Raw genomic sequence first — 89,143 nt, forward strand, 5'->3', positions numbered from 1 at the left:
ATTCCAGAGCAAGAACGCCCCAAGAAAAGGGGTGAAGGAAAAATGACCATGCCACCTACGGCCGAGCTATGGAGCATTCCCCTGTCAGGCCAGCCTGCACTCTTGGCATCAAAATGGTTGGATGTTACTAAGCAAATCGAAGTGGTATTGGGATTCAAAAGCAGTCAATTTAGGCAAGTGGTATTATTACCACAAGGTGAATTTCGAAAATTACTGACTGCCAACTCAAGTGAACGGCAAGAAATTATGCAAGCCTTGTTTAAGACTGATTTATATCGGACGATAGAGGATAAGTTAAAGGAAAATGCCCAGCAATTGAAGATAGCTAATGAAGAATTAACAAAACAGCACCAGTGGATCTTGCAGGAAGCAGGTGCTGCAGATGTAACTGAACTTTTGGATAGTCTTAAAGAAAATCAAAAAGAAGCAGTGCTTTTGCTTCTGGAGATAAAAAAGGCAAATGAACAACTACAACAGGCCCAGCAGGCAGTTAGCCAAGGCCGGGTTATACAAGATAAAATCAAAGAAAAAGAAAAAGCACTACAAACGCTAGCCGAACTTACAGATCAAAAAAAGTTCATAGAAGAGGAAAGAGTGAATTTTGTTCGTGCAACTGCAGCTGCAACTCTGGGAGATTTAGAAAAAAACTTATTACAGTGTGCTCAAGATGTAATGGAATTAGAAGAGAAAAGCAAAACATATTTGCTGCAGTTAGAAGCAGATATAAAAAAAGAAAATGAGGCTCAACAAATATTTGAGACTGAAGCTAAGAAAGAAGTAGAACGAAACAACATTGCCCGCGAAATTCTAAGTTTGCAACAATTAGAAGGAAAAGTAGTGCTTCTGGAAGAGGCTTTGAAAGAATTGGCGAAAAATCACAAGGAGCTTACTAAAGTAGAGGGGAAGAAACAAGAAGTAATGCTAAGGTGTACTCAGGTGCAGCAGAAGAGGGATCAATTGTGCGTTGAACAAGAGCAATATCAGGTATTGGCCCTGCAGGTTGGTAATAGAGAGGCTCAGTGGCAGGAAGCAGAGCGCTTGCTAATAAAACGTAAATCATTAGATGAAGCCTGCCAAACTTTTGCCAACTTGGATCTGCAGGTAACTGCCTCCATAAATCAATTGGCTGGATTAGATGAAGAATATGAAAATGCTAAAACATCATTGTTCCAGCTGCAGGATAATTGGGTTAAGGGACAAGCGGCCTTAATGGCGAGTCATTTAGTAACAGGTGCTAGCTGTCCTGTATGTGGTGCAACCAATCATCCGAGGCTTGCGCATTCCGTAGAAGACATGCCTGATGAAAAGCAGATCAAAAATGCGCAAGCACAGTTAGAACTTCTAGAAAAGAGACGGGAGAAATTCCGTAGTGAGCGTAGTTCTCTGCAAACGGAAAAGAATACTTGGGAACTTCGAATAAAAGATTTGAAGTCTGATCTAAAAGAGCACGCTGAACTTTCCGTGGCAAAGCTTGACGAAGCTACAAAAGGGTTAAGGGAACAATATGAACAAGCGGTGACCGGTGAGAAGAAATCCAAGGAACTAGCCAAAGAATTAGAAGCAATGGTAAATGAGCACAGTAAAATAAATGAGACATTAGAGCAGGTAGAGGAAGAATGGCGACAGGCTGACACTCTTTTAAAAGCAGCGGAGACGGTTGTGGCAGAGAGGCGTTTGGCGGTACCACAAGAACTTCAGGACAAAGAAAAACTGGCAAGTATGTTAAAAGATACAGAACGGAAGTGCCAAGAATATAAGATGGCCTGGGAACAAGCACAACGGAATTTACAACAAGCCCAAGCACTTGTTATTAAAGATCAGACTATATTAGAAAATATGAAGAGCCGCTTGTTAGAATATAAAGAACGATATGAGAAAGAAAAATCACAATTTATGGTACGGCTAGGTGAAGCTGGTTTCCTAGATCAAGAAGATTATGAACAAGCTAAGAAGCCACAAGAAGGAATGCAGAGATTAAAAGAAAAGATTGCTGCTTTTGATCTAGAATTCAGTACAGCATCTATGAGAGTTGAGCAGACTACCCAAGCTGCAAAAGATTTAGTAGTGCCGGATTTGATGCAGCTAGAAGGGGTGGTCGCTCAGGGGCAGGAAATGTATAATGAAGTATTTGCCGCCCATACTAATCTTGAGGCGCAAATTAAGCGGCAACAAGCTTGGATAAAAAGGATAGACCAGCTCGATGAAAAGGCGGACACGGTAAAAGCTGAGTATGCAGTGGTAGGGCGCCTTGCTGAGGTAGCCAATGGTGGTAATGAGCATAAATTAACGCTCCAGCGTTTTGTACTCGGAACCTTGTTAGATAATGTGATTGTAGCAGCGAATGAACGACTCAAAATGATGAGCCGAAATCGATATTATTTGCAGCGGACCATGGATCGCGCAAGAAAAAATGCAGCAGGTGGCCTAGATTTAGAAGTCTTTGATAACTATACAGGTATTGCTAGAGGTGTAGGGACCTTATCTGGTGGTGAGACATTTTTGGCCTCCTTGTCATTAGCCTTGGGACTCGCTGATGTTGTTCAATCCTATTCAGGTGGGATACATTTAGATACGATTTTGGTAGACGAAGGCTTTGGCACCTTGGACCCTGAATCTTTAGATTTTGCCATTAAAGCATTAGTCGATTTGCAGCAGGGGGGACGTCTGGTGGGGATTATTTCTCATGTACCTGAACTGAAGGAGCGAATTGATGCCCGCTTAGAAGTTATGGCATCAGAACGGGGTAGTAAAGCTTGCTTTAGAATTGGTTAATTTTTAGCTAAAATGGTTATTTTATCTATTATATACGTAGTAGCATGTTTGGCATAAGCAGGAAAAGGGCGATAAATGCCGAACTGTGAATAAGATAAAAGGATAAAAGAATTAAAAATCGAGAAGGGGTTTCAAGGATGACTACGACAAATGCTGTAATATCTTCAAATTTTATTGAAAATATTATTAACGAAGATTTAAAAACAAATAAAAATAATAGCAAAGTGCATACCCGTTTTCCACCAGAGCCTAATGGCTATTTGCACATCGGACATGCAAAATCCATTTGCCTTAATTTTGGTATTGCGAAAGAATATCAGGGTTTGTGTAATTTGCGCTTTGACGATACGAATCCTAGTAAAGAAGAAGTTGAATATGTAGATTCGATTCAAGAAGATGTAAAATGGCTAGGTTTTGATTGGGATGACCGTATGTTTTATGCTTCTGATTATTTTGAGGAGATCTATAACTGTGCTGTGAAACTCATCAAAGCAGGAAAAGCATATGTGTGTGATTTGAGTCCTCAAGAAATGCGAGAATATCGTGGCACTTTGACAGAACCGGGTAAAAATAGTCCTCATCGTGAACGTTCTGTGGACGAAAATCTTACTTTATTTGCCGGTATGAGAGCTGGTGAATTTGCCGATGGCTCTAGAGTATTACGGGCTAAAATTGATATGGCATCGCCAAACTTAAACCTACGGGATCCGATTTTGTATCGTATTATGCGGGCACAGCATCATCGTACAGGCAATGCTTGGTGCATTTATCCTATGTATGATTTTGCACATCCTATTTCTGATGCTTTAGAAGGCATTACTCACTCTATTTGTACCTTGGAATTCGAAGATCATCGTCCTCTTTACGATTGGTTGATTTCCTCACTTGCAATGGAAGCCCGTCCCCAGCAAATTGAATTTGCCCGTTTAAATGTCACAAATATGGTAATGAGTAAGCGCAAACTTAGAATGTTAGTAGAAGAAGGTTTAGTAGATGGTTGGGATGATCCAAGGATGCCTACGATCTCAGGGCTGCGCCGTCGTGGGTATACTCCAGAAGCCATTCGTGATTTCTGTGAACGTATCGGGATTGCGAAAAGCAATAGTACTGTGGATATTGCTATGCTGGAACATTGTATTCGAGAAGACTTAAATAGCAAGGCAATACGGGCTATGGCTGTACTACGTCCTTTGAAGGTAGTCATTACGAATTACCCTGAAGGTCAAGTGGAAGAATTGGAAACAGAAAATAATCCTGAGCAACCTGAAATGGGCAGTCGCACGATTCCCTTTTCAAGAGAAATCTATATTGAACAGGATGATTTCATGGAAGTTCCAATCAAAAAATTCTTCCGTTTGGCTCCTGGGCAAGAAGTTCGTTTGAAAAATGCCTACTTTATCAAATGTGAAGAAGTAATAAAAGATGAAACAACTGGTGAAATCATCGAGCTGCGTTGCACATATGATCCAGAAACCAAGAGTGGCAGTGGAACAACTCGTAAGGTGAAAGGAACACTGCACTGGGTTTCTGCTTCTCAGGCTGCTCAAGCAGAAGTGAGATTATACGACTATTTGCTTTCAGAAGAAGACGATGCTGAGCAAGGGGAAAAGGATTTTAAGGAAGCGATGAATCCTAATTCTCTGGTTCGACTGACAAATTGTATGGTAGAACCTAGTCTGATAAAGGCTACTGCAGACCAGCGATATCAATTCTTACGCCAAGGCTACTTCTGCTTGGATGCTAAGGATTCAACAGCAGAGTTACCTGTATTCAATCGTGTTGTAGGGCTCAGGGATTCCTGGGCAAAAGCACAGAAGGCATAAAAATAAGGGGCTCGTCATAAATGTGACGAGCCCCTTATTTTGGTTTAAGTCAGCGTGCTTATTTCAAATAATCCCCGCACTGTGAATCATTTGCAATAATACGAAGCAAACTGCAATGAAGAGAAAAGCAGCTGCTCCTAATTGTAGAACCATAATAAAAACTCCTTTTCTTGATATTTAATATAGAGTTTTTTCACGCTTCTAATTTATTGTATCCCTAGAAATTATAAAAATGTAAGATTTACAGAATCAGAATAGATAGAGATAATAATTCAATAAAAAACATAAGAGTTGTCTGTCTGGTGAGGATCCAGCACTAGCGAGGCCTATTTTTACGGAATCAGAAAGTATAACACTTTCTTGATTCCAAGTAAGAACGACTAAGGCTTCTGCCTGCGTCCGAGGACTTGGCACAAGCCAAGTCTTTTCTTATCGAGAAAAAGCTAGAAGCCCTATTCCTTTTGCGGAATAGGGCTTCTAGCTTCAAATATAATATTACATTTTAAACTTATGTACAGCCTTCTGCAATTCTTCAGCCATGTTGGCTAATAGTTGGCTAGCATGAGAGATTTCCCCCATGGAAGCGGATTGTTCTTCCGTAGCTGCCGAGACGGTTTGTGTTTGGAGGGCAGTATCTTTGCTGATATCATCAATTGTATGCATAGTAGCTACTACTTTTTGGCTACCACTTGCTATTTGCTGAATTGATGCGGATATTTCCTGTACCTGTCCAGACATTTGTGTAACAGAAGACGTGATTTGCTGGAAGGCTTGTCCTGCATTATTCACTACTTCGGTACCGATTTTAACTTCTTGGGTTCCATTATTCATAGATTCTACAGCTTTGTCTGCTTCCGTTTGAATACCACTGATTAAAGTAGTAATTTGTTTTGCCGCATCATGCGATTGTTCCGCTAGTTTTCTTACCTCATCAGCAACGACTGCAAAGCCCCGACCTTGTTCTCCGGCACGCGCTGCTTCAATAGCGGCATTTAACGCTAACAAATTTGTTTGTCCGGCAATTCCAGCAATGGTATCGATAATTTGTCCAATTTCTTTGGAACGATCACCTAAGGTAGCAACTACTTGAGCGGAATTTATGACAGTACTTTCAATGCGATTCATTTGTTCCATAGCAGTACTAATTGCTTTACCACCGTCTTTCGCAGTAGTTGCTGTTTGTTCCGAAGTGCTGGAAACCATATTGGCTTGTTCAGCAATATGATGGATACTAGTAGATATTTCAGTTACAATATCGGTTGCTTGATTAACAGCTGTAAGTTGTTTATCCGTAGCACCTGCTACTTGGGTAATGGAATGGGCAACTTGGTCAACGGCTTGCGCTGACTGTTCGGCACCAGCCATTAATTGCTCAGAGGAGGAAGCAACTTGCTCAGATGTGGCTACAATATTTTGGATGATTTGTTTAAAATTAACTTGCATTTTGTTAAGGGCATGAGAAAGTTGATTAATTTCCAGTGCACCTTGGGCCTTGATTTCTCCAGTTAAATCTCCATTTGCCAACAAGTCAGCATTAACAGCTAATTGTTGCAATGGTCTAGAAATGCTTCGGCCAATAAAGTAAGCTGTGAATGCAGCGCATGCGACGGCCAATAAACTTAATAGTACAGTAAACAGTAACGACGATAAGATGGTGCTGTTTATTTCCTTTGAGGGCATATAGGCAGCAATAGCCCAGTTGTATTTTGTAATAGGGGTAAATACAGTTAAGGCTTCTGCTCCGTTAGTTGCAATAGCAGTAGTACTGCCAGACTGTCCTTGAAGGGCCTTAGAGATATAGCTAAGATCGGCAACGCTTTCTTTTTGCAAAACCCGGTCTTTATTAGGATGAGCAATAAGTACTCCTTGCTTGTCAACAATGTCGATATAGCCAGTATTGCCGATTTTGCCACTGTTAGCGATATCTTGAATGGAACTAAGGCTAATATCAGCAGACATAAGTCCAATAACTGCTCCAGTATTGTCCTTGATAGGGGTGTAGATTGTTACACAGGGGGCCTGAGTGGAGGCTGATATGTATACATCGGAAAAGAAGGTTTTTCCCTGCAAAGCACTAATAATATTTGCCTTGCCGGACTGGTCTCGCAACTCTCCAGAAGTTCGAGCAATTTGCATTGCATTGCTATTGTTAGCGATTACTAACTCGAAAATTGGATTTTGTTTTTTCATCTCAAGTAGTGCAGTCTTTATAGCGACTGGATCTAATGTTTTGTTTGTCGATGACGCACCAATTGCTGTGGCCGTTGTCACTAGCAATCCTTGAGAATCGTCTAAAAGACGCTCAATCTGATTAGAGAGCTGGGTAGTTAACACTATGTTATTTTGGACAATTGCAGATTTCTTTTCGGTAATGTTTTGGTAGGCGTTCATTATGCCCACTATACAGGTAGGCAGTAAAGCAAATAGTACAAATAACACGATTAACCGGACTCTTAGACTGTTTGCTGTTTGTAATTTACTAAACGTGTAAGTTTGCATAGTATTCCTCCTATAATGTATATTGTATTATGTTTAAAACTAGTTCGAATTATATTATAACATGAAAAGGTTTGTTTTGCTAAAAGAGGAGTAATTTAGGGAATCTTATGGTATATTTTATCAAAATAATAGAAAAATAATCAATTACTGAAAAAGATAAGGAGAAGAATAAATATTTTTCTAAAAAAAGAAAAGTATTTTATAAATCTTTTCTTGCACACTAGACAAGAAAGGTTTAAAATAAAATTCGCAGTGAATTAAAATTGGAAAAGATTGGGGCGGTGATAGTGAATTCCATGAAAAGAAGAATTTCAATTGTTGGTGTACCTATGTGGCTAGGACAGACACGTTATGGTACCAACTTAGGACCTCATAGTATCCGTAGCGCAGGTTTAGTAGAGCGTCTAAAGGGCGTAGGGCAACATGTAGTTGACGAAGGTAATCTTACGATTGGCATTACGGGACGATTTAGGCAGACAGGTGAAAATATTAAAAATGTTAAGACCCTTGTTGAGTCAAGTGAGAAATTAGCAACAAAGGTTTCAGATATTATACAAGAAGGACGTTTCCCTCTTGTTTTAGGGGGAGACCATAGTATTGCTATGGGGACACTGGCTGGCATTGCCAAACATTATAAAAATATAGGTGTAATTTGGTATGACGCTCATGCGGATCTAAACACACCTGAGACTTCACCTAGTGGCAATATTCACGGCATGCCTTTGGCGGCTAGCATGGGGCTAGGGCACTCTGCTCTTACCTATATTGGTGGTTATCATGGGAAAGTGAAACCAGAGCACATTGTGTTGATTGGCGCCCGAGATATTGATGAGGGCGAAAAGCAATTAATTGCAGAAAGAAATATAAAAATGTATACAGCTGAGGATGTAAAAAGACTAGGAATCGAAGTTGTCATAGCCGAAACCTTGCGGTATTTGTCTGAGCGCTGTGATGGAATTCATCTTAGTTTTGATGTAGATGGTATAGATCCTCAAGAATTCCCGGGAGTAGGTACCCCCGTTGCCGATGGTATCAGTTATAAAGAAAGCTTACAAGCTGTTAGACTGTTATCAGCATCCAATCAATTGATTTCCGCTGAATTTGTGGAGGTCAATCCCTTGTTAGACAAAGATGATACTACAGCTCGTTTAACCGTTAACTTAATCGGAGCATTATTTGGTGAAAGAGGAAAGAGCAGACAGGCGCAAAGAGCCTATGGCCGACGGAAAAGTGCTGAGGCAATGTAATTATAAATGAAATAACAAAAATAGAGGGTTTCGCTTTATTAAGCGAAACCCTCTATTTTTGTTAAAGTACTCAAATTATTTTCGATTGCTAGCGTTAGTTTTACGGAATCAGAAAGTATAGCACTTTCTTGATTCCAAATAAGAACGACTAAGGCTTCTGCCTACGTCCGAGGACTTGGCACAAGCCAAGTCTTTTCTTAAAATTTAAATGTCGCACCCAACGCTGTACGATTACTGTTGCTGCCTTCATCTGGCATAAAGGAGCGGTAGTTTACATTAAGGTCAAGATTGTTAGTCAGGTTGTAATTAGCCCCAACTTGCAGTTCTTTAAAACCAGAAGCGCCGACTAGAGAGGCATAGCCATCTAAGGAAGGAGCTAATGGGCTTGTCACTGCTGCTCCTACGTAGAGTTTTGAATTGGAATTATAATCTCTGCTACCAATAATAGCTCTAATATTATTATTGACATTAACTTGTCCGTAAATGTCGTTCTTTTGGAATCCAAGTGTAAGGTTATCCGACATCTTGTGTTCGAGATAGAAAGAGTCATCCACTACACCGACAGCTGTCTGACCTTGTGACAGATTATTAATAGGGGCGGCAAAACCAGTACTGATACCGAAGGCGAGTAGGGAAGCCACAGTAAGTGCGATTTTTTTCATAATAAGTCCTCCTGGAATGTTTTAATTCTTAATTGGCACTTCATTTACTAAGTATCATTATGTAAGGTTAAATGAATGAATAGCCTATATTGAACTATATCATTTAAATAAGACAAAAGTGTGACAAGGGTAAGAGGCAGGAAATGTTTATCTTCGTGTAAATTGGTATTGTTGTCATACTTTCATCACAACTTTATAGTATCATATTGCCTATCTGTAAAAAATTACATACCAATAAGGAGTGCTTATTTTGAAAAACAACAGGATTTTGCTAATTATTTGTTCTTTTCTTCTAGTAAACATGCTTTATATCAATACTGCAACAGCAACCTCTAAATTCACTATTTCTGGAAAAATAACGGATTCGGACTTGAAACCAATTAATGGAGCAAAAATAGTGTTCGAAATGGAAGGTGGCTTGAATGGCATACAAGTTGCAAAGACTAACTATCGAGGTAATTATACAATTTACTTACCATTAACAAGCAAAACGTATTGGGTAACGATAGGTAAAGATAAATACAGAACATACCGGGGAAAAATTCATCTAACGGATGATAGCGATAACTTTAATTTCACTGTTCATAAATAAAAGTATCTCATCACAACAAGACGTGATTGTTCAAGGGGAGATAAAGGGGATCCGTCTTGTGACAAAAGTATATCCGCTTATTTCATTTTATATAACATGCAAAAAGAGATCATTAATGAAATCGGATTTCGAATAAAGGTTTTAAGGCTCAACAAGTAGTATCAGCTGCATGTTGAGCCTTTTGCGAGCAGCCACTTGATTGAACTCACCTTGATATCCTATTATTGCGGCTAAACCGTATTTTTTACACTTATTGTAACATTTAACATTTTCTTAATCATTCATTAACGTAAGATTTATATGATTCCATTATAATTGAATTAGCTTCGTATAATAAAAAATAAAGTACCTACGGTATTATCAAAATCTGATAATGAGAGGTGTCTTATGGCAATTAGGCCTATAAAGGTTATGTTCGCAATATCAGACACAGGCGGTGGACACCGCAGTGCTGCGGCATCGATAATAGCTGCACTTGATAAAGAACAGAGCATACAATCTACCATTGTCGATTTTTTACGTACAACGAATTTCCCAGGGCTGAAAAAAGCACCGGAAATTTATGATTACTGCTCCAAGAAACATGTCTGGCTAAACAATTTATTCTTTAAAGAAACTAACAGTATTGGTCGTATCAATGCACTAACGAAAATAGTATATTCTCAATCTCACTATAGTATTAAACGAACAATAGCGAATACCCAGCCTGATGCCGTTGTGGCCGTTCATCCATTAGTTATTGGTTTATTACAGCAAACTCGTAAAGAGTCATGCGCCAATTGGCCAATCATAGCTGTCATTACAGATCTTGTTACCATACATGCATCATGGGCAACACCAGGAGCGGATCTATACCTTGTTCCTACAAAAGAAGCATTTCAATCTTTAATAAAGTATGGGATTCCTTACAGTCAGATTATCTATACTGGTTTTCCAGTACACCCTAAATTTTTAAATAGTAAATTATCAAAAAAGCAAGCATGTGATGAACTTGGCATAAAAAGCGAACCCTTTACAGTCCTCCTTACAGGTGGTGGAGTTGGGGCAGGCAATATAGGGGATTGGGTCCATACCTTAAAAAAACAGTGCCCTGATAAACAAATCCTTGTCATAACAGGTAATAACAAGGATTTATATAATGAACTTAACAACCGAAAAGTCCATTCAGACCGATTGCACGTCTACGGCTTTGTGAATAATATGGAAACACTGATGGCAGCAAGTGATGTAATTGTCTCTAAGGCTGGTCCTGGTACTCTAATGGAAGGCGTAACGATGAAAAAAACGCTAATTGTTACGGAAGCGGTTGGTATCCAAGAGACAGGTAATATTGACTTTATTAATAAAAATCAATTAGGTTATCATTGCCCGACCCCCATCGAAGCATGCACAATAATTAATGAAACTGCTATTTTTGCTTCTTGTGGTAATCTGACATACAATGATACGATTCCTATAAACGGTTCCCAAAATATCGCTAACATTATTCTTGAAACAATCAACACAACAATAGCAATCAATAACCCTATGAAATCCCAAGAAGAACATATCTTTATTGGTGCATAACACGAGAAGTCATTTTCCTTTTAGCGAAAATGGGTTCTGTAGTTTTATAATATGACTTGCAGTCTTGAGTATTCGAGGGGGAGAGACGTGAATATTCCAAAGAAGAGCCTTACCTTAATTACCTTGATTTGGATGCTTGTGTCCATTATGATACCTGTTTTTGCTTTTGCTGAACAGGCTCAGCCGCAAGTTTTCAAGCTAACCGTTATTCATACTAATGATTTCCATGATTATGAACCATATGCTTTAGCCAGAAAAGCAACTATTATAAAAAAGATACGATCAGAAGTGCAAAATGTCCTTTTGGTTGATGCGGGTGATCTTTTTACTCGCGGACCATATCACAATATTTTTTACGGGGAAATGGAAATGGCTGCTTATAATGGAATGAACTATGACGCGTGGGAATTAGGCAACAACGAATTTAAAGGTCACCCTGAGCAAGCTGTAAGTGATCAAAAGTTGTACAATTTAATTGAACAGGCAAAATTTCCTACCTTATGTTCCAACATTAAGACAACCAATGGCGAATATCTGCCAGGGGTGAAACCTTATATTGTTAAATCAATACAAGATGTTAGAGTAGGTATCATTGGTGTATCTTCTACCAAGGTAAGGAGATATTCCCAAGCTTCAAACAAGATTGTAGAAGATCCCCTCACAGCAGTGGCAGAGCTAATTCCTCAGGTGCGCAAGGAATCGGACATTCAATTGCTCTTGTCTCACGCTGGGCTTGCAGTAGATGTTCAAATGGATATGAAATTAGCAGGCAGTGGATTGTCTCTTATTATCGGGGCCGATGATCATTATGTCATTCAGCAGCCTATTTATCGAACAGGTGGTATTCCAATTGTTCAGGCTGGGGGAGAAGATAACATATATCTCGGCAGAGTTGATCTGACATATGAAAATAGGGACGGACAATGGGCTTTAGTTTCTCAACATGGCATGTTGTACCCAATTAATGATAAAATTCCGATGGATCTAGACATTAAAAAAATTATTGATGGATATTTGTCTACAGTCAAAAGGCCGGCTGCATAATAAGATTCGGATGTGCAGAGGAGGCCCCAAAGAACTTTTATTCTTTTGTCCATAAAAACAGGGCTGCCTCGCTACGATTTTTTTAATCGTTTTGAGACAGCCCCGTTCTTATCGTTATTAGTTTGTACGGATATAACCATCATCTTTAAGATCCTTGTTTAACTGTTTCCAGATTAAATCTTTGAATTGTATGGCATCTTGCAATTCTTGTTTTGACTTTGTGTAGTAAATTGTATTTCGAAGACCTACTGATATTTTCATATCCTTTAGAGATTGATCTAACATATCGCAAATTCGAATCAGCTGAATTTTATCTTCTTCGTATTTACCAGTAAATTTCAAAGAAAACGTCTTACTACGTGTATTCATTATTGATTCATTTAATTTCAATAAATTATTATTCGTTACACTCGGAGTCATATGACCATTCGTATAATCGTCAATGCTATCACCTCGCTCTCGTCCAACAGAGGATAATCGGAGTCGTTAGATGTAATCCATAAAAAGCATTACAATATTTACTAAAAATGAGATTTTTTGCAGGAATTTGCATTTTTAGGACAAATATATGCATTATTAGAAGTTAGAGGTTTCTTGTTATAAAGAAATCATATGACTAAACAGCTAAATAGATTTTGTGACATCATTCACATTCACAAGTCAAAGAACGTTGCTAAAAGACTTTAAAAAATATGGGTTATTTATTTCAAAAATGTTTCGGAGATGTGAAATCAGCAGGAGGAATGGGAATGGATGATCAAGTCACAAGAACTGAACGTACAACAGTCAAAGTCAAAAACGGATTGGACTTAAGCAATATTCAATTATCAGATGTTATAGATATTAATTTCCTGCAACGATTTCAAGATAGTTTTGCTAAAGGGGTAGGGGTGGCCAGTGTGACTGTAAATCTTGAGGGAGATGCTATCACTAACCCGAGTAATTATACTAGATATTGTATGGATTATATTCATGCAACATCTAAGGGCGATAAGCGATGTGCAGAATCGCATCGGAAAGCTGGAGAAGAGGCTGCACGTCTTGGAAAACCGGTTGTATATGAATGTCATGCGGGGCTTATTGATTTTGCTGCTCCAATTATATTAGAAGGGCGGCAAATTGGGACTATATTAGGTGGACAAGTGCTAATGGATATTCCAAATGAAGAAAAGTATCGTAAAATTGCTAAAGAGATTGGGATTAGCGAAGATGGATACTTTGAATCGGTCAAGGAAATTCGTCAGTTATCAAAAGAAAGTGTTGAAGCTGCAGCAGATGTGCTTTACATCGTTGCTAACAATATGTCGAAAGCAGAATATCAGCAGCAAATATTAACAGCGAAATCAAAGTTGCTTAGTGACAGTTTAGACAAAATATCGCTGTCAATGAAAAAATTAGCAGCCTCGGTCAGTATGGTAAATGTAAGTCAAGTACATTTGGATAAAGAAATGAATAATGTCAATACCATAAATAATAAAATTAATGAAATGATGGATTTAACTAAAAATATTGCTGATATGATATCTGCCCAAAAAATAGAAATGGCTCGTTTAGATCGACTGAATTTAGTTGGAGAAATGGCAGCTAGTATTGGACATGAAGTTAGAAATCCGCTTACCACCGTCAGAGGGTATCTACAATTTCTTAATAAAAAAACTGAATTCAGTAAATATGCATCTAGCCTTGAGATGATGATTGAAGAACTAGACCGTGCAAATGAAATTATTACCGAATTCTTATCATTGGCAAAAGATCGTAGAGTGGATTTAAAAGAATCGGATTTGAATAAAATAATAGCAAGAATAGTGCCCTTAATGCAAGCTGACGGGGTGCTTAAAGGTATACAAATTAATCTTGAACTTGGAGATATCCCTTCATTGATATTAGACGAAAAAGAAATTAGGCAACTAATTTTAAATTTAGTTAAAAATGCAATTGAGGCGACAGATGATGATGGGAGCGTGGCAATAGCAACATATATAACTGAAGATAGACCGGTTCTATCAATAGCCGATGAAGGATGTGGAATCCCCAAGGAATTCTTAGATAAAATAGGTACTCCATTCCTATCGACTAAACCACAGGGAACTGGTTTAGGTTTAGCTGTATGCTACAGAATTGCAGAACGTCATTCTGCATCGATAAATATTCATAGCAAAGAAGGCATAGGAACTACCGTGAAAGTCATATTTTGATTGTTCAGCTCATGCTAAATTAATAACGGGCTTATTAATTAGCACTATTTAGATTGGTGATGCAGCTTCTGATATTACTAACTGGAAAATTGGTCTATCTCAGGAAATTGCTCCTAATTTAGACTTTAATCTTGATTATCGTAACATGAAGATTTTGGATATGAGTTATTTGGGAGTTGCCGGAAATTTTGATGTGACATCAAAAGGTATTGGCTATGGTATCTATAAATTCTAGTATGTAAGAAGTGCTAGTGGGTTCAATACAACCATATCTTAGTCTAAATGAGAAGAAACGGAGAAAATCGTTTTTCGATTATTTCCGCTTCTTCTCATTCAGTTTAATAGTACAATAATAAGCCTACCCGAAGTCTTAAGTTACGATAACTATCACTCATGAGGAGGCGGACACCTAAGCCGGGAATTGCAGTATGGTACTCATGCCAATATATTCAAAGACCGTTTTTTCTCTCTTTGCTTTACGGCTTTTGCTCCATTATTTTTGCTGTTATCATTTGTCGTATCAGCATCCATTTCATCTTTCTTTCTTTTACGCTCTACTTCAGCAGCTTCAATTCCCAATTTTTCCGCCGCGTTAACGTTTTCATCTACAGAAATATCTGCTTTGGCTAAAATTAAATGTCCCATACTAGCGTTAAAAAGATACGTTTCATGCTCCCTTCTAATTTTCGCACGTTTACTAGGACTTTTAGCTGGGGATGATTCGTTTTTATACCAATCTTCTTGAAGTTTTCGTGCAGTTTTTGCATACTGAACCTGCTGTATTTGCTTTGTAACTCCTTGTAAGGCTACCATCGTTTCTTTTCTGCCTATATGAATAGAACTAGCATCGCCATTTCCATTATTGCCAGTTTTAGATTGTAACTTCTTTAGCATGTTATCTCTATATTTTTCTAGCGAATTTAACGTACTATTCGAATTAGTATTTAATAAATTAGTAATTAGACCTCCGTTGTTAGACATTAAGAATCCCCTCCTTATCCATTGGAAAATATAACCATTATATTACATATCGAACAAATTACCTGCAATGTTAAGTAGTAAGACTCAGAAAATGAAAAAGACAGTCAGTTTTTCACCTCGAAAGTATCCGAACAGCTAGGGAAAGGGTAGGACTTTTCCCTTCTTATACCGAATATCACTGCAATAGCAAGATATAAGTTAGAGGTGAAACACAAGTGAAGCTTCGTTTAATTATAGGAAGAGCTGGGTGTGGCAAGACCCAGTATTGTTTAGAAGAAATGGGTCAAATGTTAGCGGCATCACCAGAGGGACGGTCCATGATCATGATCTTGCCGGAGCACGCTACCTTTCAGGTAGAGCATGAGTTAGCATCTACTCCTGGCATTGATGGTTTTACTAGGGCCTATGTCTTCGGTTTTCGTCGTTTGGCACATCGAATCTTAATGGAAACAGGTGGTGCGGTTCGCCCTCATATTACAGAACTTGGGAAACGGATCGTATTGAATAAATTATTACATGAGCATCGAGAAGATTTTAAGATATTTCATCGGGCGGCTGCCCAACGTAGTTTCGCCGATATTTTAGTCAGTATGATTCAGGAGTTTAAAGCCTATGGTGTATCTCCAGAATCTTTGGCAGAGATAGAAGGGCAATGTGGTGATTTGCCAATTGGTGATAAAATTCATGATTTAGCCTTAGTGTATCAAGGTTTTGAAAACTTTTTGCAAGGGCGTTATACCGATCCGGAAGATTATCTTACCTTATTGGCAAAGAAGATTCCCCAGTCTGCTATTTTGCATCAAGCAGAGGTGTGGATTGATGGCTTTACTTGGTTCAATCCGCAAGAAGCAGATGTAGTAGCTGGGCTATTAGCAAACTCTGCTAGTGTGACCATTACCTTGTGTTTGGCAGATGCCAAGTCTAGTGAGCAGGCAAGTGAGACAGCCTTATTTCATCGTCAATGGGACACCCGAAGAAAGCTATTGGATATGGCAAGAAAAATGGGGGCTGAAATTGAAGAAGTGGAGTTAACCCAGAACCAACGATTTACGGCTCCCTTGCTAGGGCATATGGAAGCGCAGCTATTTACTTTTCCTTCCGCAGTTTGGGCAGGTGAAACCAAAGGAGCTGTGGTAACGGAGGCTGCCAATCGCCGGATAGAAGTCGAAGGTATGGCAAGGGATATGTTACGGTTATGTCGGGAAGAAGGATATCGTTGGCGAGATATTGGAATTCTGCTGCGTGATCCAGAAAGTTATGCTGAACTTGTGGAGACTGTGTTAGCTGACTATGAGATACCTTTCTTTAGTGATCGAAAACGCCAACCAGTGCATCATCCTTTAGCGGAATTGTTGCGTTCTAGTATAGAAGTGATCACGGAAAGATGGAGTTATGAACCTTTGTTTCGCTGTTTTAAGACAGATTTATTTGATTTGTCCCGGGATGATATTGATAAATTGGAAAACTACGTATTGGAGTTTGGTATTCGCGGTACAAAATGGACAAATGGTCAGCTGTGGACATTTATTCGCCGTTTTTCCTTAGGGGAAGATGCGGAACTAAATGAGGTACAACAAGAGCATCTTCAAACTATCAATGAGGTTAGAAGCAAAGCTTCTGCGCCTTTGCTGCTCTTGGAGCAACAGATGAAAGCCGCAACGACGGTACTAGAGATGACGACAGCCTTATATGAATTTTTAGCAGGATTGATGGTGCCCGAAAAATTGGAGCAGTGGGCGGTGCATGCCGAAGAAATAGGGGATTTGGAGCAGGCGAGGGAACATCGTCAGTTATGGGATCAAGTTATTCAGTTATTAGAACAAATTGTGGAGATCTGCGGCACAGAGGAGATGACAGTAGCCGATTATGGGATTATGTTGAGTGAAGGCTTGGAAGGTCTTACTCTCAGTCTCATTCCTCCAGGGCTTGACTATGTTACAGTATCTCCTATGGAGCAGACTAGCTTGGTAAATATTAAAAGTATTTATGTTCCAGGGGTAAATGATGGAGTATTGCCCATGCGCGGGCGGGGTGAAGGTTTATTAACTGATGCCGAACGAGGGCAAATGATTCAGTTTGGTTTAGAACTAGCCCCAGGTTCACAGTCGGATTCTTTTGCGGAGCGGTTTTTGGTATATACAGCCTTAACAAGAGCTAAAGAGTATTTATGGCTTAGTTATCCTCTAGCAGATGAAGAAGGCAAGGGGCTTAGTCCATCCTTGCTAATTAAACGGATTCGAGAATTGGCAAGAGTACCGTTTCATTCTTTGCCTGTAGAGCCTATAACTGGGAGTGAACAGCAGTATATCGCTCATGGGAAACGCAGTATTTCCGCTTTGGCGGCCGTACTTCGAAGCTACAAGAGCGGTGAGAAGATTGCTGGCGTGTGGTGGGATGTTTATAACTGGGCAAGACAAGAACAAGGGCTGGAATGGTATGTGCAAAGAGCCGTAGCTGGGTTGTTTCATCACAATCAGGTAGAGTCATTGCCGGGGAATTTGGCGAATCGTTTATATCCGAAGCAAAATAAACTGCGGGGCAGTGTTACTCGTTTTGAATCCTATCAGGCCTGTCCCTTCAAACATTTTGCGCAGTATGGCTTAAGCCTTAAGGAACGAGCCGTTTTTCGTTTACAGGCACCTGACTGGGGGCAGTTTTTGCATGCTGCTCTCAAAGGATTTGGTGATAGCTTGCAAGATGCCGGGCGTGACTGGGGTAGTATGAGCGAAGGGGAATATAAGGAGATTGTCAACCAAGTGGTGGAAGAATTGGCGCCAAAACTGCAAAATGAGATTTTGTTAAGCTCGGAACAGCATAAGCACTTGGTGGGCAGACTGAAACGGACTGTGACTCGTGCCGTACGTCGTCTAGTAGAATTTGATCGGGTAAGTACGTTTAAACCCATAGCCATGGAAAAATCATTCGGGCGGGGGGAGGATGCTTTGCCACCTCTCGTCTATATGTTGCCAGATGATATTTCCTTGGAAATAGTCGGTCAGATTGATCGCTTGGACATTGCGGAATTGGAAGGCAAAAAGTATATGCTAATTATTGATTATAAGTCAGGGGGAGCTTGGCTTAAATTGGTGGATGTATATTATGGTTTGCGGCTCCAGTTATTAACGTATCTGTTGGTAGCGAGTAAAGCGTATAAGGACTGTTTACCTGCTGGAGTTTTGTATTATTTCTTAAAGAATCCGAATCTCTCAGATAAAATTAAGTTAGACGCCGATGAAATTTGTAAAAAAATTAATGGACTCTTAAAGATGCCAGGTTGGGTATTAGCCGACTCTCAAGTAATACGGTTATTGGATCACACCATTGATGGTTATTCTGAATTCTTAAAGGTTGCCTTGAAAAAGGATGATACCTTTTATAGCAATTGTTTGTCTTATGTCAAAGAACCTGAAGAGTTTCAATTATTACTTAGCTATGTGGAGCAAAAATTAGTCGATACGGCACGGGAAATTATGGCGGGGAAAATCGAGATTAGTCCGTATGCTTTAGATAAACGGACACCTTGTGGCTTTTGTCAGTACAGTGCCGTATGTCAGTTTGATAGTTTGTTGCCAGAGAATCAATATCGTAGATTGGCAAAGCAAGATGAAAGTACTATTATGGGGGAAATTACCCAAGGCCAGGAGGTAAAACCAAATGAGTTGGTCTGAGCAGCAGTTATTGGCAATTGAAACACGGAATAAAAATCTATTAGTAGCTGCGGCTGCTGGTTCGGGTAAAACCTCTGTACTAGTTGAGCGGATTATTTCCCGTATATTAGATAAAGAGCAGCCAGTTGATGTAGATAAGGTGCTAGTTGTTACCTTTACCAATGCGGCAGCGGCTGAAATGCGCGGGCGAATTGGCTCGGCTTTGAATGATGCATTAAAAAAACAGCCTCGTTCTGAGCATATTCAGCGGCAGTTAGCACTACTCAATTCTTCTGCCATTTCTACCATTCATGCCTTTTGTCAAAACATTGTACGGCAGAATTTTCATCTCTTAGATTTAGATCCTCAATTTCGCATTGCTGGCCAGGCAGAAGTGACAATTATGAAAACAGAAGTGCTGGAAAATTTATTTGAGGCGAAATACGCCCAAGGGGACGAGGCATTTTTAGACTTAGTAGAACACTATGGGGATGAGCAGAGTGACAATTCCTTGTATCAATTGGTACTAGGATTATATAATTTCTCCCAGAGTCATCCTTGGCCAGAAAAATGGATAGCTGGTCTTTCACAAGAGTTTGCTTTGCCTGAAGCCGCTACTGTTGATCAAACTCCTTGGTCGAAGCTAATTCGGGAGAAAATAGTCTTGGATTTAGAACAGGCGGGGCAACAATTAGATACTCTTTGCCTAGAGGCTGGAAGACCTGGCAGCATAGATGCCTATGTAGATACCTTTATGGCAGATCGGGCTGTCCTTGATGAACTGCTGTCTGCAGCTAATCATTCCTGGGAAAGTCTGGCTAGTGCTATTGAAAGTTGTAAGTTTGAGAAAATTGCTGCCGTGCCAAAAGGTACAGATGAGTCCATGAAGAAATATTTTCAACGGGGCAGGCAGAAGGTCAAAGATAAAATCAATGACTGTAAGGTACATTTCTTTGATCGCCCAGCAGAAGAATTATTGGCAGATATGCGTCTAATTGCTCCTGTGGTAGATACGTTAGGTAAGTTGGTGATTGAATTTGGTCAGGAATTTGCCAAGGCAAAGCGTAGCAAAGATGTATTGGATTTCAATGACTTGGAGCATTTTTGTTTACAAATTTTGCTTGCATCGGAAAGTCAGCTAGGAGAGATCATACCTTCTTCTGTTGCGATCCAATTGCAGGAGCGTTTTGCGGAAGTAATGGTGGATGAATACCAAGATACCAATGGGGTACAGGAAACTATTTTGCGTTTGGTAGCAAGTACGAAACAACCTAATTTATTTTTAGTGGGTGATGTTAAACAGAGTATTTATCGTTTTCGCTTAGCAGAACCGGAATTATTCATGGAAAAATATCGCCAGTATCCGACAGCTGGCAGTCAGTATGCTCGAATCGATTTATCCCAGAATTTTCGTAGTCGGGCGGGGGTGCTTCATGCTGTCAATTTTCTCTTTGTGCAGTTGATGTCGCCCCGGATTGGAGAACTAGAGTATGGGGAGGCGGAGAAACTTAATCCTGGTCCTGATTACCCAGGAGAGCAGGGCAAACTGCTAGAAGGGCCTGTGGAACTCTGCATTGTAGATCGGGATGAAGCGGAAGTACAAATGGGTTCTTCCGAAGGGGAGATAGATAGTGGGGAAGGCGTAGAAGCCGCTGATGGCCCTGCAGCCGAGTTAATGGAAGAGGCAGAACTAAGTGGTTTTGAATTAGAGGCTCGTTTAATTGCCAAAAAGATGAGCGAGTTTATGACAGGCAATTATCGAGTGTATGATAAAGGGTTAAAAGAGTATCGCAGCCTAGCTTGGCGAGATATCGTTATTTTACTCCGGTCAGTAAAAGGCAAGGCAAATGTAATGCTGGATGTACTAAGAAAAGCAGGTATACCTGCTTATGCTGAACTAGATGCTGGTTACTTTAGGGAAATCGAAGTACAGATCATGGTATCTTTATTAAGTGTGATCGATAATCCACGTCAAGATATCGCCTTGGCGGCGGTATTGCGTTCGCCTTTGGTAGGATTTACGACGGAAGAGTTAGCAGAAGTCCGTTTGTGCTGTCAGGGGGAGGAATTGTGGATCGCCTTGAGCCATGAGGTGGATAACGCAAGCCTAATCGAAAAAACACGGGAAAAAGTGAAAAGTTTTGTGAAACAGCTTGAACAATGGCGTAATTTATCTCGCCGTAAAGGTGTTCCAGAACTCATTTGGCAGATTTATCGTGATACGGGGTACTATGATTATGTCGGAGGTATGCCTGGTGGCATGCTAAGGCAAGCCAATTTAAGAGCGCTGCATGATCGGGCTCGTCAATATGAAGGAACAAATTTTCGCGGCTTATTTCGCTTTTTGCGTTTTGTAGAGCGTATGCAGGATAAAGGATCTGACCTTGCTGTTGCCAGAGCCTTGGGGGAAAGTGAAAATGTAGTACGGATTATGAGTATTCATAAAAGTAAGGGACTTGAGTTTCCACTTGTATTTGTAGCGGACTTAGGCAAGAATATCAATCTGCAAGATAGTAAAGCGTTGGTGTTGTGTCACAAGGTCTTAGGGGTGGGGCCCTATGTTACCAATCCAGAACTGCGTTTTCGTTACCCTACATTAGCACGGCATGGCATTAGTCATAAGCTTATTATGGAGACCAAAGCAGAGGAATTACGTATTCTTTATGTAGCTTTAACAAGAGCAAGAGAAAAGCTGATTCTTGTAGGCTCTGTAAGTAAATTGGCTAAAAAGGCGGCTGGGTGGTGCCAATATACAGATCGCTCGCAACCTACATTGCCCGACGCACTCATTGCAGGGGCTAGTAACTATTTGGATTGGTTGTGTCCTGCTGTGGCTCGGCATGAGGGTGGCACTGCTCTTCGGGTATATGGAGAGTGCGAGCAAGAACTGAGGCCAATTTTTTCTAAAGATCCGTCAAAATGGCAAGTAGATGTTTATTCTCGTAGTCAATTACTGGAGGTAGATGAGGAGCAATCTGAAGCTGCCACGCTGCTAGAGAATATTCGCAACTTGCAACCCGTAGATGGTGGAGAAGATTATGCCTGGGTAGAGAAAACGCTAGGCTGGCAATATGGCTATCAGCATATTGTAGGAAAACCTGCTAAGTTGTCGGTGACGGAAATCAAACGGCGTTTTGATACGCAAGTAGTTGAAAGTAGTCAGCAAAACTTTGCTAAAAAATCGATTGCTTTACGCCCACGGTTTATTCAACAGTCCGTGGGGTTAACTGGTGCAGAACGAGGCACATTAATGCATAGTATCATGCAACAGATGGATTTACAGGGGGATTTGTCTGAGGTTGGTATTAAAGAACAAATCGCCAATATGGTTGCTAAGGAAATGATCTTACCTGAACACGCTGACATTGTAGATAGTGCAGGTGTGGTAGCCTTTTTTCAAAGCAGCTTAGGTCAGCGGTTATGTTCTTCACCTAAGGTAAGGCGAGAATTACCTTTCAGCCTAGTTCTTCCCGCGGAAAAGTTCTATGATGATATGGCAGGTGCGGGTGAAGGAATCTTCATTCAAGGGGTTATCGATGCCTTGTTTGATGAGGATGGTGGCTTAGTATTATTGGATTATAAGACCGACTGGGTCACAGATAGCAAAGATCTCATTGAGCGCTATACTATACAGCTTAATCTATATGCTGATGCAGTAGAACGGATTTTCAAACAGCCAGTAAAAGAAAAATATTTATATGTATTTAGTACAAAAGAAGCTGTCAAGTTATAACTGGCAGCTTCTTTTTCTTAATTTATCAAGATTTATAATTAAAAATATACCTGCTATCTATAGTTAGGATAGTTTTCATGTTATTAACGCTACTTTTGAAATGTAACCCTACCTATATTTTCTCTGTGTCCTCTGTATCTCTGCGGTTAAAAAAGATGCATCAAAGCCTTTCTTCATAATATTGCTAAATCTATCACCTAGGCCAGTACATAATAATTATTACGCCTACAAGGGAAATAAGCCCTCCGATCATATCAAACTTATCTGGGGCGATTTTATCAATGCCCCAACCCCACAAGATAGAAAGGACGATAAAAATTCCTCCATATGCGGCATAAACTCGTCCAAAATTAGCAGGTTGTAATGTAGGGATGAATCCATATGCTACTAAGATCATAGCGCCAAAGATTGCATAGCTAATACCTTTATCATCTCGAACCCAAAGCCAAATTAAGTAACCGCCACCAATTTCAAATAAGCCAGCTAAAACAAAAAAAATGATTGATTTTAAAACGTCCATTCGTATCCATCCTTTAAATCTTTATTGATAATTATTTTCATTATAACACGTAAAAAAAAGTATACTGTATAAATGCTGTATTGATGAAGCAATGACAGCTGTAACGTGATATAATACAAAAACAATATCATATAATATAAAAAAGCGGATATGCTAGTAATTAATTACAAACATATCCATATAAAAAGAACGATTGCTTAGTGCAGAAATACTTAACGTGGAGGGAAGGCAGATGTCATATCAAGCGCAGGACTATAGTGATCTTTTGGGGATTCAGGGTTTTAGTGACACGCTCTTAATAAATCATTTTAACTTATACAATGGATATGTTAAAAACGCGAATGAAATTGTAGCGCATATTGAAAACACCTTAGCAGAAGGACAGGCAGACCCCATAGAATATGCAGGGCTTAAGCAACGAATCGATCAGGAAGTTGCTGGTATGCGTTTGCATGAATTGTATTTTGAAAATTTGGGTGGACGAAATGAGATTCACCTTAGCTCCTCATTATTAAAACTATTGAAGGAAAACTTCGGCAGTTATGAAGCATGGGAAGAAGACTTTAAGACTACAGCTAGTATGCAAGGCGTTGGTTGGGCTATGCTATGCCAAGATAACAACAATGGAAAATTAAATAATCTTTGGCTAGATGAACATCATAGCGGGCATCCTGTAGACCGTACCCCCTTATTGGTGTTAGATGCTTGGGAACATTCTTATATGTTAGACTATGGTTTAAAAAGACCTCAATATATAGCAAATTTTTTCAAAAGTATTAATTGGAATGTAGTAGATAGTAGAATCAAAATATAAGAACAAGTAGAAAAAGCTCAAGGATTATATTCCTTGAGCTTTTTTATGTTTAAAATCCTTTTCCCCTTTTCAGTTAAAAAATAAAGATTTACCTGACTAAATTTATTTCTTTCCTAAATGTACAGTTGCGATACCTCCAGTTAGTTGGTGGTAGGTAACCTGTTGTAGACCTACTTGGCTGAACATATCTGCAATAACGGATTGGTGGGGAAGGGTTTTCAAAGAAGCAGGAAGATTGTAGTAAGGGCGATTTTTTGTAAAACCTAAATTCCCTAAAAAGGGGAGTAAGTTCTCAAAATAAAGGTAATAGAGTTGTTTAAAGATAGGTGCACTAGGCTTAGATAAATCTAAGGATAATACAGTGCCACCAGGTTTTGTCACGCGATACATTTCTTCTAAGGTGCTCTTTATATCGGATACATTTCGAAGGCCGAAACCAATGGTAGTACAGTCGAAACAATTTTCAGCAAAGGGTAATTTAAGGGCATTGCCCTGTATGAGGGTGATATTTTGTTGATAAGGGGATTTTTGAATATTTTGCTTGGCCTCAAGTAACATACTTTCTGAAAAATCTAGGCCGATGATTTTCCCACTGGATCCTAGGTATCTTGCTAAGGAAAGGGATAACTTTCCTGTGCCGCAACATACATCAAGGACGGAATTGTCTTCTTTTAGACCAGCTTTCGCTGCGGCGAAATTTCGCCAATAAGTATCTTGGTTTAGAGTAAAGAGTGCATTTAATATATCATACCGCTTAGCAATGCTGGAAAATAATTGTTGTACAAAAGCTTCCTGTCGGTGCTGGTCAAGTTGTTTCATTACGAATCCTGCCTTTCTGCTTAAGGATGGAGAATATAGTCATCATTATAATGGCTATACAAATATTTAGCGAGACGTAGGTTAGTAAGTTAAATTTGTGATCTATGTCATAGGCAAAGGAAGTGCAGTAGCGTATACTAAAAGCAAAAGCGAGAGGAGGGGTTCTACTTTGAAGTTGTGGCAGTGGTTCTGTAAACTAGGAGATAAACGGACTGGTTATAAAATAAAGAGAGGGCGAGCCCTTCAACCAGTGAAAGAAGTTTCAGAGCGGGTCAGCAAGTCGGGAGTGGACACGGTATGTTCTAGGGTATGTGGTCATGAAAATTGCCAGTGTGGTGGTACTCTGAAAGGTCTACATTGTGTATGGTCTTACTATCGATTGGACCAATAAGAAAATTCTACAAAAAAGAATAAAAAATATGGGAAAAAAATATAGATAATGATACAATAACCTTAAGAGGAATGTATACAGTATATTAAAATTAGGTTCCTTGGTGGAAAGGGGTCATAGTGATGATTTCACGTCGTAGCTTCTTAAAAGTGTGCTTTAGTACACTGGTCGGTGTAAGTACCTCGGAATTACTATTTCAGGTCGCTGTTAGTGGTGGATCTGGTTATCGTAAAATTCCTGTTTTGGCATATCATCGAGTAGGATATACGACAGATAATCTGACTGTTACTCCAGAACGATTTTCTAATGATTTAGACAGTTTGCAGCAAAGAGGTTATTGCAGTATTACCTTAGGAGAATTCCAAAACTTTATGAGTGACCGCAATGTGGAGTTGCCAGAAAAACCTGTCTTGATTACTTTCGATGATGGTTATTTGGACAATTTTCAAAATGCCTATCCGATATTAAAAAGGCATGGAATGGTGGGAACTTTTTTTATTATTACGGATATGTTATGGACGCAAGATCGGCTTACTCCTGAGAATATTGTGGAAATGGAACAAGGCGGCATGTCCTTTGGCTCCCATTCAGTAACACACAGAGCCTTAGGAGAGCTTGATCAAACTGCTGTTTATGATGAATTAGTTAATTCAAAAGCCATATTAGAGAGTGTTTTAGGAAAAAAAGTGGATGCGATTGCTTATCCGCGGGGAAGCTATAATGAGGCAGTTGTACAAATAGCCAAAAATGTGGGTTATAATACAGGGTTTACTGTACGGGAAGGCATTTGTCTCAAAGAGTCTCCTGAATTTGAATTGCGGCGTATCCCCATTTTCAAGTATGATAGTGGTGTTATTAATGTGATTGCCAATCGTGGTCACTTACTATAAAAATATTTATAAATTTTATGTCTACTGCTGTTGACATGGAAACGATATGCTGTTATAATCATAAATGTGTTACCGAGCCCGGAGGGGTGTCCGAGCGGTTCAAGGAACTGGTCTTGAAAACCAGCGATCTCGTAAGGGGTCCGTGGGTTCGAATCCCACCCCCTCCGCCATTCAAATAACATGGAGCGATACTCAAGCGGCTCAAGAGGACGGTTTGCTAAATCGTTAGAGGTCGTAAGGCCTGCCAGGGTTCGAATCCCTGTCGCTCCGCCATTTTAAAATAGTTAACGCCTTTATCTTGGGAACAAGATGAAGGCGTTTGTTGTATAGTCAGAAAGAGTATTATCACAAGTGAATTAAAAGTTGGTGAAATAATGGAGCGCTGGATTATACACATTGACATGGATGCTTTTTTTGCAGCAGTGGAACAACGAGATAATGAGGAATTAAAAGGGAAACCTGTGATTGTTGGAGGTATGGGAAATCGAGGGGTAGTGGCTACTGCTTCTTATGAAGCCCGCCGTTTTGGTGTACACTCCGCTATGTCCATGGTGGAAGCGAGACGTCGCTGCCGGGAAGGAGTCTTTTTACCTTGTGACCACGAAAAGTATAGCCGAGTCTCTGTTCACCTAAACCGAATTTTTTCTGAATTTTCCCCCCTCGTTGAGCCCTTGTCATTAGATGAAGCATTCTTAGATGTTTCAGGAATGGATCAACTTTATGATAGTCCAAAAGCAATCGCCCAATGTATTAAAGAACGTATTAAGAGTGAACTAGGGCTTACAGCTTCCGCTGGGGTAGCCCCTAATAAGTTTTTAGCTAAATTGGCTTCCGATTTGCAAAAGCCAGATGGGCTTGTAGTGGTTGCTCCAGGAGAAGAAAAAGCTATGCTTCATGATTTACCCATTACTCGGATGTGGGGGGTAGGAGAGGCTACAGCGCAGATTTTGAAAAATTTGGGGATTTACACCATTGGTCAATTGGGGAAAACGGACGTAGTTCAGTTGGCAAAACATTGTGGACAAATGGCTTATACCATACATAACTTAGCCAATGGACAAGATGATAGACCCGTCATTCCTGAACTTGAGCCTAAGACGATTGGTAATGAACTAACTTTTCCTGTTGACCTTAGGCAAATAGGACAAATTGAAACCGAACTCTTGGCATTAGCTGAGAAGGTTGGCTGGCGGCTTAGGCAACATGGATACAAGGGCAGGACCATTACTGTTAAATTGCGTTTTGCATCTTTTAAAACCATTACTCGTAGTAAAACCCTATCGGAACCTACTCATTTTGATGAAACGCTCTATGAGACGGCAATCCATATTTGTCGTCAAATACCTTTGCAAGAAGGGGTTCGGTTACTAGGTATTACTGTATCGAACTTGCAAGCAGGAGATAGCCAACTTTCCCTATTTGATGAACAAGATCATAAACGAACGGCTGTGTATGAAGCGCTTGATAAACTGAAAAATAAATTTGGTGAAGGTATCGTAACAAAGGGAAGATTGATAAGTTTTACCAAGAAGTGAGAAAGATGATGAACCGCAGAGGCGCAGAGAACGCTGAGGGGGGGATTTTATAACTCTATCTATCTTTTCTCTGCGGTCCTCTGCGCCTCTGTGGTTCAAAAAGGACGTGTAGCGTTTTTCTTATAGTCTTCGCCCTAATATTAGCAGCACTTGTTCCGGCTGTAGGCCTGAAATATTTAGCATAAGGGTGGTCGGTAAGGGGTCTATTTCCCCTTCGTTTTCTAGGATAATATCTGTTGGTTCGGCTACACTATGATAAGCAGTTAAGGCATCTGGATGATAGGTGGTATAGAGATAAGCATCAACAAGCTCTCGATTGCGGTGAGCTTCATACATATCGATAACAGTGTAGCCTTGCTCATGCAATAGATCAATTAGTGTTGGATCAGTAGATTGTAGAGCAATAATTTTAGGCATAGTGTATAATCTTCCTTTTCTCGATGAGTACTTTACTCTAGTATGTCTGCTAAAATTAAAAAATATCGAGAAAAAACTATATTTTTACATTCCCTAGGCAGGAATATTATTTTGCTGTAAGAATGTTATAAAAGTAAGATAGTGTTTTTCTACGGAGTACAAAATTATTGGTTATATTGTAGGGAGGTCGTAGAATGATTAATAAACAAAGAGTGTTAGAAGAATTTTTTGAACTAGTAAGAATCAAATGTTCCACTAGGGATGAACGTGAAGTCGCCGATTTACTTAAGGCACGTCTCAAGGATTTAGGACTTGAAGTTACCGAAGACAATGTAGGCGAAAAAATTGGCGGTAATTGTGGTAATGTACTTGCTTATAGCAAAGGGACCTTGCAGGATGCGCCCACTTTAATGTTAAGCGCTCATATGGACTGTGTGGAACCTTGTGGTGGCATAGAACCTCAACTTAAGGACGGAGTGATCACTTCTGTTGGCGATACGATTCTTGGTGCAGATGATAAAGCCGGGATCGTAGCTATCTTAGAAGCCTTGCGTGTTATTAAGGAAGAAAATATTTCTCATGGCCCGATTCAAGTTGTGTTTACGGTGGCTGAAGAGGGGGGCTTAAATGGAGCAAAGAATATTGATCCAAGCTTGTTGAAAGCTGATTTTGGTTATGCCCTTGACTCTAGTGGTGCACCTGGTGAAGTAATTACTATGGCACCTGGGCAAAATAGTATTATGGCAGTAGTTCATGGCAAAAAGGCCCATGCAGGTGTTGCTCCAGAAGAAGGCATTAATGCCATTGTGGTAGCTGGTAAGGCATTAGCCCAAATGCAGGTTGGACGTATTGATTTTGAAACTACTTCCAATATAGGTATAATTAGTGGCGGTATTGCGACTAATATTGTACCCGATGTGGTAGAGTTAAAGTGCGAAGCCCGCAGCCGTAACATGGAAAAATTGGAAAAGCAAACCCTTCATATGAAGGAAACCTTTGAAAAAGTGGCAGTGGATAACGGTGCACGTGCTGAGGTAAAGGTAAATAAAGCTTATGGTCCTTATGTATTATCAGAAGATGCCCCAGTAGTAAAACTTGCGGTGAATGCAACCGAAAGTATTGGCTTAACTCCAGAAATTAAAGCGACAGGTGGCGGCAGTGATGCTAATTTCTTTAATAATTATGGAGTACCTACAGCTGTATTGGGAGTAGGGATGAATAAAGTACATACAACAGATGAATACATTAAGGAAATTGATTTATATAATAGTGCTGAATTGGTGACGGCTCTAATAAAAACTGCCGGAACCATGAAAAAATAATAAAAAATGCTGAGTGCTCGAATTGCGCTCAGCATTTTTTACGGAATCAGAAAGTATAGCACTTCCTTGATTCCAAGTAAGAACGACTAAGGCTTCTGCCTGCGTCTGAAGACTTGGCCTAAGCCAAGTCTTTTCTTATTATTTCTTATTAGAGTTTCTTTTTAAAGCGTAACAATTTGCACAAATAATAAAGAAAACGAGTATATCCACCAGCAGTTTTTAAGAGAGACTTTCGTATTGATTGATCTTTTAATGTGGCGACCTTCGGATCGGAAAGATACATAGCGAGCAGCCCTTGTACGACTGTTTTGTGAAAAGATGGATTTGGCAAGGTGCTAGCCTGTAAAAAGGCTTGTTCGGTGAAAAGGGTTAAGCGAGAAAGTATCTGGGATGCGTTTCTGTAGTAGGATACAAAATTAAGATCACCGTTTGCCTGATCTTCCTCCATATCGATGAAGTAATCCAGTAGTATATGTAAGCCGCTAATCCAAGGAAAATAAGCGGAATCGATTACTTTGACAGTATGAGGGTGGAGATTCTTGTCGCTAGCGGCAGCACAGAGCATGAACATTCCTAGTGTAGAACCTGTAGCGGCGGCAAATTCCCAAGGCGTAATCTGAGGATAGTCTCCAATATGATGGGTTATCCAATTTGTCATTTTTACTTCTCGTATACTAGGGTCAAGGTGTTTATACGTCTGTAGTTCACTATAAAGGCAGGCTAATTTTTGAATTTCCGACTTTACAAGTTCATAGGACGGTAGGGCCCGTATTTGTTGCTGGCATGTGATAACTAACTGTTTGAGATACCCCCCATCCTCCTTGAAAGGATAATAAGCATAATAATCTTGGGGTAGTGCATCAGGGGTAAGAGCATCTGTCATAGCTAAATGCAGCTGTTTGAAGGCTTGTTCATCCATGATATCGGCTCGGTCGCAAAGATTATCTAGGTAATCACTAATTGTTTGCAGGGATACTATCAGGGGGATGAATGTAGCTATATCTACAGTAGGATATAAACTATAAATGCTTCCTCCTTGACAGTGAAATTTTTTGTCCCTAATACTAGCCAATGCTTGTGTCCGAAGTTCTGAGGAAGCGTGGGAGGAGGCATAATTGGACCAATGTGTTAGTTCCTTCGTAATTAAGGGGAATACCTTGCTCACAAAGGTGAAAATCAAAGTTAGGTTGCCGAATGGATTTAAAAAGGTATTCATGGGAGCCTCCAGTGAGGATTTTATAACTCATTTTATAATAGTTTGGATTTGAAAGTAAATATGATGATATAAGTTAAATTAGGTTTCTTCTTCTCATATATTTGGAGTATCCCTAGCTACCTTCATGGTTATGCATTTATGCAACGAATTGGAATAAAAACAAGCGAAGTTTGGTTTGGGAGTGATATTTCAGTAGAACTAAAGGTGAATACAACTAAAAGGCAAAAGGCACAGCAGAGTGATCATCTGCTGTGCCTTTTACTATCTATGTTATTTTTTACTCAGTAATACTCAAATCAAAGCGAGTTTCTCTTTTTAACCATTTGCTATGTTTCTTTAGCGCTTGTAGTTCTAAAGGAATGGCTTCCTTAGTGGTTAATTTTAGTTGTGCTTGTTTATCTGAAAATACAGTGGTAACTTTTTCAACAAGGCCCATTTGGGTAGTATCTAAGGCTTCGGCGAAAGCAAGTAATAAAGCTAATTTTCGGGCTGTTTGCCAATTGCCTGCATCTAAAAACTCATTATAGATTCTGTTGTAAGAGTATTTTACCGAGGGGCTATGATGCCAGCCGGCAATGACAGCCGCCATAATTTGCTCCCGATGAGAAAGGCCAAATAGACGAGCATTTTCGATTAGATAGGCACTGTGCCTAGCGTGGTCATAGTAATTAACGCGAATACCAGTATCATGTAGCAAGGCAGCCACCTCTAAAAGGGGTTTATCATTGGGGTGTAGATCTAATGCTTCTTGCCAATCATTAAACAATTGGTTGGCTAACTTGGCCACATGACAGGCATGGTTAGCGTTTACTTTGTAAAATAATAACATGTTGTGGGTGCTATGGACGAGGGGACTGGGGATAAGTTCAGTGTGCCCGGTTTGGGAAAGGTAATATTCAAAGAATAGTCCTTCTCGTACGCCGCAACTACTGATGATGAGTTGGGTGCTTGTGTTTTTATCGAATAATTGTTTAACAATAGCCAGTCCGGCAATAATAATATCGGCGCGATCATTGCTGAGGCCAGCTACTTTGCGGCGCTGAGCACAGGTCATTTTTGTAACATCATCCCATAAGGAATGAAATGAGATAGAACTAGTACGGTAGTTATGTAATTTCAATAAAGGATAATTGTTACGCTTCTGTTCCATTTTACCAATGCTACGAGCTGTTCCACCAATGCCAACGAGGGGAAGCTTAAGGTTCTTGAGCCAAGGGATTTTATCAATCTCTTGACTAATAAACTCATTGAGACTTGCTAGTTGCTCTTCGCTGGCTTTATTTTCGATATTGAATCGTTCTGTCAACGTGACGGCGCCAAAGGGTAAACTGATTACTTTTTCAGCCTTGCGATTTTTAACTAATGTTAATTCTGTACTACCGCCGCCTAGATCAAATAAGATAGCATCTGTAACGTCTAGCGTATTAATAGCTCCTAGATAACCAAGTTTGGCTTCTACTTCACCACTAATAATTTCTATGGTAACTCCTGTTTCTTTTTGAACCTCTTCAATAAATTCGCCACCGTTAACTGCATTACGGAGTGCTGCTGTGCCTACAGCTAGAATTTTATCAGTTTTATGTATTTGACACATATGGGTGAAGCTTTTTAGTAAGTTCATAGCGCGAACCATGGCTTCAGGTTGTAATCTACGGTCTTTATCTGCAGCTTGGCTTAAACGGACGGCATCTTTTTGGTGGTAAATTAGATTATAAGCACCGTTTTCGTAGATTTCTACGATGATTAGGCGGGCAGAGTTTGATCCTAAATCAATAATAGCAATTCGTTGATTCATGAATTCATTTCTCCTTTATCGACTACAAATATTTATCTTCTTAAGTATTAGCATTATTTATTAAAAATCCTCTGCAAAATTAGCAAAATATTAAACGCGCAATATTAAGAAGATTACAATATTTAAATTGTTAAGATATTGTTAATTCCTGCAAAAGTCATCCTATGTTGTCCAAAAGTGCAGGAAATAAAAGGATTTATGTCGAAAGTGAAATTTTACATGAAATAATTGAAAATTTTAATATAGGCAGGGTGGAGCCATGTTTGATAAAGAGCAGAATTTCTTAAATAGAGAATTAAGCTGGCTGAAGTTTAATGAACGGGTAATGCAAGAAGCCAATGACTCTGGAAAGCCTTTGCTAGAAAGATTAAAATTTGTGGCGATTGCTAGTTCTAATTTAGATGAGTTTTTTATGATTCGAGTTGCTGGATTAAAACAGCAAGTTGAGAGTGGTATTCTTAAGAAAGATGCAGCAGGGTTTAACGCACAAGAGCAGCTTCTATTGATTGGGCAGTCTGTGCGGGAAATGGTACGATTACAGTATTTGTATCTAAAGAAAATTCTTGGTGGCATGCAAAACCACGATATTTATGTAAATGATGTACAAAGCTTATCTGGGAATGGGAAACAATGGGTAGAAAGTTATTTTTATAATACGATTTATCCGATTCTTACGCCTTTAGCTGTGAATGCGAGTCACCCTTTTCCATTGCTGGCGAATCGGAGTCTGAATTTAGCGGTTCTGCTAAGTAAAGGGAAAGAGGAAATGCAAACGGCCATTCTTCCGGTACCAAGTGCTTTACCTCGAATGATTGAAGTACCAGATCAAGGGGTAGGCAAACTATTTGTATTCTTAGAGGACATTATTAAGACCCATTGCTCCCAACTCTTTTGTGGGTATAACATTAAAGAGATTGTACCCTTCCGTATTACGCGAAATGCAGATTTATTAATTGATGGGGAAGGTGCTGAGGATCTCTTAGCAGAAGTAGAAAAATCTTTACGCCAGCGAAAACGCGGCGAAGCGGTGCGCCTAGAAACCAGTAAAATCAATAAACCTTTTTTAAAAGATTTTTTACTAGAAATGTTTAATATTGATGAGCAAGATTTATATGAAATTTCTGGACCGATTGATGTTTCTTGTTTTACAACCTTGGCAGATTTAACTGGTTACGATTATTTACGTTATGAACAAATTACACCGCAAATCCCTATAGAATTGAAAGATGCTCAATCTTTGTTTGACGTAATATGGAGTAAAGATATTTTATTACATCATCCCTACGAATCTTTTGTGCCCGTCGTCAATTTCATTCGGCAGGCAGCGATTGATCCTAAGGTTTTAGCGATCAAGCAAACTTTATATCGAGTAAGTGGTAATTCATCCATTGTTAAGGCCCTTGCTCAAGCTGCAGAAAATGGCAAACAGGTCACCGTTGTGGTGGAAGTTCGGGCCCGCTTTGATGAAGAAAACAATATTCAATGGGCTAGGCGCCTAGAAGAGGCGGGATGTCATGTTATTTATGGTTTATTAGGTTTTAAAGTCCATGGGAAAATGGCTTTGATTATTAGGCAAGAAGGTTCGCAGATTAAAAGGTATGTGCATATGGGGACAGGTAATTATAATGACATTACTGCCCGAATGTACTCTGATATGAGTCTATTTACCGCCAATGAGAAAATTGGCGCAGACGCGTCTGATTTTTTTAATATGTTACTAGGTTATTCTGAGCCACCCTCGTGGAAGAAATTAGTGGTCGCTCCCATCGGTTTAAGGGATAAATTGAAGGAAATGATTGATCGAGAAATTGCATTTGCCGAGTCTGGAAAAAGCGGACATATCATTGCCAAAATGAATTCTTTACTAGATAAAGAAATTATTCTTAAATTATATGAGGCTTCCAGTAAGGGCGTTAAAATTGAACTTATTATTCGTGGTATTTGCGCTTTAATCCCAGGTCTCCCCAAGGTGAGTGAGAATATTACTGTGCGAAGCATCGTGGGACGCTTCCTAGAACATCATCGTATTTTGTATTTCGCAAATGGTGGCAAAGAAAAGATATATCTATCTAGCGCCGACTGGATGCATCGCAATTTAAGTGAACGGGTAGAGTTATTATTCCCTGTGGACAAGCATGAAATTATGGAGCGTATTAAAGCTACCTTGCATATTATGCTAAAAGATAATCGTAAAGCCTACATTATGAAAAGTGATGGAACGTACCGTCGAGCATACCGTCGAGGTAAAGTAGTAAATTGTCAGCAATATTTATATCAAGAGGCACAAGAAAAAGCTGGATCGATAGATTTCTAAAAAAATAAATTTCAAAATTTAATGCAGTAGCAACTTGCCAGAGAAATCAAGTCGCTACTGCATTTTGCACAGTAATTATAGAGTTATCCACAAAATTATCAACAAAAGGTGTGTAAATGTGGATAACTATGTGGAAATATAATGACGAACCTTGAAAAATTAAGGATATTTATGGCCTTGGTGGGTAAAAAGTTGTGGATAAAGTAATGTGGATAAAGTTATCCACATTACTTTATCCACTGATTTAGTGAAAGAGAAGTAGAATATGATCCTTAAAACAATATTCATAATAAATAAATGTTGACTTTATATTGCTATCTGTGGTAAGATATTTTTTGTCGACGGGACAAGGGTTCCATCGAGGGACGTGACTCCGTAGCCCAGCTGGATAGAGCGTTTGACTACGAATCAAAAGGCCGCAGGTTCGAATCCTGCCGGGGTCACCATTTTTACTACTGTATTTGCGCCCGTAGCTCAGGCGGATAGAGCAACGGTTTCCTAAACCGTGTGCCGGTGGTTCGAGTCCCCCCGGGCGCACCAATTTTTTGTGTGGTGACCGGATGTTGGATGATAACTATTTTATGGGATTAGCTTTGTCGGAAGCACAAAAGGCTTATGACATTGGTGAAGTTCCAATTGGATCTGTACTTGTTCTGGATGGTCAGGTAGTGGCCACTGGGCATAATATGCGAGAAATTTGGCATGATGCAACGGCCCATGCAGAAATGATAGCGATTCGTGAAGCTTGTGAAAAGCTAGGGCGATGGCGTTTGACTGGACTTACATTATACGCTACGATAGAACCTTGTCCTATGTGTGCTGGTGCCTTAGTCATGAGCCGCGTTGACCGCTTGGTATATGGCAGTGTGGATGTAAAAGCAGGGGCAATTGATTCGATATTTAATATAGCTCAGAATGAAGCACTAAACCACCGAATGGTAGTTACATCAGGTGTAAGAGCAGATGAATGTGCTGAAATTATGAAAAAGTTTTTTAGAGAACGCAGAAGAAAGAGTAACACTAGTAAGATAGATACCTGAGACATGAGTATTCAAGTAGATCAGGTCACGGAGAGGTGGCTGAGCTGGTCGAAGGCGCTCGACTCGAAATCGAGTAGGCGGGAAACTGTCTCGTGGGTTCGAATCCCACCCTCTCCGCCATGAAGTCAATAATACCAGAAGTTGTAGCTGCTTGCAGTGAAGACTTCTGGTTTTTTTATTTGTGTAGAAGATGCAAGACTTGACCTCCCTTGATCAAATAGAGCCATTCCTATATATGAGCCTGTTTATCTAGCACGTTTCGTATTTTTATAATGATAATCTCCACGTATAATTATCATTAATAGGCATAGAATAATCATGTTTCTATTCATATACAAGGAGGAAATAAGTATGAACCATAATTCAAGCATAGGTTGCGTAGTAGCAGAATGTGAGTTTCACTGTAAAGATGATGATTACTGTACTTTAGACAAGATTCAGGTAGTAAGACATGGTCATAAGGCAGTTAGTGTTGAATGCACAGACTGTGGGAGTTTTAAGAAAGGCTAATTTAAGAAATCCCGACCTGTTTAACAGGTCGGGATTATTTATTAACTCTTACTCTTCCAAAAGATCAATGGCGGTCATTACCATTGCCTTAGCGCCGACTAACAACCTTTCTTGGGCATAGTCAGATCCTGTCGCTATTGCAAATTCTGGAGTATGAGCGGACAAGTTGTTTCCGATGTTAATATCGGGATGGATAGTAGGGGCCTGGTGGCTAACATTTCCCACATCGGTAGAACCGCCTGCGTCCATTGGGTCAAGGATAGTTACTGTTTCGCCAAGCAGTGTCATGTTATCTTGGAATAAATCCATAAGTTGCGGAGCATTAATCAATTCTTTATATAAAGGTTCATAATGCACAGTTTCTACTGTTGTTCCAGTGGCTAGGGCCACACCTGTTGCCAATTGGTTTACTGCTGGAATTACTGTTTCTTCTAGGTAATGAGAAGATAGAGCCCTTATGGTAAACTTTGCTTCGGCCTCTTCAGGTACGATGTTAGGCGCCGCCCCGCCTTTTGTAATGATACCAGCTAAAATTGTTTCCTGGGTAAAAGTTTGGCGCAATGGCTTTATTCCTTGATAAAACATAATAAGGGCATCCAGTGCATTTACACCCTTGTTGGTTTTGCTTGCAACATGGGCTGGGCGACCGCGAAAGGTGATCCGTAGCGGATGGGTTGCATAGGAGGTACCGCCTATGTTATTACGGTCCGCAGGGTGAATAATAAGAGCAGCCTTTAAGCCGTCGAAAACTCCATCGGAGGCCATCCTTACTTTTGCTCCACTGGTTTCTTCTGCTGGGCAACCGATTAAATAGGAAACGGCTTGATCACCTGCGACGGCTGCAAATGCGGCAGCCGCTCCCCAACTCATGGCGGCAATTAAGTTGTGTCCACAGGCATGACCTAGTTCTGGCAGGGCATCATATTCTGCTAGAAAAGCAATTTTGGGACCACCGCTTCCTTTTGTAGCAATAAAAGCCGTTTCATAGCCGCTAATGTTCTGTTCTACCTTAAATCCTTGGTGCTCTGCGGCTGTACGAAGCAGCTTAGCGGCTTGGTGCTCCTGTTCGCCTAGCTCAGGGTGATTGTGCAAAAACAGACTGATTTCTCTAAGTTCTGGAGCCATGGCATCAATTAGGGCTATCGCTTGCTCTTTCAAGGTTTTTTTATCCACGTTTTGTCTCCTTTTTTCCTAAAGTTTAGTCTGTGGTGGCCGTTTCAATTACTTCAAGTCCGTTAACACCTAGCATTGCCATAGCTCCCAATGGGAGAGTGGCCTTATCCGCAGTATGGCCGAAATATAGATGATAAAGGACAGGTTTTCCTAAGTCTCCTAAACGATCCTGCAGTACCTCTTGTAGAGTGAAATTAGGTGGATCATCCTCGGTTTCGCAATCTGCGCAGACTGCAAAAACGATGCCTGCTGCATCTTGCAGTTTTCCAGCTAGTCTTAGGTGAGTTAACATACGATCAATGCGGTAGGGTTCTTCACCGATTTCTTCCAGGCAAAGAATTTTTCCACGGGTATCAATTTCGTATGGAGTTCCAAGAGTGGCAACTACAAGGCTTAGGTTTCCCCCAGTTAAGTATCCTTGTGCTGTTCCTGACACGAGAAATTGGGGTGGAGGAGAAAGGGGTGGATTTGTAATGGAGCCAATAGGCCATGGACTAGTGAGTGCTCGGTAAAAAGAATCCCTAGTGTAATCCGGCAAGTTTTTACCCATATCGGAAGCGATCATAGGGCCGTGAAAAGTGACAAGACCTGTTCGTTGACCAATCGTGGTATGTAAGGCGGTAATGTCACTGTAGCCAACAAAAATCTTAGGATGAGACCGAATGAGAGGATAATCTAAAAGCTCTAATAGCCTCATAGTTCCGTAGCCTCCACGAAGGCAAATAATAGCATTAATACTAGGGGAGGCAAACATGGTGTTAATATCTGCTGCACGATCGGCATCCGATCCCGACAAATAGCCCCAGATCTGCTCAACGGTTTTACCTAATTCGATACGAAAGCCTTGCTCTTCTAGCCATTTCATGCCTGCCTTATTCATTTCCACATCACCAGGGCTTGCGGGAGCCACGATACCGATCGTGTCTCCTGGATAGAGCCGTTTTGGTTTTACTTGAGGAATTGTATCCATAGAATCACCTCTAGAAGTAAGATATTCAGCCTGGGATTGAAAGTCTACTGTTTTACCAGCTAAACTCTTTAGTGAGCCAATTACTTTTCAATAAAAGCTGTCTTAAAATCAGCGAGGCCGAGAACTGACCAGAAATAGCCTTTTACGTAAGGTTTAGTGACAAAGGGCTGGGTTGTATAGTAAATGGGAAGGATGACTCCATCATCAAAAAGAATTTTCTCCCCATCATGCATAGCTTGCATACGAACCTTTTGATCCATAGTCGACTGTGCTTGTTCTATCACACGATTATAGACGGGATTGTTATATTTAGCATCATTAGTAGGATCTTTAAATACATCCATAAAGGTCATGGGATCCGCATAATCTCCTACCCAGGAGGCACGAGCAATTTGGAATTCACCTTGATGTCGCGATTCTAAGAAAACTTTAGATTCTTGATTTGTTAAGGTAACGGAAATACCTAGGTTTTGTTTCCACATTTCTTGAATGGCTTCGGCAATTGATTTATGCATTTCACCTGTATTGAATAAAAGCGTGATTGGTGGTAGTCCTTTGCCCTCAGGATATCCAGCTTCTGCTAGCATTTTTTTTGCTAAGGCTACATCTTCTACCTCATAATTGCCTCCTTCCTCGCGGAAGTCTTTATTGGTGGCAGGATTGATCAGCCCAGGCGCAACCCAAGAATAGGCTGGTTTTTTACTTCCTTTAATAACGTTTTTAACAAGTGATTCACGGCTAATTGCTAAAGCAAGGGCTTTGCGAACCTTAGGATTATCCAAAGGGGCCTTTTGCGTATTAAATACATAGTAGTAGGTGCCGAGATAAGGTGATATTTTGAGGAGACCAGCTTGATTTAAGCGGTCATGTTCTACCACGGGTGGCTCTACCATCATATCTGCTTGGTTATTTTCAACGAGTGCCAGCCGAGTTGATTGGGAATCGCTGATTGGCCATTCCATCTTTGACAATTTTACGGCTGCTACATCCCAATATTGATCGTTTTTAGCAAATTGAAGCTGCCCACTATGAACCCAATTGGTAATTTTGAAGGGGCCATTTCCGATTAATGTTGTAACATCGTTAGCCCAATTGTCAGGATTAGCCGCCACCGTCTTTTGATTAACGGGGTAGAAAGCATGAAATGCTGTTAAATTCAAGAAATAGGCAGTGGGCTTTTCTAACGTTACTTCCAAGGTGTGATCATTGAGAACTTTTATTCCAAGGGCGTCGGCCCCTAGTTTTTTTTCGTTATAGGCCTGGGCATTTTTAATAGGAAATAACATGTAAGCATTTTCGAAAGCTAATTCTGGATTTAAAGCGCGTTTCCAAGCAAATTCAAAATCTGCGGCGGTGACAGGGTCACCATTAGACCATTTGGCATTAGAGCGCAAGTAAAAAGTATATGTAAGCCCATCACTAGAAACATCCCATTTTTCTGCTGCACCTAGTGTAGGCTGGTCTTTGGCATCAAGACGGGTCAACCCTTCAAAGAGTTGTAGCTCTACCAAGGATTCTGGAATGGCTGTGGATTTAGCTGGATCTAAAGTGGCTGGTTCCGCTTCTAAGGCGTAGCGAAGCACCTGTTCATTATTGCTCGTTTTACTACACCCCACTCCGAGGAGAAGGATCATTACCATCATTAGCATTAATCCAATGAGTTTTTTATACGACATTGTTATTCCTCCTAATAATTTACTTACCTATCTTCTGGAAGGTGAAAGTAGTCATAGATTTCTTTGCCAAGAGAAGCTACCAACTGAAGTCCTTGGAAATTAACGGTAAGGTCAGCCGTCAAAATACAAATAATATAGGGGCCACCGGGCAGGAATAAGATCCCTCCATCATGTTCTACCCCAGATAAGGTTCCCGTTTTATGAGCGATTACCGTTTCTTCTGGTAAATAAAAAGGTAACTTATCTTGGACTTGCTGCCTAGTTAGGATATCTAGCATTAATTCACTATATTCAGTAGGTAGTTTTGAATTGCCATAAATAATAGAGAACAAATGGGCTAAATCAGCTGCTGAGGTATCATTTTCTTTTCCTGCTAAGGCAGCCTCGAAATCCATCATGCGCCGTCTAAGTACAGTTTGCCCTAATCCAAGGTCCTTCATAGTTTTATTAACTGAGTCCATCCCAACGAGGTCAATCAGCATATTGGTAGCCGTATTGTCACTAAGGATAATCATTAAGGTAAGAAGTTCGCGAACCGTCATACTAATATTTGGGCGCAACTCCTTAAGAATACCGGCACCACCTGTACGGAAATGATCCGTTACGACAAGAGATTCATCTAGGGATATGAGGCCTGATGCAGTTTGGCGCACCACTTCATAGAGAATAGGGACCTTAATCATACTTGCAGAAGGGAATATCATTTCTGGATTTATTTCAACGCTTTCTCCAGTAGTGTGGCTCTGAATAACGATACCCCAGCGCCCCGTATATCTTGCTAAAACATGTTCTATTTTCTTACGTAATTCTTCCATCATTCTCTTCCTTTACAATTTATGTAGTAAATGACATGCTGCCATATGACCAGCGCCTATATCAACAAAAGCTGGTTCTAGCTCCGAGCATAGGGACATAGCGTGGGGGCAACGAGTGGAAAATCGGCAGCCAGAGGGCGGATTAATGGGACTTGGTATATCACCTACTAGGTGAATTCGCTTTCTCTTCCCTTCTACCAAGGGATCTGGAATCGGGATAGAGGAAAGTAACGCTTGGGTATAGGGATGCTGCGGGTTGCTATAGAGTTCTATGCTATCCGCTAATTCAACAATTTTGCCTAAGTACATGACAGCGACACGATTGCTAATATGCTTCACCATGGCTAAATCGTGAGCAATGAATAAATAGGTTAAGCCTAATTCTTTTTGCAGACGTTCCAAAAGATTCACGACTTGAGCCTGGATAGATACATCTAAAGCAGAGATTGGCTCATCGCAAATAATAAAGCTTGGCTCTACGGCCAAAGCTCGAGCAATACCGATTCTCTGCTGCTGGCCACCGCTAAATTCATGAGGAAAACGACTCATGTGTTCAGAATGCATTCCTACCAGTTGCAAGAGATCAATAATACGCTCCTTACGTTCTTTGGGTGAAACAAGCTTATGAATGTCCAGGGGTTCCCCGATTATATCACCTGCAGTCATACGAGGATTTAAGGACGCATAAGGATCTTGGAAGATCATCTGCATGTCACGTCGTAACTTTTTTTTATCTGTGGAGCTATCGATGTTCTTTCCATTGAATAAGATTTCACCAGCAGTGGGCTTATATAATTGAATAATCGTTCGTCCCGTGGTAGATTTGCCACAACCGCTTTCTCCTACGAGTCCGAGGGTTTCTCCTCTATCAATAGAAAAACTTACGTCATCAACTGCTTTCAAATAGGAAGTGGGGCGACCAAAGAAATTATTTTGTGTAACAAAATATTTTTTTAGATTGCGTACTTCTAGAATCGCTGTTTCTTTCATGAACCAATTACCTCCCCTTTGCCCCTGGTGCGTCAGGATGTTGTAACCAACATCTCACACTGTGGTTTTGGCTAATATGTGTAGTTTCAGGAGCATGCTCTAGGCAAATATGCATCGTATGGGGGCAACGAGGGTGGAAGAGACAGCCTCGCGGTGGTTGTAAAAGATCAGGTGGCTGCCCGTCAACGGTAGATAGAACTTGTTTATCCATATCCATGCGCGGCACCGATTGTAAAAGCCCTTGGGTATAGGGGTGCTGGGGGTTATGAAAGATGTCCATGGCTGTTCCCGCCTCAGCAATTTTACCTGCATACATTACAAGAATTCGGCTGCAGAGTCCAGCAATGGCCCCAAGATCGTGGGAAATCAAGATAATGGCAGTATTAAATCTTTCTTGTAGATCTTTCATAAGATCAAGAATTTGCGCTTGGATCGTTACATCGAGGGCAGTAGTCGGTTCGTCAGCGATCAAGAGTTTAGGGTTACAAGAGAGTGCCATAGCGATCATGGCACGCTGCCTCATGCCACCACTAAATTGGTGGGGATAATCTTTTATACGCTGTTCTGGTGAAGGGATGCCTACCAAACGTAGTAATTCTACGGCTCGAGTGTAAGCGTCTTTCTTGTTCATTCCCTGATGTAGTTGAAGAGCTTCCACGATTTGCATCCCTACAGTAAGCACTGGGTTAAGGGCCGTCATAGCATCTTGAAAAATCATGCTAATTTCATTGCCACGAATTTTTGCCATAGCGGTTTCTGACATCTTTAGTAAATCAGAGTTCTCAAATAGTATTTTCCCATTGCCATAACGACCAGGTGGCGTTGGGATCAGCTGCATAATCGAATGGGCCGTTACACTTTTGCCGCAGCCTGACTCGCCGACAATCCCGAGGGCCTCTCCAGGAAAGACTTGAAAACTAATATGGTCAACGGCTTTCACCTCGCCGGCATAGGTATCAAAGGATACGGATAGTTCTTGGACATCTAATAAAGGATTATTTTTCATTTTACCTCCTAACGCCGAACGCGGGGATCTAATGCATCTCGCAAACCATCCCCTAAGAAATTGAAGGCCAACATAGTAATACTGATGGCCATAGCGGGAAAGAACAATTGGAAGGGGTAGGATCTTAGACTGGTAATTCCCTCAGAAGCTAGTACTCCCCAGCTTGCCATGGGCGCTGCCACGCCAAGACCAATAAAGCTTAAAAACGCTTCGGTAAAAATTGCTTCGGGAATCGCCAGAGTCATAGTGATAATAATAGGGCCCATACTATTGGGAAGCAGATGATGAACAAGAATGCGCCAGTTGCTCGCCCCAATGGTACGAGCGGCAATCACATATTCTTGTTCTTTTAAGCTTAAAATTTGCCCACGAACAATTCGTGCCATGTTTAGCCAATAAGCAATACCTAAGGCGATAAAAATATTCGTCAGTCCTGGCTGTAAGACGACCATCAGCAAGATTACATAGAGCAAAACAGGTATACCATATAAAATATCAACAATATTCATCATAACTCGGTCAACACGGCCACCGAAAAAACCCGCGATCCCACCGTAAAAAACTCCGATAGTAAGGTTGAGAAAACTGGCGACCACTCCGATAGACAATGAGATTCGTGCACCATACAAGACACGGATAAATAAGTCTCGCCCAAGGCTGTCAGTACCGAACCAGTGCTCGGCACTAGGAGGTTTATTGGTCTGCATAAGATTCTGATCGGAGTAACTCCCTGAAGATAATAAGGGTCCAATAAGGGCAAGTAGGAAAATCAATAGAATTGTACATAGGCCTATCATCGCCAACTTATTTTTTTTCAGGCGCCGCCAAGCAGCTTGGCTAAAAGTGGTACTAGGGCGGGCGGGAGTAGCAAGGGTACCTTTTTGTAAGATGGGCTCAAAGGATTGATTATTTAGCTGCATTCATTATTCCCCCTGTTCCCCATCAATTTTTATCCGAGGATTGAGCAGTGGATAGATAAGATCCACAAATAAATTTAAACCGATTACGAGCACACTATAAAAGATTGTTACACCAAGAATGACTGTATAATCTCGGTTATAAATGCTAGTAACAAAATGTCGCCCAAGGCCTGGAATCGCAAAGATGGTTTCAATAATAAAGCTTCCTGTCAATATTGAAGCAGACATAGGTCCGATATAGGTAACGACGGGAATTAAAGCATTTTTTAGTGCATGCCGATATAAGATAACAGACTGGGATAAGCCCTTTGCCCGGGCTGTCTTAATGTAATCCTGAGCAAGAACTTCCAGCATACTCGAACGAGTAAGGCGAGCTATGAAGGCCGTGGGATGTGCGGCTAAGGCAATGGCCGGCAAGATCGCATAAGTAAATCCACCCCACATGGCTGCTGGCAATAAGGCGAGCTTAATAGCAAAAACGTAAATTAGTAAGGTAGCAAGTACAAAACTGGGGACAGAAACACCTAGAGTTGCAAAGAGCATTGTGGTATAATCTTGCCATTTGTTTTGGCGAAGAGCTGCTATGGCCCCAGCAGGAATTCCCATTAAAATGGATAAGCCAATGCTGAATGCCCCTAATTGTAAAGATACAGGAAAGCTTTCACGGATTAGATCATTAACAGTACGTCCCCCATACTTAAAGGAAGGACCCAAATCAAATCGAATCAGATTGCCCAAATAGTCAATATACTGTTTCCACAAAGGATCATGAAGCCGATAACGTTCCTCGATATTTTTTAGTACAGCAGCGGGGATATTTTTTTCGCTAGTAAAAGGGCCACCAGGAATGGCATGCATTAAAAAAAAGGTGATGGTAATAATGGCCAATAATACAAGAAGAGAATTAAAAGTGCGGTTTAGCATATAACGGAACAAAAGCGGTACACTCCTTTCTTAAGCAGAAAAAGGCATACTTACTGTATGCCTTTTTGAGGATCATTCTTATCTATAGACTCCCTTAATGTTGTGGGACTTATACAATACCCTAGTTGGATCGGCTTATGTTGTAATTTAAGGTAAACATTCTATGAAAAGACAGCAAAGTCCTTCTCTTGTCCGGAACTAAATGGTTTCTGCGAGGAGATGTCATTATAAAATAAGCAAATTTTATTGCAGGGTTTTACATTTTCATAGCAAATAGTGAATGAGTGGGATTAATGCAGCAGAGCCCAATATCCATTTCTGATGGTTGCGAGCTATAATGCTTAATTCAGCTTAAATAACAAGTACACTATGGAGGTAGTTGTCGTGGGTCGAAGAGTTTTGTCATTAGTGCTCCTCATTACTTTCCTATGGAGCGGGCTTGTCTTTGGGGCTGCCAAGCAACCAGATGTGGAGGCTGAAGCTGCCATTTTAATGGTAGCGGATACAAAAGAAATTTTATTTGATAAAAATTCCAAAGGTATTATGTACCCGGCTAGTACGACTAAGATTATGACTCTGATTACTGCTCTAGAAAAAGGTAACCCAAATAGTGTCGTAACGGTTAGCCCCAAAGCTGCTGCCTGCGAAGAATCCAGGCTAGAGCTAAATGCAGGCGACAAATTGACACTAAATGAAGCAATGACAGGTATGATGCTGGTCTCAGGCAATGATGCCGCTGAGGCAATTGCTGAGAATGTAGGTGGTTCCATACCCAAATTTGTATACATGATGAATCAGATGGCAGATAAGATTGGTGTGGAAAATACGCATTTTACCAACCCTCATGGCTTGCCTGACCCAATTAATCACTATACGACAGCATATGATCTTGCATTGATTACTGCATATGGTATGAAAATACCAAGCTTTGAAAAAATCGTATCGACCCCTACATACGAAGTTAAATTTCTCAATCGAGATAGTATTTATGCGACGAATACAAACAAACTACTAAAAACCTATCCAGGGATGAATGGTGTTAAGACAGGTTACACCAACGATGCTGGTGAATGTTTAGTAGCAAGTGCTAAAAGGGGTAATGTAGAACTTATTGCTGTCATCCTTAACAGCGATTATCGCTGGCGTGATGCGACTAAATTATTGGATTACGGTTTTGCTCAGCTTGGCCTGTAAAGGTATGTAACCTGGCGTTCTCTAGTTTAAAAATCTAGACTCTGTCGAATACTACTAGCAAAAACGATAGAGGATAACAGAATGCAAATAATTATAAATAATTATCAATGGTTATATATATTGCTATTTTTATTAGTTCTTTTGTTACTAGGAGCAATTTTTTTGGCGAAGCCGATTATGCGTTATATCATCAAAAGAGTGACAAATGATGCATTAGGCAAACTGCTTACCGATGATTATACGCAAAATATTGCGGAGCTGCTGCCATCACTAACTCGATTTTCTTTATTAAATTTAGTGGAAATGAGTTTGCGTGCCCAAACGGGAAAAGCCTTAGCACGGCCATTAGGATCACCTAAACACTTTATTGGGTATGATAATTTAATGTTTTCTCCACGGCAGATGACCTCCTTATCTTTGCCTGAAAGTGCTAAGATTAATATGAGTGTAACGATCGGCTCTAGTGCAAAAAAACCTCTTAGAATAAAGATTCCTTTGATGATCGGGGGTATGGCCTATGGACTTGCGATGAGTGAAGAGTCTAAGGTTGCATTGGCTAGAGCTTCAAAAAAACTGGGAACTGCAGCCAATTCGGGGGAAGGTCCTTTTTTACCTGAAGAACCAGGAGAATCAGGCAAGTTTGTTCTACAAATCTGCTGTTGGTCATGGGGGGCAAGAACGAATAAACAAATTGCCGTTGCTGATATGTTAGAGGTTAAGATGGGACAAGGAGCAGATGTCGGGGTATCCCGCATAGAGGCTGCGGAGTTTGCTGGCAGAGCACGCGTTTTGGGAGGCTTAGCCCCCGATGAGCCAGCAATAGTCCTTAATGCCCCTCCGGGGATTGAAAAGCCGGAGGATTGGCCTAGATTCATTGAAGAATTGCGACAAAGAGCGAACGGCATTCCCATAGGGCTCAAAATTATGGCGACGGATCACCTAGAAGAGGAATTAGCTATGGCGGTAGCATTAGGGTTTGATGCAATTGTTATTGATGGATGCGAAGGTGGTTCCCATGCAACTGCCCCTATTAAACAAGATGATTTTGGCATACCTAGCCTGCATGCGCTGGTAAGAGCAAAACGTTTTTTACAAGATAGCCAAATGAGCCTGATTATATCAGGGGGTTATTTTACACCCGGTCAATGTCTAAAAGCGTTGGCTTTAGGAGCAGATGCTATTTACTTGGCAACTGTACCTCTTTTTGCCCTTGGACATAATCAAATCGCAAAGGTGGCCCCATGGGAACCACCTACTACGTTGATCTACTACAATTCTCCAACCAAAACACAGCTTGATGTTGATCAGGCAGCCACTAGCGTAGCCAATGTATTGACAGCCATGGTTTTGGAAATGAAGGAAGCAATGCGCGCCTTAGGGAAAAAATCACTAAAAGAACTTAGTGCTAAAGATCTTGTAGCACTTGATGATATAACAGCCCAAATTACAGGCGTAAAAAGCGTGTTTGATAAACCTATTGTGCCAGCGGTAATAACGAAAAATAATAATCAAGGGAAAGGGCAGCAAGCAAAACAAAAGAGTGAGCAGCTTAGTCTTCAAGAACTAAAGGATGAGATTGGAATTCAAGAGTTTACTAAGGCCATTGAACTGAATCCAAAGTATATTCTTGCCCACTTCGGCCTGGGACTAGCTTACGAGAAAAAAGGTTTATACCAAGACGCGATTCGTGCATATGGTAAGGTTATTGAAAATGCCAATCTGCCACAAGATAAAAGTTGGGTGGAATCAGCCCAAGATCGTATTAAAGAGCTCGGCGAAAAGATATGAATGATCTTAACACGTTCATACAAGCGTCCTGGTTTCTGCTAAGGAGGTAAAATATATTGAAACCATTGGAAAAAGCAGCTATTTTTCTTGTTATAGTAGGTCTAGAACGGGGAAGAAACATTATTGAATTAATGGACAATGGGGAAATACATGCGATTGTTCCTGAAATTCGTAAGCTGACGGAGCTTTCTGCACAAGTTCAAGAAACTGTATGGACCGAGTTTGAGCAATTAGGTTATGATGACAAGATGAAACCATCAGAAGTTTTATATCTGATTCGATTATTGTTTAACGGTAGTAAAATAAGTAACACCGTTAAAATAAAATCATAGAAAAGTGGATGCAATTATTATATAAAAGGAGAATCATTATGCCGCAAAAACAACTTTCTAATGAAGAGATTATTACATTTATTTCAGAGGAGAGGGTAGGCCACCTAGCAACCTATGATTTGGGGAATACGCCTTATATTACGCCTCTTAATTATATATATTATCAAGGTAAAATTTATTTTCATTGTGCAAATGAAGGTCGTAAATTAGATAATATCGCTGCCAATCATCAAGTGTGCTTTGAGGTCAGTCGCGTCAATAAATCTGTATTTGGCTCGGTAGCTTGTCAATGTTCTACCCGCTATACTTCTGTGTTGGTATTTGGTAAAGCCTATACAATAGAAGATATAGCCGCAAAAACAGACCTTCTGAATATCTTTACTGAGCAGTTTGCTGAAGGGCGTTCTTATCCTCACATTTCTGCTGAGGCCGCTTCACGTGTTACTGTTGTTGAGATAGCTGTTGACTCTATGCAAGGTAAAGCCAATGTAGATCCTGGAGAACTATAGGTCTTTATTGAAAATTTATCTAAAAATAAAGTTTAAAGACTTGAAAAGTTTATCAATTCTACATACATATAGGTATGTTGGTTGGATTTCAAGTTATTTATATAGGAACTGTTTAAGAATACTTTTCTTAAGCAGTTCTTTGTTACGGAATCAAAAAGTATAATACTTTCTGATTCCAAGTAAGAACGACTAAGGCTTCTACCTGCGTCCGTGAACTTGGCACAAGCCAAGTCTTTTCTTATTTTGCTTAACATTAAAATCTTCTTTGAGGGAAATACTATAAAGATATGGGGGTGAAATTGATAAAACAGAGAAAGCAGGATTTCTTTATAACATGTGTAGTCGTAACAAAAAGTTTATAAATCTATACCTTATGGTGGAAGTATTTAATTTAAAAATAAAGTATGATAAATCTATCGTTAGGATATAAATAAGTAGTTGAAAAGGAGGTATGAATATTGCTAATTCATATTCAATGCGGGAAGATAGTAAATATTGATAGTTATGGTAACGGAGTATGTTCTGGATGTGGTAAAAAAGTAAATATAAGAGTATCAAAAAAGTAAACAAGACGTCGCCAAAAGGTTGGCGGCCTTTTTAAATTTATGCTATTTTCATAACTATAAAAATATTAATTAGCAAATAGTTCATAGAATGATGGTTGTACGATTCCAGTAGAAGGGTATATAATAAAATTAATTGTTTGATTATAAATGGCTGAAACTAAAGTATCAAGTTTGAATAGGATCCTTTTTAGAAAAGAGCATGGAGGAAACTCACAATTTCCTTTTTTATAAATTATAAGCTAAAAATTATAATATTAATGATTTTTTGATTTATAAATAGAAATGAAAGGCGGCTAATCAATGAAAAAACCTTTATTTATCGGGTCTGCTGTAGCTATTGTAACTCCCTTTACTGAAAATGGTGTGGATTATGAAACATTAGAAAAATTAATTGAGTTTCAAATTGCAGGTGGATCAGACGCTATTGTAGTCTGTGGTACCACAGGAGAAGCTTCTACTATGCCAGATGATGAACATATTGCCGTTATCAAGTTTGCAGTAGAAAAAATCAATAAACGTGTACCGGTTATTGCTGGTACTGGCAGTAATGATACCCGTCATGCAATCGAATTATCCAAAGCAGCCCAAGATGTAGGTGCTGATGCAATCTTATCAGTCACTCCCTATTATAATAAAGCGACACAAAAAGGTTTATATGAACATTTTAAATTGATTGCGAATAATATTAAGATTCCAATCATTCTGTATAACGTGCCAAGTAGAACCAATCTGAACTTAAATCCTGAGACGATAAAAGCATTATCGGAAATTGATAATATTGTTGCCCTTAAGGAATGCAACCTTGGACAAGTTGGTGATGTAGTAAATCTATGTGGCGAAGAGTTTGCAGTGTATTCTGGTGATGATAATACAGTATTACCTCTTTTGTCACTGGGCGGGAAAGGTGTAATTTCCACAATGGCAAATATTATTCCAAGAGATACCCATGACATGGTTGCGAAATTTTTCCAGGGTGATGTGAATGGTGCTATCAAGATGCAGCTTCAGACACTAAATCTCATAAAAGCATTATTTAGCGAAGTAAATCCTATTCCAATTAAAGCAGCGGTAAACCTATTAGGTTTTAAAACTGGTTTATGCCGTATGCCTTTAACGGAACTTAGTGAAGATAATCTTGAGATTCTTCGCGCTGAAATGAAAGCTTATGGGTTAATCTGATTCCGTTTTATCTTTTTCGGAATCAGAAAGTATAACACTTTCTTGATTCCAAGTAAGAACGACTAAGGCTTCTGCCTGCGTCCGAGGACTTGGCACAAGCCAAGTCTTTTCTTATAAGGTTACTATTTTAAAATTCATAAAGAAATCCTGCAAGGTGATTAATAACCTTGCAGGATTTTATTTTACGTGATAGTAGGCAATTATTTGGTTTATTAGTGGTGTTCCCTTGGATTATTATAGCCATAACAGCCAGACGACAATACAGGCACAAATTACGTTCTTGATTTTTTAAGTATTTTGGCTAATGTTTCGATATACATAGTAAGAATTAGTGGTTAACACGTTGATCCTAGGAGGGAACTTTTTATGCGCAGTATAACTTTAGATGAAATAGAGCCGGGCATGTATTTATCGAAGCCACTCATTACCGCTGATGGTACGGTTTTGCTTCATGAGGGCATAGTAATGAAGGAAAGGTACATTGAGTATCTTCGCAATAAAGGTTTTACAACGCTGTTTGTTGGAGATCTAGAAATCGAAGAAAAGGCTAAAGTTGAAGAAGACTTTTATAGTCCACAAAAAAAGCAAGAGGCCTTAGGCGCTGCACGGGAAGTAATTAATAACTTTAATGTTGGTAAAGGACTAAAACTAGATAACGTGAAAAATCTTGTTAGTGAATGGATTCATCATCTGGGACAGAAGCCAGAAAGTATGGTTAACCTTCTAGACATACGACGTAAGGAAGGGTATATGTTTTCTCATGCCATCAATACTTGCATTTTGTCAATTATGACTGGTATTGCTATGGGATATGATGCTAAGCAGTTAGATGAATTGGGATTGGCAGCGATACTTCACGATGTCGGTAAAATTAAATTTTCACAGAACGTAGCACAGCAATTTCCTAACTACTTAACGAAGAAGGAAAAGGACGAGTATAGGCGGCATCCATTTTACTCCTTAGAAATCTTACGTGAAAATTACTCCTTATCAGTTAATGTTCTTAATGCCTGTTTTCAGCATCATGAGCGCTGGAATGGTAGTGGTTATCCTATGGGCCTTAAGGGAAATGATATCTGTGAATATGCCCAGATTATTAGTGTCGCCGATGTCTACGAGCGTTTGATTGTAGGAATGCCTCATCGCTTGCCTACACCTGTATATTATGCAGTTGCCATTTTAAACAAAGCGGCAGGGGAATACTTTAACCCGGCTATTATTGAAAAATTTAACCAGAACGTTGCGATCTACCCTATTGGAAAAACAGTGAGACTTAGTAACCAGCAAAGTGGTGTGATTCTTGGTGTTGATATAAAAAACAAAACTACCCCCATAGTTCGTATTACTTCTAGCCAAGATAAAAATGATATCGATCAGGTTGTGGCCCTTGATTTGATGAAGACTCCTGGACTCTTTATCGTAGATTTTGAAGAAGTATCTAGTTATTCACAAACATATGCTGACCGTGCCTATATTTCTCATATAAAAGAGCAGGAGGTATAATAGGAAGGATAATGTATATTACTTCTAGAAGATTTTCCTACTATTTTTGTTCTGATATGAAAAAGAACTGTAAATATTGGGAAAACTATAGAGTAAGAAAAGGTATGCGAGGGTAACCATGTATTGTGATTCTTGTGGTAAAAAACTTTCTTATAATGCAAGATATTGCCGCCATTGCGGTGGGAGGCTAAAAGATCCCTTAGACGATACCCAGCCTTTGCCGATCATCAATGAAACAAAGTTTTTTGCTGTTAAACCAAAAAGGGAGAGCTTTGAGCCATGGTATAAAGCAATTGTACCGAAGAAACCTATTGCAGATCGGTCTAAAATATGGCAAATCCTATATGATTTATTTTATATAGTAGTATGTATAGCTTTGCTATATGTTTTTGCTACATTTTCATCGATTAAGGAGTATCAGATCTTAACGGGATTGTGGAGTGGCTTATTGGTTATTTATCTTTGGTGGAAACGTTGATCCGTCGATAACGGCAAATATGAAGGCTTGTAAGTTAAGTAAAATAAGGCTTAGAACGTTATTAAAAACGAATAGTCCCCAAAAAGCTCAACTGGTAGAATCAACTACCAGTTGAGTTTTTTTGTATCCCATATTTCACAACAATATAAGGTTTAGTAGTAGTAAATATTGTATCAACATAAAAGCAATACACTACATTCCACTTATTGGACAAACGCATAAAAAAAGGATACACATTACAAGGTATGAGATACACGTTACTGTACCTTCTTAGGTTACCAACTTTTAAAGCTGAAAAGTGACCTTTCGCATAACACGCAAATATTGATATTGCTGGAAGTAGAGGAATGGAAGCCTTTTTATAGTAAAATAGCAAACTGCTATGAAAATATTGGCATGGGACTTGCAAAGTATAGGAGTAAGAATACTTTAGATCTTCTATTACATAATACGGCTCAGGTGAGGGGGGTGCCAGATATTAGGTACCTGAGTACAGTATATGGCGTAATAGTAGATATGGGCTTGTTGGTTAGGGAATATGTAAGGAAATGTAGACACTTAGATAGGTCCCTCTCAAATTAGGCTCAGTAGTACAAGAAAAAACGAAAAAACCTAAGGAGAGATTTTAATTATGAAAAAAAAGTTAATTGCAACTCTGGCAGCTTCTATGGTGTTAGGTATAGCCGGAACTTCCTTTGCAGCAGTAGTAAATCCTTTCTCTGATGTCCCTGCGAAACACTGGTCCTACGGCGCTGTTACCAAATTGGCTAACGACGGTATTCTTGAAGGATATGGTGATAGTACATTCCGTGGTGATACAACCATTAGTCGTTATGAGATGGCAATCATTGTAGCAAAAGCAATGTCAAAGGTGGATAAAGCTGACGCAAGCAATAAGGCCCTTATTGAAAAATTATCCCAGGAATACGCTAGTGAACTTACCAAACTGGATGTTCGTATGACTACAGTAGAAAATAAGGTGGATAATGTAAAATGGAGCGGTTTTATCCGCGGTAAATATGATAGTGATACCAGTGACGGACATAATATTAACGGGGGTAACAAACATTACTTCATGGCCATTGAAGGAGCTGGTAAGATAAACGATAAATGGGAAGGGCATTGGGCAAGTGAGACAAGACACGATTACACTAGTAGTGGATGGAGTAATTTAGGTACTAAACAAGATAATACGAATGATGGTGATGGTACTTGGTTCAGAATTTGGGCTACAGGTTCAGTTGGCGATGTCGGTGTAACTGCCGGTAGAAAATGGTTTGGATTTACGGACAATGCAGTGTGGGGCCATGAAGCTACAGGTTTATGGTTAGATATTCCCACAGGAAAATTAAAAACAACTGTATTTGCGGCTAAGCCTACTCAAGGTAATGGAGCTATTAGTCTTGTTGATGCTACGAATACAAATATTTATGGCGTTAACTTTAATACCGACATTTCAAAGAAGCTAAATATTAACTTGCTAGTTGGTGGCAATCAAAAAAATGAGCGGACAATTACTACAGCAGGTCATTACGAAGATGTAAACGGTCTGCCAAGCTGGGTTGCTCCAACTACTTCCGTGAAAAAACAGCAAATGAGCAGCTGGGGTGGAGTCACTCTTACCAGCAAATTGACTCAGGATTTGAAATTGACAGGTACTTATGCGAAAACCAATGCAGATGATTTTAACAATACACAGCATGTTAGATTAGATTACAAGGCTTGTGATCTTAATAATCCAGGTTCCTATGGATTATATGCTAGATACTTCAAATTTGGCTTAAATGGAGATCCTTCCCACGATGACGAGTGGGATTCATTGCGACAAGATTCTAAAGGTTGGGTGTTAGGTGTTGATTATGCAATTGCCAAAAATGTGCAATGGACAACTCTTTACTCCGATCAAAAGGTAGGAATATCTAACTCAGCGTCGGAATACAACAGAAAGCTAATTCGTACTCAGTTTGACTTGCACTTCTAATCAAATAATTGAAAAAGACCGCTAACAATTTGTTATCGGTCTTTTTCAGACTTCTGATATAGTATTATTCTAAGTAAAGGGGTAATCGATATGATTCATAAAAATTTGGTGGATTTTCCTGAAAACTTTTTGTGGGGGGCAGCATCGGCGGCTTATCAGGTGGAAGGAGCTTGGGATGAAGATGGCAAAGGGCCTTCTAATTGGGATGTTTATGTCCGAATTCCTAACACTACCTTTAAAGGAACGAATGGTGATGTAGCTGTCGATCATTATCATCGTTATAAAGAGGACGTTGCCTTGATGGCCCAGATGGGGCTAAAAGCGTATCGTTTCTCCATTGCCTGGACTCGCATTTATCCTGAAGGCAGCGGTGAGGTCAATGAAGCAGGTCTAAAATTCTACGATGATTTAATCAATGAACTGATCAAAAATAATGTAGAGCCTATTATTACCTTATACCACTGGGATCTACCCCAAGCATTGCAGGAGGCATACGGCGGTTGGGAATCTAGAAAAATCATCGAAGATTTTAGCAACTATTGTATTACCCTCTTCAAACGATATGGTGATCGAGTAAAATATTGGGTAACCTTGAATGAACAAAATATATTTATTATGCATGGTTATCTAAGTGGGGCTCATCCTCCAAAGGTTATGGACTGCAAGCGGATGTATCAAGCAAATCATATTGCCAGCTTAGCGAATGCTAAGGTCATCCAATGTTTTAGAAAGGTTGTACCTAATGGGAAAATAGGCCCAAGCTTTGCTTACTCTCCTGCCTATGCATCTAGCAGTAAACCAGAAGATGTATTGGCCTATGAAAACGCGGAAGAACTAAATAGTTTCTGGTGGATGGATGTGTATGCTTGGGGTGAATATCCCAAGGCAGTTTGGAACTATCTCGAAAGAGAAGGTTTGGCTCCAACTATAGAAGATGGCGATAGGGAACTATTGAAAGCTGGGATTCCCGATTTTATGGGGGTTAATTATTATAGGACGACTACCTATGAAATAAATTCACTTACTGGAGTTGGAGCAGGTGAAATGAATACAACAGGGAAAAAAGGATCTACACCGGATACTGGTATTCCAGGTTTATTTAAAACCATCAGAAATCCTAATTTAGAAGCGACAGATTGGGACTGGGAGATTGACCCAATAGGATTACGTATTGCCTTGCGCAGAATTACGAGTCGCTACAGATTGCCAATTCTTATTTCAGAAAATGGTTTAGGTGCTTTTGATACACTCGAAGAAGAGGATATAGTGAATGACGATTATCGAATTGCTTTTATCCGTAGACATCTTGAAGAATGCAAAAAAGCCATTACAGATGGAGTCGATTTATTAGGCTACTGTGTTTGGTCTTATACAGATTTACTGAGTTGGCTCAATGGTTACCAAAAACGTTATGGCTTTGTATATGTTAATCGAGATGAAGAGAGTGAAAAAGATATGAGACGTATTAAAAAGCAAAGCTACTACTGGTATAAAAACGTTATTGAAACCAATGGGAAGGAATTGTAAGCGGAAAGCTGAGCATCCACCCCATTTAGATAGAACAATCTTGGGGACTGCCTATTTAGGGCAGTCCTTTTTGATGGTATCAGAATTTATAAGTTTCTAGTTAAAAAGATTGAACCACAAAGACACAATGCCGCTATCGCGGCACACAAAGAAGATGGGAATGAAATGGATAGAACCTCTTTGTGACCTTTGTGTCTTTGTGGTTCAAAAAGGACGCGTAGCGTTTTTCTTATTTTTAGCATTACTTTGGGAAAAAAATACACTTGTATTTAGAAAATGATGTATATATGGCAAAAAATAATACAGATCCCAGGAGATAGAATACACATTCTAGTACAAGGATACGCAAGCTTTATCACTTACCTATCTATGCCAGTCTGCAGTGGTAAGAAGCCTATAAATAGAGCCTTCAGAGCAGAGTCCTATAAGAGAAGTCCGAACTGTAAAGTGACCCCTAAATGGCATGAAAAGCTCTTGTTACGTATTGGCATGCATCTTGCAATATCTAGTAGCAGGTAAGTAAAAGAAAAAGGAGTGTTGCTTTATGGACAAATTTATCAAATGGCTCGAAGAATATTATGCACCTGTTGCGACTCGCATTGGTGACCAGAGGCACTTAAAAGCAATTCGAGATGGTGTCGTATCCTTAATACCTCTATTATTAATGGGCTCGTTCTTTTTAATTATTGCCTTTCCTCCTGTTGCTGGATTGGCAAAAATGGTGGAACCCTATGTTGGTAGTTTATGTTCCGTTAACAATGCTACAATGGGTCTCATGGGATTAATGGCATCATTTTCTATTGCATATTCATTGGCTGGCTCTTATAAAATGGATCCATTAGGAAATGCTTTGATTAGTGTGGCAACCTTTATGTTAGCGACTCCTTTTACCAAAGATGGTAATATTGCTTCCGCTTGGATGGGGAGTAAAGGGTTGTTCGTAGCTATGCTGATAGCGATCTTTGTAGTGGAAGTACAGCGCTATATGATTAAGAAAAATCTTGTTATCAGAATGCCAGAGGGCGTACCTCCTGCGGTTGCTCGTTCCTTTATGTCATTGATTCCTGGGTTTATCTCAATAAGTGTCGTGTGGTTTATTAACAGCATGTTATCTATGAGTGCAACCAATTTGCAAGATATTATTTACAAGATTCTTGCTGCACCACTACTTAGCCTTGGTGGCAGTTTGCCAGCCTTCCTGCTTGCTATATTTTTTGCCCAGTTGCTATGGAGTGTTGGTATTCATGGGGCTGCCTTAGTTGGTGGTGTAATGAGTCCAGTATACTTAACATTAGCCCAACAAAATGCCGCCGCAAAAGCTGCTGGCCTACCTATTCCCAATATTATATGTCAGCAATTATGGGATGTTTATGGTAATATTGGCGGATCCGGTGCCACCTTTGCACTGGCAATCATGCTACTTACCATTGCCAGATCCAAACAGTTAAAAGCTTTAGGTAAGTCAGCAATAGGCCCTGCGTTTTTCGCTATCAATGAACCGATTCTTTTTGGTATGCCAATTGTAATGAACCCTGTACTGATGATTCCCTTTATTTTCGCACCGCTTATTTCTATTACGATTGCGTACTTTGCTATGGATGCAGGTTTAGTAGATAAGTTATTTGTCATGGCGCCATGGACTACTCCTCCTATTATCAATGCGTTTTTAGATACGGGTGATATAAGAGCGGCAGTATTGCAGATATTTTGCTTCTTTATTACTGGTGCGGTTTACTACCCCTTCTTTAAAATGTGGGATGCAGCGAAAACAAAAGAAGAATTTGGTGCTGCACAGGATGCTAAGGCTAAATCAAACCTAACGATTGGAGTTTAAGTAATAAGATCTCGATGCTATGGATCCATAAGAGGTCTATAGCATCGAGATTATAAAATTAGGATTAAAGATGAGAAGAGAGGTATGTTATTATGAATATTTTATTAGTTTGCAATGCAGGAATGTCTACTAGTCTTTTGGTAACTAAAATGCAAAATGAAAGTGAAGCCAATGGGAATCAGGATACTATCTTTGCTTGCTCAGTGGATGAGTTAGAGCTGCATATTGATAACTGTGAAGTGGTGCTTATCGGACCACAAATAAGATACAAATTAAAGAGTATTAGTGAAATTGCTACAGCAAAGGGGAAAGGATATGCTGTCATTGATTCTGTAAGTTATGGTATGGTCGATGGCAAGAAAGTCCTTGCTCAAGCATATCAATTAAAGAAATAGTTATTTTTTAAAAAAAAGGAGACACCAGATGGAGACTGAACAAGTTGCTTTTTCAATCATACTACATGCAGGCGATGCTCGTAGCCACGCCTTAGAGGCGCTACGTTATGCACGCGATCATAAGTTTACGGAAGCAGACGAAAGTATGGCCCAGGCAAAAATACAGCTTATTGCTGCCCATCAAATTCAAACGGAGTTGTTACAAGCGGAAGCGCGGGGAGGAAAACAGGAAATAAACCTCTTATTGATACATGCCCAAGATCATTTGATGACTGCTATTTTAGCAAAAGATTTAATAGAAGAAATGATTTTAATGTTTAAAAAGTAGATTAGATAAAAAGATTTATTAAATTCTATATGAAAAATGAAAACTGCAAGCTTAAATGCCGTCCATATTGTGGCGATGATTATATTGTAAAACCTAGTTGTTTTCAAACATAGACGGAACAAGCCGATAAATATAGCTTATCTTATAACTTTTTACGAATACCCTAAAGACAACTATTCTTATAAAAATGACGCCAGATCAGTTGAATAGATCAGGCGTCGTTTTTCTATGAGTTATTCCTATTTCGTAGTTAAGGAAAGATAGGCCTTACACTGAGGTAGGTTACAACCTTTAAAACATTCATGAGCAGGGACCTCCCCTGACGCTAAATTATATTTCCATAAATTAGTGGCAAGGGAAGGGGAGCAATCATGATGAGTAGAACTGTATTAGTACAGTTGAAGGGGGGTAACGGAAGATATGTATCAAAATATCGTAGAAGATTTAGAAAAAAATATCTTACAAGGTACTTACAAAAAGAAAAAATTGCCATCGGTTCGAGAGTTGGCTAAAAGCTATCATTGCAGTCAAAGCACGGTTGTTAAGGCATATGAGTCATTAAAAATGAAACACATTGTATATTCTGTACCCCAAAGTGGCTACTACGTGTTGGAGAATTTACTGAAGAATGAAGTAGTAGATAATTCTGTTATCGATTTTTCAACAGGTAATCCGCTAATCGGTAAAATACATATTCCTGACCTAAAACATTGTCTTAATAGAGCGGTTGATAGCAGCAATAATTATTCTGCTCTGAGGGATTTACATGGAACAGAGTCGCTGCGAAACATTATGTCGAAATACCTTGCCAATTTTCAGGTTTTCACTTCTCCCAAGAGCATATTTGTTAACTTAGGGGTTCAACAAGCCCTAAGTATGTTAACCCAAATGCCTTTTCCTAATGGAAAGGATGTAATTTTGATAGAGCAGCCGACCTATCGATTTTTCACTGATTTTTTAAAACACATTGGTGCTAAGGTAAAAGGCATAAAACGATCTGAAGAAGGTATAGATTTAAATCTACTTGAAGCTATTTTTCGAGAAGAGAAAATTAAGTTCTTTTATACAGTACCTCGTAATCATAATCCATTAGGAACGTCATATAGCAAAGCTGAAAGAAAAGGAATAGCGGCATTAGCAGCAAAATATGATGTGTATGTTGTTGAAGATGATTATTTTGGTGATGTTTCTTCTATAGACCATAAATACGATACAATTTATACGTTGGGCGACCACTGTCATCATATTTACTTAAAAAGTTTTTCTAAAATAATACCCTGGTTTAGAATTGGACTCGTTGTGATTCCTATTCATTTAGTGCCAATTTTTGAAGAGTATGCCTGGTATTCTTATTATCATTCTTACTTTTCCGCTTCTTTGGTTTCCCAGGCAACATTAGATATCTACATTCGCAGTAAATTACTAGAAAAACATGTAAGTTCAATTAGAAAAGAATTAGGGCAGCGACTTAAAGCATTACGGAGTGGTTTTCGTGATATAGAAAAATACCCGATAAAGTGCATTGGCGGGGAAAGCGGGTTCTATTCTTATATGAAACTTCCCGAGTATATAAATGAAAATCTTTTTATTAATGAATTAAGGAAACAGCATGTTCTTGTGACTTCAGGTAGATTGTATTATATTGATGATTCTTTTTATGAAAAGGGTATACGGTTAAGCGTTTCCCGTAGCAATAATAGGGAAATTGAAAAAGGACTTCAAGTCATTTGTGGGATTCTCGAAAAGTATATAAAGTAAAGATTTTGCAGGATAATGTGTATAAAACCACGAAGTGAAGTGGAAATATTTAGACAATAGTTGGAGATGTGTATTGATATAAATTTGGATTTAATGTGGTAAAAGGTCGGAGGTAGGGATGAAACGAATCGAAAATGTATTCACAATCGTTAAAAGGTTATGCGAAGAACAATCCAATACAGAAGGGATAGTAACGGGTGTATCCACTGAGCAGGTGGCTATTAGACTTGGCATTCAGAGATCCAATGCTTCTTGCGATTTAAATGCGTTAGTAAAGGCTGGGAGATTGGAGAAAATAGAAGGTAAACCAGTTTTATATCAAAGTATTGATAGCTCGCAAAGTGAAGACGAGGATCAAATGGAACGATCAGCCTTAGATGCTATCATTGGTGCGGACAAAAGTTTGAAAAATGCCGTTAAGCAAGCTAAAGCCGCTGTGAGATACCCACCGCTTGGCTTACATACTTTGTTACTAGGCGAGACTGGAGTCGGCAAATCCATGTTTGCTGAAACCATTTTTCGTTATGCCCAGGAAATTGGGAAGCTGCAGGCTGACGCTCCCTTCATCGCCTTTAATTGTGCGGACTATGCCCATAATCCACAGCTTCTGTTAGCCCAATTATTTGGTGCAAAAAAGGGGAGTTATACCGGTGCAGATCGTGACCGAGTAGGCTTAGTGGAAAAAGCGAATGGTGGTATTTTATTTTTGGACGAGGTCCATCGTTTGTCGCCAGAAGGGCAAGAAATGCTATTTTATCTAATTGATAAGGGATTATTCCGCAGTATGGGAGAAGTAGAGTCCTATAGAAAGGTAGAGGTTTTAATTATTTGTGCCACAACGGAAAACGTTGATTCCTCGTTACTTAAAACTTTTACCCGGCGTATTCCTATGATTATTAAGCTGCCAGTTATCAGAGAGCGAACGATAAGCGAACGCTGGGAATTAATTAAAAGTTTTTTCAAGCAAGAGGTACAATGTCTCAATGTTCCTATCAGTGTATCACCGAATGCCTTAAAAGCGTTTTTATTATATGATTGTCCTAATAATATTGGTCAACTAAAAAGTGATATCAAACTTAGTTGTGCTAGGGCGTTTTTAGATTATGTAGGCAGCAAGGATGAAATTATCAAAGTCAGTAGTGAGGAATTACCAGAATACATTCTGAAAGGCTTCGTGAAATACAAGGAACATCGAGAGGATCTTGATACGATTGGCCTAACAGAAGATATTATTTTTCAAGTTTCTCATGGGAAAAAAATTCAGATTAAATATAGGGATACAGTAAGTATTTATGAAGTACTCGAACAAAAGATAAAAAGCCTCAGAACGAAAGGGATGAGCGAAAAAAATATTCAGCTCATTATGGGCTTGGATATTGATACCTATATTAAGCAATATATGGCTAAGTTTCGTAAAGATAACTTGGAAGCATTGTACAAAATAGTGGATAGAAAAGTGGTAGATGTAACGCAAAAGTTTTTGCGGTTTGCATCTAATAAAATTGGTAAGCAATTTAATGATAAGATCCTATTTGGGATGTCGATACATATATCCAGCACCCTGGAGAGGATTCGTGAAGGGAAGGAAATTTCAAATCCTCATTTAACTGAGATACAGAAATCCTATTCTAAAGAGTTTTCGGCAGCGGTTCATTTTGGAGTATTGTTAAAAGAAACTTTTGGCATACAGATACCACTTGATGAAATAGGATTTATCACCATGTTTATCGTATTAGATGAGTATATTGGCAAGGAATATCATGGGCGGGTTGGTGTAGTTGTTGCCATGCATGGGACAAGTACTGCCAGCTCCATGGCCGAAGTTGCCAATCGACTGCTCGGTGAACAACATGCCATTGGATATGATATGCCTCTTGAAAAAAAGACGGAAACCGCATTAGCGGAAATTACGCAACTAGTGAAAGAACGAAATGAAGGGCAAGGCGTCATCATGCTAGTTGATATGGGATCTTTAGTGATGTTTGGCCATATGATTTATGAGAATACATCCATTCCGATAAAAACCATTGAGATGACCAGCACGCCTATGGTATTAGAAGCTGTTAGAAAATCGCTAATGCGAGTTCCTTTAGATGATATATATTATGCTGTAACTAACTTGAGTCCCTACATTGGTCGGATATATTCAAATCCACCTGAAATTAGTAATCGCCTAAAGAATGATGTGATTGTAGTAGCTTGTATCACTGGTAAAGGTACAGCCATTAAGCTGAAAACTATGATCGAAAGTTTATTAACCGCCCAAGAGAGAAGGGTTGATATCATTCCTATGGAAATTTCTAGTATGAAGGATTTTGACGCTAAGCTAACTAAGATAAAAAAAGAAAAAAATTTAATCGCCGTAGTTAGTAGTATTCGGCCAAAGGATAGTGTTGTACACTATATTTCTCCAAAACAATTACTCGAAGGCAAACTAGACATTTTATTAGCAAACGTATTTTGTGATGGGAAAGAAACTTTACCTTGTAACATATCTTTAGACGTAGACGAAGAGCAAAACATTTCGGAAGGAAAAACTGTATTCTCGTTAGATAGACTAAGTTTTATGCAAAAGATTATTAGTGAGCATGTCAGTATTGATAGTGAAAAGTTTATGGAATCTTTCCGCTTGTTTTACTTGGAACTAGCTAGAAATGGTTTTTTCATTAGTGAGGATGCCAGTATTGGCTTAATTCTTCATTTGGCCTGTGCCATTGAAAAATTGCTTACAGGTGAAGTTATTGCTCCTTCCAATTCCTGCGAATTAATAGATATGGAGATAGATAAAGAGATCTACGTTATTGTAGAGGCGGCCCTACAGTCTATCGAAGAAAATTTGCGTATCAAGTTACCTATCAGCGAATATTGCAATATTGTGAAATTAATTCATTATACATACTAGTTAAAATGGGATAGGAGGTGTTTTTTACTGGATAAGATAATTAGATTTCTTGAAAAATATTTCCTGCCGATTGTAGGTGAAATTTCGGAACACAGGCATTTGCAAGCGATCAGGGATGGTGTAGTTGCTACCATTCCCCTATTATTAATTGGATCATTTTTTTTGGTTTTTGCCTTTCCGCCAATTGAATTCTTTGCTAAAATAGTGGCCCCCTATAGTACTGCTTTGCTTGCAGTAGTGAGTGCTACTTTTGGTATTATGGGGCTGGTAGCAGCATTTTCCGTGGCATATGCTTTAGCTGCTTCCTATCAAATAGATACCTTGTCTTCGGGTCTTTTGAGCGTTTCTGCGTTTCTCCTGGCCTCCCCTTTAACCAAGGAGGGCAATATTGCCTCCAGATTAATGGGGAGTGAAGGATTATTTGTTGCTATGACTATTGGGATATTTGTAGTGGAAGTACAGCGGTTTATGATTAATAAGAATATTATCATTACCATGCCAAAAGGAGTTCCTGTTTCCGTAGGAAGATCCTTTGCAGCCTTACTGCCTGGTTTCGTTATTCTAACTATTATATTACTAGTTAATGTATCGTTAGCAGATGGGGGAGGGTTATCCATTCCTAGCGTTATTAATAAAGTAGTTACGGCCCCCCTTTTAAATCTAGGTGGTACGCTCCCAGCGACATTATTCGCTGTGTTTGCTATTCAACTTTTATGGGCCTTTGGAATACATGGGCAAGCTTTAGTCGGGACGGGAATTATGGGACCTATTTGGTTGGCTTTTACCCAACAAAATGCTGCGGCTAAAATTGTCGGTGAAGTAATTCCCAATGTTATCTGTCAACAATTTATCGATGCTTTTATCCTTATTGGTGGTTCTGGTACTACTCTAGCACTAGCAGTATTGTTATTGACTACCGTAAAATCCAGCCAATTAAAAGCATTGGGCAAAACTTCAATTTTGCCAGGCTTTTTTAATATCAATGAACCGATTACGTTTGGTATGCCGATCGTAATGAACCCAATTATGATGATTCCCTTTATTATTGCTCCCTTGGTTTGTGTAATGACTACTTTTGTATTTATGAATTCGGGAATCGTTGCCAAGCCCTATGCTTTGGCTCCTTGGACGACTCCTGCTTTTGTGAGTGGCTTTTTGGTAACGGGAGACTGGAAAGGGATAGCGCTGCAAGGTTTAAATTTTGTTATTGCTGGGATCATTTATTATCCCTTTCTAAAAATATGGGATAATGCCAAAGTTAAGGAAGAACAAGAGCAATCTATCTGTGGAAAGTAGTTAGCAATTAAGAAATGTTAAACTAAAGGAGAACCTAGCATGAATATTCTATTAGTATGTGCATCAGGCATGTCAACAGGACTTTTAATGAGTAAAATGAAGGCAGAGAGAGAAAAACAACAGATAAAAAATATGGATATTTTTGCTTGCTCTGTTGATGAAATGGAGAAGTATATAAACAACTATGATGTAGTGCTCATTGCACCACAGATTTGTTACAAAGAAAAATATATTAAGGCATTAGCTACGTCAAGGAAAAAGGGATGTGCCGTAATCAATGGGATTAACTACGGTCGTGTTGATGCTATCGGTGTTTTAGAACAAGCCTTTAGCCTGGCGAAACAGGAACAGGATCTGAGGGAGGTATAAGGTGGAAAGAGAACAAGTTATTTTTACCATCATTTTGCATGCGGGCAATGCGCGTAGTTATTGTTTTGAGGCATTAGCGGCGGCGCGTTCGGGTAAACATAAAGACGCAGCAGAACGGCTTGATGAAGCCACCAAGGAATTACAAAAAGCACATGCTATGCAGACAAATCTATTACAATTGGAGGCACAGGGGGAAAAACAAGAGGTCAGTCTATTATTAGTGCATGCCCAGGACCACTTAATGAATGCTTTGCTAGCAAAAGATTTAATTAAAGAAATGATTGGTATGTTGCAAGATAAATAATCTTAGCACCTTACGTTAGTTAGCGTTAACATAGTTTTCGCATATGCTAAAGAGGAGGTGGATAGATGTGGCGTATTCAATTGTTGTAAACTTGTCAGCCAAACAATTAGTGCTTTATCAAGGCGGTTCAGCTGTTAAGTATTATCCAGTGGGTATTGGTAAAATGGTTACCCCAACGCCGACTGGTACCTATTCTATTATTAATAAAGCACCGAATCCAGGCGGTCCCTTTGGTGCAATGTGGATGGGGTTGAGTAAACCTCACTATGGCATTCATGGAACCAATGACCCATCTTCAATTGGCCGTATTGTTTCTCATGGCTGTATTCGAATGTATAATAAAGATGTATTGGAACTATCTCGAATCGTTCCATTAGGTACACCAGTGAGAATCTTAAATTAACTAGAGCTTATAGAAAAACCAGCTAACTAAGCTTTCCTTTGGTTAGCTGGTTTTTTGCGAACCAGAAAAAACATAACATTTTCTGGTGTTAAAGCTGTTAAACGGAAGGCCCTTTTCTCTTTATAAAAAGGAAAAAAATATCTTTTGAAAAGCAGGAAATAGCGATATTGCTGAAGAAGTTTAGTTTGTATATCCAACAAACTAAATATTAGATTTTATGCTGAGAACAAGAAATAACAATAAAAAGACAGGGTAGAGTGAAATATGATAACTGCTGATCAAATTTTAGTAAAACAAATTAATAAAGCCATAGCCCTAAATACTATATATAAAAAGAAACCAATTTCTAGAGCGGAGATAGCAAAAGTGACTGGTCTGAATAAATCCACCGTTTCGGCTTTAGTAGATGAATTGTTAGCAGAAGAACTAATTATGGAAACCGGAACGGGAGAATCACAGGGCGGACGCAAGCCAGTACATCTTTCTATTAATAAAGAGGTAGGAAATATTATAGGTATAGACCTTGGCGTAAACTATATCTTGAGCGTACTAACGAATTTCGCGGGAGAAATAATTTGGGAAAGACGTATTAGTGTAAAGAAGAATGGTAATTCCTCTTTACAGAGAATTGATGATCTCTTTCAATTAATAGAAGAAGCTATTAAAAATGCACCACCTTCTGTGCGTGGCGTTATTGGTATAGGGATTGGTGTTCCTGGTATTGTAAATTATGAACAGGGTCATATTCTGTCAGCACCTAATTTATGCTGGACGGACGTTAAGCTTAAAGAGATTGTTGAAACTAGATTCCAAGTCCCCGTATTTATTGATAATGAAGCAAATGCAGGGGCGATTGGTGAGAAATGGTTTGGTTCAGGCAAAAAAGCGACAGATCTGTTATATGTTAGCGCTGGAACTGGTATTGGAGCGGGAATTGTCATTAATAACGAAGTGTATCGGGGTTCACAAGGATTGGCTGGTGAAATTGGTCATATGACAGTTGAGCTAAATGGCATTGCTTGTTCCTGTGGAAATCACGGTTGCTGGGAAGAGTATGCATCAGAAAAAGCATTATTTCGATACATGCAAAAGAAGACCTCCGTTGAATCGTTAAGCGTTTTCGATTTGATTGATTTAGCAACAAAAGGGGATCACGCTGCTCAAGAAGGTTTTAAATATGTGGGAAAGTACTTGGGAATTGGTGTAGCCAATCTAATTAATGCTTTTAATCCCGAAATCGTGATAATTGGAAATACGTTGCCTTTAGTAGGTGATATACTTATGGATGAACTTCGCAAAGAAGTTGGGCTCCGCTGTTTTGCTTCCAAATATTATTCTGTAAAAATACTCTCTTCTGAGCTTAATATGCACGCTTGTGCTATGGGGGCCGCAGCGCTGGTAATATCTAGACTTTATGCTTCGCCTGTAGTGTAGTAATGTTTTCCGTTTATAGATCCTTACTAAAAATAGGTAGTAAGGATCTATAAAGAGTGTCTATGAAAAAAAATAAGTTATAAAAAGATAATTCTTGCAGGAATTTTTTAACTAATGTTGAAATAGTTTATCCATACAACAAACTATTTTTTTAATCTAACTTAGTTTGTGCAAACAACAAATTAAGTCGAAAAATGTATACGGAATTATATAAAGGAAGAATGGAGGAGTAATATGGATGCTTTCTTAGGTATTGATCTTGGAACATCTTCTGTCAAATTATTGTTGATGAGTGAAGAGGGGAAAGTGATTCAAACCGTGTCCAAGGACTACCCTGTGTACTATCCTAAACCTGGCTGGGCTGAGCAAAATCCTGAAGACTGGTGGCAAGCTACTAAAGAAGGTATTAAAGAAATCGTAGAAAAATCGGGTGCTGCTGGAGAAAGAATAGGTAGCATTGGCCTCAGTGGGCAAATGCACGGGTTAGTACTTTTAGGGGAAGAGGATCAGATTCTCATGCCTGCATTGTTATGGTGTGATCAAAGGACTTATGCTGAGTGCGATACTCTTACCGAACAATTAGGTGAAAAATTATCCGAATATACTGGCAATAAGGCACTGACAGGCTTTACAGCTCCTAAAGTGTTATGGGTCAAAAAAAATTGTCCCGATGTATATGAAAAAATAAGACACGTTTTGCTGCCGAAGGATTATATACGTTTTCAGTTAACAGGAGAATATGCAACAGATGTATCCGATGCTTCAGGTACATTGTTTTTTGATGTTGCCAATCGGCGTTGGTCCCCAGAAATGCTGCAAGTACTAGGTTTACGTGAAGACGTGTTGCCGAAGTGCTATGAATCAGATCAAGTAACTGGCAAGATAAACTCTCGGGCTGCTTTAGAAACCAGGTTACGCCCAGGAACGCCTGTAGTTGGCGGCGGTGGAGATCAAGCTTGTGGCGCAGTTGGAGCTGGCGTTGTGTCGGCAGGTGTTGCGTCTGTGGCTCTGGGAACCTCAGGGGTGGTATTCGCTTGTCAAGAGAATTACGCAGTGGATGCTCAGAACCGTCTTCACTCCTTTTGTCATGCTAATGGGAAATGGCATGTTATGGGCGTTATGCTGTCAGCTGCCTCTTGTCTTAAATGGTGGGTTGAAGAGGTTTGTCAGTTAGGAGAAGGTAGTTTTAAAACACTGTTGGAAGAGGCAAAGATGGTTTCACCAGGTAGTGAAGGTCTATTATTTCTTCCTTATTTAATGGGCGAACGTACACCTTATAGTGATCCTTATGCTAAGGGGACATTTATCGGACTGAGTATGTCTCATAAACGAGGACATATGACGCGAGCAATCTTAGAAGGGGTTGCTTTTGGATTAAGGGACTCTTTAGAAATTACGCGGGAACAAAACATTTCCATTCAAGCTGTTAGGGTGAGCGGAGGGGGAGCAAACAGTATTCTATGGCGCCAAATATTAGCAGATATTCTTAATTTGCGCGTCGATGTTGTGAACTCGGTTGAGGGGCCTGCCTTTGGTGCGGCTATTTTAGCGGCAGTAGGTGCAGGGGTGTTTACAAATGTAGAAAATGCCTGCCACGCTACCATTAAAACTTTAGATAGTATGGAGCCTATCTTAGAACATGTGGAAAAATATAATGCTATTTACCCTGTATATCGTGGACTGTATAAAACACTGAAAGATACTTTTGAAGTATTGCATACAACGATTTAGAAATGGAGGATATAACATGACTTATTTTGCAAATGTACAAAAGATTGCCTATGAAGGTGCTAAATCAAAAAATCCATTGGCGTTTAAATACTATAATCCAGAAGAAATAGTGGCTGGGAAAACCATGGAGGAACAATTAAGGTTTTCTGTTGCTTATTGGCATACCTTTACCGCGGAGGGTTCAGATCCCTTTGGAGCAGCGACTATGACCAGACCATGGGATCAATATACGGGTATGGATAAGGCGAAAGTAAGAGTCGAGGCAGCTTTTGAATTATTTGAAAAGTTAAATGTCCCTTTTTTTGCCTTTCATGATCGAGATATAGCTCCTGAGGGAAGTACCTTACAAGAGACAAATAAAAATTTAGATACAATGGTAACTATGATCAAGGAATATATGAAAACAAGTAAAACAAAATTGCTTTGGAATACTGCCAATCTTTTTTCCCACCCTCGGTTTGTCCATGGGGCAGCTACGAGTTGCAATGCTGATGTTTTTGCTTATAGTGCGGCACAGGTGAAAAAGGGCTTAGAAGTTGGGAAGGAGTTAGGGGCAGAGAATTATGTGTTTTGGGGTGGTAGAGAAGGCTATGAGACTCTGCTTAATACTGATCTGCAACTAGAATTAGATAATTTGGCTAAATTCTTTCATATGGCTGTTGCTTATGCCAAGGAAATTGGCTTTACAGGACAGTTTTTAATTGAGCCAAAGCCAAAAGAGCCGACCAAACATCAATATGATTTTGATGCAGCTGCAGCGGTGGCATTCTTAGGAAGATATGGTTTACTGGAACACTTTAAGATGAATATTGAGGCCAATCATGCTACGCTTGCAGGTCATAACTTCCAGCATGAACTTAGATGGTGCAGAATTAATGGTATTCTTGGATCAGTGGATGCTAACCAGGGAGATTTATTACTAGGTTGGGATACAGACGAGTTTCCGACAGATATGTACGAAACAACCTTAGCAATGTATGAAATTTTAAAGAATGGCGGTTTAGGCAAAGGGGGACTTAATTTCGATGCCAAGCCAAGACGAGGTTCGATTGATACGGATGATTTGTTTTATGCCCATATCGCTGGAATGGATAGTTTTGCTAGAGGGTTAAAAGTCGCGCAGAAACTCATTGAAGATAGAGTTTTTGAAGATGTTCTTGCTGATCGCTATCATAGTTTTACAGAGGGCATAGGTCTTGCTATCGTTTCAGGGAATGCTGATTTTCATACGTTAGAAAAGTATGCAATGGAAAATCAAGGGATAAACAATCAATCAGGGCGACAAGAAAAAATAAAATCGATTCTGAATCAATATCTTTTAGAAGCCTAGAAGTCTAGAAGTCTAGAAGTCTAAAAGGCTAATGGAATCAACGGCTGCCGGGATGCTATATTTAGCGTCGCAGCGCCTTAGGTAAAAATGATTCACATAGGAGGCGATATAAAATCCATCTCATTATTTTTAGAATCATAAAATAGTTGGAGGGAAGCACTGTGTTTAAAGGTAAAAATGTAAGATTAGTTCTTTTGGTAGCGATTTGTATTATTTCCTTACTAGGGGTAGTTGGATGTACCAAACAGGAGACGACTACTTCTAAAGAGGCTCCAAAAAGTAAAACGATTAAAATCGGTGTTAGTATGGATGACTTGAGGCTAGAAAGATGGCAGCATGATCGTGATCTTTTTGTACAAAAAGCCAAAGAATTAGGTGCGGAAGTTGTTGTTCAGTCTGCGAATGGTGATGACCAAACGCAATTTTCTCAATGTGAAAATCTAATATCTCAAGGTATTAATGTGTTAGTTATTATTCCTCACAATGGGGAGGCTATTGCACCAATTATTGAACAGGCTCATAAAGCTGGTGTTAAGGTATTAGCTTATGATCGTCTCATAACTAAGTCCGATGTTGATTACTATATATCCTTTGATAATATCAAAGTTGGCGAATTACAGGCCCAAGCAGTCATAAAGGAAGCTCCTAAAGGAAATTACTTTTTGATGGGGGGATCACCTACCGATAATAACGCTAAGATGTTTCGTCAAGGACAAATGAATATTCTAAAACCCTTAATTGACAAAGGTGATATTACAGTGGTCGGAGACCAATGGGCCAAGGATTGGCTGCCAGAAGAAGCATTGAAGATTATGGAGAATGCTTTGACTGCGAATAACAACAAGATTGATGCTGTTGTTGCTTCAAATGATAGTACGGCAGGTGGCGCTATCCAAGCATTATCAGCGCAAGGTTTAGGTGGAAAAGTTCCCATCTCCGGTCAAGATGCTGAGTTAGCAGCTTGTCAAAGAATCGTGGAAGGCAAACAAACCATGACTGTCTATAAACCTATCAAGAATCTAGCAACCTCTGCAGCAGATCTCGCTGTAAAGCTTGCCAAAGGTGACTCAATTAAAACAGATGGCGTAGTGAATAACGGTACGAAAGATGTTCCAGCTATTTTACTTACTCCTATTGCAGTGGATTCTAAGAATATAGTAGAAACTGTAATTAAGGACGGTTACAACAAATTGGAAGATATCTTTAAAAATGTATCAAAGGATAAATGGCCAAAAGGATAGTCTATTAAAAGGTGGGGAAAAGAGTTTTCCCCGCCTTCCCAATTATGATTTGAGGGGATAAAAATGAATGATTTTATTTTAGAAATGAAGGATATCGTCAAAGAATTTTCTGGAGTAAAAGCACTAAAAAATGTTTCATTTAAGGTAAAACGAGGAGAAATTCACGCTTTATGTGGTGAAAATGGCGCTGGCAAGTCAACTTTAATGAAAGTACTAAGTGGGGTGTATCCTCATGACACTTACCAAGGAAAGATATTTTTTAACAATGAGAATCTTATCATCAAAAATATTAGAGATGCAGAGCAAGCTGGCATAGCTATTATTCATCAGGAATTGGCCCTATTTAAAGAACTTGCCGTGTATGAGAATATTTTTATGGGCAATGAATGCAGTAGAAAAGGTTTTATTAATACTCCTGCAATGCTAGCCCAAACCCAGGATTTATTAAAAGAAATGAAATTAGACATTAACCCCGATACTCTTGTTAAACATTTAGGAACAGGTCAGCAACAATTAGTTGAAATCGCGAAGGCTTTGGCGAAGAATGCTACGTTACTGATACTGGATGAACCTACAGCTTCTCAATCAGAAGGAGAAGTAGAGATTTTAATGGATATTTTAGGGCGACTTAAGGCTAAGGGCGTTACTTGTATTTATATATCTCACAAATTAGATGAGGTATTTCGTTTAGCAGATACAGTTACCGTTATTCGTGACGGTCAATCCATTGGCACAAATCCTACGAATGAACTCTGTCGAGATGATATTGTAAGAATGATGGTAGGGCGGGAAATTACTGATTTATATCCTAAAGTAGCTCACGTAACTGAGCAAGAGATTTTTGCTGTTAAAAATTACACCGTATATGATCCCAACGAAGCGAATAAGAAATTAGTGGATAATGTAAGTTTTCACCTAAAACAAGGTGAGGTTTTAGGATTTGCAGGTTTAGTAGGAGCTGGTCGGACAGAATTGGTTTCTGCTATTTATGGTTTTCATTCTGGTAAACAGTATGGCGAAGTTTTTCTGAATAAAAAGAAGATAAACATTAATCATCCTAATGATGCATTGCAATACGGCATCGCTATGGTGCCGGAAGATCGTAAACGTCATGGCATTATAGAGCAAATGTCTGTTAAGCAAAACATGACACTGGCGAATATTGAAAATTATCGATTGAACTTAGACTGCATAGATGATTGTAAAGAATTAACGGATACGAATCATTTTATCGATAAGTTAAAAATAAAAACACCAGGCTTGGATGCCCTCATTAAGAATCTAAGTGGTGGCAACCAGCAGAAAGTTATCCTAGCGAAATATTTACTGCGAAAATTAAAGGTATTAATACTAGATGAGCCTACTAGAGGGATTGATGTTGGTGCTAAATATGAGATATATAATCTAATTAACAATTTAACGGCGGAAGGTATAGCGATTATTATGATATCATCAGATTTACCGGAAATTCTTGGTATGGCTGATCGTATTGTAATAATGAATGAAGGCAAAATTAAAGGCGAGTTTATTAATAAGGATTTAGACCAGGAACAAATCATGCATTGTGCTGTAGGAGGGACTAGAGTGTGACGACGAAGATAGAGCAAACGAATGCAAAAGTGAATAAGTGGAATCAAAGTCCATTGAAATCAATGTTTAATTTTAATGTTAAAACCTATACTATGGTATTTGCATTGGTATCCATATGGCTAATCTTTACGTTTGCTACAAATGGAGATTTCTTGAGTGCAAGGAATTTATCCAATTTGTTTAGACAGATGTCGATAACTGGGATTCTTTCCATTGGTATGGTTTTTGTAATTATAGCTGGACACATTGACCTTTCGGTAGGCTCATTAATGGGTTTACTAGGTGGTATAGCAGCAATAACGAATGTGTGGTTTAAAGTAGATGGTATTCTGGCTATGGGAATTACATTATTAGTAGGTTTGCTTATTGGATTGTTTAATGGGTGGTTAATTGCTTATAAAAAAATTCCTTCCTTTATTGTGACACTTGGCGGGCTACTGGTATTTCGGGGAATTCTTGTGGGAGCAACGAAAGGCACTACCGTAGCATCCTTGAGCCCAGAAATTAGGTTTTTAGGTAATGCCTATTTAGTAGAAGGAATTGGAATATTTTTAGGGCTATTGGCTATTGCAACAATCATTTATACTTCGATAAGCAGCCGAAAATTGCGAGTTCAATATAACTTGGCCCTTCGCCCTTTATCGGTTGAAACCTTAAAAATTGTTTTCAGTGCGGCTTTGATATTATTGCTTGTAACTGTCTTAAATTCCTATCAAGGATTTCCTGTTCCTGTATTTATTCTCGCTGTATTGGCCGTTATTTTTACTTATGTATTAAACAAAACTGTATTCGGACGCCGAATTTATGCAATAGGTGGAAATATAGAAGCAGCTAAGTTATCCGGAATTAATGTTAATAAGATGACATTAAGTATATTTGCAATTAATGGATTCTTGGTTTCGATTGCAGGAATATTGCTCTGTTCAAGACTTAATGCTGCTTCCGTCGCTGCAGGACAAAATGCGGAGATGGACGCGATCGCTGCCTGTGTTATAGGTGGTGCCAGTTTAATGGGCGGTGTAGGAAGTATTGGTGGTGCTATCGTCGGTGCTTTGGTTATGGCTAGCTTGGACAACGGTATGAGTATGCTTAACATTGAAACCTTTTGGCAGTATATTGTAAAGGGAAGTATTTTAGTTTTAGCAGTTTGGGTGGATATTGCTACTAAAAATAAAAAGTAACAAGATTATCTACTCTTGTAGGTTTCTTATTTCATAATAGGTTAGTGTTCTGTCATTTACATGGTAATTTCTCCTGAAATAGGTATAATAATAGGTAAAGAAGTAATTGTTATATCATTATGGGAGAAAAATGATGAATAAGATAAGAGTGGCGATTGTAGGGCCAGCTGATTCCATTGTATTAGCAAATAAAGTGGCAATGGAACGGGCCGATATTTTAATACCAATTCCTATCGTGTATCAAGATGCGCTTGAGGTAGGAGATATAATAGCAGAACGTTCTAATGATGTAGATATATGGGTATTTTCAGGAATTGTTCCTTATGAACATGCTCTACAATTAAAGGTTGCAAAACCAATTTTTTATATTCCTCATGCAGGGTCTAGCTTGTGGCGTGCCTTACTACAAATTACGTATATTGAAAAACTGAATCTTAGTAGCATAAGTTTTGATACTTTCAGCGAAGAAGAAATTGAAGAGACATTTACTGATATAAATTTGCCCTTGCCGCAAATTTATGTAAATCATTATAGCGGAGTTACTTCTGCACGGGATATAACAGAATATCATTATCAGCTATGGAAAGATGGTAAAACCAATATTGCGGTTACGTGCCTTTTAGCAACCTATGAAAAATTAAAGGAAATGGGCGTCCCTGCTTTTCGCATATGGCCAACGCGTAGTAATATTCGTACAACACTTGATATTGCGATTAGTGCATTTGAAGCCCAGCGGTTTAAGGGGGGGCAAATCGCCATTCAGCATATAGCAATTGATGATTATGAAGATATCGTCCGTGCCAGCTCTAGTTACGGGGTAAAGCGAATTGAACTGAGATTATATGAAATACTGGTTGGCTATGCCGAAAGAATTAAAGGCTCCATCGTTGTTCGGGGAGAGGGGCAGTATACCTTATATTCTACTCGGGGGATACTTGAGGAAGTTACTGCCGATTTTACCATTATGCCAATTTTAGAAGAAATTACCCGTAGTGTAGCTGCTAAGGTAAGTGGTGGTATTGGTTTTGGATCAACTGCTTACGCTGCCGAGGAAAATGCGTATAATGCGCTTGGTCTTGCAAAACAAAGGGGAAAAGGTCTTTGGATGGTAGTAACAGATAATAGGGAGGCAATTGGGCCACTCAGTTCAGCTACCCATCTTAAGTATTCAATTCGTGTCGATGACGCTATTCTTAGACAATTTGCGGATACATTAAATATAAGTAACACAACAGTGAATAAGCTGTTAGCTGCGATTAACAAATTAGATAAGGATACAATTGCGGCTGATGATTTGGCCCTATATTTGGCAATTACTCCACGTAGTGCTAGGCGCCTTCTATCTACCCTAGTTGACCAAGGTCTTGCCGAAGTAATTGGGGCAGAGATGCTGGCGAAAGGGCGTCCACGAAAATTGTATAAGGTGCTATTGAATTCTTTGTTAAAAAAGGCAGTTGATTAGCGGGATGATACTAGCATCGGAGTTTCTTAGAATTAGAAAGCTCTCATAAAAATATGGGGGCTTTTTTTGTTGAATAAATAAAGGAATTTAAGGAAATGTCTTTAAAAAGTCCTAAAACATATGATATAATACAAATATAGTTCTGGTAAATCGTATTGTGATTTATCATAAAAGGTGGTTTTAAAAAATGTGGGATGAGAGGAATGCACTAGATCTTGAGAAGCAGCTAGTTTCTTGGAGACGTTTGTTTCATAGCAATCCGGAAGTAAGTCGAGAAGAAGAAGAAACATCTAGAGAGATCGCTGCTATTTTGCAGAGCATGGGCATTGAAGTTTTAACATTTAAGGATCACTTTGGAGTTTGTGGTGTTATCCAAGGTAAATATCCTGGTCCTACAGTTGCCCTTCGGAGTGATATGGATGCTCTTCCTATTACAGAAACAAACGATGTTCCTTATCGTTCTAAGCGTCCAGGGGTTATGCATGCTTGTGGTCATGATGGCCATATGGCGATTTTGTTAGGCGTAGCCAAAGAGTTTTCTTTGTGTCATGGAGAATTTGCAGGGACGATAAAATTCGTTTTTCAACCTGCAGAGGAAGCAGCTCCAATTGGCGGTGCTGGTCTATTGATAGCAGATGGTGTCTTAGAGGATGTGGATGTAATTTTTGGTTTACATTTATGGCCAGATCTTCCTTGCGGCCATATTGGAACTCGTCAAGGTCCCTTAATGGCAGCCTCAGATCGAATTGGTATCAAAATACTAGGTCAGGCAGCTCATGCTGGCCAACCCCAGCATGGGGTTGATGCGATTACGATGGCTGCTGATGTGATACAAGGTTTGGGCCATATAATGAACCGTCAAATTGATCCTTTGGAAGCCGCAACACTTTCCATTGGCAATATACAGGGGGGCGAGAGGTATAACGTGATTGCCAGGGAAGTCCTATTAGATGGAACGGTACGGACTCTTAGTGAAAAAATACGTAGACAGATAGCTAAAAAGGTAGAACGTACAATAACTGGTATCACAGCTGCCCAGGGTGGAAGTTATGCTTTGGATTATCAATATGGTTATCCTGTACTAAGTAATTGGGCAGAGCCTACGGATTTGATTATACTTGCAGCCCAGCAAGTGCTCGATAATGAGCAAATACACTCGGATGTTCAACCTGTCTTAGCTGCAGAGGACTTTGGCAGATATCTAGAAAAAGTTCCAGGAGCATTTTTTTGGTTAGGGTGTGGTAAAGAGGGAGAAGAAAATTACCACTTGCACAGTTCTTATTTTGATATAGATGAGAAGGCGCTGCTAATAGGTTCTACTATTATGTATAAAGCAGTCTTATTAGCATTAACTCATTATAATAAAGAAAAGGTATAGGCAAGCTGATTTTTTTATTGTGGTAAAACTAGAAAAAGGTTATTAACTCAATGAGCTAATAACCTTTTTCTTACGGAATCAGAAAGTATAACACTTTCTTGATTCCAAGTAAGAACGACTAAGGCTTCTGCCTACGTCCGAGGACTTGGCACAAGCCAAGTCTTTTCTTATATTTTCCGTTTAGCAATGGACTTACGAACCCTTTTCATGTTTTCGATGATTTTATCTTGTTGGCGAAGCAGTGATCCAACGTATAAGACGTCGACAATAGCTAGATGAATCAATCGAGAAGCCATGGCTTCCGAGCGGTATGTGACTTCCCTACCCATGCCGTGGAGTGCAATATCTACTGCTTGGCTGAGGGGGGAACGTAGATAACTTGTAATAGCAATGGTAGTAACTTGGTTGCTTTTGGCCATTTCTACAGCCTCTAATACATCCCGATTTGCACCTGTATGAGATACTGCAATGACTAAATCGCCTGGCTGAAGTAGGGTCGCTGATGCTATTTGGAGATGTGGGTCGGAATAAGACCTTACCGAGATACCAAAACGCATAAACCGATGTTCTATGTCAGAAGCTATGATAGCCGAGCCCCCTGAACCATAAACATCAATACGCCGCGTGGTAGTGATGGCTTGAATTGCCCTTTCAATAGCATCTTCATCGATAATTTTGAGGGTGTCTTGCAGCCCTTCGTTGATCCCTAAAAATATTTTACTCGCCATTGTGCGAATCGAGTCTGTAGGATCTACTTCTTTGTAAACAGATTCTAAAGGGGTATATAAATCGCCAGCTAAGGCAATCTTTAACTCTTGATATCCAGAAAATCCTAGTTTTTTGCACAGGCGAAAAACCGTTGCTTCGGCATTTTGAGCTGCTTCAGCCAATTCTGTAATGGTCATGTGAATGACTTCCGATGGATTTTCCAAAATATAAGTTGCAGTTTTTTGTTCTGTTTTGGTTAAATCATTAAAGCTGCTGCGTATCCGAGGCAAGCATGAGCTTACTATATTTTCATTACGTTCCATTCAACGGCCTCCACCCTTTTGTGCTAAAAGGATCTTTTTTATGTAGGAATATTGTAACAGACACTTTGCTATCCTGCAAGAAGGTTGCTTGATATTTGGAAAATTAATATCTGTTTTTATCTTGAAAAAGAAATATTTTTTGCGCCCTATTGCTTTTCCTAAAAAAGCAGTATATTATGATAATTAGTTGTGAAAAAATATTTCATAATAAGAAATAAAATAGATATTTAATTTCAAAGGGGCATTAAAATGAGTACAACTCTTAATAAATTGCCAGCTTATCAGCGGGCGATCGCCAAAGGTCACTTAGGATCATGTGGCGCAATTTATAAAAATTTGGATCGGCCGATTATTGCAGTGGTTAACTCTTGGAATGAAATTGTTCCTGGACATTGCCATCTTCGAGAACTTGCAGAAGATGTAAAGAGAGGGATAATAGAAGCTGGTGGTTATCCCTTGGAGTTTAATACGATAGCCATTTGTGATGGTATTGCTCAGGGACATGATGGTATGAAATACGTATTACCTAGCAGAGAATTAATTGTTGACTCGATTGAGGTAATGATTCGGGCGCATGGGATTTTTGATGGCATGGTATTGCTGGGCTCTTGTGACAAAATTGTTCCTGCCATGCTGATGGCAGCTGCTCGTTTAAACATTCCAGCCGCCATGGTAACAGGTGGTCCTATGATTAATAAAATAAAGCCTGCAGAATCAAAAGCTGCTAGGCAACAGTTTATCCGAGGAGAAATTGATGAGGAGAAGCTAGTCGAGGTTACGGTAGATTACTATCCTACAGCTGGCGTCTGTCCTTTTCTTGGCACTGCAAATACCATGTGTATTGTTGCTGAAACATTGGGCATGTCTCTTCCAGGATCAGCAGCAGTCCCTGCATTAAGTGAACTTAGACATAAGGTGGCATATGATACCGGTCTGGTAATTATGGACTTAGTACAAAAGGATATTAAGCCTCGAGATATTATGAGTAAAGCTGCTTTTGATAATACGGTAGCAGTGGTCTTGGCAATGGGAGGGTCTTTGAATACGGTACTACACCTTCCAGCAATTGCTCATGAATGTGGACTTGCAGTAACTTATGATGACTTTGACCGCATTAGCCGCTACGTTCCTCTCATTACTAGAGTTGTTCCGAATAGTCAGGAATATACGGTAGCTGATTTATATCCAGTAGGTGGTGTTCCTACGATTATGAATGAATTGCAGTCGGTACTGACGTTAGATACGTTAGCTATTAACGGTAAAAACTTAGAAGAAAATCTTAAAAATGCTAAGCCTGCAGATGGTGCTATTATTCGCAATTTTGATAAGGCTTTTACAGCAGAAGGCGGCATTGCAGTGCTTCGTGGTAATTTGGCTCCAGAGGGAGCCGTCGTTAAAAGCTCAGCTGTGCCATCTGATATGTGGATCTTTTCTGGACCGGCCAAAGTATTTGATTCCGAAGAAGAATGTATGGATGCCATTGATAATGGGGGCATTGTACCTGGTGATGTTGTAGTAATTCGCTATGAAGGACCTATCGGGGGCCCTGGTATGCGTGAGATGCATCGGGCTACAGAGGTAATTGGAAAAGTAGGTAATGTAGCAATTGTTACAGATGGTCGTTTTTCTGGGGCATCTGGAGGCTTATCAATAGGCTATCTTTCACCGGAAGCTGCCGAAGAAGGACCGATTGGAATCGTACAAAACGGTGATCGAATTGATATAAATATTTTTGAAAGAAGTATTCACTTGGGGATTGATGACGAGGAGTTACACTACCGTCGTACAAATACTAGACCTATCGCAAAACAAAAAGACGAAAGTGAATTTCTCAAACTATATGGACTTACGACCACGTCATCAGCAAAAGGCGCTGTACGCCGGAAAATAAAATGAGAGGAGTGTCTATGATTTAGGGATTTTGGTAAACTATTAAATGAGTGGAGGGGAATCATAATATGTTATTAGGAATCGTGTTTGTTGCTATTTTATTGTTACTATTATTGATTACAAAATTAAAGGTAAACCCATTTATTGCCTTAATGATTGTTTCCTTTTTCGTGGGATTATCTACAGGTATGCCTCTTGACAAAATAGTGGGCTCCATTCAGGCAGGATTAGGTAATACGTTAGGTTTCATTGCTATTGTTTTAGGACTCGGCACTATGCTTGGTAAGTTAATGGAAGAATCAGGAGCGGCGGAGCGGGTAGCACGTACACTGATTAATCGTTTTGGTAAACAAAATGTACACTGGGCGATGATGTTTGTAGCATTCATTGTTGGTATTCCTGTATTTTTCCAAGTTGGTTTTGTTTTATTATTACCTCTAGTTTTTACTATTGCAAAAGAAACAGGAATTTCGCTGCTTAAAATTGGCCTCCCTCTTGTTGCAGGTTTATCCGTGGTACATGGACTAGTTCCACCTCATCCGGCAGCTATGGCAGCCGTAGGCATTTTTAAAGCAGATGTAGGTAAAACCATTCTTTATAGCATTATCGTAGGTTTACCGACGGCAATATTAGCAGGGCCAGTATTTGCATCTTTTATTAGTAAAAAAGTGAAGATAACTCCGCCAGAAAATATAGCTAATACAGTAAAAATTGGACGCAAAGACGAAGAGTTACCTGGATTTGGTATCACAGTGATTACCATTTTATTCCCTGTGTTTTTGATGCTATTATCAACTTTCGCAGATATTTATTTACCAAAGGATGCTTCTTCTCGGATGGTGCTCAATTTTATCGGTAATCCAATCACATCCTTGTTGATTTCTGTATTGCTTAGTTTATTTACCTTCGGACTATGGCGTGGTTTCTCCATGGCTCAAATCGGCAAGTACTGTGACCAATCCTTACCAGCGGTTGCTAGTATATTAATGGTAATCGGTGGTGGCGGTGCTTTTAATAAAGTGTTGCTTGACAGTGGAGTAGGAGCAGAAATTGCCAAATTAGCAACGGCTGCACAGTTAAACCCGATTGTTCTTGGTTGGCTGGTTGCTGCATTAATTCGTGTTGCAACAGGTTCAGCTACTGTAGCAATGTTGACTGCTGCGGGCATTGTAGCTCCAATTCTTGCGATGTCTCCTGGTGCTAGCCCTGAGTTAATGGTTTTGGCAACTGGAGCTGGATCTCTTGTTTTATCTCACGTGAATGATGCTGGATTTTGGATGATTAAAGAATACTTTGGTATGACTGTTCAGGAAACACTATCAACATGGACCGTATTAGAAACCATTATTGGTGTAGCAGGACTCGTCTTTACCTTATTGCTTAGCATGTTTATAGCTTAGTTTATCCGATGACTAAACCGCTCTAAGATTCCCATCTTTTATAAGTGGGAGTTAAGAGCGGCTAAGTCCCTGGATAAGTGCGACTAAGATTCAGATGGAGTTAAAACTCCAACTGAATCAAGTCTTCTTTATTATTTTCATTATGACTTAGACTCAGAAAGAAATGATCAAATGTTGGCTTGATCATTTCTTTCTACTAATAAAACTATGTGTTATAGGAGGTTTCCAACATGAGTGGGCAAAATATAATTGGTGTAGATATAGGTACAACAGGCTGCCGAGCTGTTATTTATCGGCCAGACGGTACGACAATTGGCAGTAGGTCAATTGAATATCCTTTATATACACCACAAGCTGCCTGGGCGGAACAAGATCCTGAGGAAATCTTACAAGGTGTTTTGGAAGTGCTCGGCGGAGCAATTGCCGAAGCGAAATTGGCTCCCGAAGAAATTGCTGGATTATGTTTTAGTTCAGTTATGCATAGTGTGATCCCTGTAGATGAGCATGGCAATGCTTTGGATCGTATGCAAACTTGGGCTGATTCCCGTGCTCAGGATTATATTGAAAAGGTAAAAGCATCCCCTGATGCAAGTACGATCTACTTTAAAACAGGTTGTCCAATTCATCCCATGTATCCTTTATTTAAAATAATTTGGTTTAAAAATGAACGGCCCGATATTTTCTCTCGCACTGCGAAGTTTATCGGCATTAAAGAGTATATCTGTCATCGGTTATTTGGTAAATATTTTGTGGATGAATCCATTGCCTCGGCTACTGCTTTGTACAACATTCATACTCGTACATGGGACGAGGATTTATTAGCAATGATAGGAATTACCGCGGAGCGGTTATCTGAGGTATTGCCTACGACTCATACGGAAAGAAGCCTCAAACCAGAGATTGCTGAAAAGCTTGGATTGGCATCTGATACTGCCATAGTATTAGGCGCGAGTGATGGCGTGTTATCTACATTAGGCTCCGGTGCTATCAATCCAGGCCAGGTGACAGCCATGATTGGTACCAGCGGTGCTGTACGAATGATTACCAATAAGCCGCAGGCGGATGAAAAACAGCGAACTTGGTGCTATAATCTTGCAGGTGATACGTGGGTATTAGGTGGAGCACTAAGTAATGGTGGTGTGGCATTTCGCTGGGCAAGAGATAAATTCGCTACCACAGAACAGCGGGTTGCAGCAAATCTAGGGCTTGATACCTATGATATTTTAGGCCGCTACGCAGAACAAAAACCTGCTGGCTGTGAAGGTTTAATTATGCTGCCCCTTTTCTCGGGAGAACGGGCGCCTTATTATAATGCGAATGCTCGTGGAGTATTGTTTGGATTAAACCTCAATCATGGGAAACGCCACTTGGTTCGGGCGACACTAGAGGGTATTATTTATCGAATGTATAGTATCTTTAAGTCGTTAGAGGAAGTCGCGGGAGAAGTAAATGAAATCCGCGTTGGCGGTAGCTTTACTCGTTCAAAGGTTTGGGTTCAGATTATGGCAGATGTATTTGGACGAGTAATTCATGTTCCAGGTGAACCTGAGGGCTCAGCCTTTGGCGCTGCTGTTTTAGGAATGTACGCCTTAGGCATGATTAGTGATCTTAAAGAGGTTGAAAAATTCATTACAATAAAAGAAATTTATTATCCAAATGAAGAAAATCGTGAGATATACCAACGTTTATTTGGAATTTATGAGCGAGTATACTGGAATCTCCAAAGTGAATTTGAAGAAATTGCTGAAATTCAACGAACTTGGAAAAAATAGAGGTCGAAGGCCACAAAAATTAAATATGGTTATAAACTCTGATTGATGCAGGGTGCCGATCAATATATGGAATATAGTTTACCGAAGTAACCCTATAGACTGGCTTTATAAGCTTCTATAGGGTTGGTAAGGTGGCTAAAATTGGATTTTGATTTGATTATATTCTTGTTGACAATATTCTTGAGAAATGATATTATATTTCTTGCAGCCAGGTAAACAAGAGGGTTGCAAAAAGTATACAACTTGGAGAGATGTCCGAGCGGTTGAAGGAGCACGCCTGGAAAGCGTGTGTACGGGCAACTGTACCGAGGGTTCGAATCCCTCTCTCTCCGCCATTTATATTTTCATAGGGATGTCAGTTGATGAATTGTACTGATAATTGTTGGCGTAAAATTTAATATTTTAGCCATTTATTTATTTTAGAGTGGGGCCACGACAAAAGTTGGGTCTTACGCAATGGAAACTCATGAACCCCGTCAGGTCCGGAAGGAAGCAGCGGTAAGTGATAATTTTTATGTGCCGTGAGGTCGCCTGACTTTTGTTGTGGCCCGACGCTAAAATGATAAATGCATATAGTAAGCAACCAGACTTCTGGTTGCTTTTTGGCTATGATAGAGACTATAAGAGTAATTTAATTTATAAACAGGAAACTGTATCTTAGTATGGAATAAATAAGGTAAGGAGGTGTTTGTTAGATGGCTTACATCGCATTATATCGCCAGTGGCGTCCTCATGATTTTGAAAACTTAGTAGGGCAGGAGCATATTAGTATTACATTAAAGAATGCGATTGTATCAGGGAAGATAGCGCATGCCTATTTGTTTTCTGGTCCGAGAGGTACGGGGAAAACCAGTACTGCGAAAATTCTAGCAAAATCTTTAAATTGTATCCATGGCCCAACGCATGAGCCGTGTAATGTCTGCTCCAATTGTGCCGGGATTAATGCTGGCACTTCGATGGATGTGTTTGAAATAGATGCTGCCTCTAATCGGGGAATTGATGAGATTCGTGAACTTCGTGAGACTGTGAAGTTTGCTCCGGTAGATGGACGGTATAAAGTATATATTATTGATGAAGTACATATGTTAACGACGGAGGCATTTAATGCTTTACTAAAGACATTAGAAGAACCTCCTGCTCATGTAGTTTTTATTCTGGCTACAACGGAAGCACATAAAATTCCCGCTACGATTCACTCTCGATGTCAGCGCTATGATTTTAGACGTATTGCTGCAGGGGAAATTGAAGGACGGTTAGCTACCATTGTTGAACATAACGGCTTACATGTGGCGGAAGATGCATTAAAACTTATTGCATCCCATGCAGATGGCGGTCTACGAGATGCTCTTAGTATTTTAGATCAGTGTACCACTATGGAAGATGGTTTAATAACAGCAGATAAGGTGCGGAAGTTATTAGGGCTTATTGGCCATGAATGGGTATGGCGCATTACGGACTCATTGGTGGAGCGGGATTTTAAAACTATATTACTGGCTTTAAGTGAATTGATTTCATTGGGTAAGGAAGTTCGACAAATATTATTAGAAGTAGCTTTGTATTTGAGAAGTATCATGTTATTTAAGGCTGCTCCTACAATTGATAGTATTGAGTTATATGGTGATGATCGGGTTATGTTGGCTAAACATGCTGAAGGGTTTACTCATGAAGAATTAATCGATATGATTAAAATAGTGAATGAGGGTGCCAATGAAGCGAAGTGGGCGCCGGAGCCGCGGATTACGGCCGAAATGACCTTCTTGTCTCTCTGTCGCCCTGCGGCGAAGGGAGATATAGCCAATTTACTAGAAAGAATAGCAGCATTAGAGGCCAAATTGTCGAATAATCCTATATATGTAGAACCTGAAATAGTAAGAACGGCAGAGCCAATTCGTTATAGTAATCCGGTTAAACCAGTAGTGGTAAAACCTGTGATAGCAGAGACAATCGTGGCGGAAGCTAAGGTTGAGCCACGGCAGGAATCACAACAAGAATCTGTAGCGGCGAACCCTTCCGTATCGGGAGATGTTAAGGCAGTTTGGGATCAAGTTCTCAAGGAATTGGTAACAACGGGTAAACGCTCGGTTCATGCTTGTGTTTCCCAAGGGAATTTGATAAGTCTAAATGACAAACAGGCTACAGTGCAATTTACGGCAGCTTTTCCTAAAGAACGTACTGAAAAAGATGATTATCGAGTAATGATTGAAAAAGTATTAGCTCAATTTTGTGGAAAAACAGTGCAGCTTTGTTGTATACTGGGAACTGGGGCAGTAAAGCCTAAAGAGGGGCCTGCTGCGCCACCTAAAAACAAGCCAGTTACTACAGTATTGCCGCCAGAGGGGGCAGAACACCCTGCTTTGCGTCAGGCTATACATATGTTTGGTGGTAAAGTTATAAAAAAAGAAGAATATAAGGGGGACTAAGATAATGTTTGGAAATATGGGAAATATGGCTGGTATGATGAAAAAAATGCAAAAGTTGCAAGGTGAAATGGCGAAGATGCAGGACGAACTAAAAACCCGTACTTTAGAAGCAACTGCAGGCGGCGGCGCGATTAAAGTTGTAATTACTGGTGAAAAACAAATTCAATCTTTAAAAATTGATCCTACAGTAGTAGATGCGGATGATATGGAGATGTTGGAAGATTTAGTAGTTGCTGCTGTCAATGAAGCCATTAAAAAAGTGGATGACATGATGGCTCAAGAAATGGGTAAACTTACTGGCGGTATGAATCTGCCTTCTGGATTGTTTTAAAATATGCAATATATAGCGCCATTAGCGAAATTAATAGAGCAGTTTCGTGCTTTGCCAGGAATAGGCTCTAAAACGGCTGCGCGTTTGGCGTATTATGTTTTAGAAATGGATAAAACACGAGCTGAAGGGTTGGCTCAGGCTATTATAGAAGCAAAAGAAAAAATTGGTTATTGTGATGTTTGTTTTAATTTAACGGACTGTAATCCATGTTCTATTTGTCAGGCCGAGGGGCGGGATACCAGTATATTGTGTGTGATGGAAGAGCCACGAGATGTGGCTGCCATGGAGCGCACGCGTGAATTCCGTGGCAGGTACCATGTGTTGCATGGGCAATTGTCTCCTTTAGAGGGAGTTGGTCCAAATGACATTAAAATAAAAGAGTTGCTAGCCCGTATTCAGTCTGGAGAAATCACGGAAGTCATTATGGCCACCAATCCAGATGTGGAAGGTGAAGCCACGGCAATGTATATTGCCAGGCTTTTGAAACCATTAGGTGTGAAAGTCACCAGAATTGCACATGGGTTGCCTGTAGGTGGCGACTTAGAATATGCTGATGAAGTTACTTTAATGAAAGCGATGGAAAATCGGCGGGAAATGTAATGTTTAAATCTTCTTGTTTTTGGAAAAAATACTCCTAAGACAGGAGGGGGAGAACGATGAATTTCGTAGAAGCATTACAGAAAGTGCAAGATTATCTTTACCGCGGTGATACTATCGAAGCAAAAACCCTGCCGGCTCTTTCTCTTGTAGTAGAAGAAGCTAGGCAGGAATGGTTGAATGCTCAATATTATTACAATACTGTATCAGATCAAGACCTGGTTGATCATGCTGTATATTTGATGCAGGCAGCTGAAAAAAAGTATATATATTTACTGAAGAAAGCCCGTCAAGAAGGAGTGAGATCCTCTCCTTACGAAATTTCTGATACCAATATATATAAGAGACAATAAAAAACATCATTATCAATAAAAACCAGAGTAGAATGCTCTGGTTTTTTTCATACTTGACTCTTGGAGACATATAATATCTCATAAAGTATCTATAGGAGGTGAATATCAGTTATAATAAGGATACAATCAAAAAAATGATTGAAATCGTAATGGGTGTCTTAAATAGAAGGAGGTAATTTTATGTTTGCTGGATTTGGCGAATTTAATGTAATTTTGGCATATGTCTTCGGAATTATTTTATTATATGTAGTAGGACGAATGTTTTTAATGCCGATTAAACTTATCTTTCGTTTGATTTATAATGGTCTAATTGGTGGTGCTATGCTGTGGGCGTTGAATTTTATAGGAATACATATTGGGTTTAATATTGCAATTAACCCAATTACGGCATTGATTGCTGGATTTTTAGGTCTGCCAGGCGTTATCCTACTGATCTTATTTAAGCTATTTGTTGCCTAAGGACAAAAGCGGGAGTTCCTATGAATTCCCGCTCTGGTTTTATAAATAGGTATTCCAAGGTTTAGATAATATCAAAAAAAGTCATAAAATTTTAATGAATATTATTGACATGGTGTTAACGGTTGTGATATTATAAGTGAGTCGCCACAAGCGGCATGATGTTCCTTGAAAACTAAACAATGTAAGTAAGGTTAAAATAAGCCAGATGTGCGGTACTCGTTTGAGTACAAAACAAAGTTAGTCCACTTCGGTGAGATTGACAAAAAGCTAGTTTTTTAAAGAGCCATCAAGGTTCTCTAATATAATTTATTGGAGAGTTTGATCCTGGCTCAGGACGAACGCTGGCGGCGTGCCTAACACATGCAAGTCGAACGGAGATTTCAGCAATGGAATCTTAGTGGCGAACGGGTGAGTAACGCGTAGACAACCTACCTTCTAGATGGGGACAACACTGCGAAAGTGGTGCTAATACCGAATGTTGTATGTGAAACGCCTGTTTCACATACTAAAGGTGGCCTCTATTTATAAGCTACCACTAGAAGATGGGTCTGCGTCTGATTAGCTAGTTGGTGAGGTAATGGCTCACCAAGGCGACGATCAGTAGCCGGTCTGAGAGGATGAACGGCCACACTGGGACTGAGACACGGCCCAGACTCCTACGGGAGGCAGCAGTGGGGAATCTTCCGCAATGGACGAAAGTCTGACGGAGCAACGCCGCGTGAGTGAAGAAGGTTTTCGGATCGTAAAACTCTGTTTTCAGGGACGAATGTGCGATATGTGAATAATGTGTTGTAATGACGGTACCTGACAAGAAAGCCACGGCTAACTACGTGCCAGCAGCCGCGGTAATACGTAGGTGGCAAGCGTTGTCCGGAATTATTGGGCGTAAAGCGCGCGCAGGTGGGATAATAAGTCTGATGTTAAAGTTCGGGGCTCAACCCCGTGAAGCATTTGGATACTGTTATTCTTGAGTGCAGGAGAGGAAAGTGGAATTCCTAGTGTAGCGGTGAAATGCGTAGATATTAGGAGGAACACCAGTGGCGAAGGCGACTTTCTGGACTGTGTCTGACACTGAGGCGCGAAAGCCAGGGTAGTGAACGGGATTAGATACCCCGGTAATCCTGGCCGTAAACGATGGGTACTAGGTGTTGGGGGTATCGACCCCTCCAGTGCCGGAGTTAACGCAATAAGTACCCCGCCTGGGGAGTACGGCCGCAAGGTTGAAACTCAAAGGAATTGACGGGGGCCCGCACAAGCGGTGGAGTATGTGGTTTAATTCGACGCAACGCGAAGAACCTTACCAAGGCTTGACATCGTCTGATGATCCTAGAGATAGGAAGTTCTCCTTCGGGAGACAGATAGACAGGTGGTGCATGGCTGTCGTCAGCTCGTGTCGTGAGATGTTGGGTTAAGTCCCGCAACGAGCGCAACCCTTATCCTATGTTGCCAGCACGTAAAGGTGGGAACTCATGGGAGACTGCCGTGGATAACACGGAGGAAGGTGGGGATGACGTCAAGTCATCATGCCCCTTATGTCTTGGGCTACACACGTACTACAATGGGCTTTAATAGAGGGTAGCGAAGCCGCGAGGTGAAGCCAAACCCAAAAACAAGCTCTCAGTTCGGATTGCAGGCTGCAACTCGCCTGCATGAAGTCGGAATCGCTAGTAATCGCAGATCAGCATGCTGCGGTGAATACGTTCCCGGGCCTTGTACACACCGCCCGTCACACCACGAAAGTTGAGAGCACCCGAAGCCGGTGAGGTAACCAGCAATGGAACCAGCCGTCGAAGGTGAGATCAGTGATTGGGGTGAAGTCGTAACAAGGTAGCCGTATCGGAAGGTGCGGCTGGATCACCTCCTTTCTATGGAGATTTGAATCATTGAAATACATGGTTCTAATCCAAGGTCGTTCGCATCTGGCATTATATACTAGACGGAGCTTATGTGCTTGCTGTAGTATTACAACCTACTTACATTGCTTAGTTTTGAGGGAATACAAAAACATGCCTGCCGAATGAAGTAAGCAGGCGTGATAATATATATCCTCTTTGTATGTTATTATGGGGAATTAGCTCA

The 89,143-nt window shown here is 39.8% G+C and carries 69 protein-coding genes, 7 tRNA genes, 1 rRNA gene and 1 other RNA gene (2 of these 78 running past the window's edge); 60 read left to right on the forward strand and 18 right to left on the reverse strand.

The window, feature by feature from the left end; all coding sequences use genetic code 11:
* Both UFO1_RS23505 and UFO1_RS23510 read left to right on the forward strand, forming a co-directional pair.
* Positions 1-2,772, forward strand: the 3' portion of a protein-coding gene (locus UFO1_RS23505) for an AAA family ATPase (RefSeq protein WP_038674652.1). 282 nt of this gene lie to the left of the window's left edge; 2,772 of the gene's 3,054 nt are visible here — the last part of the coding sequence; its start codon lies beyond the left edge, outside the window; it ends in the stop codon at positions 2,770-2,772.
* A gap of 137 nt (positions 2,773-2,909) precedes the next feature.
* Entirely contained in the window at positions 2,910-4,595 is a 1,686-nt protein-coding gene (locus tag UFO1_RS23510; RefSeq protein WP_038674653.1) for a glutamine--tRNA ligase/YqeY domain fusion protein, read from the forward strand.
* Between the two features lie 495 nt (positions 4,596-5,090).
* Here UFO1_RS23510 and UFO1_RS23515 read toward each other — a convergent pair whose 3' ends face one another.
* A complete protein-coding gene (locus tag UFO1_RS23515) occupies positions 5,091-7,094 on the reverse strand; it encodes a methyl-accepting chemotaxis protein (RefSeq protein WP_051789072.1) in 2,004 nt (667 codons plus the stop codon).
* A gap of 287 nt (positions 7,095-7,381) precedes the next feature.
* Between UFO1_RS23515 and rocF the strand changes: the two genes are divergently transcribed.
* Positions 7,382-8,341 (forward strand): arginase, encoded by a 960-nt coding sequence (gene rocF / locus UFO1_RS23520; protein WP_038674654.1) that lies wholly within the window; start codon positions 7,382-7,384, stop codon positions 8,339-8,341.
* A 197-nt stretch (positions 8,342-8,538) separates the two neighbouring features.
* On the opposite strand, the gene UFO1_RS23525 is transcribed toward rocF, so the two are convergent.
* Positions 8,539-9,003: a hypothetical protein gene (locus tag UFO1_RS23525; RefSeq protein WP_038674655.1), complete on the reverse strand. Its 465-nt coding sequence runs from the start codon at positions 9,001-9,003 to the stop codon at positions 8,539-8,541.
* Between the two features lie 241 nt (positions 9,004-9,244).
* On the opposite strand from UFO1_RS23525, the gene UFO1_RS23530 reads away from it, so the two are divergent.
* From UFO1_RS23530 to UFO1_RS23540, 3 genes are all read left to right on the forward strand, one after another.
* Positions 9,245-9,595, forward strand: a complete 351-nt coding sequence (locus UFO1_RS23530) for a carboxypeptidase-like regulatory domain-containing protein (RefSeq protein ID WP_236639291.1) — start codon at positions 9,245-9,247, stop codon at positions 9,593-9,595.
* Positions 9,596-9,982: 387 nt separating this feature from the next.
* Positions 9,983-11,161, forward strand: a complete 1,179-nt coding sequence (locus UFO1_RS23535; protein WP_038674657.1) for a glycosyltransferase — start codon at positions 9,983-9,985, stop codon at positions 11,159-11,161.
* A gap of 87 nt (positions 11,162-11,248) precedes the next feature.
* The gene (locus UFO1_RS23540) at positions 11,249-12,205 is read left to right on the forward strand and encodes a bifunctional UDP-sugar hydrolase/5'-nucleotidase (protein ID WP_038674658.1); all 957 of its coding nucleotides are present in this window, start codon (positions 11,249-11,251) and stop codon (positions 12,203-12,205) included.
* Between the two features lie 117 nt (positions 12,206-12,322).
* Here the strand turns inward: UFO1_RS23540 and UFO1_RS23545 are convergent, their stop codons facing one another.
* Positions 12,323-12,547 carry a hypothetical protein gene (locus UFO1_RS23545; protein WP_236639292.1) on the reverse strand — a complete coding sequence of 75 codons (225 nt, stop codon included), beginning with the start codon at positions 12,545-12,547 and terminating at the stop codon, positions 12,323-12,325.
* Positions 12,548-12,954: 407 nt separating this feature from the next.
* On the opposite strand from UFO1_RS23545, the gene UFO1_RS25915 reads away from it, so the two are divergent.
* Complete coding sequence (locus tag UFO1_RS25915) at positions 12,955-14,400, forward strand: PocR ligand-binding domain-containing protein (protein WP_051789073.1); 1,446 nt, start codon at positions 12,955-12,957, stop codon at positions 14,398-14,400.
* 435 nt (positions 14,401-14,835) lie between these two features.
* Here the strand turns inward: UFO1_RS25915 and UFO1_RS23555 are convergent, their stop codons facing one another.
* Positions 14,836-15,381: a hypothetical protein gene (locus UFO1_RS23555; RefSeq protein WP_038674660.1), complete on the reverse strand. Its 546-nt coding sequence runs from the start codon at positions 15,379-15,381 to the stop codon at positions 14,836-14,838.
* Between the two features lie 215 nt (positions 15,382-15,596).
* Between UFO1_RS23555 and addB the strand changes: the two genes are divergently transcribed.
* Positions 15,597-19,049, forward strand: coding sequence for a helicase-exonuclease AddAB subunit AddB (addB, locus tag UFO1_RS23560; RefSeq protein WP_038674661.1), 3,453 nt, complete (start codon positions 15,597-15,599; stop codon positions 19,047-19,049).
* The gene (gene addA / locus UFO1_RS23565; protein WP_038674663.1) at positions 19,036-22,761 is read left to right on the forward strand and encodes a helicase-exonuclease AddAB subunit AddA; all 3,726 of its coding nucleotides are present in this window, start codon (positions 19,036-19,038) and stop codon (positions 22,759-22,761) included. The genes addB and addA overlap by 14 nt, the downstream gene beginning before the upstream one ends.
* A 193-nt stretch (positions 22,762-22,954) precedes the next feature.
* Here the strand turns inward: addA and UFO1_RS23570 are convergent, their stop codons facing one another.
* Positions 22,955-23,281: a YnfA family protein gene (locus UFO1_RS23570; protein ID WP_038674665.1), complete on the reverse strand. Its 327-nt coding sequence runs from the start codon at positions 23,279-23,281 to the stop codon at positions 22,955-22,957.
* Between the two features lie 232 nt (positions 23,282-23,513).
* On the opposite strand from UFO1_RS23570, the gene UFO1_RS23575 reads away from it, so the two are divergent.
* Positions 23,514-24,095 (forward strand): superoxide dismutase, encoded by a 582-nt coding sequence (locus UFO1_RS23575; RefSeq protein ID WP_038674667.1) that lies wholly within the window; start codon positions 23,514-23,516, stop codon positions 24,093-24,095.
* 102 nt (positions 24,096-24,197) lie between these two features.
* Here UFO1_RS23575 and ubiE read toward each other — a convergent pair whose 3' ends face one another.
* Positions 24,198-24,914 (reverse strand): bifunctional demethylmenaquinone methyltransferase/2-methoxy-6-polyprenyl-1,4-benzoquinol methylase UbiE, encoded by a 717-nt coding sequence (ubiE, locus tag UFO1_RS23580; protein WP_038674669.1) that lies wholly within the window; start codon positions 24,912-24,914, stop codon positions 24,198-24,200.
* A gap of 169 nt (positions 24,915-25,083) precedes the next feature.
* Between ubiE and UFO1_RS23585 the strand changes: the two genes are divergently transcribed.
* The 5 genes from UFO1_RS23585 to UFO1_RS23605 all read left to right on the forward strand — a co-directional run bounded on the left by UFO1_RS23585 (position 25,084) and on the right by UFO1_RS23605 (position 27,730).
* Positions 25,084-25,305, forward strand: a complete 222-nt coding sequence (locus tag UFO1_RS23585) for a hypothetical protein (RefSeq protein ID WP_038674670.1) — start codon at positions 25,084-25,086, stop codon at positions 25,303-25,305.
* 122 nt (positions 25,306-25,427) lie between these two features.
* Positions 25,428-26,195, forward strand: a complete 768-nt coding sequence (locus UFO1_RS23590) for a polysaccharide deacetylase family protein (protein WP_038674672.1) — start codon at positions 25,428-25,430, stop codon at positions 26,193-26,195.
* Positions 26,196-26,275: 80 nt separating this feature from the next.
* Positions 26,276-26,365, forward strand: a tRNA-Ser gene (locus UFO1_RS23595).
* Between the two features lie 12 nt (positions 26,366-26,377).
* A tRNA-Ser gene (locus tag UFO1_RS23600) sits at positions 26,378-26,468 on the forward strand.
* Between the two features lie 101 nt (positions 26,469-26,569).
* Positions 26,570-27,730, forward strand: coding sequence for a DNA polymerase IV (locus UFO1_RS23605; protein WP_038674673.1), 1,161 nt, complete (start codon positions 26,570-26,572; stop codon positions 27,728-27,730).
* 120 nt (positions 27,731-27,850) lie between these two features.
* Here the strand turns inward: UFO1_RS23605 and UFO1_RS23610 are convergent, their stop codons facing one another.
* Complete coding sequence (locus tag UFO1_RS23610; RefSeq protein WP_038674674.1) at positions 27,851-28,147, reverse strand: hypothetical protein; 297 nt, start codon at positions 28,145-28,147, stop codon at positions 27,851-27,853.
* 194 nt (positions 28,148-28,341) lie between these two features.
* Here UFO1_RS23610 and UFO1_RS23615 point away from each other — a divergent pair, with 194 nt between their 5' ends.
* Positions 28,342-29,469, forward strand: a complete 1,128-nt coding sequence (locus tag UFO1_RS23615; RefSeq protein WP_038674676.1) for a M20/M25/M40 family metallo-hydrolase — start codon at positions 28,342-28,344, stop codon at positions 29,467-29,469.
* A gap of 148 nt (positions 29,470-29,617) precedes the next feature.
* On the opposite strand, the gene UFO1_RS23620 is transcribed toward UFO1_RS23615, so the two are convergent.
* Entirely contained in the window at positions 29,618-30,685 is a 1,068-nt protein-coding gene (locus UFO1_RS23620; protein ID WP_038674678.1) for a tetraprenyl-beta-curcumene synthase family protein, read from the reverse strand.
* A 277-nt stretch (positions 30,686-30,962) separates the two neighbouring features.
* Positions 30,963-32,480, reverse strand: a complete 1,518-nt coding sequence (gene ppx / locus UFO1_RS23625) for an exopolyphosphatase (protein ID WP_038674679.1) — start codon at positions 32,478-32,480, stop codon at positions 30,963-30,965.
* A gap of 259 nt (positions 32,481-32,739) precedes the next feature.
* Here ppx and UFO1_RS23630 point away from each other — a divergent pair, with 259 nt between their 5' ends.
* The 6 genes from UFO1_RS23630 (at position 32,740) to UFO1_RS24680 (ending at position 36,344) form a co-directional block, all read left to right on the forward strand.
* Entirely contained in the window at positions 32,740-34,794 is a 2,055-nt protein-coding gene (locus tag UFO1_RS23630) for an RNA degradosome polyphosphate kinase (RefSeq protein ID WP_038674681.1), read from the forward strand.
* A 369-nt stretch (positions 34,795-35,163) separates the two neighbouring features.
* Positions 35,164-35,240, forward strand: a tRNA-Arg gene (locus UFO1_RS23635).
* A gap of 17 nt (positions 35,241-35,257) precedes the next feature.
* Positions 35,258-35,334 (forward strand) — tRNA-Arg (locus tag UFO1_RS23640).
* A 20-nt stretch (positions 35,335-35,354) separates the two neighbouring features.
* On the forward strand, positions 35,355-35,834 hold the full coding sequence (tadA, locus tag UFO1_RS23645) for a tRNA adenosine(34) deaminase TadA (RefSeq protein WP_038674682.1): 480 nt from the start codon (positions 35,355-35,357) through the stop codon (positions 35,832-35,834).
* A 29-nt stretch (positions 35,835-35,863) separates the two neighbouring features.
* A tRNA-Ser gene (locus tag UFO1_RS23650) sits at positions 35,864-35,954 on the forward strand.
* Positions 35,955-36,185: 231 nt separating this feature from the next.
* Positions 36,186-36,344, forward strand: coding sequence for a DUF1540 domain-containing protein (locus UFO1_RS24680; protein ID WP_071842052.1), 159 nt, complete (start codon positions 36,186-36,188; stop codon positions 36,342-36,344).
* A 48-nt stretch (positions 36,345-36,392) separates the two neighbouring features.
* On the opposite strand, the gene UFO1_RS23655 is transcribed toward UFO1_RS24680, so the two are convergent.
* From UFO1_RS23655 to UFO1_RS23690, 8 genes are all read right to left on the reverse strand, one after another.
* Entirely contained in the window at positions 36,393-37,517 is a 1,125-nt protein-coding gene (locus UFO1_RS23655; protein WP_038674684.1) for an amidohydrolase, read from the reverse strand.
* Positions 37,518-37,542: 25 nt separating this feature from the next.
* Positions 37,543-38,487: an LD-carboxypeptidase gene (locus UFO1_RS23660; protein ID WP_084159903.1), complete on the reverse strand. Its 945-nt coding sequence runs from the start codon at positions 38,485-38,487 to the stop codon at positions 37,543-37,545.
* An 80-nt stretch (positions 38,488-38,567) separates the two neighbouring features.
* Positions 38,568-40,163, reverse strand: coding sequence for a peptide ABC transporter substrate-binding protein (locus UFO1_RS23665; RefSeq protein WP_038674687.1), 1,596 nt, complete (start codon positions 40,161-40,163; stop codon positions 38,568-38,570).
* 23 nt (positions 40,164-40,186) lie between these two features.
* Positions 40,187-40,981 carry a serine hydrolase gene (locus tag UFO1_RS23670; protein ID WP_236639293.1) on the reverse strand — a complete coding sequence of 265 codons (795 nt, stop codon included), beginning with the start codon at positions 40,979-40,981 and terminating at the stop codon, positions 40,187-40,189.
* A 9-nt stretch (positions 40,982-40,990) separates the two neighbouring features.
* On the reverse strand, positions 40,991-41,968 hold the full coding sequence (locus tag UFO1_RS23675) for an ABC transporter ATP-binding protein (protein ID WP_038674691.1): 978 nt from the start codon (positions 41,966-41,968) through the stop codon (positions 40,991-40,993).
* 7 nt (positions 41,969-41,975) lie between these two features.
* Entirely contained in the window at positions 41,976-42,974 is a 999-nt protein-coding gene (locus tag UFO1_RS23680; protein ID WP_038674693.1) for an ABC transporter ATP-binding protein, read from the reverse strand.
* Between the two features lie 8 nt (positions 42,975-42,982).
* Entirely contained in the window at positions 42,983-43,894 is a 912-nt protein-coding gene (locus UFO1_RS23685) for an ABC transporter permease (protein ID WP_038674694.1), read from the reverse strand.
* 3 nt (positions 43,895-43,897) lie between these two features.
* On the reverse strand, positions 43,898-44,830 hold the full coding sequence (locus UFO1_RS23690; RefSeq protein ID WP_038674695.1) for an ABC transporter permease: 933 nt from the start codon (positions 44,828-44,830) through the stop codon (positions 43,898-43,900).
* 372 nt (positions 44,831-45,202) lie between these two features.
* Here UFO1_RS23690 and UFO1_RS23695 point away from each other — a divergent pair, with 372 nt between their 5' ends.
* From UFO1_RS23695 to UFO1_RS23820, 26 genes are all read left to right on the forward strand, one after another.
* The gene (locus tag UFO1_RS23695; protein ID WP_038674696.1) at positions 45,203-46,012 is read left to right on the forward strand and encodes a D-alanyl-D-alanine carboxypeptidase family protein; all 810 of its coding nucleotides are present in this window, start codon (positions 45,203-45,205) and stop codon (positions 46,010-46,012) included.
* Between the two features lie 81 nt (positions 46,013-46,093).
* Entirely contained in the window at positions 46,094-47,800 is a 1,707-nt protein-coding gene (locus UFO1_RS23700) for a glutamate synthase-related protein (protein WP_084159905.1), read from the forward strand.
* A 56-nt stretch (positions 47,801-47,856) separates the two neighbouring features.
* Complete coding sequence (locus UFO1_RS23705; protein ID WP_038674698.1) at positions 47,857-48,132, forward strand: hypothetical protein; 276 nt, start codon at positions 47,857-47,859, stop codon at positions 48,130-48,132.
* A 38-nt stretch (positions 48,133-48,170) separates the two neighbouring features.
* On the forward strand, positions 48,171-48,641 hold the full coding sequence (locus UFO1_RS23710) for a pyridoxamine 5'-phosphate oxidase family protein (RefSeq protein ID WP_051789074.1): 471 nt from the start codon (positions 48,171-48,173) through the stop codon (positions 48,639-48,641).
* A gap of 866 nt (positions 48,642-49,507) precedes the next feature.
* Positions 49,508-50,386, forward strand: coding sequence for a 4-hydroxy-tetrahydrodipicolinate synthase (gene dapA / locus UFO1_RS23715; RefSeq protein WP_038674699.1), 879 nt, complete (start codon positions 49,508-49,510; stop codon positions 50,384-50,386).
* A 366-nt stretch (positions 50,387-50,752) separates the two neighbouring features.
* Positions 50,753-51,889: an HD-GYP domain-containing protein gene (locus UFO1_RS23720; RefSeq protein WP_236639294.1), complete on the forward strand. Its 1,137-nt coding sequence runs from the start codon at positions 50,753-50,755 to the stop codon at positions 51,887-51,889.
* Between the two features lie 118 nt (positions 51,890-52,007).
* Positions 52,008-52,367 carry a zinc ribbon domain-containing protein gene (locus UFO1_RS23725; protein ID WP_038674701.1) on the forward strand — a complete coding sequence of 120 codons (360 nt, stop codon included), beginning with the start codon at positions 52,008-52,010 and terminating at the stop codon, positions 52,365-52,367.
* Between the two features lie 631 nt (positions 52,368-52,998).
* Positions 52,999-54,348, forward strand: coding sequence for an S-layer homology domain-containing protein (locus UFO1_RS23730; protein WP_038674703.1), 1,350 nt, complete (start codon positions 52,999-53,001; stop codon positions 54,346-54,348).
* Positions 54,349-54,438: 90 nt separating this feature from the next.
* Entirely contained in the window at positions 54,439-55,875 is a 1,437-nt protein-coding gene (locus tag UFO1_RS23735; RefSeq protein ID WP_038674704.1) for a glycoside hydrolase family 1 protein, read from the forward strand.
* Between the two features lie 544 nt (positions 55,876-56,419).
* Positions 56,420-57,709: a PTS cellobiose transporter subunit IIC gene (gene celB, locus UFO1_RS23740; RefSeq protein ID WP_038674706.1), complete on the forward strand. Its 1,290-nt coding sequence runs from the start codon at positions 56,420-56,422 to the stop codon at positions 57,707-57,709.
* A 92-nt stretch (positions 57,710-57,801) separates the two neighbouring features.
* Entirely contained in the window at positions 57,802-58,104 is a 303-nt protein-coding gene (locus UFO1_RS23745) for a PTS sugar transporter subunit IIB (RefSeq protein WP_038674708.1), read from the forward strand.
* A 28-nt stretch (positions 58,105-58,132) separates the two neighbouring features.
* Positions 58,133-58,432 (forward strand): PTS lactose/cellobiose transporter subunit IIA, encoded by a 300-nt coding sequence (locus UFO1_RS23750; protein WP_038674710.1) that lies wholly within the window; start codon positions 58,133-58,135, stop codon positions 58,430-58,432.
* Between the two features lie 420 nt (positions 58,433-58,852).
* Positions 58,853-60,190: a PLP-dependent aminotransferase family protein gene (locus tag UFO1_RS23755; RefSeq protein WP_038674712.1), complete on the forward strand. Its 1,338-nt coding sequence runs from the start codon at positions 58,853-58,855 to the stop codon at positions 60,188-60,190.
* A gap of 118 nt (positions 60,191-60,308) precedes the next feature.
* The gene (locus UFO1_RS23760; protein WP_038674714.1) at positions 60,309-63,092 is read left to right on the forward strand and encodes a sigma-54-dependent transcriptional regulator; all 2,784 of its coding nucleotides are present in this window, start codon (positions 60,309-60,311) and stop codon (positions 63,090-63,092) included.
* A 27-nt stretch (positions 63,093-63,119) separates the two neighbouring features.
* Positions 63,120-64,388 (forward strand): PTS sugar transporter subunit IIC, encoded by a 1,269-nt coding sequence (locus tag UFO1_RS23765; RefSeq protein WP_038674715.1) that lies wholly within the window; start codon positions 63,120-63,122, stop codon positions 64,386-64,388.
* A gap of 39 nt (positions 64,389-64,427) precedes the next feature.
* Positions 64,428-64,757: a PTS sugar transporter subunit IIB gene (locus UFO1_RS23770; RefSeq protein ID WP_038674717.1), complete on the forward strand. Its 330-nt coding sequence runs from the start codon at positions 64,428-64,430 to the stop codon at positions 64,755-64,757.
* A gap of 1 nt (position 64,758) precedes the next feature.
* The gene (locus UFO1_RS23775) at positions 64,759-65,061 is read left to right on the forward strand and encodes a PTS lactose/cellobiose transporter subunit IIA (RefSeq protein ID WP_038674719.1); all 303 of its coding nucleotides are present in this window, start codon (positions 64,759-64,761) and stop codon (positions 65,059-65,061) included.
* A gap of 67 nt (positions 65,062-65,128) precedes the next feature.
* Entirely contained in the window at positions 65,129-65,464 is a 336-nt protein-coding gene (locus UFO1_RS23780; RefSeq protein WP_201771046.1) for a L,D-transpeptidase, read from the forward strand.
* 264 nt (positions 65,465-65,728) lie between these two features.
* Positions 65,729-66,898 carry an ROK family transcriptional regulator gene (locus UFO1_RS23785; RefSeq protein ID WP_038674723.1) on the forward strand — a complete coding sequence of 390 codons (1,170 nt, stop codon included), beginning with the start codon at positions 65,729-65,731 and terminating at the stop codon, positions 66,896-66,898.
* Positions 66,899-67,132: 234 nt separating this feature from the next.
* On the forward strand, positions 67,133-68,629 hold the full coding sequence (xylB, locus tag UFO1_RS23790) for a xylulokinase (RefSeq protein ID WP_038674725.1): 1,497 nt from the start codon (positions 67,133-67,135) through the stop codon (positions 68,627-68,629).
* Between the two features lie 16 nt (positions 68,630-68,645).
* Positions 68,646-69,959: a xylose isomerase gene (gene xylA, locus UFO1_RS23795; protein ID WP_038674727.1), complete on the forward strand. Its 1,314-nt coding sequence runs from the start codon at positions 68,646-68,648 to the stop codon at positions 69,957-69,959.
* A 161-nt stretch (positions 69,960-70,120) separates the two neighbouring features.
* The gene (gene xylF / locus UFO1_RS23800; protein WP_038674729.1) at positions 70,121-71,200 is read left to right on the forward strand and encodes a D-xylose ABC transporter substrate-binding protein; all 1,080 of its coding nucleotides are present in this window, start codon (positions 70,121-70,123) and stop codon (positions 71,198-71,200) included.
* Between the two features lie 63 nt (positions 71,201-71,263).
* Positions 71,264-72,790, forward strand: coding sequence for a xylose ABC transporter ATP-binding protein (locus tag UFO1_RS23805; protein WP_038674731.1), 1,527 nt, complete (start codon positions 71,264-71,266; stop codon positions 72,788-72,790).
* Positions 72,787-73,971 (forward strand): sugar ABC transporter permease, encoded by a 1,185-nt coding sequence (locus tag UFO1_RS23810; RefSeq protein ID WP_038674732.1) that lies wholly within the window; start codon positions 72,787-72,789, stop codon positions 73,969-73,971. The genes UFO1_RS23805 and UFO1_RS23810 overlap by 4 nt, the downstream gene beginning before the upstream one ends.
* Before the next feature lie 133 nt (positions 73,972-74,104).
* A complete protein-coding gene (locus UFO1_RS23815) occupies positions 74,105-75,433 on the forward strand; it encodes a hypothetical protein (protein WP_038674734.1) in 1,329 nt (442 codons plus the stop codon).
* Positions 75,434-75,620: 187 nt separating this feature from the next.
* Positions 75,621-76,811, forward strand: a complete 1,191-nt coding sequence (locus UFO1_RS23820) for a M20 family metallopeptidase (RefSeq protein ID WP_038674736.1) — start codon at positions 75,621-75,623, stop codon at positions 76,809-76,811.
* Positions 76,812-76,978: 167 nt separating this feature from the next.
* On the opposite strand, the gene UFO1_RS23825 is transcribed toward UFO1_RS23820, so the two are convergent.
* A complete protein-coding gene (locus tag UFO1_RS23825; protein WP_038674738.1) occupies positions 76,979-77,842 on the reverse strand; it encodes a MurR/RpiR family transcriptional regulator in 864 nt (287 codons plus the stop codon).
* 249 nt (positions 77,843-78,091) lie between these two features.
* Here UFO1_RS23825 and ilvD point away from each other — a divergent pair, with 249 nt between their 5' ends.
* The 12 genes from ilvD to UFO1_RS23880 form a co-directional block, all read left to right on the forward strand.
* The gene (gene ilvD, locus UFO1_RS23830) at positions 78,092-79,738 is read left to right on the forward strand and encodes a dihydroxy-acid dehydratase (RefSeq protein ID WP_038674740.1); all 1,647 of its coding nucleotides are present in this window, start codon (positions 78,092-78,094) and stop codon (positions 79,736-79,738) included.
* A gap of 62 nt (positions 79,739-79,800) precedes the next feature.
* Complete coding sequence (locus tag UFO1_RS23835; protein ID WP_038674743.1) at positions 79,801-81,132, forward strand: GntP family permease; 1,332 nt, start codon at positions 79,801-79,803, stop codon at positions 81,130-81,132.
* Positions 81,133-81,362: 230 nt separating this feature from the next.
* Positions 81,363-82,904: a gluconokinase gene (locus tag UFO1_RS23840; protein ID WP_038674745.1), complete on the forward strand. Its 1,542-nt coding sequence runs from the start codon at positions 81,363-81,365 to the stop codon at positions 82,902-82,904.
* Positions 82,905-83,149: 245 nt separating this feature from the next.
* Positions 83,150-83,239, forward strand: a tRNA-Ser gene (locus UFO1_RS23845).
* A 48-nt stretch (positions 83,240-83,287) separates the two neighbouring features.
* An RNA gene (ffs, locus tag UFO1_RS24685) (signal recognition particle sRNA large type) lies at positions 83,288-83,487 on the forward strand.
* Between the two features lie 112 nt (positions 83,488-83,599).
* The gene (gene dnaX, locus UFO1_RS23850) at positions 83,600-85,324 is read left to right on the forward strand and encodes a DNA polymerase III subunit gamma/tau (RefSeq protein WP_038674747.1); all 1,725 of its coding nucleotides are present in this window, start codon (positions 83,600-83,602) and stop codon (positions 85,322-85,324) included.
* Positions 85,325-85,328: 4 nt separating this feature from the next.
* A complete protein-coding gene (locus UFO1_RS23855) occupies positions 85,329-85,655 on the forward strand; it encodes a YbaB/EbfC family nucleoid-associated protein (protein WP_038674749.1) in 327 nt (108 codons plus the stop codon).
* A 3-nt stretch (positions 85,656-85,658) separates the two neighbouring features.
* Positions 85,659-86,255 (forward strand): recombination mediator RecR, encoded by a 597-nt coding sequence (gene recR, locus UFO1_RS23860; RefSeq protein WP_038674751.1) that lies wholly within the window; start codon positions 85,659-85,661, stop codon positions 86,253-86,255.
* Between the two features lie 56 nt (positions 86,256-86,311).
* On the forward strand, positions 86,312-86,605 hold the full coding sequence (locus UFO1_RS23865; RefSeq protein WP_038674753.1) for a DUF2508 family protein: 294 nt from the start codon (positions 86,312-86,314) through the stop codon (positions 86,603-86,605).
* 180 nt (positions 86,606-86,785) lie between these two features.
* Positions 86,786-87,064 (forward strand): pro-sigmaK processing inhibitor BofA family protein, encoded by a 279-nt coding sequence (locus UFO1_RS23870; RefSeq protein ID WP_038674755.1) that lies wholly within the window; start codon positions 86,786-86,788, stop codon positions 87,062-87,064.
* Between the two features lie 306 nt (positions 87,065-87,370).
* A 16S ribosomal RNA gene (locus UFO1_RS23875) occupies positions 87,371-88,929 on the forward strand.
* 200 nt (positions 88,930-89,129) lie between these two features.
* A tRNA-Ala gene (locus UFO1_RS23880) sits at positions 89,130-89,143 on the forward strand (it continues 62 nt past the right edge of the window).

The sequence above is a fragment of the Pelosinus sp. UFO1 genome (assembly GCF_000725345.1).
Taxonomy (GTDB): domain Bacteria; phylum Bacillota; class Negativicutes; order DSM-13327; family DSM-13327; genus Pelosinus.

What these genes read in the sequence shown, in the direction of transcription:
- UFO1_RS23700 (WP_084159905.1), top strand. Translation starts at nt 46,094, where the DNA reads ATGCAAATAATTATAAATAATTATCAATGGTTATATATATTGCTATTT.
- UFO1_RS23660 (WP_084159903.1), bottom strand. Translation starts at nt 38,487, where the DNA reads ATGGATACAATTCCTCAAGTAAAACCAAAACGGCTCTATCCAGGAGAC.
- UFO1_RS23805 (WP_038674731.1), top strand. Translation starts at nt 71,264, where the DNA reads ATGAATGATTTTATTTTAGAAATGAAGGATATCGTCAAAGAATTTTCT.
- UFO1_RS23535 (WP_038674657.1), top strand. Translation starts at nt 9,983, where the DNA reads ATGGCAATTAGGCCTATAAAGGTTATGTTCGCAATATCAGACACAGGC.
- UFO1_RS23615 (WP_038674676.1), top strand. Translation starts at nt 28,342, where the DNA reads ATGATTAATAAACAAAGAGTGTTAGAAGAATTTTTTGAACTAGTAAGA.
- UFO1_RS23665 (WP_038674687.1), bottom strand. Translation starts at nt 40,163, where the DNA reads ATGTCGTATAAAAAACTCATTGGATTAATGCTAATGATGGTAATGATC.
- UFO1_RS23720 (WP_236639294.1), top strand. Translation starts at nt 50,753, where the DNA reads ATGCGCAGTATAACTTTAGATGAAATAGAGCCGGGCATGTATTTATCG.
- ppx (WP_038674679.1), bottom strand. Translation starts at nt 32,480, where the DNA reads ATGAATCAACGAATTGCTATTATTGATTTAGGATCAAACTCTGCCCGC.
- dnaX (WP_038674747.1), top strand. Translation starts at nt 83,600, where the DNA reads ATGGCTTACATCGCATTATATCGCCAGTGGCGTCCTCATGATTTTGAA.
- UFO1_RS23620 (WP_038674678.1), bottom strand. Translation starts at nt 30,685, where the DNA reads ATGAATACCTTTTTAAATCCATTCGGCAACCTAACTTTGATTTTCACC.
- xylB (WP_038674725.1), top strand. Translation starts at nt 67,133, where the DNA reads ATGGATGCTTTCTTAGGTATTGATCTTGGAACATCTTCTGTCAAATTA.
- UFO1_RS23730 (WP_038674703.1), top strand. Translation starts at nt 52,999, where the DNA reads ATGAAAAAAAAGTTAATTGCAACTCTGGCAGCTTCTATGGTGTTAGGT.
- UFO1_RS23755 (WP_038674712.1), top strand. Translation starts at nt 58,853, where the DNA reads ATGTATCAAAATATCGTAGAAGATTTAGAAAAAAATATCTTACAAGGT.
- UFO1_RS23555 (WP_038674660.1), bottom strand. Translation starts at nt 15,381, where the DNA reads ATGTCTAACAACGGAGGTCTAATTACTAATTTATTAAATACTAATTCG.
- xylA (WP_038674727.1), top strand. Translation starts at nt 68,646, where the DNA reads ATGACTTATTTTGCAAATGTACAAAAGATTGCCTATGAAGGTGCTAAA.
- dapA (WP_038674699.1), top strand. Translation starts at nt 49,508, where the DNA reads ATGAAAAAACCTTTATTTATCGGGTCTGCTGTAGCTATTGTAACTCCC.
- UFO1_RS23820 (WP_038674736.1), top strand. Translation starts at nt 75,621, where the DNA reads ATGTGGGATGAGAGGAATGCACTAGATCTTGAGAAGCAGCTAGTTTCT.
- UFO1_RS23745 (WP_038674708.1), top strand. Translation starts at nt 57,802, where the DNA reads ATGAATATTTTATTAGTTTGCAATGCAGGAATGTCTACTAGTCTTTTG.
- UFO1_RS25915 (WP_051789073.1), top strand. Translation starts at nt 12,955, where the DNA reads ATGGATGATCAAGTCACAAGAACTGAACGTACAACAGTCAAAGTCAAA.
- UFO1_RS23760 (WP_038674714.1), top strand. Translation starts at nt 60,309, where the DNA reads ATGAAACGAATCGAAAATGTATTCACAATCGTTAAAAGGTTATGCGAA.
- UFO1_RS23590 (WP_038674672.1), top strand. Translation starts at nt 25,428, where the DNA reads ATGATTTCACGTCGTAGCTTCTTAAAAGTGTGCTTTAGTACACTGGTC.
- addA (WP_038674663.1), top strand. Translation starts at nt 19,036, where the DNA reads ATGAGTTGGTCTGAGCAGCAGTTATTGGCAATTGAAACACGGAATAAA.
- UFO1_RS23840 (WP_038674745.1), top strand. Translation starts at nt 81,363, where the DNA reads ATGAGTGGGCAAAATATAATTGGTGTAGATATAGGTACAACAGGCTGC.
- UFO1_RS23510 (WP_038674653.1), top strand. Translation starts at nt 2,910, where the DNA reads ATGACTACGACAAATGCTGTAATATCTTCAAATTTTATTGAAAATATT.
- UFO1_RS23785 (WP_038674723.1), top strand. Translation starts at nt 65,729, where the DNA reads ATGATAACTGCTGATCAAATTTTAGTAAAACAAATTAATAAAGCCATA.
- UFO1_RS23710 (WP_051789074.1), top strand. Translation starts at nt 48,171, where the DNA reads ATGCCGCAAAAACAACTTTCTAATGAAGAGATTATTACATTTATTTCA.
- UFO1_RS23630 (WP_038674681.1), top strand. Translation starts at nt 32,740, where the DNA reads ATGTTTGATAAAGAGCAGAATTTCTTAAATAGAGAATTAAGCTGGCTG.
- ubiE (WP_038674669.1), bottom strand. Translation starts at nt 24,914, where the DNA reads ATGAAACAACTTGACCAGCACCGACAGGAAGCTTTTGTACAACAATTA.
- UFO1_RS23725 (WP_038674701.1), top strand. Translation starts at nt 52,008, where the DNA reads ATGTATTGTGATTCTTGTGGTAAAAAACTTTCTTATAATGCAAGATAT.
- UFO1_RS23605 (WP_038674673.1), top strand. Translation starts at nt 26,570, where the DNA reads ATGGAGCGCTGGATTATACACATTGACATGGATGCTTTTTTTGCAGCA.
- UFO1_RS23570 (WP_038674665.1), bottom strand. Translation starts at nt 23,281, where the DNA reads ATGGACGTTTTAAAATCAATCATTTTTTTTGTTTTAGCTGGCTTATTT.
- recR (WP_038674751.1), top strand. Translation starts at nt 85,659, where the DNA reads ATGCAATATATAGCGCCATTAGCGAAATTAATAGAGCAGTTTCGTGCT.
- UFO1_RS23750 (WP_038674710.1), top strand. Translation starts at nt 58,133, where the DNA reads ATGGAGACTGAACAAGTTGCTTTTTCAATCATACTACATGCAGGCGAT.
- UFO1_RS23855 (WP_038674749.1), top strand. Translation starts at nt 85,329, where the DNA reads ATGTTTGGAAATATGGGAAATATGGCTGGTATGATGAAAAAAATGCAA.
- ilvD (WP_038674740.1), top strand. Translation starts at nt 78,092, where the DNA reads ATGAGTACAACTCTTAATAAATTGCCAGCTTATCAGCGGGCGATCGCC.
- UFO1_RS23770 (WP_038674717.1), top strand. Translation starts at nt 64,428, where the DNA reads ATGAATATTCTATTAGTATGTGCATCAGGCATGTCAACAGGACTTTTA.
- UFO1_RS23525 (WP_038674655.1), bottom strand. Translation starts at nt 9,003, where the DNA reads ATGAAAAAAATCGCACTTACTGTGGCTTCCCTACTCGCCTTCGGTATC.
- celB (WP_038674706.1), top strand. Translation starts at nt 56,420, where the DNA reads ATGGACAAATTTATCAAATGGCTCGAAGAATATTATGCACCTGTTGCG.
- UFO1_RS23680 (WP_038674693.1), bottom strand. Translation starts at nt 42,974, where the DNA reads ATGAAAAATAATCCTTTATTAGATGTCCAAGAACTATCCGTATCCTTT.
- UFO1_RS23675 (WP_038674691.1), bottom strand. Translation starts at nt 41,968, where the DNA reads ATGAAAGAAACAGCGATTCTAGAAGTACGCAATCTAAAAAAATATTTT.
- UFO1_RS23825 (WP_038674738.1), bottom strand. Translation starts at nt 77,842, where the DNA reads ATGGAACGTAATGAAAATATAGTAAGCTCATGCTTGCCTCGGATACGC.
- UFO1_RS23670 (WP_236639293.1), bottom strand. Translation starts at nt 40,981, where the DNA reads ATGATGGAAGAATTACGTAAGAAAATAGAACATGTTTTAGCAAGATAT.
- UFO1_RS23685 (WP_038674694.1), bottom strand. Translation starts at nt 43,894, where the DNA reads ATGCAGCTAAATAATCAATCCTTTGAGCCCATCTTACAAAAAGGTACC.
- UFO1_RS23870 (WP_038674755.1), top strand. Translation starts at nt 86,786, where the DNA reads ATGTTTGCTGGATTTGGCGAATTTAATGTAATTTTGGCATATGTCTTC.
- UFO1_RS23610 (WP_038674674.1), bottom strand. Translation starts at nt 28,147, where the DNA reads ATGCCTAAAATTATTGCTCTACAATCTACTGATCCAACACTAATTGAT.
- UFO1_RS23865 (WP_038674753.1), top strand. Translation starts at nt 86,312, where the DNA reads ATGAATTTCGTAGAAGCATTACAGAAAGTGCAAGATTATCTTTACCGC.
- UFO1_RS23515 (WP_051789072.1), bottom strand. Translation starts at nt 7,094, where the DNA reads ATGCAAACTTACACGTTTAGTAAATTACAAACAGCAAACAGTCTAAGA.
- UFO1_RS23735 (WP_038674704.1), top strand. Translation starts at nt 54,439, where the DNA reads ATGATTCATAAAAATTTGGTGGATTTTCCTGAAAACTTTTTGTGGGGG.
- tadA (WP_038674682.1), top strand. Translation starts at nt 35,355, where the DNA reads ATGTTGGATGATAACTATTTTATGGGATTAGCTTTGTCGGAAGCACAA.
- UFO1_RS23815 (WP_038674734.1), top strand. Translation starts at nt 74,105, where the DNA reads ATGAATAAGATAAGAGTGGCGATTGTAGGGCCAGCTGATTCCATTGTA.
- UFO1_RS24680 (WP_071842052.1), top strand. Translation starts at nt 36,186, where the DNA reads ATGAACCATAATTCAAGCATAGGTTGCGTAGTAGCAGAATGTGAGTTT.
- UFO1_RS23575 (WP_038674667.1), top strand. Translation starts at nt 23,514, where the DNA reads ATGTCATATCAAGCGCAGGACTATAGTGATCTTTTGGGGATTCAGGGT.
- UFO1_RS23835 (WP_038674743.1), top strand. Translation starts at nt 79,801, where the DNA reads ATGTTATTAGGAATCGTGTTTGTTGCTATTTTATTGTTACTATTATTG.